This window comes from Azospirillum fermentarium (assembly GCF_025961205.1).
In the GTDB taxonomy this organism is placed as follows: domain Bacteria; phylum Pseudomonadota; class Alphaproteobacteria; order Azospirillales; family Azospirillaceae; genus Azospirillum; species Azospirillum fermentarium.
Map to the genome: position 1 here is coordinate 450172 of NZ_JAOQNH010000003.1, position 112196 is coordinate 562367.

103 protein-coding genes and 4 tRNA genes (2 of these 107 only partly in view) are annotated in these 112196 nt (G+C 68.6%); 48 read left to right on the plus strand and 59 right to left on the minus strand.

What is annotated here, in order from left to right:
- Together glgX and M2352_RS22260 are read left to right on the plus strand one after the other, a co-directional pair.
- Window positions 1-98: the 3' portion of a glycogen debranching protein GlgX gene (gene glgX, locus M2352_RS22255; RefSeq protein ID WP_264667348.1), read on the plus strand. 2059 nt of this gene lie to the left of the window's left edge; only the last 98 of its 2157 coding nucleotides appear in the window; its start codon lies beyond the left edge, outside the window; the stop codon is at window positions 96-98.
- An 88-nt stretch (window positions 99-186) separates the two neighbouring features.
- Complete coding sequence (locus M2352_RS22260; protein ID WP_264666724.1) at window positions 187-1224, plus strand: response regulator; 1038 nt, start codon at window positions 187-189, stop codon at window positions 1222-1224.
- Window positions 1225-1248: 24 nt separating this feature from the next.
- On the opposite strand, the gene M2352_RS22265 is transcribed toward M2352_RS22260, so the two are convergent.
- The 5 genes from M2352_RS22265 to M2352_RS22285 form a co-directional block, all read right to left on the minus strand.
- Complete coding sequence (locus M2352_RS22265) at window positions 1249-2052, minus strand: extracellular solute-binding protein (RefSeq protein ID WP_264666725.1); 804 nt, start codon at window positions 2050-2052, stop codon at window positions 1249-1251.
- A gap of 84 nt (window positions 2053-2136) precedes the next feature.
- Window positions 2137-2559 (minus strand): diheme cytochrome c, encoded by a 423-nt coding sequence (locus M2352_RS22270; protein WP_264666726.1) that lies wholly within the window; start codon window positions 2557-2559, stop codon window positions 2137-2139.
- Entirely contained in the window at window positions 2556-3005 is a 450-nt protein-coding gene (locus M2352_RS22275; protein ID WP_264666727.1) for a DUF1924 domain-containing protein, read from the minus strand. The genes M2352_RS22270 and M2352_RS22275 overlap by 4 nt, the downstream gene beginning before the upstream one ends.
- Window positions 3002-3550, minus strand: a complete 549-nt coding sequence (locus M2352_RS22280) for a cytochrome b/b6 domain-containing protein (protein ID WP_264666728.1) — start codon at window positions 3548-3550, stop codon at window positions 3002-3004. Before M2352_RS22280 ends, M2352_RS22275 begins: the two co-directional genes overlap by 4 nt.
- A gap of 29 nt (window positions 3551-3579) precedes the next feature.
- A complete protein-coding gene (locus M2352_RS22285) occupies window positions 3580-3717 on the minus strand; it encodes a hypothetical protein (RefSeq protein ID WP_264666729.1) in 138 nt (45 codons plus the stop codon).
- A 184-nt stretch (window positions 3718-3901) separates the two neighbouring features.
- Here M2352_RS22285 and M2352_RS22290 point away from each other — a divergent pair, with 184 nt between their 5' ends.
- Window positions 3902-4744 (plus strand): fumarylacetoacetate hydrolase family protein, encoded by an 843-nt coding sequence (locus M2352_RS22290; protein ID WP_264666730.1) that lies wholly within the window; start codon window positions 3902-3904, stop codon window positions 4742-4744.
- A gap of 46 nt (window positions 4745-4790) precedes the next feature.
- Here M2352_RS22290 and M2352_RS22295 read toward each other — a convergent pair whose 3' ends face one another.
- From M2352_RS22295 to pedF, 7 genes are all read right to left on the minus strand, one after another.
- A complete protein-coding gene (locus M2352_RS22295) occupies window positions 4791-6473 on the minus strand; it encodes a methyl-accepting chemotaxis protein (protein WP_264666731.1) in 1683 nt (560 codons plus the stop codon).
- 342 nt (window positions 6474-6815) lie between these two features.
- Window positions 6816-7475: a response regulator transcription factor gene (locus M2352_RS22300; protein WP_264666732.1), complete on the minus strand. Its 660-nt coding sequence runs from the start codon at window positions 7473-7475 to the stop codon at window positions 6816-6818.
- A gap of 134 nt (window positions 7476-7609) precedes the next feature.
- On the minus strand, window positions 7610-9376 hold the full coding sequence (locus tag M2352_RS22305) for a methanol/ethanol family PQQ-dependent dehydrogenase (RefSeq protein ID WP_264666733.1): 1767 nt from the start codon (window positions 9374-9376) through the stop codon (window positions 7610-7612).
- 287 nt (window positions 9377-9663) lie between these two features.
- The gene (locus M2352_RS22310; RefSeq protein WP_264666734.1) at window positions 9664-10596 is read right to left on the minus strand and encodes a quinoprotein relay system zinc metallohydrolase 1; all 933 of its coding nucleotides are present in this window, start codon (window positions 10594-10596) and stop codon (window positions 9664-9666) included.
- Window positions 10593-11393 carry a quinoprotein dehydrogenase-associated SoxYZ-like carrier gene (locus M2352_RS22315; RefSeq protein ID WP_264666735.1) on the minus strand — a complete coding sequence of 267 codons (801 nt, stop codon included), beginning with the start codon at window positions 11391-11393 and terminating at the stop codon, window positions 10593-10595. Before M2352_RS22315 ends, M2352_RS22310 begins: the two co-directional genes overlap by 4 nt.
- A gap of 71 nt (window positions 11394-11464) precedes the next feature.
- Complete coding sequence (locus M2352_RS22320; RefSeq protein WP_264666736.1) at window positions 11465-12343, minus strand: substrate-binding periplasmic protein; 879 nt, start codon at window positions 12341-12343, stop codon at window positions 11465-11467.
- The gene (gene pedF / locus M2352_RS22325) at window positions 12340-12774 is read right to left on the minus strand and encodes a cytochrome c-550 PedF (RefSeq protein ID WP_264666737.1); all 435 of its coding nucleotides are present in this window, start codon (window positions 12772-12774) and stop codon (window positions 12340-12342) included. The genes M2352_RS22320 and pedF overlap by 4 nt, the downstream gene beginning before the upstream one ends.
- Window positions 12775-13036: 262 nt before the next feature.
- On the opposite strand from pedF, the gene M2352_RS22330 reads away from it, so the two are divergent.
- From M2352_RS22330 to M2352_RS22345, 4 genes are read left to right on the plus strand one after another with little or no spacing between them, the layout of a single operon-like run.
- The gene (locus M2352_RS22330) at window positions 13037-14260 is read left to right on the plus strand and encodes an ABC transporter substrate-binding protein (RefSeq protein ID WP_264666738.1); all 1224 of its coding nucleotides are present in this window, start codon (window positions 13037-13039) and stop codon (window positions 14258-14260) included.
- Window positions 14261-14274: 14 nt separating this feature from the next.
- Window positions 14275-15246: a YVTN family beta-propeller repeat protein gene (locus tag M2352_RS22335; RefSeq protein ID WP_264666739.1), complete on the plus strand. Its 972-nt coding sequence runs from the start codon at window positions 14275-14277 to the stop codon at window positions 15244-15246.
- Window positions 15236-15976 (plus strand): ATP-binding cassette domain-containing protein, encoded by a 741-nt coding sequence (locus M2352_RS22340; RefSeq protein ID WP_264666740.1) that lies wholly within the window; start codon window positions 15236-15238, stop codon window positions 15974-15976. The genes M2352_RS22335 and M2352_RS22340 overlap by 11 nt, the downstream gene beginning before the upstream one ends.
- Window positions 15976-16779 (plus strand): ABC transporter permease, encoded by an 804-nt coding sequence (locus M2352_RS22345; protein WP_264667349.1) that lies wholly within the window; start codon window positions 15976-15978, stop codon window positions 16777-16779. The genes M2352_RS22340 and M2352_RS22345 overlap by 1 nt, the downstream gene beginning before the upstream one ends.
- Here M2352_RS22345 and M2352_RS22350 read toward each other — a convergent pair.
- The 8 genes from M2352_RS22350 to M2352_RS22385 all read right to left on the minus strand — a co-directional run bounded on the left by M2352_RS22350 (window position 16728) and on the right by M2352_RS22385 (window position 25514).
- Window positions 16728-16913 (minus strand): hypothetical protein, encoded by a 186-nt coding sequence (locus M2352_RS22350; protein WP_264666741.1) that lies wholly within the window; start codon window positions 16911-16913, stop codon window positions 16728-16730. The genes M2352_RS22345 and M2352_RS22350 overlap by 52 nt on opposite strands.
- A gap of 24 nt (window positions 16914-16937) precedes the next feature.
- Window positions 16938-17129 (minus strand): hypothetical protein, encoded by a 192-nt coding sequence (locus M2352_RS22355; RefSeq protein WP_264666742.1) that lies wholly within the window; start codon window positions 17127-17129, stop codon window positions 16938-16940.
- 520 nt (window positions 17130-17649) lie between these two features.
- Window positions 17650-18567 carry a LysR family transcriptional regulator gene (locus M2352_RS22360; RefSeq protein ID WP_264666743.1) on the minus strand — a complete coding sequence of 306 codons (918 nt, stop codon included), beginning with the start codon at window positions 18565-18567 and terminating at the stop codon, window positions 17650-17652.
- 36 nt (window positions 18568-18603) lie between these two features.
- Window positions 18604-19773, minus strand: coding sequence for a mandelate racemase/muconate lactonizing enzyme family protein (locus tag M2352_RS22365; protein ID WP_264666744.1), 1170 nt, complete (start codon window positions 19771-19773; stop codon window positions 18604-18606).
- Between the two features lie 152 nt (window positions 19774-19925).
- Window positions 19926-21581, minus strand: a complete 1656-nt coding sequence (locus M2352_RS22370) for a cation acetate symporter (RefSeq protein WP_264666745.1) — start codon at window positions 21579-21581, stop codon at window positions 19926-19928.
- Window positions 21578-21889: a DUF485 domain-containing protein gene (locus M2352_RS22375; protein ID WP_264666746.1), complete on the minus strand. Its 312-nt coding sequence runs from the start codon at window positions 21887-21889 to the stop codon at window positions 21578-21580. Before M2352_RS22375 ends, M2352_RS22370 begins: the two co-directional genes overlap by 4 nt.
- A gap of 49 nt (window positions 21890-21938) precedes the next feature.
- Window positions 21939-23723, minus strand: coding sequence for an acyl-CoA dehydrogenase (locus M2352_RS22380; RefSeq protein ID WP_264666747.1), 1785 nt, complete (start codon window positions 23721-23723; stop codon window positions 21939-21941).
- Between the two features lie 147 nt (window positions 23724-23870).
- Entirely contained in the window at window positions 23871-25514 is a 1644-nt protein-coding gene (locus M2352_RS22385) for an acyl-CoA synthetase (RefSeq protein WP_264666748.1), read from the minus strand.
- Between the two features lie 193 nt (window positions 25515-25707).
- On the opposite strand from M2352_RS22385, the gene M2352_RS22390 reads away from it, so the two are divergent.
- Window positions 25708-26607, plus strand: a complete 900-nt coding sequence (locus tag M2352_RS22390; protein WP_264666749.1) for an AEC family transporter — start codon at window positions 25708-25710, stop codon at window positions 26605-26607.
- Window positions 26608-26616: 9 nt separating this feature from the next.
- On the opposite strand, the gene M2352_RS22395 is transcribed toward M2352_RS22390, so the two are convergent.
- The 3 genes from M2352_RS22395 to fldA form a co-directional block, all read right to left on the minus strand.
- Window positions 26617-26943: an STAS domain-containing protein gene (locus M2352_RS22395; RefSeq protein ID WP_264666750.1), complete on the minus strand. Its 327-nt coding sequence runs from the start codon at window positions 26941-26943 to the stop codon at window positions 26617-26619.
- Between the two features lie 366 nt (window positions 26944-27309).
- Window positions 27310-27699 (minus strand): DUF2023 family protein, encoded by a 390-nt coding sequence (locus M2352_RS22400; protein WP_264666751.1) that lies wholly within the window; start codon window positions 27697-27699, stop codon window positions 27310-27312.
- Entirely contained in the window at window positions 27678-28160 is a 483-nt protein-coding gene (fldA, locus tag M2352_RS22405; RefSeq protein WP_264666752.1) for a flavodoxin FldA, read from the minus strand. The genes M2352_RS22400 and fldA overlap by 22 nt, the downstream gene beginning before the upstream one ends.
- 259 nt (window positions 28161-28419) lie before the next feature.
- On the opposite strand from fldA, the gene modA reads away from it, so the two are divergent.
- From modA to M2352_RS22425, 4 genes are all read left to right on the plus strand, one after another.
- Window positions 28420-29184, plus strand: coding sequence for a molybdate ABC transporter substrate-binding protein (gene modA / locus M2352_RS22410; protein WP_264666753.1), 765 nt, complete (start codon window positions 28420-28422; stop codon window positions 29182-29184).
- Between the two features lie 5 nt (window positions 29185-29189).
- Window positions 29190-29999 (plus strand): ABC transporter permease, encoded by an 810-nt coding sequence (locus M2352_RS22415; protein WP_264666754.1) that lies wholly within the window; start codon window positions 29190-29192, stop codon window positions 29997-29999.
- Between the two features lie 65 nt (window positions 30000-30064).
- Window positions 30065-30226, plus strand: a complete 162-nt coding sequence (locus M2352_RS22420) for a hypothetical protein (RefSeq protein WP_264666755.1) — start codon at window positions 30065-30067, stop codon at window positions 30224-30226.
- A 10-nt stretch (window positions 30227-30236) separates the two neighbouring features.
- Window positions 30237-33353 (plus strand): WD40 repeat domain-containing protein, encoded by a 3117-nt coding sequence (locus tag M2352_RS22425; RefSeq protein WP_264666756.1) that lies wholly within the window; start codon window positions 30237-30239, stop codon window positions 33351-33353.
- Window positions 33354-33361: 8 nt separating this feature from the next.
- Here M2352_RS22425 and M2352_RS22430 read toward each other — a convergent pair whose 3' ends face one another.
- Window positions 33362-34975, minus strand: a complete 1614-nt coding sequence (locus M2352_RS22430) for a caspase family protein (RefSeq protein WP_264666757.1) — start codon at window positions 34973-34975, stop codon at window positions 33362-33364.
- A gap of 190 nt (window positions 34976-35165) precedes the next feature.
- Here M2352_RS22430 and M2352_RS22435 point away from each other — a divergent pair, with 190 nt between their 5' ends.
- Window positions 35166-36362 (plus strand): GGDEF domain-containing protein, encoded by a 1197-nt coding sequence (locus tag M2352_RS22435; protein ID WP_264666758.1) that lies wholly within the window; start codon window positions 35166-35168, stop codon window positions 36360-36362.
- A gap of 141 nt (window positions 36363-36503) precedes the next feature.
- Here the strand turns inward: M2352_RS22435 and M2352_RS22440 are convergent, their stop codons facing one another.
- The 3 genes from M2352_RS22440 to M2352_RS22450 all read right to left on the minus strand — a co-directional run bounded on the left by M2352_RS22440 (window position 36504) and on the right by M2352_RS22450 (window position 41248).
- The gene (locus tag M2352_RS22440) at window positions 36504-38501 is read right to left on the minus strand and encodes a TonB-dependent receptor plug domain-containing protein (RefSeq protein ID WP_264666759.1); all 1998 of its coding nucleotides are present in this window, start codon (window positions 38499-38501) and stop codon (window positions 36504-36506) included.
- A gap of 90 nt (window positions 38502-38591) precedes the next feature.
- Window positions 38592-39920 carry a di-heme oxidoreductase family protein gene (locus tag M2352_RS22445; RefSeq protein ID WP_264666760.1) on the minus strand — a complete coding sequence of 443 codons (1329 nt, stop codon included), beginning with the start codon at window positions 39918-39920 and terminating at the stop codon, window positions 38592-38594.
- Window positions 39917-41248, minus strand: a complete 1332-nt coding sequence (locus M2352_RS22450; RefSeq protein WP_264666761.1) for an ABC transporter substrate-binding protein — start codon at window positions 41246-41248, stop codon at window positions 39917-39919. Before M2352_RS22450 ends, M2352_RS22445 begins: the two co-directional genes overlap by 4 nt.
- 210 nt (window positions 41249-41458) lie before the next feature.
- Between M2352_RS22450 and M2352_RS22455 the strand changes: the two genes are divergently transcribed.
- From M2352_RS22455 to M2352_RS22470, 4 genes are all read left to right on the plus strand, one after another.
- A complete protein-coding gene (locus M2352_RS22455; protein WP_264666762.1) occupies window positions 41459-42463 on the plus strand; it encodes an energy transducer TonB in 1005 nt (334 codons plus the stop codon).
- Window positions 42464-42604: 141 nt separating this feature from the next.
- Entirely contained in the window at window positions 42605-43600 is a 996-nt protein-coding gene (locus tag M2352_RS22460; RefSeq protein WP_264666763.1) for an HlyD family secretion protein, read from the plus strand.
- Window positions 43597-46326, plus strand: a complete 2730-nt coding sequence (rbbA, locus tag M2352_RS22465; RefSeq protein ID WP_264666764.1) for a ribosome-associated ATPase/putative transporter RbbA — start codon at window positions 43597-43599, stop codon at window positions 46324-46326. Before M2352_RS22460 ends, rbbA begins: the two co-directional genes overlap by 4 nt.
- 3 nt (window positions 46327-46329) lie before the next feature.
- Window positions 46330-47457 (plus strand): ABC transporter permease, encoded by a 1128-nt coding sequence (locus M2352_RS22470; RefSeq protein ID WP_264666765.1) that lies wholly within the window; start codon window positions 46330-46332, stop codon window positions 47455-47457.
- Between the two features lie 7 nt (window positions 47458-47464).
- On the opposite strand, the gene M2352_RS22475 is transcribed toward M2352_RS22470, so the two are convergent.
- The 3 genes from M2352_RS22475 to M2352_RS22485 all read right to left on the minus strand — a co-directional run bounded on the left by M2352_RS22475 (window position 47465) and on the right by M2352_RS22485 (window position 50671).
- Complete coding sequence (locus tag M2352_RS22475) at window positions 47465-48250, minus strand: transglutaminase-like domain-containing protein (protein WP_454464572.1); 786 nt, start codon at window positions 48248-48250, stop codon at window positions 47465-47467.
- 148 nt (window positions 48251-48398) lie between these two features.
- Window positions 48399-49592 (minus strand): phosphoglycerate kinase, encoded by a 1194-nt coding sequence (locus M2352_RS22480; protein WP_264666767.1) that lies wholly within the window; start codon window positions 49590-49592, stop codon window positions 48399-48401.
- 119 nt (window positions 49593-49711) lie between these two features.
- Entirely contained in the window at window positions 49712-50671 is a 960-nt protein-coding gene (locus tag M2352_RS22485; protein WP_264666768.1) for a patatin-like phospholipase family protein, read from the minus strand.
- 311 nt (window positions 50672-50982) lie between these two features.
- Here M2352_RS22485 and M2352_RS22490 point away from each other — a divergent pair, with 311 nt between their 5' ends.
- Window positions 50983-51117: a hypothetical protein gene (locus M2352_RS22490; RefSeq protein ID WP_264666769.1), complete on the plus strand. Its 135-nt coding sequence runs from the start codon at window positions 50983-50985 to the stop codon at window positions 51115-51117.
- Between the two features lie 8 nt (window positions 51118-51125).
- Here the strand turns inward: M2352_RS22490 and M2352_RS22495 are convergent, their stop codons facing one another.
- From M2352_RS22495 to M2352_RS22520, 6 genes are all read right to left on the minus strand, one after another.
- Window positions 51126-51752: a LysE family translocator gene (locus M2352_RS22495; RefSeq protein ID WP_264666770.1), complete on the minus strand. Its 627-nt coding sequence runs from the start codon at window positions 51750-51752 to the stop codon at window positions 51126-51128.
- A 6-nt stretch (window positions 51753-51758) separates the two neighbouring features.
- On the minus strand, window positions 51759-52211 hold the full coding sequence (locus M2352_RS22500) for an Lrp/AsnC family transcriptional regulator (RefSeq protein WP_264666771.1): 453 nt from the start codon (window positions 52209-52211) through the stop codon (window positions 51759-51761).
- 37 nt (window positions 52212-52248) lie between these two features.
- Entirely contained in the window at window positions 52249-52551 is a 303-nt protein-coding gene (locus M2352_RS26525; RefSeq protein ID WP_319802063.1) for a rubredoxin, read from the minus strand.
- 114 nt (window positions 52552-52665) lie between these two features.
- Window positions 52666-53310 (minus strand): maleylacetoacetate isomerase, encoded by a 645-nt coding sequence (gene maiA, locus M2352_RS22510; protein WP_264666772.1) that lies wholly within the window; start codon window positions 53308-53310, stop codon window positions 52666-52668.
- A 4-nt stretch (window positions 53311-53314) separates the two neighbouring features.
- Window positions 53315-54634 carry a fumarylacetoacetase gene (gene fahA, locus M2352_RS22515; RefSeq protein ID WP_264666773.1) on the minus strand — a complete coding sequence of 440 codons (1320 nt, stop codon included), beginning with the start codon at window positions 54632-54634 and terminating at the stop codon, window positions 53315-53317.
- 25 nt (window positions 54635-54659) lie between these two features.
- The gene (locus tag M2352_RS22520) at window positions 54660-55145 is read right to left on the minus strand and encodes a MarR family winged helix-turn-helix transcriptional regulator (protein WP_264666774.1); all 486 of its coding nucleotides are present in this window, start codon (window positions 55143-55145) and stop codon (window positions 54660-54662) included.
- Between the two features lie 139 nt (window positions 55146-55284).
- On the opposite strand from M2352_RS22520, the gene M2352_RS22525 reads away from it, so the two are divergent.
- Window positions 55285-55821 (plus strand): VOC family protein, encoded by a 537-nt coding sequence (locus tag M2352_RS22525; RefSeq protein WP_264666775.1) that lies wholly within the window; start codon window positions 55285-55287, stop codon window positions 55819-55821.
- Window positions 55822-55838: 17 nt separating this feature from the next.
- Here the strand turns inward: M2352_RS22525 and M2352_RS22530 are convergent, their stop codons facing one another.
- Window positions 55839-56705 carry a polyphosphate kinase 2 family protein gene (locus M2352_RS22530; RefSeq protein WP_264666776.1) on the minus strand — a complete coding sequence of 289 codons (867 nt, stop codon included), beginning with the start codon at window positions 56703-56705 and terminating at the stop codon, window positions 55839-55841.
- Window positions 56706-56918: 213 nt separating this feature from the next.
- Here M2352_RS22530 and M2352_RS22535 point away from each other — a divergent pair, with 213 nt between their 5' ends.
- The gene (locus M2352_RS22535; protein ID WP_264666777.1) at window positions 56919-58964 is read left to right on the plus strand and encodes an alpha-1,4-glucan--maltose-1-phosphate maltosyltransferase; all 2046 of its coding nucleotides are present in this window, start codon (window positions 56919-56921) and stop codon (window positions 58962-58964) included.
- On the opposite strand, the gene M2352_RS22540 is transcribed toward M2352_RS22535, so the two are convergent.
- From M2352_RS22540 to M2352_RS22560, 5 genes are all read right to left on the minus strand, one after another.
- Window positions 58919-59479, minus strand: a complete 561-nt coding sequence (locus tag M2352_RS22540; RefSeq protein WP_264666778.1) for an EVE domain-containing protein — start codon at window positions 59477-59479, stop codon at window positions 58919-58921. The genes M2352_RS22535 and M2352_RS22540 overlap by 46 nt on opposite strands.
- Before the next feature lie 80 nt (window positions 59480-59559).
- On the minus strand, window positions 59560-60600 hold the full coding sequence (locus M2352_RS22545; protein ID WP_264666779.1) for an AbrB family transcriptional regulator: 1041 nt from the start codon (window positions 60598-60600) through the stop codon (window positions 59560-59562).
- A gap of 394 nt (window positions 60601-60994) precedes the next feature.
- Window positions 60995-61348 (minus strand): carboxymuconolactone decarboxylase family protein, encoded by a 354-nt coding sequence (locus M2352_RS22550; protein ID WP_264666780.1) that lies wholly within the window; start codon window positions 61346-61348, stop codon window positions 60995-60997.
- Window positions 61349-61367: 19 nt separating this feature from the next.
- Window positions 61368-61571, minus strand: a complete 204-nt coding sequence (locus M2352_RS22555; protein ID WP_264666781.1) for a YgaP family membrane protein — start codon at window positions 61569-61571, stop codon at window positions 61368-61370.
- Complete coding sequence (locus tag M2352_RS22560) at window positions 61568-61900, minus strand: ArsR/SmtB family transcription factor (RefSeq protein WP_264666782.1); 333 nt, start codon at window positions 61898-61900, stop codon at window positions 61568-61570. Before M2352_RS22560 ends, M2352_RS22555 begins: the two co-directional genes overlap by 4 nt.
- An 81-nt stretch (window positions 61901-61981) precedes the next feature.
- On the opposite strand from M2352_RS22560, the gene M2352_RS22565 reads away from it, so the two are divergent.
- Genes M2352_RS22565 through M2352_RS22575 form a run of 3 tightly spaced genes read left to right on the plus strand, consistent with a single transcriptional unit; the run spans window position 61982 to window position 66570 of the window.
- Window positions 61982-63004: an efflux RND transporter periplasmic adaptor subunit gene (locus tag M2352_RS22565; protein ID WP_264666783.1), complete on the plus strand. Its 1023-nt coding sequence runs from the start codon at window positions 61982-61984 to the stop codon at window positions 63002-63004.
- Window positions 63001-66195, plus strand: coding sequence for an efflux RND transporter permease subunit (locus M2352_RS22570; RefSeq protein ID WP_264666784.1), 3195 nt, complete (start codon window positions 63001-63003; stop codon window positions 66193-66195). The genes M2352_RS22565 and M2352_RS22570 overlap by 4 nt, the downstream gene beginning before the upstream one ends.
- Window positions 66196-66207: 12 nt before the next feature.
- Window positions 66208-66570, plus strand: a complete 363-nt coding sequence (locus tag M2352_RS22575; RefSeq protein ID WP_264666785.1) for a rhodanese-like domain-containing protein — start codon at window positions 66208-66210, stop codon at window positions 66568-66570.
- Between the two features lie 120 nt (window positions 66571-66690).
- Here M2352_RS22575 and tauD read toward each other — a convergent pair whose 3' ends face one another.
- The 6 genes from tauD to M2352_RS22605 all read right to left on the minus strand — a co-directional run bounded on the left by tauD (window position 66691) and on the right by M2352_RS22605 (window position 73090).
- Window positions 66691-67542 carry a taurine dioxygenase gene (gene tauD / locus M2352_RS22580; protein WP_264666786.1) on the minus strand — a complete coding sequence of 284 codons (852 nt, stop codon included), beginning with the start codon at window positions 67540-67542 and terminating at the stop codon, window positions 66691-66693.
- A gap of 37 nt (window positions 67543-67579) precedes the next feature.
- Complete coding sequence (gene betC, locus M2352_RS22585; RefSeq protein ID WP_264666787.1) at window positions 67580-69145, minus strand: choline-sulfatase; 1566 nt, start codon at window positions 69143-69145, stop codon at window positions 67580-67582.
- Between the two features lie 59 nt (window positions 69146-69204).
- Window positions 69205-70056 carry an ABC transporter permease subunit gene (locus tag M2352_RS22590; protein ID WP_264666788.1) on the minus strand — a complete coding sequence of 284 codons (852 nt, stop codon included), beginning with the start codon at window positions 70054-70056 and terminating at the stop codon, window positions 69205-69207.
- A complete protein-coding gene (locus tag M2352_RS22595) occupies window positions 70053-70847 on the minus strand; it encodes a taurine ABC transporter ATP-binding protein (protein WP_264666789.1) in 795 nt (264 codons plus the stop codon). The genes M2352_RS22590 and M2352_RS22595 overlap by 4 nt, the downstream gene beginning before the upstream one ends.
- A 163-nt stretch (window positions 70848-71010) precedes the next feature.
- Window positions 71011-72012 (minus strand): taurine ABC transporter substrate-binding protein, encoded by a 1002-nt coding sequence (gene tauA / locus M2352_RS22600; RefSeq protein ID WP_264666790.1) that lies wholly within the window; start codon window positions 72010-72012, stop codon window positions 71011-71013.
- A gap of 208 nt (window positions 72013-72220) precedes the next feature.
- Entirely contained in the window at window positions 72221-73090 is an 870-nt protein-coding gene (locus M2352_RS22605; RefSeq protein WP_264666791.1) for a helix-turn-helix domain-containing protein, read from the minus strand.
- A gap of 83 nt (window positions 73091-73173) precedes the next feature.
- On the opposite strand from M2352_RS22605, the gene M2352_RS22610 reads away from it, so the two are divergent.
- Window positions 73174-74238 (plus strand): alpha/beta hydrolase, encoded by a 1065-nt coding sequence (locus tag M2352_RS22610; RefSeq protein WP_264666792.1) that lies wholly within the window; start codon window positions 73174-73176, stop codon window positions 74236-74238.
- A gap of 7 nt (window positions 74239-74245) precedes the next feature.
- Here M2352_RS22610 and M2352_RS22615 read toward each other — a convergent pair whose 3' ends face one another.
- A complete protein-coding gene (locus M2352_RS22615) occupies window positions 74246-74971 on the minus strand; it encodes a response regulator transcription factor (protein ID WP_264666793.1) in 726 nt (241 codons plus the stop codon).
- 2 nt (window positions 74972-74973) lie between these two features.
- On the minus strand, window positions 74974-77859 hold the full coding sequence (locus M2352_RS22620; protein WP_264666794.1) for a cache domain-containing protein: 2886 nt from the start codon (window positions 77857-77859) through the stop codon (window positions 74974-74976).
- A 212-nt stretch (window positions 77860-78071) separates the two neighbouring features.
- Between M2352_RS22620 and M2352_RS22625 the strand changes: the two genes are divergently transcribed.
- The gene (locus M2352_RS22625) at window positions 78072-79673 is read left to right on the plus strand and encodes a CYTH and CHAD domain-containing protein (RefSeq protein ID WP_264666795.1); all 1602 of its coding nucleotides are present in this window, start codon (window positions 78072-78074) and stop codon (window positions 79671-79673) included.
- An 11-nt stretch (window positions 79674-79684) separates the two neighbouring features.
- Window positions 79685-80305 carry a ParA family protein gene (locus tag M2352_RS22630; RefSeq protein ID WP_264666796.1) on the plus strand — a complete coding sequence of 207 codons (621 nt, stop codon included), beginning with the start codon at window positions 79685-79687 and terminating at the stop codon, window positions 80303-80305.
- A gap of 124 nt (window positions 80306-80429) precedes the next feature.
- Here M2352_RS22630 and M2352_RS22635 read toward each other — a convergent pair whose 3' ends face one another.
- Window positions 80430-81404, minus strand: a complete 975-nt coding sequence (locus tag M2352_RS22635) for an alpha/beta hydrolase family protein (RefSeq protein ID WP_264666797.1) — start codon at window positions 81402-81404, stop codon at window positions 80430-80432.
- A 169-nt stretch (window positions 81405-81573) separates the two neighbouring features.
- On the opposite strand from M2352_RS22635, the gene M2352_RS22640 reads away from it, so the two are divergent.
- Window positions 81574-83919: a hypothetical protein gene (locus tag M2352_RS22640; protein ID WP_264666798.1), complete on the plus strand. Its 2346-nt coding sequence runs from the start codon at window positions 81574-81576 to the stop codon at window positions 83917-83919.
- Between the two features lie 274 nt (window positions 83920-84193).
- Here M2352_RS22640 and M2352_RS22645 read toward each other — a convergent pair whose 3' ends face one another.
- On the minus strand, window positions 84194-86065 hold the full coding sequence (locus M2352_RS22645; RefSeq protein WP_264666799.1) for a flagellin N-terminal helical domain-containing protein: 1872 nt from the start codon (window positions 86063-86065) through the stop codon (window positions 84194-84196).
- 1033 nt (window positions 86066-87098) lie between these two features.
- Here M2352_RS22645 and M2352_RS22650 point away from each other — a divergent pair.
- From M2352_RS22650 to M2352_RS22680, 7 genes are all read left to right on the plus strand, one after another.
- Window positions 87099-87887, plus strand: a complete 789-nt coding sequence (locus M2352_RS22650) for a DUF4198 domain-containing protein (protein WP_264666800.1) — start codon at window positions 87099-87101, stop codon at window positions 87885-87887.
- A 7-nt stretch (window positions 87888-87894) separates the two neighbouring features.
- Window positions 87895-88545: a cobalt transporter CbiM gene (gene cbiM / locus M2352_RS22655; RefSeq protein WP_264666801.1), complete on the plus strand. Its 651-nt coding sequence runs from the start codon at window positions 87895-87897 to the stop codon at window positions 88543-88545.
- Window positions 88542-89126, plus strand: a complete 585-nt coding sequence (locus M2352_RS22660) for an Ig-like domain-containing protein (RefSeq protein WP_264666802.1) — start codon at window positions 88542-88544, stop codon at window positions 89124-89126. The genes cbiM and M2352_RS22660 overlap by 4 nt, the downstream gene beginning before the upstream one ends.
- Window positions 89123-89932, plus strand: a complete 810-nt coding sequence (gene cbiQ / locus M2352_RS22665) for a cobalt ECF transporter T component CbiQ (RefSeq protein WP_264666803.1) — start codon at window positions 89123-89125, stop codon at window positions 89930-89932. Before M2352_RS22660 ends, cbiQ begins: the two co-directional genes overlap by 4 nt.
- A complete protein-coding gene (locus tag M2352_RS22670; protein ID WP_264666804.1) occupies window positions 89929-90588 on the plus strand; it encodes an energy-coupling factor ABC transporter ATP-binding protein in 660 nt (219 codons plus the stop codon). Before cbiQ ends, M2352_RS22670 begins: the two co-directional genes overlap by 4 nt.
- A gap of 193 nt (window positions 90589-90781) precedes the next feature.
- Window positions 90782-91582 carry a hypothetical protein gene (locus tag M2352_RS22675; protein ID WP_264666805.1) on the plus strand — a complete coding sequence of 267 codons (801 nt, stop codon included), beginning with the start codon at window positions 90782-90784 and terminating at the stop codon, window positions 91580-91582.
- A 235-nt stretch (window positions 91583-91817) separates the two neighbouring features.
- Window positions 91818-92030: a cold-shock protein gene (locus M2352_RS22680; protein WP_264666806.1), complete on the plus strand. Its 213-nt coding sequence runs from the start codon at window positions 91818-91820 to the stop codon at window positions 92028-92030.
- Window positions 92031-92109: 79 nt separating this feature from the next.
- Here the strand turns inward: M2352_RS22680 and M2352_RS22685 are convergent, their stop codons facing one another.
- Window positions 92110-92793, minus strand: a complete 684-nt coding sequence (locus M2352_RS22685; RefSeq protein ID WP_264666807.1) for an HAD family hydrolase — start codon at window positions 92791-92793, stop codon at window positions 92110-92112.
- A 132-nt stretch (window positions 92794-92925) separates the two neighbouring features.
- Here M2352_RS22685 and glpD point away from each other — a divergent pair, with 132 nt between their 5' ends.
- The 5 genes from glpD (at window position 92926) to M2352_RS22710 (ending at window position 100267) form a co-directional block, all read left to right on the plus strand.
- The gene (gene glpD / locus M2352_RS22690; RefSeq protein WP_264666808.1) at window positions 92926-94512 is read left to right on the plus strand and encodes a glycerol-3-phosphate dehydrogenase; all 1587 of its coding nucleotides are present in this window, start codon (window positions 92926-92928) and stop codon (window positions 94510-94512) included.
- Between the two features lie 36 nt (window positions 94513-94548).
- Complete coding sequence (locus M2352_RS22695) at window positions 94549-95982, plus strand: aldehyde dehydrogenase family protein (RefSeq protein WP_264666809.1); 1434 nt, start codon at window positions 94549-94551, stop codon at window positions 95980-95982.
- Window positions 95983-96368: 386 nt separating this feature from the next.
- The gene (locus M2352_RS22700; RefSeq protein WP_264666810.1) at window positions 96369-97700 is read left to right on the plus strand and encodes a GH1 family beta-glucosidase; all 1332 of its coding nucleotides are present in this window, start codon (window positions 96369-96371) and stop codon (window positions 97698-97700) included.
- Between the two features lie 213 nt (window positions 97701-97913).
- The gene (locus M2352_RS22705; protein WP_264666811.1) at window positions 97914-99134 is read left to right on the plus strand and encodes a pentapeptide repeat-containing protein; all 1221 of its coding nucleotides are present in this window, start codon (window positions 97914-97916) and stop codon (window positions 99132-99134) included.
- 92 nt (window positions 99135-99226) lie between these two features.
- Window positions 99227-100267 carry a histone deacetylase family protein gene (locus M2352_RS22710; RefSeq protein WP_264666812.1) on the plus strand — a complete coding sequence of 347 codons (1041 nt, stop codon included), beginning with the start codon at window positions 99227-99229 and terminating at the stop codon, window positions 100265-100267.
- A gap of 58 nt (window positions 100268-100325) precedes the next feature.
- Here M2352_RS22710 and M2352_RS22715 read toward each other — a convergent pair whose 3' ends face one another.
- On the minus strand, window positions 100326-102494 hold the full coding sequence (locus M2352_RS22715; RefSeq protein WP_264666813.1) for a malate synthase G: 2169 nt from the start codon (window positions 102492-102494) through the stop codon (window positions 100326-100328).
- Between the two features lie 264 nt (window positions 102495-102758).
- On the opposite strand from M2352_RS22715, the gene M2352_RS22720 reads away from it, so the two are divergent.
- The 9 genes from M2352_RS22720 to M2352_RS22760 all read left to right on the plus strand — a co-directional run bounded on the left by M2352_RS22720 (window position 102759) and on the right by M2352_RS22760 (window position 108206).
- Window positions 102759-103262, plus strand: coding sequence for an Rrf2 family transcriptional regulator (locus tag M2352_RS22720; protein ID WP_264666814.1), 504 nt, complete (start codon window positions 102759-102761; stop codon window positions 103260-103262).
- Between the two features lie 4 nt (window positions 103263-103266).
- Window positions 103267-103731 carry a carboxymuconolactone decarboxylase family protein gene (locus tag M2352_RS22725; protein ID WP_264666815.1) on the plus strand — a complete coding sequence of 155 codons (465 nt, stop codon included), beginning with the start codon at window positions 103267-103269 and terminating at the stop codon, window positions 103729-103731.
- Between the two features lie 356 nt (window positions 103732-104087).
- Window positions 104088-104729, plus strand: coding sequence for a hypothetical protein (locus tag M2352_RS22730; protein ID WP_264666816.1), 642 nt, complete (start codon window positions 104088-104090; stop codon window positions 104727-104729).
- Window positions 104729-106075 carry an outer membrane protein assembly factor BamB family protein gene (locus tag M2352_RS22735; RefSeq protein ID WP_264666817.1) on the plus strand — a complete coding sequence of 449 codons (1347 nt, stop codon included), beginning with the start codon at window positions 104729-104731 and terminating at the stop codon, window positions 106073-106075. The genes M2352_RS22730 and M2352_RS22735 overlap by 1 nt, the downstream gene beginning before the upstream one ends.
- Window positions 106076-106123: 48 nt before the next feature.
- Window positions 106124-107530, plus strand: a complete 1407-nt coding sequence (gene der, locus M2352_RS22740) for a ribosome biogenesis GTPase Der (RefSeq protein ID WP_264666818.1) — start codon at window positions 106124-106126, stop codon at window positions 107528-107530.
- Window positions 107531-107688: 158 nt separating this feature from the next.
- Window positions 107689-107763, plus strand: a tRNA-Asn gene (locus M2352_RS22745).
- A gap of 4 nt (window positions 107764-107767) precedes the next feature.
- Window positions 107768-107844 (plus strand) — tRNA-Asp (locus M2352_RS22750).
- 206 nt (window positions 107845-108050) lie between these two features.
- Window positions 108051-108125 (plus strand) — tRNA-Asn (locus tag M2352_RS22755).
- 4 nt (window positions 108126-108129) lie between these two features.
- A tRNA-Asp gene (locus tag M2352_RS22760) sits at window positions 108130-108206 on the plus strand.
- Between the two features lie 111 nt (window positions 108207-108317).
- Here M2352_RS22760 and M2352_RS22765 read toward each other — a convergent pair.
- The 5 genes from M2352_RS22765 to M2352_RS22785 all read right to left on the minus strand — a co-directional run.
- Window positions 108318-108692, minus strand: a complete 375-nt coding sequence (locus tag M2352_RS22765; protein WP_264666819.1) for a response regulator — start codon at window positions 108690-108692, stop codon at window positions 108318-108320.
- Between the two features lie 5 nt (window positions 108693-108697).
- Complete coding sequence (locus tag M2352_RS22770; RefSeq protein ID WP_264666820.1) at window positions 108698-110728, minus strand: MASE3 domain-containing protein; 2031 nt, start codon at window positions 110726-110728, stop codon at window positions 108698-108700.
- Between the two features lie 97 nt (window positions 110729-110825).
- Complete coding sequence (locus tag M2352_RS22775; protein WP_264666821.1) at window positions 110826-111254, minus strand: ribbon-helix-helix domain-containing protein; 429 nt, start codon at window positions 111252-111254, stop codon at window positions 110826-110828.
- Between the two features lie 107 nt (window positions 111255-111361).
- Window positions 111362-112075, minus strand: coding sequence for a Crp/Fnr family transcriptional regulator (locus M2352_RS22780; protein ID WP_264666822.1), 714 nt, complete (start codon window positions 112073-112075; stop codon window positions 111362-111364).
- A 112-nt stretch (window positions 112076-112187) separates the two neighbouring features.
- Window positions 112188-112196, minus strand: partial view of a TfuA-like protein gene (locus M2352_RS22785; protein ID WP_264666823.1) — the 3' end only. The gene runs 792 nt beyond the window's last position; 9 of the gene's 801 nt are visible here — the last part of the coding sequence; its start codon lies off the right edge, out of view; its stop codon occupies window positions 112188-112190.

The following is a 112196-nucleotide window of genomic DNA, read 5'->3' on the forward strand; positions in this document are numbered from 1 at the left end:
AGGGCGACGGGCGCATGGTGCTGAGCGGCAAGGCGGTGGATGTGGATGGGCCGGCGGTGCTGGTCTTCCAGCTGGTGGAGGCACCTGAGACGCGGTAACGCACCACCCCGGCGTTAACCTTTGCTGGGGCGGGACGGCGGCCCGTGTTAAGGTTGCATCCTTCGGGGACGGGGGGTGCCGGGAGGAATGCCGGAATACGATTTTTCCACGGTCGAGGCGGCGATCATCGACCAGCAGCCCCATTCGTTGCGGGTTCTGCGCGAGGTGCTGGTGCGCCTGGGCATCAAGCGCGTCGACGGCTACGGCTCCGTCAAGGACGCGGCGTCCATGCTGTCCACCGCCACCCCCGACCTGATCCTGGCCGACGCCGACGGGGAGGAGGCGGAGACGCTGCGCTTCATCCGCACGCTGCGCAACGAGCCGGGGGTGCCCAACCCGTTTGCCACCGTCATCGTCACCACTTGGCAGCCCACGCCCGCCCTGTTGCTGCGGGTCACCAACACCGGGGCCGACGACCTGATGGTCAAGCCGGTATCGCCCAAACAGGTGCAGGACCGGCTGGCCGCCCTGATCGAATCGCGCAAGAAATTTGTGGTCACCGCCGATTACACCGGCCCCGACCGCCGCAAATCGCCGCGCGAAGGAACCCAGGTGCCGCTGATCGACGCGCCGAACACGCTGCGCCTGCGGGCCACCGGGCGGTGGGACCAGATCAACCTGCGCCAGTTGATGATCGAATCCTGCCGGCAGGTGAACGGGCAGAAGCTGCTGCGCGGCAGCGTGCAGGTGGCGTTCCTGGTGGAACTGGCCCGTCCAAGTCTGGCGGCGGCGGAGAAACCGGCGCTGGACCATGTGGCACGGGTGCCCGCCGTCATCGACGACATCCACCGCCGCCTGCCCGAAGGCAAGACCGTTCCGGTCACCGCCCTGTGCGTTGCCATGAAGAAGGCGGTGGAAACCGTGCGCATCCAGGCCGCCGAGGGCCGGGTGGGAGAGGAGGCGGCGGACCGCCTCACCGGGCTGGCCTATGACCTGATGCGTGCGCTGGACCCCGCCCGTCCGCTGGAGGCGATGCAGCAGGAGGTGCAGGGCGCCGTTGCCGGTTACCGTGCCCGGCTGGAGCAGATGGCCGCCGCCAAGGCCGCCGCCGCCAAACCACCGGCCGAGGCCCCGGCGGCGGATGCGGGGAAGGGTGAGGGTGCGGCCGCCGCGCCGCCTCCTTGAAAACCCGTCGCTTCTGATCCCGCCTCACGGCGCCGCCGGCAGCCCGACCGGCTCGAACCCGAATTTGGCCAGCGTGGCCTGACCCTCCGGCGCCAGGATGGCGGCCATCAGCCCCACCGCCGCCGGGTTGTCCAGCCGGGTCAGGGCCAGCCCGTATTCCGGCCCGGTGGCATAGGGCGGGGGCACCGGCACCACCTGCACGTCCGGCGTGGCCTTGCGCCGCTGTTCGGCCCCGCTGCAATAGGCGATCATGACGGTGATGTCCCCCCGCTGGAACGCCGACGCGATGGGATCGGGATCACTGGTGGGGGCGGTGGAGCCGCCGACGATCTTCTGCGCCTTGGCGTCCAGTTGAGCGAAGGCGCCGGGGACGGCCTTGTCGATCAGCCGGAACATCGCCCAGGTGTAATCGCCGCCGGGGTCGGCGTTGGGCGTGGAGGTGCCCAACCTGACGGCCGGGTCCAGCAGCCGGGCGGCGAAATTGGCGGCGTCCAGACCCGCCTCGGGCTTGGCGAAAGCACACAGACTGTTGCGGGTGAACATCATCACCGCCGCGGCCCGCCCGTCGGCGCGCAGTTTCAGCGCGTGGCCCATGTCGGCGGAGGTGAACAGGTCCACCGCCTCCCCCGCCTCGATCCGGTCGCGCATCAGGCCCGAGGGGCCGAAGGCGGTGCGCACCGGGGTGCCGGTGGCCTTGGTGTAATCGGCGGCGATGGCGGTCATCACCGCCTTCAGGCTGCCGGCCCCGTACAGGACCAGTTCCCCGGCCAGGGCCGGGGTGGTGGCGGCGAGCGAGGCCAGAACCGCAAGACAGCGGGAAACGCGCATGGGGGATGCCCTGTCAGCAAGGGCCGGACGGTTGGCCGGCGGATTGTCGTTCCCGCCATCTATATTCATACAAATATAACGTCGTCAATCATCCTCGTACTGCCCCCGCTCCGCATCGCGGTGGCAGGCCTGACAGTCGGCGAAGCTCTTGGCGCGGGTGCCCAGATGGCGCTTGCGGTGTTCGTGGAGGAACCAGCGCTGTTCGGTGATTCGCATCACGGTGCCGTCGCCGCGCCCGGCGTTGGCGGTCAGATAGGCGCGGATGTCGGCCACCGCCGCGGCGGGCAGGGACGCGTTGTCGCCGAAATGGTCGGCCAGCCCGTCCATGATGCGGTTCCAGCTTTGCGCCGGCAGCAGCCCCGGCTGAAAGGCCATGTGGCATTCGCCGCATTCCTTCTTGGTGGCCGGGTGGGTGACGGGGGGAACGCGCTCCATCTCGTTGGCCAGCCCCGGCAGGGCGGTCAGGCACAGGAACGCGGCGGCGGGAAGGGTCGGGATGCGGATCATGGCTTGCCTGTCAGGAGATAGGTGATGACATCGCCCTTTTCCCGTGCGGTGCAGGCGCGGCCCAGGACGGCGGGGCAATCGCGGGAGAAACGCTTTTCCACGTCGGCGGCGTTGGTGAAGCGGGCGGGGTTGGCGGTGACGGCCATCGGCTCGATGGACCGTCCGGTCTTCTGGTGCTGGCCGGCGCGGGTGGGGTCGGGGGTGTGGCAGGTGGCGCAGGCCGGGGTTTCCGCCTTGCCGCCCGTGTGCGGCCCCCTGTAGAGCGCCTGTCCGCGGGCGGCGTCGAAGCCGGTGAAGCCGGAATCCTCCTTCCGCGCCTCGGCGGCATAGGTGGTCAGGATGGCGTCGCGGGCCGGGTCGGCGCGGGCGGGCAGGGCGGTGCCGGCGGTCAGCAGCAGGACCGCCGCCGCCCCGGCCGGGATCAGGCGTGTCTGGGAACGTCTCATGGATGGGCTCCGTGATGGGTGGGGGGAACGGGGGAGCGGGATGCAAGGGAAGGCAGCCGCTTCAGCCCGTGCAGGCCCAGGAGCACGGCCACGTGTCCCACCACCAGCCACAGGCCCAGCGTGGACAGCGCCTCGTGCAGGTTCTCCAGCTTGGACAGGCTGTCGGCGGCGACGCCGCTGACGGTGACGGTGGTCAGCGCGCCCAGCAGCAGGACCGCCATCCAGGCCAGAACCGGCGAACGTCCGCGCAGCGCCCGCCCGTCGCCGCGCATCAGCCAGCCCAGCCATTGAGCCAGGGCCGCCCGCGACGGGCGGGGAATGCGCAGCGGGCTGCCTTCAGGGGCGAAGACCCCCGCCAGCAGCCGCAGGGCCAGGGCGCCCAGCACGCTGTACCCGGCCACCTGATGCATGATGTAGGTGTCCTCGTCACCGGTCAGATAGGCGACCACGAAGCCGCCCGACACCAGCGCGTGGAACAGGAAGAGAAAGCCCATCTGCGCCCGTTTCGACGGGAACGCGGGGCGGGGGAAGGAGGGGGTGGTCATGGCCGGTCTTCCGTCTTTGGGGAAAGGGATCAGTCGGCCAGAACGCGGACGACGGTGCCGGCGGTGGTGCCGGCATCCTCGCCCCCCGCCGTCATCTGCCAGACGAAGGCGGCGGACGCGATCAGCAGCGTGGCGGCGGTCATGTGAAGAAGCATCCGGCGGAGCATGGCCCGTATCCTCGTGTTGCCCGGTTGCGGTGATGGGTTTCACTGTGGACCAGCGTGCCTGAACCGCCCCTGACGCCACCGTTCAGCCGGTGTTCAGGATTTCCCCTGCCGTGTGCGGCGCAACATGGGCTAAGCTGGCGCGGTGCGGAAAAGCATCTGTGAAAACAACGGGGTGGGACGTGACATGAAGCTGGTGCGCTTTGGTGCCCCCGGTGCGGAAAAGCCGGCGTTGCTGGATGCCCATGGGGCCTTGCGCGATCTGTCGCAGCATGTGGCGGATATTGCCGGCGGTACCCTGGCGCCGGACGCGCTGGAGCGTCTGCGCCGCCTGGACCCGGAAACCCTGCCGCGGGTGGACGGCAGCCCGCGCATCGGTCCGTGCGTGGGGGGCGTGGGGAAGATCGTGTGCGTCGGCCTCAACTATTCCGACCACGCGGCGGAATCGGGGATGGCGGTCCCGCCGGAACCGGTGCTGTTCCTGAAGCCGTCCAGCAGCCTGTGCGGCCCGTACGACGACGTGGAGATCCCCCGCGGTTCGGAAAAGGCCGATTGGGAGGTGGAACTGGGCGTCGTCATCGGCGCCTGCGCCAAATACGTGCCGGAAGACCGGGCGCTGGAGTATGTGGCCGGCTATTGCGTGGTCAACGACGTGTCGGAACGCGCGTTCCAACTGGAACGCGCCGGGCAGTGGGACAAGGGCAAGGCCCACGACACCTTCGCCCCCGTCGGCCCGTGGCTGGTGACGGCGGACGCGGTGCCGGACCCGCAGGATCTGGATCTGTGGCTGGAGGTGGACGGCCACCGCTACCAGTCGGGGAGCACCCGCACCATGGTGTTCGGGGTGGCCCATCTGGTGTCGTACATCAGCCGGTTCATGACCCTGCACCCCGGCGACATCATCTCCACCGGCACGCCGCCCGGCGTCGGCATGGGGCAGAAGCCGTCGGTGTTTCTGCGCCCCGGCCAGATCATGCGGCTGGGCGTGACGGGGCTGGGCGAACAGCGCCAGCGCACCGTCGCCGCCTGAAACGGGCGGCCCGCCGGGGGATCGTCCACCCCGGCGGGCCGGTGCGTTACGCCGTCTTCACGCCGTTGAGGAAGGTTTCCACCGATCCGCGCAGCTTGGTGCTTTCCCCGGCCAGCAGGCCGGCGGCGGACTGCACCGATCCGGCCATCTGGCCGGTGTTCTGGGCCGCGTCCACCACCTGCGCGATGTTCGCCGCGACCTCGCGGGTGCCGGTGGCCGCCTGTTCCACGTTGCTGGCCACCTCCCGCATCGCCGCACCCTGTTCTTCGATGGCGCTGGCGATGATGGTGGACATCTCGTGGATGTTGTTGATGACGGCGGTGATGCGCTGCATGGCGTCCGCCGCGTCGCGGGTTTCGCCCTGGATGGTTTGGACCTGGGCGGCGATGTCCTCGGTCGCCTTGGCGGTCTGGCCGGCCAGGGATTTCACCTCGCTTGCCACGACGGCGAAGCCCTTGCCGGCGTCCCCGGCGCGGGCGGCTTCGATGGTGGCGTTCAGCGCCAGAAGGTTGGTCTGGCTGGCGATGGCGTTGATGAGGTTCACCACCTCGCCGATGCGCACGGCACTGTGGCCCAGGCTGGCCATCGTCCGGTTGGTCTGCTCCACCTCGCTCACCGCGTCGGCGGCGATGCCGGCGGAACGGTTGACCTGGGTGGCGATCTCCTCGATGGACGCCGACAGTTCCGCCCCCGCCGAGGCGATGGCGGAGACGTTGGCGCCCGCCTGTTCGGCGGCGGCGGACACGGCGGCGCTCTGGCGCTGGGTTTCCTCGGCCACCGCGGTCATGCTGCGGGCCATGTCGTCCATGGTGCCGGTTGCGGCGGTCACGCTGCCCAGCACCGCCGTCACCGTCATGTCGAAATCCTGCGTCAGCCCCTCCAGCCGCAGGCGGCGGGCCTCCCGCGCGGCGATCGCCGCCTTTTCCTCGGCCTCCAGCCGCAGGCGGTCGGCGATGCTGTGCTTGAACACCTCCACCGCGCGGGCGATGTCGCCGATCTCGTCGTGCCGGTCCCGGCCGGGAACGTCCACCGACACGTCGGATTGCGCCAGCCGGTCCATCACCCGGATCATTGCCGCGGTCGGCCGGGTGATCGACCGCACGATCAGGGTGGACAGAACCAGCGCCACCGCCAGACCGGCCGCCACCACCCCGGTATTGATCCAGAGCGTGGTGGTGAAATTGTTCTGCGCCGCCTGGTATTCCTGCTGCGCGACGCGGGTCTGAAGGGTGGTGTCCTCCTCCAGCGTCTTGGACAATGTGCGGAATTCCGGCATCAGCCCGTCCTCCACCGTGGCGCGGGCGCCCTGTGCGTCGCCGGCTTCCACAAAGCGCACCGCCTTTGCCAGATGGGTGCGGTAGCTGGGCAGGGTGGTTTCGACGACCTGCGCGATCCGCTGCTCTTCGGGGGTGAGGAAGGTGGCCTTGTACGCTCCCCAATAGGTGTCGATGTCGCGGTTCAGCCCGCCGATCTCGTCCGCATTCCGCTGAAGACCGGCCTTGTCCCCGGTGTAGGCCAGTCGCATGATCGCGGTCTGGATCATTCCAAGGTCGTGGGTCACGGCGTTGAGCTGCATCAGCGGCACGGTGCGGTCCTCGTACACCGTGTGAAGCCCGGCGTTGGAGGCGGCCATCCCCCGTAATCCCATGCCCATCACCACGGCGGTCAGCAGAACCAGAATGCCCACCAGCAGCAACAGCCGGGCACGGATGCGGAGGTTCTCAAGCATTTGCTTCCTTCATCAGCAGAAAAACGCACGGACCACCACACTGCCAGCGCGTCTGTCTATGATGTGTTAACAAACGTTATTGAATAAAAATCAGGAGAAAATTATTGCGGCTAAGCTTTGGCTGGGCCGTTCCAAGATTTTATTTTCGTTGATCCTGCCGGGAGATGCGCGGTTACAGGTTGTAAGCCATGGAAAATGGCGAAATGGTTTGCTTTATATTCTGCAATGCACACCGCACGGGTGCGCCGGAGACGCCTGCGGAAGGGGAGAATCGGGCATGGCAAAGGGCCGGCCATGCCGCGTTCGGGCAGGCCGGGGCCGTGCAGGGCCAGGGGCATGGGGTCAGCGCACCAGCCGGTTCTTTTCCATCACCCGGTTGGCAATGACCACGGCCTGGGTGCGGCTGTAGACCTTCAGCTTTTGCAGGATGGCCGAGACGTGCGCCTTCACCGTGGTTTCGGTGATGCGCAGTTCAAAGGCGATTTCCTTGTTCAGCTTGCCGGTGCCCAGCATCTCCAGCACCCGCATCTGCTGCGCGGTCAAGGTGGCGAGGCGGCGCACGATGTCGGCGGTTTCTTCGTCCTCCGGTGATTCCTCCTCCACCGCCCCGGCCAACTGCGGCGGCAGGTAGATTTCACCTTGCAGAACCTGTCTCAGCGCACCGGCGATGGCATCGCGGGGGGTGGATTTGGGGATGAAGCCCGAGGCCCCGCACTCGATGGCCTCCCGCACCAGACGGCGGTCGTCGTGGGCCGACACCACCACCACGGGTGTTGCGGGGAACCGTCCGCGCAGGGTGAGCAGGCCCGACAGCCCGCTGACCCCCGGCATGGTCAGGTCCAGCAGCACAAGGTCCAGGTCGCCCTTGTCCTCCAGCAGCCGGATGGCGGCGTCCAGGCAATCGGCTTCGAGAATCTCCGAAGCCTGACAGGAATAGACGACGGCGCTGCGCAGCGCGTCGCGGACCATAGGGTGGTCATCGGCAATCAGAATGCGGCTCATGGCGTGTTTTCACGCTTGTTGGGACGTTTCCTCAAGGATCGATCATGACAGAAAAGTGAGGTTAGCGGCAACATGAACAAAAACGCCGGCTCCGAATTCTCCCCGGAACCGGCGTTTTCATTTAAAGTTTTACTTTACGCTTTGGGCAGCTTGAACACCCACAGCGAACCGCCCTGGTTGATGTCCTTCACCAGCTTGGCGACGTCGCCACCCCACAGCGGCACGGCACCGCCCCAGCCCGAGACCACGGCGACGTACTGTTCGCCGTCCATTTCCCAGGTGATGGGGCAGCCGACCACGCCCGAACCGGTCTGGAACTTCCAGACTTCCTTGCCCGACTTGGCGTCGAACGCCTTCAGGAAGCCTTCGGGCGTGCCGGTGAACACCAGATTGCCGGCGGTGGTCAGAACCCCACCCCACAGCGGGGCCGGGTTCTTGTATTCCCACGCGATCTTGCCGGTCTTGGGGTCGATGGCGCGCAGCGCACCGATGTAGTCGTTGTACAGCGGCTTGATGGTGAAGCCGGCACCCAGGTAGGCCGCACCCTTCTTGTAGGTGATCGGCTCGTTCCAGATGTCCATGCCCCATTCGTTGGCCGGCACGTAGAACAGCTCGGTGTCGGGGTTGTAGGCCATGGGCATCCAGTTCTTCGCACCCAGGAAGGCGGGGGCGGAGAACACCGACTTGCCCTTGGCGTCGTGGCTGCCGTCGGCGGGGGCACCCGGACGGTTGTCGTCGTTGTAGACCGGACGGCCGGTCTTCAGGTCGATCTCCTTGGCCCAGGTGATCTTGCTGACGAAGGGGGAGGCGTTGATGAGCTTGCCGTTGGTGCGGTCGAGCACATAGAAGAAGCCGTTGCGGTCGGCCTTGGCGCCGGCCTTGATCACCTTGCCGTCTTTCTTCAGGTCGAACGACACCAGTTCGTTCACGCCGTCGAAGTCCCAGCCGTCGTGTGGCGTGGTCTGGTAGTGCCACTTGATCTCGCCCGTGTTGGGGTCGATCGCCAGCGTGGACGAGGTGTAAAGGTTGTCGCCGGGGCGCAGGTGCGAGTTCCACGGCGCCGGGTTGCCGGTGCCGAAGTACAGCAGGTTGGTTTCGGGGTCGTAGGTGCCACCCAGCCAGGTGGCGCCGCCGCCCGTCTTCCACATGTCGCCGGGCCAGGAGGCGTTGACCGTGCCGGTCACGCCCGAGTCCTTGCCGTTCAGCGTCCCCATGTTGCCTTCGATGGTCGGGCGCTGCCAGATCAACTCGCCGGTTTCGGCGTCGCGCGCCTCCACCATGCCGATGACGCCGAATTCACCGCCGGAATTGCCGGTGATGATCTTGCCGTCCACGATCAGCGGGGCGGCGGTCATGGAATAGCCGTCCTTGTATTCCGCCGTCTTCTTGGACCAGATGACCTTGCCGGTGTCCTTGTCCAGGGCCACCAGACGGGCGTCCAGCGTGCCGAAATAGACCTTGTTGCCATAGACCGCCGCGCCGCGGTTGATGACGTCGCAGCACGGCATGATGCCGTCGGGCAGACGGTGGTCGTACTGCCACAGCTTCTTGCCGGTGCGGGCATCGACGGCGTAGAGGCGGGAATAGGAGCCGGTGACGTACATCACGCCATCGACGACCAGCGGCTGGGCTTCCTGCCCGCGCTGCTTTTCACCGCCGAAGGAGAAGGACCACACCGGCGTCAGCTTGGACACGGTGTCGGGGGTCAGGGCCTTCAGCGGGCTGAAACGCTGCCCCTGATAGCCCAGGCCATAGGTCAGAACGTCGCCGGTGCTGGCGACGTCGTTGCGCAGGTCGTCCTTGGTCGGGCCGGCGGCAAGCGCGGTGCCGGTGGCGAGTGCAGCCGCCAGCGCGGCCACCGAAACCGTGGTCCGGTTAAAGACGGACAGAAAACGCGTCATGATGCGATGACCTCCCTCAAAGTCATGGGTACCGGCGGTGTGCGGTGTTTCCCCCATCCGCGGCTCCCAACCCCTGTGTGTGGCAAGGGTGGGAACCGGAACGGGGCGGCACGGGTGTTGGCACTGCGTCAGCCGGCCGCCGCAGTGGGGGAGCCGGTGTGGACGGCCCCCCGATGGTGATAGGGCGCAGTGTAGAGATGCGCCCCGCGACGGCTATTGTGCGATGGTCCAATGGGCGGCGGGGGCCGTCTGATACCCCGCCGCCTTATCCCTTTTTTATCAACGGGTTACTTGGTAACCCGCGGCAGGGTCTCCAACTCGGCGGCGGGCCACAGATGGGCGACCGACCGCTGATATTCCGGGCGCAGCACGTTCAGGACCGAAAAGCGCTCGGGGATCGGGGCGTCCAGCATCTCGGCCATGTCGCGCCCCTGGGCCGCGGCGGCGCGCAGCGACCCGTCCAGCCACGTCAGCCAGTCGCGGGTCTGGGCGATGGCGCCCTTGTCGGGGCGGATGCGCCCGTGGTTGGGCACCAGCACCGACACGTCCAGCGCATCCAGCGTATCGAGCGCCTTCAGCCATTTGCCCACGTCGGCGTGCGGCGTGGTGGGGGTGCGGTCGGAGAAGACCACGCCCCCGGCAAACAGGACTTTGGTCGTCTCGTCGTACAGGGCGAGGTCGGCGTGGGTGTGCCCCTCCAGCGGGATCAGGCGCAGGCGGTGGTTGCCGTAGACCACGGTCGATCCGTGAACGGCCTGGGTCGGCACCACCGGATCGGTGCCCCGCATCCAGTCGCCCACCAGCCGGTACATGTTCTCGGTGATGGCATGGCCTTCGCGTTCGATGCCGGCGATGGTGCCGGGCAGGGCTGCGATGGGCACGTCCTTGAACGCCTGCGATCCCAGGAAATAGTCGGGGTGCAGGTTGCTGATGTAGACGATGCGGATCGGTTTGGGCGTCACCGTGCGGATGGCGGCGCGCATGTCCTCGCCGAAGCGGCGCGACGGGCCGGTCTGGATCACCACCACCCCGTCGTCGGTGACGATGAAGCCGGGGTTGAGGATGTTGCCGCCGTTGGCGCGGGTGAAATGCTCGGTCGAGCCCACGAAGACATAGGTGTCGGGGGCGATCAGTTCCGGTTTCAGGTCATAGGAAGGCGCGGCCCAGCCGGGAACGGCGCCCAGCAACAGGACGGCGGCGGCGAGGAGAAGGCGGATCATGGCGTGGCCCCCGCGGTCTTGACCGGCACCGGGATGGCGGCGGCGATTTCCCCGCCGTTGTTGTCGCGGCCCTTCAGCGTCAGCACCGACCCCGGCACGGGGGCGTCGATGACGAGCGTGAACACCGGGTCTTCGCTGACCGGCTCCAGCGGCGCCAGGCGGGCGACCGGGGTGCCGGCGGCGTCGGTCAGGGTCAGCGCGTCGATGAAGAAGGCGGGCACCCCGGCCATCAGCCCGGTGTCCTGCGGGTGGCGGATGCGCAGCTTGACCCGCGCGGCACCGGTATCGCCGGTGGGCCACACGCGGGCCTGCACCTCGCCCAGATGCTCGGACCAGTCGGCCGCGGCATAGGAGGCCGGGGGGGCGGCGCACCCGCCGCCGGCGGCATCCACCAGCCGTCCGTTCATGTGCCACACCCCGTCGCGGGTGCGGGCGGCGGCGCGCACGGCGGTGGCCTGCTGGATCTTGATGCGGGTGGCGATGAAGGGCCGCGCCTTCAGCGGCTCGTACCGCAGCACCACGGGAAAGGGGTTGAGGTCGGCGACGATGACGATCTCCTCCACCCCCTCCAGGGCGGTGGCGTCCACGGCGATGGGCATGGCGCGGGCGTTTTCGACGTCGGCGGGCGCCATCACCACCACGCGGGCGTCGGCCACCACGGGAGCGGTGCCGAACACCTCGGGGTACAGGGTCTCCCACATCACCGACCCCAGCGGGTCTGCGGGAATGGATGAAGCGGCCAGGGCCGGCGTCACCGCCAGCCACAGGCCGCAGGCCAGAACGGCTGCTGCTCTCATGGGTCCGCGTCTCTCCCTTTGTCGCCGCGCCCTTACCGCCCGGCCCGTTGGTGGGGGGAGGGGGCGCGTTGTTATTCGATGTTGGCCGCCGGCTGCTGGCGGGTGACGCCATAGCGCGCGAACAGCGCGGTCAGCGACCCGTCGGCATCCATGGCGGTGATCACGTCGCCCAGGGCATAGACCAGATCCCGCGAATTCTCCTTCACCGCCATGCCGATGTCCCACCCCGATTGCGGCATTCCCGGCAGGGTCATGGGGGCGGTGGGATAGGTGGTGGCGCCATCGGCACCCAGCGCCCCTTCGATCTCGCTCAAAGGCGCCAGCACGGCGGCGACGTCGCCGGCCCGCATGGCCTCCACCGCCTTGGTCACGCTGGGGAAATGGGCGACGCTGGAGCGCAGGCGCCCCCCGAACGCCCCCAGCAGGAAGAAGTCGGGAACGGTGTCCAGCTCCACCCCGATCTTTTCCCCCTCGGGCAGCGTGGCGATCATGCCGTTGGGCAGCCGGTTGGGGTTGCGGGTCAGGGCGAAGACCTCGCGCTGGTAGGGGGCGAACAGGACCGCCTCCCCGTTGCGCAGGGCGAATTCCTTGTCATAGGGGACGTGCATCATCACGTCCGCCGGCTCGCCGCCGGTCAGATACCCCTTCCACACCGCCAGCCGCAGGTCGTCGGAGACGGTTTCCCCCGGCGTGTGTTCCATCAGGTCGGCGGCAACCCCCAGCCGTTCGGCCAGGATGCGGCCCAGTTCCACGTCGATCCCGGTCAGTTTGCCGTCGGCGCGGTAGGAGAAGGGTGGGAAATCCCGGTACACCGCGATGCGCAGGCGGCCCCGCGCCACCACGTCGTCCAGCGGACGGGCGGCTGCGGGGCGAAGGGCCGCCGCGGTACCGGCGGCGGCCAATCCGGCCAACAGGAAGGAGCGGCGGCTGAGCGGCTGCCCCGTCATCATTCGGCCACCGTTTCCAGCCAGGAGCGGATGGCCCACAGGGCTTCCTGGCCCAGCGCTTCGCCGAACTTGGGCATATAGGTCACCCCGTTGCGGATGGACCCGTTGGTCACGCGTTCCTTGAACCATTCGTCACCCATGTCGCCCTTTTCCAGATAGCGCAGGTCGGGGGCGATACCGCCCGACACGGCACCCAGCCCGTGGCAGCGCGCGCAGTTCTGGTTGAAGGCGGACGCACCGATTTCGATGGCGCGCGGGTTGCCGCGGTAGGGATTGCTATCGCGCCACGTTTCGCCCAGCTTGTCCAGGCCCGTGGTGTCCACCGCCTGGGGCACCACGTCGCCGTGGGCATGGGCTTTGGGGGCGAAGGCCAGCGATCCGGCGGCGCCAAGGGCCAGGGCGGCAAGGGCAAGGGTGCTCAGACGCAGCGTCATGGGATGTTTCCTCGTATCGCGAAAGCAGGACCGGACGGCACCGGCGGCTTGCTGTTCCCACCCGTGTGGGCTGTTGTTGGTCCCGAGCATAACCACGGGCTGGCACCCGAAATAATTGGACTTTGGTACAAGGGCGGAAGAATCCGCCGCCGCGGCCAGCCCCGCGCCTCATATTGTTCCAAAGTCGCATAGGCGCGTCCGCAGCCTTTGGTTAAGCTTGCGGTCCCCTGAGACGACCCACGGAACCGGAGGAACGCCGTTGGTGGCCAGACCCGCCCTTTCCCTTCTGCGTGCCGCGGTGCTGGGCACGGCTCTGGCGGCGGTGCCGTCCGTTCTGGCCCCCGCCCCCGCCGCCGCGCAGGACGCCGCCGCCCAGGCCGTCCGCATCGCCTATCTGTCGCAGGTGGTGGAACATCCCCCGGCCCTGTCCAACCTGGACGCCGTGCCGGAGGACGAGGGGCGGGCCGGTGCCGAACTGGCCATCGCCGACAACGCCACCACCGGGCGGTTCCTGAAACAGACCTTCACCCTCGACACCGTGATGGTGGAGGAGGGGGGCGATCCGGCGGCGGCGCTGAAGGAACTGATCGCGCAGGGCCACCGTCTGGTGGTGCTGGACCTGCCCGCCGCGGCGGTGGCCCAGTTGGCCCGGCTGCCGGAGGCGCGGGACGTGCTGCTGTTCAACGCCGGGGCCAGCGACGATTCCCTGCGCGCCGCCGACTGCGCGCCCAACCTGCTGCACACCGCCCCCAGCCGCGCCATGCTGGCCGACGCGCTGGCCCAGTATCTGGTGTTGAAGCGCTGGACCAAATGGTTCCTGGTGGTGGGGCCGCGGCCCGAGGATGCGCTCTACGCCGCCGCCATCCGCCGCGCGGCCAAGAAGTTCGGCGCCACCATCGCCGCGGAAAAGGAATGGAGCGGCGATTTCGACGCCCGCCGCACCGCCCAGGCCGAGGTGCCCGTCTTCACCCGCGCCGGCAGTTACGACGTGCTGGTCGTCGCCGACGAGATCGGCGATTTCGGCGACTATCTGATGTACCGCACCGCCGACCCGCGGCTGGTGGCCGGCACCCAGGGGCTGGTGCCCACCGTCTGGCACCGCACCCACGAGCAATGGGGGGCGGCCCAGCTTCAGAACCGCTTCAACGCCCGGTTCAAGCGCGCCATGTCGCCCCGCGACTACGCCGTCTGGGCCGCCATCCGCGCGGTGGGAGAGGCGGCGACCCGCACCCAGTCCACCGACACGGGCAAGCTGGTCGCCTTCATCGAGGGGCCGGAGCTGACGCTGCCGGTGTTCCAGGGCCGCCCCGCCAGCTTCCGCCCGTGGGACGGGCAGATGCGCCAGCCGATCCTGCTGGCCGCCGACCGTTCGCTGGTCACCACCGCCCCCATCGACGGCTACCTCCACCCCCGCACCGAACTTGACACGCTGGGTTTCGACGAGCCGGAAACCGGCTGCAAGGCCCGCAAGAAAGCTTCCCGCTAGAAGGACACACCACCATGCGCCTGCGCGCCCTTTTCCTGGCCGCATCCACTGCCGCCCTGATGACGGCTCTGCCCGCCGCCGCCCAGACGGCCTATGTGTCGAACGAGAAGGACAACAGCGTCTCGGTCATCGACATGAAGACGCTGGCCGTCACCGGCACCATCAAGGTGGGCCAGCGCCCGCGTGGCATCGTGCTCAGCCGCGACAACACCAAGCTGTACATCTGCGCCAGCGACGACGACACGGTGCAGGTGCTGGATCTGGCGACCCGCAAGATCGTCAGCAACCTGCCCTCGGGCGAGGATCCCGAGCTGTTCGCCCTGCACCCCGACGGCCGCCAGCTCTTCATCGCCAACGAGGACAGCAACGTGGTGACCGTGGTGGACACCCAGGACCGCAAGGTGCTGTTCCAGGTGGACGTGGGCGTGGAACCCGAAGGCATGGCCGTCAGCCCCGACGGCAAATGGGCGGTCAACACGTCGGAGACCACCAACATGGTCCATTGGATCGACGTGGAAAAGCGCGCGGTCACCGACAACACCCTGGTGGGCGCCCGCCCGCGCTATGCCCAGTTCACCAAGGACGGCAGCCAGTTGTGGGCGACGGCGGAGGTGGGCGGCACCCTGTCGGTCATCGACACCGCCACCCGCAAGGTCACCAAGACCGTCTCCTTCGCCATCAAGGGCGTGCCCAAGGACCGCATCCAGCCGGTGGGCATCCGCCTGACCGACGACGGACGCTACGGCTTCATCGCCCTTGGCCCGGCGAACCACGTGGCGGTGGTGGACGCCAAGACCTTCGAGGTGGTGAAATACCTGCTGGTGGGCCGGCGCGTGTGGCAGCTCGACTTCACGCCCGATCAGAAGACCGTGGTGTCCACCAACGGCGTCAGCGGTGACGTTTCGGTGATCGATGTGGAGTCCCTGACCGTGACCAAGAGCATCAAGGTCGGCCGTTATCCCTGGGGGGTGGCGATTGCCCCCTGATGCGGTGGCGTTCGCCGCCGAGGGGTTGCGCTATGCCTATGGCGCGCGGGTGGCGCTGGATGGTGTCGGCTTCGCCGTGCCGTCCGGCGGTTTCACAGCGCTTCTGGGGCCGAACGGGGCCGGCAAGTCCACCCTGTTCGCCATCGCCACCGGCCTGCTGGTGCCGCAGGCCGGCACGGTGACGGTGCAGGGCCACGATCTGGGGCGCCGCCCCGGTGCGGCCCTGGCCGCCATGGGGGTGGTGTTCCAGCAGCCCACGCTGGATCTGGACCTGACGGTGGAGCAGAATTTGCGCTACTTCGCCGCTCTCCACGGGCTGGGGGGCGGGGAGGCGGCCCGGCGCATCGACGCCGAACTGGACCGGCTGGAACTGTCCGACCGCCGGAAAGAGGTGGTGCGGCGGCTGAACGGCGGGCACCGGCGGCGGGTGGAAATCGCCCGCGCCCTGCTGCACCGCCCGCCGCTGCTGCTGCTGGACGAGCCCACGGTGGGGCTGGACCGCCGGTCGCGGCTGGGGCTGATCGCCCATGTGCGCGATCTGTGCCGCCGCGACGGGCTGGCGGTGCTGTGGGCCACCCACCTGATCGACGAGATCGAAGAGGGCGACCGCGTGGTGGTGCTGCACCGGGGCCGGGTGCGCGCCGGCGGCGGTGTCGCCGCGGTGGTGGCCGCCGCCGGTGCGGCGGATCTGGCGGACGCGTTCGACCGGCTGACGGAAGAGGGGCGATGATGGGGCCGTACCTGATTGCCCTGCGCGGGATCGTGGTGCGCGAGGTGCTGCGGTTCCTGCACCAGCGCGAACGCTTCTTCGGCGCGCTGGTCCGCCCGTTGGTGTGGCTGTTCGTGTTCGCCGCCGGCTTCCGCGCCGCCCTGGGCGTGGCGATCATCCCGCCGTACGAGACCTATATCCCGTACGAGGTCTACATCGTGCCGGGGCTGATCGGCATGATCCAGCTCTTCAACGGCATGCAGGGGTCGCTGTCCATGGTCTATGACCGGGAAATGGGCAGCATGCGCGTGCTGCTGACCAGCCCGTTGCCGCGCGGCTTCCTGCTGTTCGCCCGCCTGCTGGCGGGCGTGGTGGTGTCGGTATTCCAGGTCTACGGTTTCCTGGCCATCGTGGCGCTGTACGGCGTGCCGCTGCCGGGATGGTCGCCGTTGACCGTGCTGCCGGCCCTGCTGCTGAACGGCATGATGCTGGGCGCTTTGGGCATGACGCTGGCATCCACCATCCGGCAGTTGGAGAATTTCGCCGGGGTGATGAATTTCGTGGTCTTCCCGCTGTTCTTCCTGTCGTCAGCCCTCTATCCCCTGTACCGCATGGAAGAGGCGGGGGAACTGCTCTACTGGCTGTGCCGGGTCAATCCCTTCACCCACGGGGTCGAACTGGTCCGCTTCGCCCTCTATGGGCAGATGAACGGAGAGGGGCTGGCTGTGGTGGCGGGCGCGCTGCTGCTGTTCTTGGCGCTGGCAATCCGGGGCTATTCCCCCGCCCGCGGCATGGGGAGCAAGGGGCCGCAAGCCGCCGGCTGAAGCATCGCCGAACCACATTCGAGCTGATCGGCCAGGGTCATGAGGGCCAGACGGCGCCCGTTGGTCTGTTCCACGGCGATTTCCCGCATCCGCTGGGCCATTGCCCGCAGTTCCAGGTGGTGTTCGTTGGTCATGGCCTGGACTCCCCGTCGGGGGTTTTAAAAAAGGTCGATGTCGCCGGCCGGTCCGCCCAGCACCATGGCCCCCCCCTGGCTGTCCAGAATGGTGGTGGGGCCATGGCGGGCGGCCACGCGGGCCAGCGCCAGCATGGCGCGTTGCGGGGCGGCGGTGCGCTGACGGTTGTGGCCGTTCAGACGTGGGCGGGCCGGGCCGATGGTCATGGTCAACATTATTTATTCCTTATAAAGATGCGTTTCTTCCCGTTACTTGACGTAAATCATCTGCATGACGGCAACGTATGGCGGTGGCGTTGCTCATGAAGGGGAGCCGGAGAGCGGCGGAAGCGGATCTTGGTCTGCATCGGTGGGCCTTTCTGGTCGGTCGTCGGTGGCAGAAGGCGGCGTATGCGGGGAGGCGGGGGGTGGTCCTGGAGAAAAACTCTATGAAACTGAGGGGTTTCTCGTCTTCGTCACCCTTAATGCGAGTACAGTTATATCGTCAGGCATATGCGCTTGGTAGGGGAATCGGTGCCGGCAAAGTGCGACAAAACGACGCATTTTGGAAAATACTCTTGACGGCGATCAAATTTTTAAATGGATTTCCCGAGAGAAGTCATAGAAATCAACGGGTTAGAAAATTCCGTTTATGATAATAAAATAACACCCTCTGGTGTGCAAAAGCGGAATTGAACGTAGTAATGTTATCAAACAAAGAAAATAAAAGGGACTTCATCCCGAAAGTCATATGATTCTAGTACGTCGGCCCGGTCTTCAACCGCTCCCAGAAGCGTTCGGCCACGGGGGACAGACGGGCGCGTGGGCGGAACAGGCGGATGGTGATGGGGATGTCCCACCGCCCGTCTCCCGCCCGCACCAGCCCGCCGCCGGGCACCAGATCCGGTTGCACCAGACTGAGCGGCAGCCACGCCAGCCCGCGCCCGTCCAGCGCCATGGTTTTCAGCAGAACGGCCACGTGGGAAGTAAAGACGGTTTCCAGGCACGGGCGCGGCTCCATGGTGCCGCGGGCGGCCTCGGCGATGCGGCCCATGCCGGATTCATCGCTGTAGGACAGATGCGCCACCGGCTGGCCGGGACCGCCGGGCAGGGGATGGCGCGGGGCGCCGGCCCCGTCGGGGGCGCACACGGGAACCAGGGTGTCGGCCCCCAGGGTCAGCGAGCGGAAATCGCCGCCGTCCAGCCGGCCCGGTGCCGCCGGGTGGTGGTGGCACAGCAGGAATTGCGCCTGTCCCTGAAGCATGATGCGCTCGCACGCCTGCATGGTGTCGGCCACCAGCCGGATGCCGCTCAGCGGTTCGGGGGCGGCGTCCTCCACCGCCCGCAGCCACGCGGGGAAATAGGTCAGCGCCAGCGCGTGGGTGGAGGCGAAGGTGACGGTGGCCGCGGCGGTGGACACCAGCGCGCGGATATCCTCCCGCCCCTGGTGCAGACGGCGCAGCGTATCCTCCGCCACCGGGCGGAAGCGCTCGCCGGCCTCGGTCAGGGTGATGCGGTGGGTGGCGCGGTCGAACAGCGGCGCCCCCACCCAATCCTCCAGCGCCTTCACCCGCCGGCTCAGCGCCGGCTGGGTGACGTTGCGGTGTTCGGCGGCGCGGGAGAAGTTGGCCCACTCGGCCACCGCCAGGAAGTCTTCGAGCCAGATGGTGTCCATGGCCCGTTCTGGCAGCCGCTGGCCCTTCTGTCCAGCTTACACGCCCAGCAGCTCGTGCAGCGTGGCGATCAGCGCCGATTTGGCTTCGAACCCCACGCCGGGGGCGTCGGGGAGGCCGACATAGCCGTCCTGCACCGCCAGACCGTCGGCAAAGCCGCCGAAGGGCTGGAACACGCCGGGATAGGATTCGTTGCCGCCCAGATGCAGCCCGGCGGCGATGTTCAACGACATCTGGTGGCCGCCGTGGGGCACCACCCGCCGGCTGGACCAGCCGAGCTGCGCCATGGCGTCCAGGGTGCGGGTGTATTCCACCAGCCCATAGCTGAGCGCGCAGTCGAACTGCAGCCAGTCGCGGTCGGGGTTCATGCCGCCGTGGCGCAGCAGGTTGCGGGCGTCCTGGTGGGAGAACAGGTTCTCCCCCGTCGCCATGGCGCCGTCGTAGTGGCGGCCCAGTTCGGCCTGCAGGGCATAATCCAGCGGGTCGCCGGCCTCTTCGTACCAGAACAGGTTATACGGCTTCAACGCCTTGGCATAGGCGACGGCGGTGTCGAGGCCGAAGCGGCCGTTGGCGTCCACGCACAGGTATTGCCCGTCGCCCACCACCTCCAGCACCGCCTCGATGCGGCGCAGATCCTCGTCCAGGGGGGCGCCGCCGATCTTCATCTTGACGGTCTTGTAGCCCATGTCGCGGTAGGAGCGCATTTCGTCCTGCAGCGCGTCCAGCCCCTTGCCGGGGTAGTAATAGCCGCCCGCGGCATAGACCCACACCCGGTCGTCGGCCCGTCCGCCGCGGTAGCGGTCGGCCAGCAGGCGGTACAGCGGCACCCCGGCGGCCTTGGCCACCGCGTCCCAGATGGCCATGTCCAGCGTGCCCACCGCCACCGAGCGTTCGCCGTGGCCGCCGGGCTTCTCGTTGGTCATCATCCGCGCCCAGGCGCGGAACGGGTCGATCAGGCCGGTGTCCGGGTCGAGCAGGCTGTCGGGATCGGCCTCCAGCAGCCGGGGGATGAAGCGCTGGCGCAGCAGGCCCGCCGCGTCGTAGCGCCCGTTGGAATGAAACCCGTAACCCACCACCGGCTTGCCGTCGCGCACCACGTCGGTCACCACCGCCACCACCGAACAGGTCATCCGGCTGAAGTCGATGTAGGCGTTGGAGATGTCGGACGCGATGGACGCGACCTTTTCACGAATCTCGACGATGCGCATGGCGGGGCTTCCCTGCTGGCTGTGATGCCGGAAAGGTAAGCCCGCCGTCACCCGCGGGCGAATGCCGTCTTGGCATCAATGAATGCCGAACCCGCATGAAAAAGGGCCGCGGTGTCGCCACCGCGGCCCCCTTCCTCAGAACCGGATCAGGCTCAGTGCGAGGACGCCGCCGCCGCACCCAGGCCGGTTTCCGACCGGATGTACTGGTAATCGTACGCCTTGGCCTCGTCCTTGGCGCGCTGGCTCTTGTCGGTGACCGAGAACAGCCAGATGCCGGCGAAGGCCAGCGCCATGGAGAACAGCGCCGGGTGCTCGTACGGGAAGATCGGCTTGGCGAAGCCGAAGATGCTGACCCACACGGTGGGGCCGACCACCACCATGGCGATGCAGCTCACCAGACCGGCGAAGCCGCCCACCAGCGCGCCGCGGGTGGTCATGCCCTTCCAGAAGATGGACAGCAGCAGCACGGGGAAGTTCACCGACGCCGCCAGACCAAAGGCCAGCGCCACCATGAACGCGATGTTCTGGTTTTCGAACGCCAGGCCGAGCGTGATGGCGATGACGCCCAGCGCCAGGGTGGCGATGCGCGACACGCGGATTTCGCTGCGCTCGTCGGCCTTGCCCTTCTTGATGACGTTGGCATAGAGGTCGTGGCTGACCGCCGACGCGCCGGCCAGCGTCAGACCGGCCACCACCGCCAGGATGGTGGCGAAGGCCACCGCCGAGATGAAGCCCAGGAACACGTTGCCGCCCACCGCCTTGGACAGGTGGATGGCCGCCATGTTGCCGCCGCCGATGATGGCGCCCGCGGCGTTCAGGTATTCGGGGTTGGTGCCGACGATGACGATGGCCAGGAAGCCGATCAGCACCGTCAGGATGAAGAAGTAGCCGATGAAGCCGGTGGCGTAGAACACCGACTTGCGCGCTTCCTTGGCGTCGGGAACGGTGAAGAAGCGCATCAGGATGTGGGGCAGGCCGCCCGGACCGCACATCAGCGCCAGGCTGAGCGACAGCGCCGCGATGGGATCGGTCATGCCCGCCGACGGCGTGAGCAGGGCGGGGCCGGCCTTGTGGACCTCCACGGCCTTGGACACCAGCAGATCGACGCTGAAGCCGAACTGGGCCAGCGCCATGCCCACCAGCACGGTGCAGCCGCCCAGCAGCATCACCGCCTTGATGATCTGCACCCAGGTGGTGGCCAGCATGCCGCCGAAGGTCACGTACATGATCATCAGCACGCCGACCAGCACCACGGCATAGGCATATTCCAGACCGAACAGAAGCTGGATCAGCTTGCCCGCACCCACCATCTGCGCGATCAGGTAGAAGCACACCACCGCCAGCGAGCCGATGGCCGACAGCGTGCGGATCGGCGTCTGCGACAGGCGGTAGGAGGCCACGTCGGCAAAGGTGAAGCGGCCCAGGTTGCGCAGCCGTTCGGCCACCAGGAACAGCATCATCGGCCAGCCCATCAGGAAGCCGATGGTGTAGATCACCCCGTCGAAGCCCTTGGCGAACACCATGCCCGACAGGCCCAGGAACGCCGCCGCCGACATGTAGTCGCCGGCAATGGCCAGACCGTTCTGGAAGCCGGAGATGCCGCCGCCCGCGGTGTAGAAGTCGGACGCCGAGCGGGTGCGCTTGGACGCCCAATAGGTGATGCCCAGCGTGCCGGCCACGAACACCAGGAACATGGCGATGGCCATCACGTTCACCGGCTGGCGCTGCACCGCCCCGTCGATGGCCGTGGCCAGCGACGGCGATGCGGCCAGGACACCGGCCAGGGTCAGGGTCAGAAGACGGCTCATTGCCCGGCCTCCTCGATGAGTTCGCGGGTCAGGCGGTCGAATTCGCTGTTGGCGCGGGCCACATAGATGCCGGTGCTGACGATGCAGGCGACGGTGATGCAGAAACCCGCCACCAGGCCGATGGTCAGGGTCAGACCTTCCGACCACGGCAGCGACAGAAGCTTGGGATTGAACGCCACCGTCAGAACGAAGGCATAGTAGATACCCAGCATCACCACGGCCAGCAGCACGCTGAAGCGGTTCCGCCGGGCGGTGAGTTGGGCAAATTTCGGGTTCGCAAGAACCCGGTCGTAAACAGCTTCACTCATGAAGCGTGTCCTCCGATAGTTTTTATTTGGCGTTGATTTTTTGAATGGCTTAAAGCTGGGCTTCGTCCACGGCCATGGTCACCGCCGCACCCGCGGTGGCGGCGTGGGCGAAGCCCTGGGCGGTGGGCAGGATGGTTTCGGCGTAGAACCGCGCGGTGGCGATCTTGGCGTTGAGGAAGCCGGCGTCGGCCCCGTCCTCGCCCAGACGGCGGGCCGCGGCCAGGGCGGCGCGGGCCATCTGATAGCCACCGACCACCGCACCGGCCAGCCGCAGGAACGGCACCGCCCCCGCCGCCGGCAGCGCCGGGTTGTCGTTGCCCAGGAAGCAGGCCACCGTGCCGGCCAGCGTGTCGGCGCCCTCGGCCAGCGCGCGGCGGATGGCGGCGAAATCCTCGCCCGGACGGGCGGCCAGATCGGCGTCGAGGTCGCGGATGTCGGCGATCAGCGCGCCGATGCCGGCCCCCTTGTCGCGCAGCACCTTGCGGAACACCAGATCGTTGGCCTGGATGGCGGTGGTGCCTTCGTAGATGGTGGTGATGCGGGCGTCGCGCAGATGCTGCGCCGCGCCGGTCTCTTCCACATAGCCCATCCCGCCATGGACCTGCACGCCCAGCGAGGCCACCTCCTGCCCCACTTCGGTGGACCAGCCCTTGATGATGGGGGTCAGCAGCTCATAGCGCTGCTGGGCCGCCGCCTTGCGGGCCGGGTCGGGGATGTGGTGGGCGATGTCGATGCACGCCGCCCCCTCGTAGGCCAGGGCGCGCATGGCCTCCACCTGGCATTTCATGGTCATCAGCATGCGGCGCACGTCGGGATGGTTGATGATCCCGGTCTTGCCCCCGGTCCAGCCGGCGGGGCGCCCCTGCACCCGTTCGCGGGCGTAGGACACCGCCTGCTGATAGGCGCGGTCGGCGATGCCCAGACCCTGAACCCCGACCGACAGGCGGGCGTGGTTCATCATGACGAACATGTATTCGACGCCGCGGTTTTCCTCGCCGATCAGGTAGCCCTCGGCGCCGCCGTTGTCGCCGAAGGACATGACGGCGGTCGGGCTGCCGTGGATGCCCAGCTTGTGCTCCAGCGACACGCAGCGCACGTCGTTGGGGCCGAGCAGGGTGCCGGCGTCGTCCACCTTGATCTTGGGCACGGCGAACAGCGAAATGCCCTTCAGCCCCGCCGGGGCGTCGGGCAGGCGGGCCAGCACCAGATGGACGATGTTTTCGGTGAGCGTGTGGTCGCCGTAGGTGATGAAGATCTTCTGCCCGAACACGCGGTAGCGGCCGCCGTCGCGTTCGGCGCGCGAGCGGATGGCGGCCAGATCGGACCCGGCCTGCGGCTCGGTCAGGTTCATGGTGCCGGTCCATTCGCCCGACACCAGTTTCGGGAGGAACAGCGCCTTCAGCGCGTCCGACCCGTTCTCGACGATGGCATCCACCGCCCCCTGGGTCAGCATGGGACACAGCGCGAAGGCCATGTTGGCCGACTGCCACATTTCCTGCACGGCGGTGTTGACCACGTGCGGCAGGCCCATGCCGCCCCATTCGGGGGAAAAGGGCAGGGCGTTCCACGTGCCGTCCACCAGCGTCTGCCACGCTTCATGCCAGCCGTCGGGGGTCTTGACCACGCCATCCACCAGCTTCGACCCCTGGCGGTCGCCGGGGGCGTTCAGGGGGCCGATGACGTTGGCGGCGATCTTGGCCGCCTCTTCCAGCACGCTGGCGACCACATCGGCGCCGGCATCCTCGAAACCGGGCAGGGCCAGAACCTCGTCGAGGTGGGCGAGTTCACGCAGCGCGAATTCCATGTCGCGCAGGGGGGCGGCGTAATCGGTCATGGCGATCTCTCGTCGCAGGGCGGGGCGGGGACGGGGGATAAGGTGCGGGCGGCATCCTCACGCGAAAAAGGATGCCGCCCGCGGCCGGCACGGAAACCGGCGGAGGGAGGACGCAACTCTGCCCCGCCGGTTTCCGTGAGGATGGCCTTACGCGTTGTCTTTGTTCAGATCCTTGGCCGTCTGGCGCAGGGCGAACTTCTGGATCTTGCCGGTGGAGGTCTTCGGCAGGTCGCTGAACACGATGGTGCGCGGCACCTTGAAGTGGGCCATGTGCCCGCGGCAATAGGCGATCAGGTCCGCCTCGGTCACATCGGCCCCGGCCTTGAGCGTGACGAAGGCGCACGGGGTCTCACCCCACTTCGCGTCGGGGCGCGCGACCACGGCGGCTTCCATCACCGCCGGATGGCGGTAGAGCACCTCTTCCACCTCCAGCGACGAGATGTTCTCGCCGCCGGAAATGATGATGTCCTTCGACCGGTCCTTGATCTCGATGTAGCCGTCGGCGTGCCACACGCCCAGGTCGCCGGTGTGGAACCAGCCGCCCTCGAACGCTTCCGCTGTGGCCTTGGCGTTCTTCAGGTAGCCCTTCATCACGTTGTTGCCGCGCAGGAAGATCTCGCCCATGGTGGCGCCGTCGCGGGGGACGGGGGTCAGGGTCATGGGGTCGGCGACCATCAGCCCTTCCAGGATGGGCCCGCGCACGCCCTGGCGCGCCTTCAGCCGCGCCTTGTCCTCCAGTGGCAGATCGTTCCAGCGGTCGTGCCACACGCACACCACCGACGGGCCGTAGCTTTCGGTCAGGCCGTAGACGTGGGTGACGTCGAAGCCCATGCGCTCCATCGCCTCGATCACCGGGGCGGGCGGGGCGGCGCCGGCGGTCATCACGCGCACCTTGTGCTCGATCCCTTCCTTCAGGGAGTCGGGCGCGTTGTTGATCATGTTCAGCACGATGGGGGCGCCGCAGAAATGCGTGACCTTCTCGTTGCGCACGGCGTCCAGGATCGGTTCCACCCGCACGTGGCGCAGGCACACGCTGGTGCCGGCGATGGCCGCCAGCGTCCAGGGGAAGCACCAGCCGTTGCAGTGGAACATCGGCAGCGTCCACAGGTACACGGCGTGCTGCGGCAGGCTCCACGACAGGGCGTTCGAGACCGCGTTCAGGTGCGCGCCGCGGTGATGGTACACCACGCCCTTGGGGTTGCCCGTGGTGCCCGAGGTGTAGTTCAGCGCGATGGCCTGCCACTCGTCGGCGGGCGGGGTCCAGTCATAGGCCGGGTCGCCGCCGTCCAGGAACTGTTCATAAGTCATGGACCCGATCAGCTCGCCGCCCTTGTAGCTGGGATCGTCGATGTCGATGACCAGCGGCTTGACGGTGGCCTTGTCCAGCGCGCGCTTGGTGACGGCGGAGAACTCGCGGTCCACGATCAGGATCTTGGCGTCGCCGTGATCGAGGATGAAGGCGATGGCTTCGGCGTCCAGGCGGGTGTTGACGGCGTTCAGCACCGCACCGGCCATGGGGATGCCGAAATGGGCTTCGAACATTTCCGGCGTGTTGGCGCCCATCACCGCGATGGTGTCGCCGGTGCCGATGCCGCGGGCGGCCAGGGCCGAGGCCAGACGGCGGCAGCGGTCATAGGTCTCGCCCCAGGTGCGGCGCACGGCACCGTGGACCACCGCGGTGCGCTCCGGCCACACCGACGCGGCGCGCTCCAGGAAGGTCAGGGGCGACAGCGCCACGAAATTGGCGGCGTTGGGGTCCAGATCGGTATCGTAGGGGTTGGAAACGGCCACTGGTGCATCCTCCCGAGACGCATTTGTGCTGTGGCGGGCATGTCCCGCGACATATTAGGGAAGGAGGATGCCAGGAGACTTTTTCGCCAATTTCTCCCGATTGTGACGAATTGTAAACGCGTGCCGGTTTGGGGGTGGTTGGGGTACAAAGCGTCTTCCCCTCCGCCTGCAAACCCGAAGGCTGCCCCGTCCCATGTCCGTCCTCGCCGCCCTGCCGGGCATCGTCAACGTGGTGGCCCCGGTGTTCGTGGTGGCGGCGGTGGGGTTTGCCTGGATCCGGGCCAGGCTGCCGTACGACAGCGCCTTCATCACCACCTTCGCCGTCAACGTCTCCACCCCCTGTCTGGTGTTCTCGTCGCTGGTGAAGGCGCAGCCGGGCGGTGCCACGCTGGCGGCCATGACCACCGCCGCCGTTGCCACCATGGGGCTGGCCGGGCTGGCGGGGTGGCTGATCCTGAAGGCGGCGCGGGTGCAGGGGGTGCGGGCCTACATCTCGGCCCTGTCCTTTCCCAACGCCGGGAACCTGGGGCTGCCGGTGTGCCTGTTCGCGTTCGGGGAGGAGGGGTTGAGCCTGGCCATCCTCTATTTCGCGGCCATGGCGGTGGCGCAGTTCACCATCGGCCCGGCACTGGCCGCCGGGCGCTTCGACTGGCGCATGGTGCTGCGCACCCCGGTGATCTATGCGGTGGCGGCGGCGCTGCTGGCGGTGCGGCTCGATATGGCGGTGCCGGTGTGGATCGGCAACACCACCCAGTTGCTGGGCGGGTGCGCGGTGCCGCTGATGCTGTTCTCGCTGGGGGTGGCGCTGGCCCGGCTGCGGCCCGCGGGCGCCGGGCGGGCGGCGGTCCTGTCGGCGCTGCGGCTGACGCTGGGTCTTGCCGCCGGGTTCGGTGTCAGCGCCGTTCTGGGGCTGGACGGGGCCATGCGCGGCGTGGTGGTGCTGCAAAGCGCCATGCCGGTGGCGGTGTTCAACTATCTCTGGGCGCTGCGCTACAACAACGCACCGGAGGAGGTGGCGGGGATGGTCCTGTTCTCCACCGCCATGGCCTTTGCCGGGCTGCCGTTGCTCCTGTTGGCGGTCATGCCCGGCTGATCCCCGCCCCTACGCGCACGAGCGCCGCGGTTCGGGGAACACGCTGACCTTCGACGGTTCGTAGATGGGCAGGTTGTCGGTGAACACCGCGTCCAGCCGCGCCACCTGGAACACCCGCTGCACCCGGCCCTGGGCGCCCACCAGCGCCACGGTCTTGCCGTGACGGCGCATTTCCTCGTACGCGATCAAGAGCATGCCGATGCCGGCGGAATCGATGGACTCCAGGGCGGACACGTCGAGGACCGCATGGGTTCCGGGCAGGGTCAGCAGCTCGCCGATCATGGTGCGGGCGGTGGCGTGTTCGTTGAATGTCCAGCGTCCCTGAATGCGCACCATGGGCGCCTTCCCCGGCGCGGTTTTGTCAGCCGTGGTGATGGTGTAGTGCATCGTCCCCCCAACCTCCGCTCGATCATTGCAACGTCGGTAGTACAGGCTGTTTCTCTTTGGCGTTGCAAAAGCCTGCCTGCAGACATGGAACGAATCAACGGTCAGCAAGGGGTGCTGCGTCAGCATGACGCAGATGGGCTGCCGGCATGTTATCGGGCTGACACATACCCGAGCATGCTTGTGAACGGCATGACACGCAACGAACAGTCTCTTTGCCGGCCACCGGCTTTTGTAACATTTGAATTTCTGTTCGAGTCCGCGCCGGAAGCCGGTGCGAACCGACTCGGGGGAAGATAAACAGGGCGGGCCGGGTGACTATTCCGCCGCACAGACCCCGGCCCGTGCCTGCGCCAGCGCCAGAAAGCGCCGGCACTGCATTTCCTTGTCATACCCCAAGAGCACGCCAAGGATGAAATCCTCCTCGGGAGAGAGCTGGTTGAGGGGTTTGCAGACCACCGCCCGCACGGTGTCGATCCAGGCGGGCCGCCCGAAGAAGACGTTGGTCTTGGCCGGGCTGACCGGGTGGATATGATGGGCGATGCCGCGGCGGCACAGGCGGCGGATGACCGCATCGGTGTCGCAGGGCCCCAGCGTCATCATGAACATCTGGCGCACGCCCTTGTCGTACTCGTACAGGTGGTGCGCCAGGATCTTCAGCGATGCGCGGGACGCCCCCGCCGGTATCAGGTCAACTGGCTGATCCATGTGGTGATTCGCTTGTCCGTTTTGGAAGACTGGTTGTCCTGGTCAAGCGCAAGGCCGACGAACCTGCCATCGCGTTCGGCCGTCGATGCGGAATAGTCGTATCCGTCGGTTTCGGTAAAACCCACCACGACACCCCCCTGTTCGACCACGTGATCGTACAGGATGCCCATGGAGTCCACGAAGGATTCGGGATAGTTCACCTGATCGCCGGTGCCGAACAGCGCGACCTTTTTATTGGCGATGTCGGCGGATTTGAGCGTGTCGATGTGCGCTTCCCAGTCCGATTGCAGGTCGCCGTTGCCATAGGTGGGGGCGCCCAGGATCAGCAGGTCGCAGCTTTCGAAATCGGCGGCGGTGGCCGATTTGATGTCGATGGCCTTGCCCTGGATCTTCTTGGCGATGCGCGTGGCGACGGCCTTGGTGGCGCCGGCATCGGAGCCGTAGATAACCGTGATGTTCATCGGGGCTGCTCTTTTCCTGAAAGTCGGTGGGTGAGGTGAAGCCCGGGCGCTCATGATGATTATGCAAATGATAGTGATTTGCAATATGGATTCGATGGCTTCCGAGGTGTTGCTGATAAAAAGTCAAACCAACCATCCGCGGTTTAGCAATCTGCCTGGCAACACAAAGACGGTTGACCGTCCTCATCGAAATATTCCAAAAAGAATAACGATGAGCCCCTGCCACGGCAGGGATCCCCGGTGAATGGAAGGAACGAACATGCGCGCAACGTGGCGGGCCGCCGGCCTGATGATCGCCGCGGTCCTGATGACGGCAGCCGGTGCCCCGGCCTGGGGGCAGGAGCTGTACGCCTATGTCGGTGCCGGGCTGCGGCCCCCGGTGGACGCCCTGATCGAGGCGTACCGGCAGAAGACCGGCGTGACGGTAAAGGCCGAATACGGCGGCTCGGGCCAGCTTCTGACCCGTATCGGGGAAACCGGCAAGGGCGACCTGTTCATCCCCGGCAGCACCGCCTACACCGGCACGCTGAAGGAAAAGGGCGGGGTTCGGGAGGAGTGGATCCTCGTGCTCCACGGCCCGGTGCTGGCGGTGGCGAACGGCAAGGCCGACGCCATCCAGAGCTTTTCCGATCTGGCCAAGCCGGGGGTGAAGCTGGGGCTGGGCGACCCGGCGGCCATGGCGCTCGGGCGCACGGCCGACGAGATCCTCGACCGTTCGGGCCAGGGGGATGCCATCCGAAAGAACGTCACCGTCCGCGCCGCCACGGTCAAGCAATTGGCCCTCTACGTCATCGACGGCAACGTGGACGCCGCCATCATCGGTGCGGCGGAAGCGGCGCAGGCGCCGGGCACGTTCGTGGTGCGCGCCATCCCCACCGACTGGTACCAGGCGGAATACGCGCCGGTGGCGGTGCTGTCCGCCTCCACCCAGCCGGACGCGGCGGCGGCCTTCGCCGCGTTCCTGGCCTCCGACGAGGGACTGGCGGTGTTCGCCCGCTACGGCTTTCCCCCGGCCAAACGGTAAGGGGGGTGAGGCCGCGCCCTCTGCGCCGCCGGCTGACCGGGCTGGACTGTCTGGCGGCGGTGCCGCTGGCGCTGATCCTGCTGCTGGTGGCGGGGGTGCTGGCGGCGCTGGCCCTGCGGCTGTCGTGGGCGGAACTGCTGACCGCCTTCCGGTCCCCGGAGACCCGCTTCGCGCTGTGGCTGTCCCTGTGGACGTCGGCGGCGGCGCTGGCGGCGGGGGTGGCGCTGGGGCTGCCGGCGGCCTATCTGCTCGCCCGCCGGTCCTTTCCGGGGCAGGCGGTGGTGGACACGCTGCTGGACATTCCCATGGTCATGCCGCCGCTGGTGGCGGGCCTGGGGCTGCTGTTCCTGTTCGGGCGGCGGATGCTGGGGGAGCCGCTGGCGGCCATGGGGATCGACCTGCTGTTCTCCCCCGCCGGAGTGGTTCTGGCTCAGGCGTTCGTCGCCGCCACGGTGATGGTGCGCATGGGCAAGGCGGCGTTCGCCGCCACCGACCCCGGTCTGGGCGACGCCGCCCGCACCCTGGGGGCCACGCCGTGGGGGGTGTTCTGGAGCGTCGATCTGCCGCTCGCCGCCCGCGGGCTGCTGGCCGGGGCGGTGCTGGCGTGGGCGCGGGCGCTGGGGGAATTCGGCGCCACGCTGCTGCTGGCCGGGGCCACGCGGCTGCGCACCGAAACCCTGCCCATGGCGGTGTTCCTCAACATCGCCACCGGGGAAACCGGGGTGGCGGTGGCCTGCGCCCTGATCCTGCTGGCGGTGGCGTCCGCGCTTCTGCTGGTCTTGCGGGGGCTGGGCGGCGCGCGTGGAGGGGCGTAATCCCCCCTTTCTTTACCCGGATTGCCTGTGGCACCTTTTCCCCATACGGACAGGGGGAGGGGATCATGAGCAACGGCACCGGCACGGACGGCGCGTCCGCCACCCGCACGGACGAGGACGCCCCGGCGGCGGAGCGCACCACCACGGGGGTCGAGAATTCCGAGCGGCTGAACGGCGGCAACCGTCCGCCCCCGGCGGGCAAGGATGCGGAGCTGGAAACCTTCTGACGGGGCCGCCATGACGCTTCGCCGCCTGATCCTTCTGGGTTTGCTGGCCCTGTGCGTCCCGACCCTGCCGGGTGGGGCGGGGTGGGCGGCGGACGTGACCACCGCGCCGTTCCTGCGCATCGAAACCGGGCGGCACAGCGCCCGCATCAACCGCGTGGCGGTGGACGCGCAGGCGCGCATCGCCGCCACCGTGTCCAACGACAAGACGCTGCGCCTGTGGACCCGCGACACCGGGGAGCCGCTGGGCGTGCTGCGCGTGCCCATGGAGGCGGGGGACGAGGGCGCGCTGTATGCCGTCGCCCTGTCGCCCGACGGGGCCACGGCGGTGGCCGCCGGCAACACCGGGTCGGCGTGGGACGGCGGCACCGCCCTCTACCTCTTCGACGTCAAGGCGCTGCGGCTGAAGGGCCGGCTGCCGGGCCAGCCGCAGGTGGTGAACGATCTGGCTTATTCCCCCGACGGGCGGTTCGTGGCCGGGGCCTTCGGCGGCACCGCGGGAGTGCGGGTGTGGGACAGCGCCACCTTCCGTCTGGTGGCGGAGGATGCAAGCTATGGCGCCCGCACCGTTGCCGTGGCCTTCGACGCCGCCGGGCGGCTGGCGGCGGCATCCTTCGACGGGACGGTGCGGCTGTACGGTCCCGATTTCGCGCCGTTGGCCACATACAGGTCGTCGGACGGCGGACAGCCGGCGTCGTTGGCCTTTTCACCCGACGGCGCCCTTCTGGCGGTGGGATACGCCGATGCGCCGCGGGTGGCGGTGCTGTCGGCCCAAACGCTGGAACCGCTGTTCACCCCCGCACCCGGCAGCGGGGCGGCGGGCAGCCTCAACGCCGTGGCCTGGATGGCCGTGCCCGGCGGAGCGCCGGTGCTGGCCGCCGCCGGATCGCTGGGGGTGGACGCCACCAGCACCGTCCTGCGCCGCTGGCCGGACGGCGGGCGGGGCGCGCCCGCCGACACCGTCATCGCCCGCGATACGGTGAACCATCTCCGCCCGCTGCCCGATGGCGGGCTGCTGTTCGCCGCGTCCGACCCGGCGTGGGGGCGGGTGGACGGCAGCGGTGTTCCCGTTTACACCCGCCGGGGGGAGACCGGTGATTTCCGCGACCTGCCCCAGGGCCGTTTCGCCCTGTCCCCCGACGGCATGACCGTCGATTACGGGCTGGAGCAGGGGGGCCGGCGCCCCTTCCGCTTCGACGCCCTGGCCGGCACGCTGACCGCCGACCCCGGCCTCCAGCCCGGTTTCACCCCTCCGGTGGCCGAGGCTGCCGGGGTGAGCGTCACCGGCTGGCGCAACGGGCGTACGCCCCAGGTCAACGGCCACCCGGTGGCGCTCGATTCCGGGGAAACCGCGCGCAGCGCCACCGTGCTGCCCGACGGCTCCGCAGCCCTGGTGGGAGCGGAGTTCAGCCTGCGCCTGATCGGTGCCGATGGGATGGAACGGGCGCGCGCCGCCGTTCCCGCCGCCGTGTGGGGCGTGGTGGCCGCGGCGGACGGGCGGGTGGCGGTGGCGGCCTTGGGCGACGGCACGTTGCGCTGGTTCGCCCTGACCGGGCCGCAGCCCCTGGCCGAACTGGCCGCCTTCTTCCCCCACCGCGACGGCAGACGGTGGGTGATCTGGACGCCCGAGGGCTTCTTCGCCCATTCCGATGGCGGGGGCGAGGCGCTGGTGGGTTTCCACTTCAACGATCCTGAGAAGAAGGGGCTGCAATGGGTTGAATTCAAACAGGTCTACCGCGTGTTCCAAGCCCCGGAGCTTGTGCGCGCCAAGCTGACCCGGACCGGAGAGGCGGAGATCCAGGCCCGTGTGCGCGCCATCGGCGACGTGCGGCAACGGACCCAGAGCCGCCCACGGGTCGCCCTGACCGACATCTGTCCCATCGCGGTGGACGGGGGTGAGGCGCCGTGCCGGCCCCTGGACCCCACGCCGGCCAGCCGCGCCTTTGCCCGCACGGCGGACGAACCGGCCCAGCCCGTCCCGGCCCAGGCGGACGAGACGCCCGCCATCGCCCAGGCCCTGCCCGCCGGCACCGCGGCGGTGCGGCTGCGCTACCGGGTGAGCGACACCGGCGGCGGGGTGGGCACGGTCAATCTTTTCCTCAACGGACGCAACGTCACCGCCAGTGCCCAGGCCAGCGCCGAGGCCCGCGGCTATGCCCGCCCCGATGCGGCCGCCGACGTGCGGGAGGGCGTGATCCTGCTCGACCCCGGCACCAGCCGGGTGCAGGTGCGCGCCTACGCCAGCGGCGATGCGGTCTATGAACGGTCGGCGGTGGTGGCGTTCACCGCGGCGCCCGCACCCCAGCCGGCTGCCGGAGCGGGAGCGGGGGATGAGACCACCCGCGGGCCGGCGGTGAAGAAACCGCGGCTGCTGCGCTTCGTGGCCGGCATCAACGCCTACCGCCCGCCGGGCGCCGCCCTGCGCTTCGCCCGCTCCGACGCCGAGGCCGTGGCCGGCATCCTGGAGCAGCGGGTGCCCGACGGTTACGACGCCGCCGCCTCCAACGCCCTGTCCATCACGCTTTACGACGAGCAGGCAACGCGGGACGCGGTGACGGCGGGGCTGGAGACACTGGCGGCGGCAGCCCGCCCCGACGACACGGTGGTGATCTATCTGGCCGGTCACGGGGTGATCGTGCCCTCGGTCAAGGATCCGGCGGTGAACCTCTATTACTTCGTCACCCAGAACCTGAGCGAGGTGTCGGCGGCGGCCATCGGCGCCGAAACCCTGTCGGAAAAGGATCTCAACCGCCTGATCAGCGGCATCGCCGCGCGCAACGTCTTCGTCCTGCTCGACACCTGCCACGCCGGGGCTGTGCCGGCGGCCACCGTGGACAAGCTCTATCAGGATATGGGCACCCGCTTCCTGCTGGCCGCCGCGTCGGAGGAGCAGGAGGCGCTGGACAGCTACGATTCCCGCACCGGCGTCTTCGCCTATGCGGTGCTGGACGGGTTGAAGGGCAAGGCGATGCTGTCGGGCGACGACGCCATCTACAACCTGACCCTGGGCCAGTACGTCAGCCGCGCCGTGCCCCGCCTGGCCAAGGAACGCAACTGGCGGCAGACCGCGGTGTTCAAGACCGGCGGCAGCGACCTCACCCCCTTTCCGGTGGCGTCCCCGGTGCCGTAGGGGGCGTTTTACCGCGGCCCCGTGTAGACACCATGCACCCCCAGTTCCACCATCTGCCCGGCCAGATGGCGGGACAGCAGGCGGGCCACCTGGGTGGCGGCGGAGCGGCCCTCCAGCGCCAGCAGGTCGGCGTGCAGGGCCGGCAGCGGCTGGGTGGTGGTGATGGCGATGAAATGGTCGGCGCCAAACGGCGGCTGCACCGTGAACAACAGGCGGTAGGGGCCGTTGCGGGGGATCAGCAGCGGGTCGCTGTCGGGGCCGCCCGCACGGGGGTAGAGGAACGCCACCGACCCGTCGGCGGCCAGATCGATCAGGGTGAAGTAACGCCCCTGGTTGCCAGACACGGCAAAGGTCACCTTGTCGCCCTGGTGGTGGATGCGGTCGTCCGGCAGCAGCGCCAGCGCCAGCGGGCGGGGGCCGGCGGCGGCCTTGGCCCGTTCCACCAGCGACCAGCGGTCCACGATCTGCTGGAGCCGGCGGATCACCGCCGGGTCGGCGGGGCTGCCCTTGACCCCGGCCACCATGTCGCCGCTCTCCGATATCACCTCCCCCCGCCGCTGGTCCCAGGTCAGCAGGGCGGGGCCGTCGCCGGTCACCGGGGTGATGCCGGTCAGGGCGGCGGCCAGACGCCGTGCGTCGTCCTCCGCGGCCAGGATCCGCAGGGTGACGGGGGCGCCGTCGGGCAGGCCGGCGAAGGGCGCCACCGGCACGGGCGTGGCCTCGATCAGGGCATCGCCGCCGCGGCCCGCCGGGCGCACCTGGGGGTGCTGGCGTCCTTCCATCTTCATGCGCACGGTTTCGCGGATGAAGCTTTCCAGCTCGCCCTTCGACAAAATCCCGTCGCCGTCACGGTCGGCCCCGCCGCGCAGCGCGCGGGCGAAGGCCCACGACAGGGCGCCGCGGGGCTGCCCGTCGATCATCACCTCCGGTGCCAGTTCGTCCTCGGGCACCGCGGCGAAGAAGGTGACGTTGGGCGGCTCCTCCTTTTCCGCGGCAAGCGCTGCGGGGGTGGGCGGGGGCAGGGCGTCGTCCTCGATGGGGCCATAGGTGGCGGCACGGGTGCCGAGCTGCCCGCCGCGGGGATCGACGGCGCGGGTCATGGTGCCGGAATGACAGGCGTCGGCGACGAAGATCACCCGCCGCGGGGCCGCCGCCTTCAGCATCAGGGCCAGTTCGTCGTCGGTGATGCGTTCGGCGGTGCCCGGCCCCTTGGCGGCGAAACCCGCCAGCAGCAGCACCTCGTCCTTGCCGTCGGCCTCGCTGCCGGGCACCCGTTCCGGCTCCTGCCCGCCGTGGCCGGCGTAGCTCAGCACCAGCGTGGCGTCGGGGGCGGTGGCGGCGATCAGCGCGTCCCATTCCTTCAGCACCGCTCCGCGTGTGGCGTCGCCGTCCAGCAGCAGGCGGACGGTGCCGGCCCCGGCGGTCTTCAGCGCGTCGGCGATGTCGCGGGCGTCGTTGACCGCGCCGTGCAGGGGGGTGACCGTTCGGTAGGCGTCGATGCCGATGACCAGGGCGGCCATCTCCGCCCGCGCCGTTCCCGCCGCCAGGGCCAGGACGGCGGCCCCCGCGGCCAGCATCCGGCGGACCGCGGGCGGGGGGCGATGGGGGGAAATGCGGGTCATGGGCAGGCCGGCTCCCAGCCGTGGGGCGAGTGGACCGGGGCAGGATCGCGCGGAAACCGATGCTGCGCAACCCATTGACCCCGAAGGCCCCCATGTCGAGTTCCCCTTTGTCCCCGTCCCCCGTTCCGATATGGTGCGGTGCGCCAGCCGTCACCGGAGGCGGCGGGCCGGCAAGCGTGGGAGACGGCGGATGGATCAGGCGGGCAAACAGGGCGTTGCGCGGACGGTGGCCGTCTATCTGCTGGCCCTGGTGCTCATCGCCGCGGCGGCCTTCGCCATTCATCTGATGGCCGACGCCATGGCGGCGGGCCGGGCGGAAGCGTCCCGCGTGGCCGCCATCAACGCGCACGAGCGGGTGCTGACCCAGCGCATCGCCAGTCTGGCCCAGACCCTGGCCCTGGCCGAACCGGAGCGCCGCGCACCCGCGGAAACGGCGCTGCGGGATGCGGTGGAGCAGTTGGACAACACCCATCAGGCCCTGATCGACGGCATGACCCGATCGGCGGGCGGCCTGAACGCCAGCCCTGCGGTGCGCGCGGTCTTTCTGGAACCGCCCCATAATCTCGATGGCCAGCTCCGCCGGTTCATCGGGGCGGCGCAGCGGTTCCTGACCCTGCCCCCCGACCGGCGGGCAGGCAGTGCCGAGCTTGCGGCGCTGCTGGACGACGCGGTGCAACCCCTTCCCGCCGCCCTGGACGCGGCGGCGCGCCAGTGGGAACGGGACGATGCCGCCGCCGCCGGCACCCTGCGCGCCACCTTGACCGTGCTGTTGGCGGCGCTGCTGGCCGTTCTGGCGGCGGAAGCGCTGTTCGTCGTCCGCCCACTGTTCCGGCGTCTGGCCGCGGCGCGGGCCGCGTTGCAGGCGGCGGCCAGCATCGACCCGCTGACGGGGTGCCTGAACCGCCGGGGGTTGCTGGACGCGGCGGGCCGGGAATTCGACCGGGTGCGCCGCTATGGCGGCGGGGCCGCGGTGGCGGTGATCGACATCGACCGTTTCAAGGCCATCAACGACACTCACGGCCATGCCGCGGGCGACGAGGCCATCCGCGCCCTGACCGCCACGGTGGCCGACACCATCCGTTCCACCGACAGTTTCGGGCGGTTCGGGGGCGGTGAATTCTTCCTGATCCTGCCGGAAACCCCGCTGGGGGACGCCCAGCGGGTGCTGGACAAGCTGCGCCTGCGGGTGGCGGAAACCCCGGTGATGACCGGCGGTGTTCCGGTATCCATGACTGTCAGCATCGGCCTTGCCACCGTGTCGGGCTATGACGCCGACGTGTTCGGCACCATCGCGCGCGCCGAACAGGCGCTGCATCAGGCCAAGAGCGAGGGGCGCAACCGGGTGGTGGGCGTGATGAGCGCCGGGGCCGCCCCGGCGGCTGGCTGACCGTCTCCACGGGTGGAAAAGAGGGGGGCGGGGGGAGTCCCATGAACCCCCGCCCCCCATTGCGCCGGCGGTTTCCCCTCCCTGTCGGCGCAAACCCCGGCCGGACCGCACCGCCCGGCCGTGGACTCGTCATGTTTTCCCTCAGAACGTCGCGCGGGCGTTGAGGAAGAAGGTCCGTCCGGCCTCGGGGAAGCCGTCCGTGAGCTGATAGTCCGCGTCGAACAGGTTGCGCACCCCGAGGGCTGCCTCCAGGTTGCCGGTGATCTTCCAGTCGGCCTGCAGGTTCACCAGCGTGTAGGCGCCGGTGCCGTAATAGACGGTGCCGGCGGTGTTGCTGGTCCAGCGGTCGCTGGCCGCTTCCACGCTGGGGGTGATGCTCAGCGATTCCAGCGGCTTATAGGTGGCGTAGGCGAACAGCTTGTTGATGGGCGTGCCGATCGGCTTGATGGCCGGGTTCGTGGTGTTGTCGATGTCGCGGCGGACATAGGTGTAGTTGCCGCCCACGGTGAGCGTGCTGGTCACCGCCGTCTCGGCCGACAGTTCGAACCCGAAATACTGGCCGTTGCCCACGTTCTGGCTCTGGCTGACGGGGGAGCCGCTGTAGACGATGTTGACCTGCTGGATCACGTCGGTGACGCGGGAATGGAACAGCGCCCCTTCCAGCCGGGTGTTGCCGAACACGGTGTCGGCGGCGCCGATCTCCATGGTGATGGCCCGTTCCGGCGCCAGACCCGGATTGGACGTCGCCCCGCCGAAGCGCGAGCTGAAGCGTTCGAAGATGGTGGGGAAGCGGGTGCGCGACGACAGGCTGGCGTGCACGCGGCCCGTGTCGCTGTAGCGGTGGATCAGCGCACCCTGCCAGTCGAAGGAATGGCTGTTGGCGATGGGATAGTTGATGAAGCTGCCGCCGGCCAGCGACGTGCCGGTCCAGTCCTGCGCCTTGCTTAGAATGCGCCAGTTGTAGCTGGCCCCCACCACCAGGTCGGTGTTCTTGGTGGCGTGCCAGGTGTTTTCCGCCGCCACCGACCACGTATCCTCCTCGGTGGTCTGGGTGGGTTCGGTGAAATAGCGCGGCGAATAGATGTCCTGCCATTCCTTGTGAGTGTCGCGGCGGTAATGGACCGCTCCTTTCAGCGTGTTGTCGGGGATCAGGTCGGTCCCGGCCTCCACGCTGCCGCCCACGGCCTTGTCGTCGTAAAAGCTGCGGAACGATTTGGACGTGGCCTGACGGCTGTAGTTGGCGTCGTCCCACGAATAGAGGCCGTTTTCGAAGGTGTTGTAGTACAGCTTGGTCTTCACGTACGACGCATCGCCGATCCTGGTGTTGGACAGCCAGTACAGGCTCATGATGTCCCAGTACGGCCACGTCCAATAGCGTTGCGATGACAGGGTGTCGGTGATGTGGGGCGGGGTTTCCTTCTCGCCGTCCTGCTTGGTGAAGCTGATGCTGTATTCGTCGGTGTCGTTGGGGGTGAAGCCGGCCTTCAGGTTCACCCGCCAGTCCTTGGTGCCCGAATGGTCGCGGTTGCCGCCGTTCTCGTTCACCGTCCGGCCGAAATCGTCGGACAGGCGGATGTGGGTGCGCTCGGTGCGGGCACCGCTGGCCTGCACATAGAACTTTTCCTGCCGGCTGCCCACGCGGGCATAGGTGGTGTTGTCCGACAGGGCGCCCTTGTTGTCGAAGGTCAGGCCGCCGCGCGCTTCGCCCTCGATGGCCTTGGTGGGCTTGCGGGTGACGAGGTTGATCGACCCGCCCATGCCGCCGGGGCCGTCCAGGACCGAGACATAGCCCTTGGCCACCTGCACCTCCGACACGTCGGGAGTGAGGAAACGGTTGAAGTCCAGCCGGTTGTCGGCGGGCAGATAGACGCGGATGCCGTCGATGGACAGCGGTACCTGAAAGCGGTCGAACCCGCGCACGGTGATGGTGCGCTCGTTGCGTGACCCGCCGGTGTTGGACGACGACACGCCGGGCACCAGATTGAGCGCGTCGTCCAGCGCCGTGCGGTTGTGGGTCCACATCTCCTCGGCCGTCAGCACGCTGCTGCCCACCGCCGAGCCGGAGTCGTCGCGGGCGGTCACGTTGATTTCGCCCAGGGTGAAGACATCCGAGGATTGGGCCGACGCGGTGCCGGCCATCAGAGCCAGGAGCGAAGTCGTGATAGTTAGATGTATATAGCGCATGTCGGTCCCGATCGTCCCGTTCGTGTTGGCGGTTGAAGGCGTTGTTCAGAGAGTGCGGAGGAAGGCCAGCAGCGTGTCCCGTGCGGCGGCGGGCAGGGCGCCGAAGCGGGCGCGCGATGCTGCCGCCTCACCCCCATGCCACAGGATGGCCTCGGCCACCGTGCGGGCACGCCCGTCGTGAAGGTAGAAGGCACCGTCCCCCGCCACCCCCGCCAGACCCAGGCCCCACAGGGGCGGGGTGCGCCAGTCGCTGCCGCCGGCCAGCCCGTCGGGGCGCCCGTCGGCCAGATCCGGCCCCATGTCGTGCAGCAGCAGATCGGTGAAGGGATGGATGGTGCGGCCCGCCAGTTCCGGCAATGCCGGATAGGGGCCGGTGGTCAGGGTGGGGCGGTGACAGGCGGCACAGCCGATGGCGGTGAACAGCGCCTCTCCCTCCTCCGCGCCGGGGGCGGTGCGGCGGGCGGGCACGGCCAGGGCGGCGGAATAGAGGGTGATGGCGTCCAACTGCGCGGCGGTCAGTTCCGGTTCCCCCCGGTTTGCCGCGGCGGCGCAGGCGGTCTGCACGCCCGTGCAGTTTTCCCCGGGGAAGAGGGGGGATGTGATGCCGATGTCGCCCAGGAACGCCCCGGCAATCTGCTGGCGCAGCGTCGTCTGGTTGGCCTTCAGCCCGAAACGCCCGATCAGCGTCTGGCCGCTGGCGACGTCGTGGATGCGGTTGGGGCGGCCCGAAATACCGTCCCCATCGTGGTCGCCGGGGTCGGCGGCCTCCAGAATGACCGACTCCGGCACCGCGTCCAGCAGCCCCAGCCCATGCACCGGCGGCGCCATGCGCACCGAGGTCAGCACCCCGTCGCCCAGCGGACCGAACGCCAGATCCCGGAACCGCAGCGTGGGCCGCCGCAGTTCCACCACCGTGCCGTCGTCCAGGGTGACGGGCACCGGCGTCCAGACCAGGGTGGCTTTCCCTTCGCCCGGCACGCCGGGAATGGAATCGGGGTTCAACTGCTCGCCATAGGCCGGGTGTGGGGTACCGTCGGGGGCCGACAGCCGCACCAGCGTGGTGCGCATCACGTCGTTTTCCCCATCGGGCGGGGCGCCGCGCCCGTTCTTGACGTGGCAGGCGACGCAGGACAGGCGGTTGAACACCGGCCCCAGCCCATCCAGCTCCGGCTGTTCCGCCGAGGGGGTGATCAGCCACGCCTGCCGGAACAGCGACCGGCCATGGGCGAAGGCGTCGTGATGCTCCGGCGCCAGGGCGGGGATGGGCTGGCCCAGTGCGTCCCGCCCGGCGGACGGAACGGTCACCCCGTCCTGCGCCGCCGCGGGTCCGGCCAGAAGCGCCAACAGAAGAACGGTTGCCGCACCCCGCGTCATGGCGCCGCCTGCCGGATCAGGGCCAGCGCCTCGGCGCGGGTGGCCGTCAGTTGCTCGTTCCAGGTGGCTTCCAGGGCCTTGGCGCGGGCATCGGCGTCCGGGTCGGTGCGGCGGCTGGCGAACAGGGCCGGCAGCGCCGGGTCCGCCGCGTCCCCGGCCGGCACCGGCACCCAGCCGGCCAGCGCGCGGGCGCGGGCGATCAGGGCCGCGCGCTCCGGTGTGGGATCGGGGGCCGCTTCCGCCGCGTGGATCGCCTGCCACAGGGCGGCGGTGTCGGCCAGCCGTTCGGTCACCACCCGGTCGAACAGCGCCACCACCAGCGCCGTGCGCGCCAGGCCCAGCGGGATGTCATAGGCGAAATCACCGTTGTGGGCGAACGGGTTGACCTGTCCCGCCGGGGCGGCGGCGTAGACGTCGGGGCGCACGGGCAACCGGCGGACGTCGGGGTGGAACAGCAGGGACTGACCCTCCGCCGACAGCACGAAATCGACGAAGGCCCGGGCCGCGTCCGGGTGGGGGGCCTGGGCGGTGATGGCCACCTGCGCCGGGACGAAGGCGGTGCGCGGGGGATAGGCGAAGGCCACCGGCTGGCCGTTGGCGATGGCCGATCTGGCGAAGAAGTCGATGGTCAGCCCGGCCACCGCCGCGCCGGTCTGCACGCTGTCGGCCACCTGTCCGCCCGACGTGATGGGGCGGGCGTTGCCGGCGATTTCTCCGATCATGGCCCACCCGGCATCCCACCCTGCGTCCTGCAGCAGCGATTCGTAGAGGGCGGGGGAGAAGCCGACCTGGGACGCGATGGGCAGCGACACCAGCCCGGCGAACCGCGGCTGTGCCAGATCCTGCCACCCGGCGGGCGGGGTCAGCCCGCGGGCGGCCAGCGCCGCCGGGTTGGTGACGATGCCGTAGCCGGCCACCTCGAACGCCTCATAGGTGCTCTGGGGGTCGGAGATCACCTCCGCTCCGATGCGGCCCGGCAGGGCGGCGCGGTCCACCGCCAGCGGGCGGAACACCCCGGCGTCCCGCAACGCGGGGAAGCTGCCCAACGAGGGCGTCCAATAGACGTCGGCCCCGCCATGGCCGGGGGTGGTCAGCAGCGTCTGTGCATCGCGGGCGTGCTTCCACACGATGCGCAGGTCCACGCCGGGGTTGGCCCTTTCGAACGCCTGTTCATAGCGGCCCGTCATCTCCTCCGGGTAGCTGGTGACCACAACCACCTGATCCTCCAGCGCCCGGGCCGGGGACGGGCCGGCGAGCCATAAGGCGCCGGCCCCGGCCAGAAACGTCAGGGTCGTGGCCAGCACGCGGCGGCGGAAAGGCACGGGCATGGGTGGTCTCCTCGGGCGGGGGCAAGGCCGGGAAGCGGGGCGGGAACGGCAATGGCATTAATATCTTTATGGATATAACGGATGGTGGTGCCCGTCAACGAAATATCATGACAAATATAACGTTGTTGCGTCCGGCGGCGGATGATGGCTTCCTTCAGCCTATGAACGGTGTATAGATGTCCCGTTTCCGCTGTTTCGGCCCGCTTCGCCATGACCGATCCGCTTTCCCCCAGCCCCGGAGCCCCGCCCGCCCGCCGTGGCGATGACGGGCGGGCCATGGGCTGGACCATACCGGCGTCGCTGGTGGTCCACGGGTCGGTGCTGGCCGTGCTGCTGCTGTGGCCGCCCCAGCCGGTGGTGGTCGCGGCGGACGATGTGGTGTCGGTGGAACTGGTGACCATGGCCGCCGCCTCGGCCCCCGACGGCGGTGAACCGGCGGAACCGGCGGCTCAGGAAACGCCCGCCCCGCCGGTGCAGGAGGCCGCGGCCGACCCCCCCACGCCGCCCGAGCCGGCCCCGGCGGAGGAAACGCCGCCGCCACCCCCGCCGTTGACGGTGGCGCTGGCCGACCTGCCCCCGCCCGAACCGCCGCCGCCGGTGGATGAGGGGGGGCTGCGGCCCGAATCACCCCCGCCACCGCCACCGCCATCGCCTGCTCCACCCCCGCCGGAGCCGCCGCCCCCGCAACCGGCCCCGCCGCCACCCCCGGCCCCGGCACCCCGTCCGCGGCCCGCACCGCCGCCGGAACGGGAACGGCCCAAGCCCCCGCCGCCGCGGGTGGTGAAGGCCCCCGCCGCGCCCGCGGCACCATCCGTCCCGGCGGCCATCCCGGCCTCCGTGCCCGCGGGGGCCGCGGCGGCTCCGTCCGCCGCCGCTCCCGCACGGGGGGCCGGCGGCGAGGGCGCCCCGGCCAGTGCCGCCGATTTCCCGCCCGATTACCTGGCCCGGTTGCGCGCGTGGCTGGAGCGGCACAAACGCTACCCGGAACAGGCGCGGATGCTGCGCACGCAGGGGGTGGCGACGCTGTGGTTCCGCATGGCCCGCGATGGCACGGTGCTGGCGTGGCGGATCGACCGGGGTTCCGGCTCGCCCCTGCTGGACGAGGCGGTGCGGGCGATGATCGAAAGCGCCTCCCCCCTGCCGGCCCTGCCGGCGGAGGTGGCGGGCGGCACGCTGGAGCTGCGGGTGCCGGTGGCGTTCCGTCTGGTGAATTAAACCTTTCAGATCCAAGAGATAAGCCGGACGTGCGGCAAGGGGCACCTTGATCCCCTGCCACGGTCGGGCCTATGCTTGCCCAAAAGGGCAGGGAACCGCCCCGTGCGGCTTTTGCGCCCTGCACCACGTGGAGTGTATCCCGTGAAATGGAAACCGTTCGCCCTGGCTCTGGTGCTGCTTCTGGTGGCCGCGGGCGGGGCTTATGTCAGCTACCGCACCCTCAACGCCCGGCAACTGCCGCCGGGAATCCTGTCCGCCAACGGCCGGATCGAGGCCAACGAGATCGACGTGGCCGCCAAATACGCCGCCCGCGTCGCCAGCGTGCGCGTGCAGGAAGGCGATCTGGTGGAGGCGGGGGCCGTCCTGGCCGTGCTCGACACCCGTGATCTGGAAGCCCAGCTCCGCGCCGCCGAGGCCCAGGCGCGGCAGGCCGTGGAATCCCGGACCGAGGCCGATTCCACCGTCGCCCAGCGGACGGGCGAGGCGGATTTCGCCGCCAAGGAGATGGAACGCACCCTGGTGCTGTTCGGCAAGGGCCATGTCTCGCAGCAGCGCGTCGATCAGGCGCGCACCCAGCACCAGACCGCCGATGCCGCCCTGGCCGCCGCCCAGAGCCGCCGCGCCAGCGCCGACGACGCCATCGCCGCCGCCAACGCCGAGGTGGAGCGCATCCGCACCCTGCTCAACGACGGCATCCTGACCGCCCCCCGCACGGGCCGCGTGCTCTACCGGCTGGCCGAACCGGGGGAGGTGCTGGGGGCCGGCGGCAAGGTGGTGACCATCCTGGACCTGTCGAACGTCTACATGACCTTCTTCCTGCCCACCGACGCGGCGGGGCCGCTGGGGCTGGGGGCCGACGCCCGGCTGGTGCTGGACGCGCTGCCCGATCTGGCGATTCCGGCCATGGTGTCGTTCGTGTCGCCGCGCGCCCAGTTCACGCCCAAGCAGGTGGAAACCAAGTCGGAGCGTGACCGCATGATGTTCCGCGTCAAGGCCCGCATCCCCGAGGCGCTGGTCACCCGCTACATCGACCGGGTGAAGACCGGGGTGACCGGCATGGCCTATGTCCGGCTGGACGACACCGCCGAATGGCCGGGCTGGCTGGAATCCCGCCTGACCCGCGAGAACGGATCATGAGCACCGCCACGGCCCCGGCGGTGGAACTGGCGGGGGTCACCCACCGCTATGGCCGCACGGTTGGGCTGGATGACGTGTCGCTGACCCTGCCGGCGGCGGAAACCGTGGCGGTCATCGGCCCCGACGGGGTGGGCAAATCCACCCTGTTCGGCCTGATCGCCGGGGCGAAAAGGGTGCAGGGCGGCACGGTGACCGTGCTGGGCGCCGACATGGCCGACGCCCGCCGGCGCGCGGCGGTGCAGACCCGCATCGCCTATATGCCCCAGGGGCTGGGCCGCAACCTCTACGCCGATTTGAGCGTGGAGGAAAATCTGGTGTTCTTCGCCCGGCTGTTCGGGCTGGATGCCGCCCAACGGCGGGCGCGCATCGCCACGCTCTTGGAGGCGACGGGCCTCGCCCCCTTCCCCGACCGCCCGGCGGGCAAGCTGTCGGGGGGCATGAAGCAGAAGCTGGGGCTGTGCTGCGCCCTGCTGCACGATCCCGACCTGCTGATCCTGGACGAACCCACCACCGGGGTGGACCCGCTGTCGCGCCGCCAGTTCTGGGATCTGATCGACCGCATCCGCGCCTCGCGCCCCGGCATGACCGTGCTGGTGGCGACATCCTATATGGACGAGGCGGCGCGGTTCGGGCGGGTGCTGATGATGCACGCCGGGCGCCTGCTGGCCGACGACACCCCGGCGGCGGTGCTGGCGCGCACCGGCACGGCGGATTTGGAGTCGGCCTTCGTGGCGCTGCTGCCCGAGGAGGCCCGCCGTGGCCACGCCGTCCTGACCGTGCCGCCGCGCGATCCCGCCGAGGACGGGGAAACCGCCATCGAGGCGCGCGGGTTGACCCGCCGGTTCGGCGCCTTCACCGCCGTCAACGACGTGAGCTTCCGCATCGGGCGGGGGGAGATCTTCGGCTTCCTCGGCTCCAACGGCTGCGGCAAGACCACCACCATGAAGATGCTGACCGGCCTCTTGCCCGCCACGGCGGGGGAGGTGCGGCTGTTCGGTGCCCCGGTGGATGCCGGCGACATGGCCACCCGGCGGCGGGTCGGCTATATGGCGCAGGCGTTCTCGCTTTATGGCGAACTGACGGTGCGGCAGAATCTGGTGATGCACGCCCGTCTGTTCGACCTGCCGGCGGCGGAGCGGGTGGCGGCGCTGTCCCGCCGTTTCGGGCTGGAATCCTATCTCGATTCGGTGGCCGACGGGCTGCCGCTGGGGGTGCGGCAACGGCTGTCGCTGGCGGTGGCGGTGCTGCACGAGCCGGAGATGCTGATCCTGGACGAACCCACGTCCGGCGTCGATCCGGTGGCCCGCGACCTGTTCTGGGCCGATCTGGTGGCGCTGTCGCGGCAGCAGAACGTCACCATCTTCGTCTCCACCCATTTCATGAACGAGGCGGCGCGCTGCGACCGCGTGGCCTTCATGCACGCGGGCCGGGTCATCGCCGCCGGCCCGCCCGACGACTTGCGCCGGCAGCAGGGGGCCGCCAGCCTGGACGACGCCTTCATCGGCTTCATGACCCGGGCGGCGGGGGAGGGGGGCGGGACGCCGGCCCCGGCACCCGATTCCGCCCCCCTGGCGGTGGAGCACGCCGCCGCCCGCCACCCGCGCTTTTCCCCGCGCCGGCTGCTGGCCTATGCCGGGCGGGAATCGCTGGAACTGCGCCGCGACCCGGTGCGGCTGGCGGTGGCGCTGCTGGGCACGGTGCTTTTGATGCTGGTGTTCGGCTATGGCATCACCATGGACGTGCAGGATCTGCGCTTCGCCGTTCTCGACCGCGACCAGACGCCGGAAAGCCGCGCGTACATCGAACAGTTCGACGGCTCCACCTATTTCCTGCGCCGCCCCGACATGACGGATGGGGCGGCGATGCTGCGGCGGTTCCAGGCCAACGACGTGGCGTTGGTGGTGGAGATCCCCAACGGTTTCGGGCGCGACCTGCGCCAGGGCCGGGCGCCGGAGGTGGCGGTGACCATCGACGGCGCCATGCCCTTCCGCGCCGAGACCATCCAGGGCTATGTGGCGGGCATTCATGAACACTTCATCGCCGACATGGCCCAGCGCCGCGGCATCACCCTGCCATCCGCCCCGGCGACGGTGGAGGCGCGCTACCGCTATAACCAAGGGTTCCGCAGCCTGGACGCCATGGTGCCCTCGGTCATCGCGCTGATGCTGGTGTTCATCCCCGCCATCCTGGCCGCGCTGGGCGTGGTGCGGGAAAAGGAATTGGGATCCATCACCAACCTGTATGTGACGCCGGTGACGCGGCTGGAATTTCTGCTGGGAAAACAACTGCCTTACATCGGGCTGGCGACGGTCAACCTGATCTTGATGACACTGATGGCGGTGGTGCTGTTCGGCGTGCCGGTCAAGGGCAGTCTGGCCGGACTGCTGCTGGGCGGGCTGGTCTATGTCACCGCCACCACGGCGCTGGGGCTGCTGATGTCGGCCTTCACCAGCACGCAGACGGCGGCGGTGTTCGGCACCGCCATCGCCACCATGATGCCGGCCACCCAGTTTTCGGGGCTGCTGCAGCCGGTCGCCACGCTGGAGGGGCCGGCACGGATCATCGGCACCCTGTTCCCCACCACCTATTTCCTGAAGATCAGCGTCGGCGCCTTTACCAAGGGCTTGGGCTTCTGGGATCTGCTGGGCTTCATCGCCGCCACGGGTGCCTTCGTGCCGGTGCTGCTGGCCCTGTGCCTGATCCTGCTGCCCAAGCAGGAGAGGTGAGCCATGACACGATTCCTGCGCTGCACGGCGGTTCTGGTGGGCAAGGAGTGGATCAGCCTGTTCCGCGACCTGTTCATGCTGGGCTTCGTGGTCTATTCCTTCAGCTTCGCCGTCTACAGCCAGGCCACCGGCATCACCCATGACGTGCGCAACGCCGCCCTCGCCATCGTGGACGAGGACGGCTCGCCCCTGTCCCGCCGGCTGGCCGAGGTGTTCCGCCGCCCGGAATTCCAACCGCCGGTGCCCATCGCCCCCCAGGCCATTGACCGGGGGATGGATACCGCCCGCTACACCTTCGTCATCGACATCCCGCCGCACTTCCAGTCCGACGTGCTGGCCGGGCGGTCGCCGGCGGTGCAGTTGCTGATCGACGCCACCGCCATCATGCAGGCGGGCATCGGCGCCGGCCATATCGCCGGCCTGCTGGACGACGAGATCGCCCGCTTCGCCCGGCGGGAGGCCCCGGCCGCCGACCCTCCCGTGGGCATCCAGGTGCGGGTGGCGTTCAACGAGGCGCTGAATTCCTCGTGGTTCACCGGCGTGATGGCGCTGCTCAACAACATCACCATGCTGGCGGTGCTGCTGGCCGGCGCTGCCCTGATCCGCGAGCGGGAGCACGGCACGCTGGAACACCTGCTGGTCATGCCGGTGCGCCCGGTGGAGATCATGACCGCCAAGGTGGTGGCCAACGGTGCGGTGATCCTGCTGCTGACCGCGGTGTCGCTCTATGGCGTGCTGAAGCTGCTGCTGGGGGTGCCGTTGGCCGGGCCGGTGTGGCTGTTCCTGTTGGGAACCGCGCTCTACCTGTTCTTCGCCACCGCCTTGGGGATCTTCCTGGGCACCGTGGCGCGGTCGATGCCGCAACTGGGGCTGCTGTTCATCCTGATCGTGCTGCCCATGAACATGCTGTCGGGCACCAACACGCCGTTGGAAAGTGAGCCGCAATGGCTGCAAACGGCGATGCAGGCGGTGCCGTCCACCCATTACGTGGCGCTGGCCCAGGCGGTGCTGTTCCGTCACGCCGGGCTGGGTGTGGTGTGGCCGCAACTGGCGGCGACGGCGGCGGGCGGCGCCCTGTTCTTCGCCTGGAGCCTCGCCCGCGTCCGCCGCCAGTTGGCGGCGGAGCGGTGAAGGCCGGTCAGGCGGGAACCGCGTCGATCCACACCTGGAACCCCGACAGGGTGTTGGGGCCGAAGGTGTGGGTCAGGGGCACGTCGGCGGCATCGCGCCCGTGGGCGATGAGCACCCGTCCGAACCGGGTATCGTTGTTGCGGGGATCGAAGGTGTACCAGCGCCCACCCAGGAAGACCTCCATCCACGCCGCGAAATCCATGGGCGCATAGGGCGGAGGCTGGCCGATGTCGCTGATGTAGCCGGTGCAGTAGCGCGCCGGGATGTTCAGGCAGCGGCAGAAGGCAATCGCCAGATGGGTGTAGTCCCGGCACACGCCGTGCCTTTCCCGGTAGGCTTCCGCCGCGGTGCGGGTGGCGCGGGAATGCTGGTAGCCGAAGGTCACATGGTTGTGGACGAAATCGCACACCGCCTGCACCCGCGCCCAGCCGGGCGGTGTGGTGCCGAACAGCCGCCAGGCCTCGTCCGACAGCACATCGGTTTCGCAATAGCGGCTGCCCAGCAGGAACAGCAGGGTTTCCGCCGGCAGTTCCTCCACCGGGTGCTGCACCGCACCGGGGGCCGCCGGATCGGAGGCGCCATCGTCGTGGATCACCCCATCGGTGCGCAGGGTGAAGCGCCCCGCCGGGGCCACCAGACGGCTGCACCAGTTGCCGAAGCTGTCGCGGTAGCTGTGGATGGGGACCGCCGGCGTGGTCAGCAGATGATCGGGCCGTTCCAGCGCACCGACGCGGGAATAATGCACGTTCAGCATGACGATCATCGGCGTCGGCTGAGGAAAGTCGTAGCTCATTTCGCAACCCAGCCGAAGGCGCATGGAGCCGTCTTTCTGTGATGAGGCGTTGCCGCCGGAACCCGATTAACGCCCCAATGCACGAAACATCCAAACGAAAAGGGGCGCGCCGTTGCCGGTGCGCCCCCTTTTCCGAAAAACCGGCGGTTTATTTCTTCAGCGCCGCGACACCCGGCAGTTCCTTGCCTTCCAGCCATTCCAGGAAGGCGCCGCCGGCCGCCGAGACGTAGGTGAAGCGTTCTTCCACGCCCGCTGCGGCCAGGGCGGCCACGGTGTCGCCGCCGCCGGCCACCGACAGCAGCGTGCCGGCCTGGGTGGCGTCGGCGACGATGGCCGCCACGGCGTTGGTGCCGGCGTTGAACGGCGCGATCTCGAACGCGCCCAGCGGGCCGTTCCACACCACGGTCTTGGCGGTGGCGATCTTGGCCTTCAGGAATTCGACGGTGGCGGGGCCGACGTCCAGCGCCATCTCATCGGCGGCGATGCCGTCCGCCGGAACCGTGCGGTTGGCCGCACCGGCCTTGAATTCCTTGGCCGCCGCGAAATCCTTGGGCAGCAGCAGCTCGCAGCCGGCGGCCTTGGCCTTTTCCATGATGGCGCGGGCCTGGTCGGCCATGTCCTTTTCGCACAGCGAGCCGCCGACGTCGGTGCCCTGGGCGAACAGGAAGGTGTTGGCCATGCCGCCGCCAAGGGCCAGCATGTCCACCTTGCTCACCAGATTGCCCAGCAGGTCCAGCTTGGTGGAGATCTTGGCACCGCCAACCACGGCCAGCACCGGGCGCTCGGGCTTTTCCAAAGCCTTGGTCAGCGCTTCAAGCTCCGCCTGCATCAGCCGGCCCGCGGCGGCGGGCAGGTGGTGGGCAACGCCCTCGGTCGAGGCGTGCGCGCGGTGGGCGGCGGAAAAGGCGTCGTTGACGTAGAGGTCGCCCAGCTCGGCGATGGCCTTGGCGAAGCCGGGTTCGTTCTTTTCCTCTTCCGCGTGGAAGCGGGTGTTCTCCAGCAGCACCATGCCGCCCGCCGGCACCGCGGCGATGGCGGCCTTGGCGGCATCGCCGACGCAATCCTCGGCAAAGGCCACGTCCTGGCCCACGGCGGCGGACAGATCGGCCAGCACATGGCGCAGGCTGTTCTTGGCGTCCGGCCCGTTCTTGGGACGGCCGAAGTGCGACAGGATGACGACCTTGGCGCCCTTGGCGGCCAGTTCCTTCAGCGTCGGGGCCAGACGGTCGATGCGGGTGGTATCGGACACCCGGCCGTCCTGCATCGGCACGTTCAGGTCGGCACGCACCAGCACGGTCTTGCCGGAAACGTTCAGGTCGTCGATGGTGTTGAAATCGCTCATGGCGCGTTCCCTGTTGCTCTTCGTGGTGTGATCCGCGGGGGGACGTTTGGCCGGGAGCCAAGCACAGCCGCGCCCGCTTTGCAACGGGGTGAAAGGCCGCCCCCGGCATCAAACGGCGCTTACGCGCGCCGCAGGGCCATGTCGATGGCCGGGCGCATGGCCAGCGTGGTGCGGTGGCCGATGTCCACCGCTTCCGCCGCGCGGTCGAAATCCATGATGCCGATGTGCCCCAGCTTGGGCGAAATCAGCGCGTCGGGCGGCTCTCCCGCCAGACGGGACCGGGTGATGCGGTCCTGCATGATGTCGATGGAGCCGGTGACGATCTCCATCACGTTGGGGGATGGGTGGGGCGGGGTGGTTTCGGCAATCTGGCGGGCCATGAAACGGGTGCGCCGCCCTGGCCGGCGGCCCAGCCACGCGCCCACCTGCCCGGTCAGGGCGGCCAGCGGGGTGCCGGGCCGCGCCGGTTCCGGCTCCTGGTCCTCCGGTGGGGGCTCCAGGTGGGGGACCGGGCGGGGCAGGGTGGTCATGTCGCTGTTCAGGTTGACCGCGATCACCACGTCGGCCCCCAGCGCCCGGCACAGCGAGACCGGCACCGGGTTGACCAGCGCCCCGTCCACCAGCCAGCGCCGCTCGTTGAGCACGGCGGGAAACACCCCCGGCATGGCGGCGGACGCCGCCACCGCATCCAGCAGCGGCCCCTCGCGCAGCCAGATCTCCCGCCCGGTGGTCAGGTCGGTGGCGACGGTGGCGAAGGGCTTGTCCAGATCCTCGATGCGCACGTCGGTGGCCGGGTTGCGGAAGCGGTCGAAGATCCGTTCCGCCGCCACCAGCCCGCCCTTGCGGAAGGTCACGTCGATGACCCCCAGCATGCCCAGCAGCCCCATGCCCTGCGCCCAGCTTTGCAACTCGTCGAGCTGTCCGGTCAGCCAGGCCGCCCCGACGCAGGCGCCGATGGAGGTGCCGGCCACCACCTCCGCCTCGATGTCCATTTCGTCCAGGGCCTTCAGCACGCCGATGTGCGCCCAGCCGCGGGCGGCCCCGCTGCCCAGGGCCAGGCCGATCTTCTGCTTCGTCATGGAGGCTTTCGCCTTTCTTGGGATGCCGTCAGGTGACGCTTTATGTGGCGCTCCTCCCATCGGAACGGCAAGGGTGGACCGCTACTCCCATCGGACGCCGACTTCTGGACCTCCGTCGGTGTGATGGCGCCCCTCTTTCGCGCGCCCGATCTTCACGGTGTCGGCCCCTGGCGTCCCGGCCAAAAGGGGTAGGCTTGAGGCAATAAGGTAGTAGATGGTCCTAGAACCTTTTTCCGTTAACCACTCGGAAAGGGGGTGGGGGGACTATGCCATCAGACAGGCCGCAACCTTGGGAACCGGAGGGAAGTGCCATGAGCCGTGACCTCAAGAGCTTCAAAGGGGATTGGCGCCGCTGGTCGGCGGGCGAACGGGTGTTCGCCGTGGCCCTGCTCGTGGGGGCCGTCATGACCGCCGGCTCGCCGCTGGTGCTGATGGCCGGGCTTTAAGCAGGCGGCTAAACCGCCAGGGACGCCAGCGCCGCCAGCCCGAACCCGCCCAGCACCGCCCCCGACGCCCGGTTGATCCACCGCATCAGGGCCGGGGTGACGCGGGCGCGGACCAGCCCGACCCCGGCGGTCAGGATCAGCCACCACAGCGCCGACCCCAGAAACACGCCCATCACCATGGCCGCCGCGGCGGTGCCGCCCCCGGCCCCACCCACCCCCAGCGCTCCGAACACCGCGGCGAAGCTGATGATGGTCGCCGGGTTCGCCAGCGTCAGGAAGAAAGTGGAGGCGAAGGCCCCGGCCAGCCCCCGTCCGCCGTCCACCCGCGCCGCCGCCGACGGCGGCTCGGCCCGCAGCGTGCCCCAGGCCAGCCACAGCAGCAGCAACCCGCCCACCAGCCGCAACGGCACCTGCGCCTCCAGGATCAGGGCCGACACGGCGGCCAGCCCGAATCCGGCGATGGCACCATAAACGGCATCCGCCGTGGCGGCCCCCAGCCCGGTGACCAGCCCCGCCGCCATGCCGTCGGCCAGCGACCGGCGGATGCACAGCAGCCCGATCGGCCCCACAGGTGCTGCGATGGACACGCCGATCACCAGCCCGCGCAGCAGCACGCCCATTCCTTCGGTGTCCATGACGGTTCATTCCTCCAGTGGCAGGACCGGTGTTTCCTTGGGCGAGGACAGGGCGATCACGGTGTGGGACCGCACGATGCCCGGCAGCGTCTTCAGGGATTCGCCCAGAAACCGCTCCAGTGCGGCGGTGTCGCTCACCCGCACCTTCAGCAGGTACGACCATTCCCCGGTGACGTGATGGCATTCCTGCACCGCGGGCAGGGCGGCGATGGCGGCACGGAACCCGATGTCGTGCTCCGGCCGTTCCAGCAGCACCTGAACGAAGGCCAGGATGTCCAGCCCCACCGCCCGTGGGGCCACGCGGGCACCCCAGCCGGTGACGGCGCCCTGGGCCGTCAGCTTGCGGATGCGGTCGTTCACCGCCGACACCGACAGGCCCACCGCCGTGCCGACCTCGGCATAGGAGGCGCGACCATCGTTTTGGATGTGCGCCAGGATTTTCCGGTCAATCTCGTCCATGACCAGATAATATGCGGTAAATTCGATTTTGAACAGTTTATTTTGCGGCTGTTGTCGCGGGCAGCCGGCGGAATTCCACTTTCCCCGCACCACAGCGGGGGCAGAACCAGTCGGGGTCGAGATCCTCGAACGCCGTGCCGGCGGGGGCGTTGTGCTCGGGGTCGCCGGGAATGGGGTCGTATTCATAGCCGGGGCAATCGCCGCCGCCGCAGCGCCAGCGCTGTTTCAGCCGCGGGTCGTCCGCCGCCGCCGGCACGGGTGCACCGCCGAACCACACCGTTGCCCCCGCCAGCAGGAACAGCATGTTGCGCCGGGCCAGCCGGGTCATCAGATCGATCATGACACGCATCCCCCATCACCATGGACGGCGCCACCATAACGTGCCGCCGTCCCGCCGGGGAGGGGCCGGCGGGGTGGTCATGAAAACTTCAAGTGACTGTCATGGAAGAGAAATTTACGGCTCCGCATCCGGCTGCCGTGCCGGTTCCGCGTCGTGGAAGGCGGGCAGGGCGCGGCACCGCTCCACGATGGTGCGGATGGTGGGATAGGCGTCCAGCGGGCAATCCATGCGCTGCGCGTTGAACACCTGGGGCACCAGCACGATGTCGGCGATGGTTGGGCTGGCGCCGTGGCAGAACGGCCCGGTATCGGGGGACGCGGCCAGCAGGGCTTCCACCGCCGTCAGCCCCTCGGCGATCCAATGGGCGTACCAGCGCTGCCGCCCGGCGTCGTCGATGCCGAAGGCATCGCGCAGGTGGTTCAGCACCTTCAGATTGTTCAGCGGGTGGATGTCGCAGGCAATGGCCAGCGCGACGGCCCGCACCCGCGCGCGGGCCGCCGGGTCGGTGGGCAGCAGCGGCGGGTGGGGGTGGCGCTCGTCCAGATACTCGATGATCGCCAGGGATTGGGTCAGGCACGTCCCGTCGTCATCCACCAGCGCCGGGATCAGCCCCTGGGGATTGATGGCGCGGTAGGCGGGGGTGTTCTGGTCCCCCTTGCGCAGGTGAATGAAGTGCAGGTCCGGCGACAGCCCCTTCAGGTTCAAGGCGATGCGCACGCGGAACGCGGCGGAGGAGCGGAAATAGCCGTAGACATCCATGGCCTTATCCTTTCATGGGCGGGGCGGGGAGGATCCGCCCGCCGACGGTGCCGAACCCGATGCGGTAGCCGTCGCCCTGGCACCAGCCGGTGATGGTCACCGCGTCCCCGTCCTCCAGAAACGTCCGGGTCACGCCGCCGGCCAGCGTCAGCGGGTCGCGCCCGTTCCAGGTCAACTCCAGCAGGCTGGCGAAGGACTCCGGTTCCGGCCCGCTGATGGTGCCCGAGGCCATCAGGTCGCCCACCCGCGTGTTGCAGCCCGACACCGTGTGGTGGGCCAGTTGCTGGGCCATGCTCCAATAGAGATGGCGCAGGTTCGACCGGCACACCGTCGTGGTCCGCTCGTCCCCCGCCGGGCGCACGGCCACCTCCAGCGCCACGTCGAAGGCGTGGTCGCCTTGGGCGCGCAGATAGGGCAGGGGTTCCGGCTCCTGCACCGGCCCCGGCACGCGGAACGGCTCCAGCGCGTCCAGCGTCACCACCCACGGCGAAATGGAGGTACCGAAGCTCTTGGCGTTGAACGGCCCCAGGGGGGCGTACTCCCACTGCTGGATGTCGCGCGCGCTCCAGTCGTTCAGCAGGACCACGCCGAAGATGCGCGATTCCGCGTCGTCCACCGGCACCGGCACGCCCAGCGGGTTGCCGACCCCGACGACGAAGGCGGTTTCCAGCTCGAAATCCAGCTTGGTGCAGGGGCCGAAGCGTGGCGTCTCCTCCCCCGGTGCGATGGTCTGGCCCAGCGGGCGGGGGATGGGGGTGCCGCTGACCACCACCGAACTGGCCCGCCCGTTGTAGGCCACCGGCAGGTGCAGCCAGTTGGGCAGCAGTGGCTTGTCCGCCCCACGGAACATGCGGCCCACGTTGGCGGCGTGATGGCGCGAGGAATAGAAATCGGTGTAGCCGCCCACCTCGACGGGCAGGTGCATCCGCGCATCGGCCATGGGCACCAGTGCGCGGGCACGCAGGGCCGTGTCGTCGCGCAGGGTGGGCGTTTCGGCGTCCAGCAGATGGGACACCGCCGTCCGTACCGACCGCCACACCGCCGGGCCATTGGTGATGAAGGGGTTCAGGCTGCTCTGGGTGAAGACGTCGGCATCGGCTTCCGCCGGCAACAGCCCGGCGGCGGCGATGACGCTCAGGTCCAGCACCCGGTCCCCGATCGCCACCCCCACCCGCCGCTCCGGGTCGGCGGGGGTGGAAAAGATGCCGAAGGGCAGGTTCTGGATGGGAAAATGGCTGTCCGCCGCCACCGGCACGAACGAGCGGCGGCGGGGATCGTTGGGATCGGTGGCCGGATCGGTGTGGGGATCGGGGTTTGCGGTCATGGATGATCCTCCCTTTGTTTTCTTATTATGGTGCGTCCCGGTGGCCGTCGCGCGGGCGGGCGGCCAGTTCGGCGGCACGGGCCTGAAGCTTGCCCAGCAGATGGTCGAGCTGTTCCATCTCGCCCGCCGACAGGGCCGCGGTCAGTTCGGTTTCATAGGCCAGCGCCAGGGGGGCGATCTCGTCATAGATGGCGGCACCTTTGGCGGTCAGGGTCAGGTCGGCGCGGCGGCGGTCGTCATCGCCGGTTTCCCGCAGGATCAGGCCGGAATCGAGCATCCGTCCGATGGCGCGGCTGACCTGCACCCGCTCCATGGCGGTGGCGGCGGCGACCTCGCTGGCGCTCAGCGTGCGTCCGCCGCTCAAGACCGCGATGACCCGCCATTCGGGGATGGTGATGCCGAAGCGTTTCTCGTACAGCCGCGCCACCGTCAGGCTGATGGTGTTCGCCAGCACCGACAGGCGGTAGGGCAGAAAGGCGGTCAGTTTCAGCAGGACGGCGGGGACGGTCATCGGTGGACGCTCGGACGGGGGAACACGCTGATGAAACCACATCCGCGCCCCCTTGACGATGATTTCACTTGAAATCATTTAAGACGGGAAAGCCACCGATGCAATAAATTACATGGTTTCTAAAGAGAGGAACCGCCTCATGCGCATCGAACAGATCCACCACGTCGCCTACCGCTGCAAGGACGCCCGTGAAACGGTGGAGTTCTACCGCCGGGTTTTGAACATGGATTTCCTGGTGGCGATTTCGGAGGACCGCGTTCCCTCCACCAAGGAACCCGATCCGTACATGCACGTGTTTCTGGATGCGGGCAACGGCAACATCCTGGCGTTTTTCGAGGTGCCCCATTCGCCGCCCATGGGCCGGGACGAGAACACGCCGCTGTGGGTGCAGCACATCGCCTTCCGCGTGGCGGACGAGGCGGCGCTGATGGCCGCCAAGGCGGAGGTGGAATCCCACGGCATCGCCGTCGTCGGTCCCACCGATCACGGCATCATCAGGTCCATCTATTTCTTCGACCCCAACGGCCACCGGCTGGAATTGACCTGCCTGACCGGCACGCCCGAGCAGATGGCCGAACTCAAGGCGCTGGCCCCGGTGATGCTGGACGAATGGAGCCGGGACAAGAAGGTCGTGACCCAAGCCTCGTGGCTCCACCAAAAGGAATTCGAAGACTGAGGAAAAACGGGGGTGTCTCACTCCCCCGGTGCCGCCCGCAACAGGGTGCTGACATGCACCCCCAGCACCTCCGCCGCCGCTTCGGCCATCTCGGGGTCGATGGGGGGCGGGGTGATGTCAACGCCCTCGCGCAGGGCCGCCGTGATGATCTCCAGCACGCGGATGCGGGCGGTCCATTTGGAATTGGCGCCCACCGCGTGCCATTGGGCGTTGGGGGTGGAGGTCTCGTCGAACATCTGTTCGACGGCCTTGGTGTAATCGCCCCAGCGCGCCCGGTTGCGCAGATCCTCTTCGGTCAGTTTCCAGCGCTTGTAGGGGTTGGTCAGCCGTTCGCGGAAACGGTTGAGCTGCTCGTCGGGGGTGATGTGCATGAACAGCTTGATGATGCGCGCACCGTCGTCGGTCAGCATCTTTTCGAAATCGCGGATCTCGCCGTAGGCGCGCTTCCACTGGTCCTTGGTGGCGAAGCCCTCCACCCGCTCCACCATCACCCGCCCGTACCACGAGCGGTCGAAGACGGCGAAGCCGCCGGGGGCCGGCAGCCGGGTCCAGAAGCGGTAGAGGTAATGCTTGCCCTGCTCCTCCTTGGTGGGCGCGGAGATGGGCCACACGTGGAAGCCGCGGGGGTCGAGCGGTTCGGTCAGGCGGCGGATGCAGCCGCCCTTGCCGGCGGCGTCCCAGCCTTCGAACACGATGATGGCGCGGCGCTTGGAGTGCCAATAGGTCTGCTGGATGTGCAGCAGCTCCTTTTGCAGCTTGGCGAGGCGCTTGTCGTATTCCTCCCGGTTCTTCAGCCGCCCGGCGTCCATGTCGATCCTGTCCAGGCGGATCTTGCCGTTCCTGGTCTGGCCGTTCCTGTCGGCGGCGTTCTTATCGGCGGGCATGGGTGTTCCCTTCCTCGTAACCCTGGGCTTCGGCGGGGCCGCCGGGAACTTTCCCGCCGTTGGGCGGGTTACCCCGGCTAAGGGATGCGCGCTTGCGGCGGCGGCTTTCCCTTGGCCGATTGGCACCCGTGGCGGTGCCCGGCGTCAAGGGGAAGATTTGCCGCGGGACGTGCCGCATCCCGTTGAGCGCAGGGATGAACAGGGAAAAGACGCATGACCTTCACCGCCGCCGGCCCGCGGCTCCGGCACCCGGACACCGGGACCGGAACCTCCCCCGACGTCCGGTCCCATGCCCGTTCGTCGGATCACCGGATGGACGCTCTCGCCGCGGACCGCATCACCATCGAAGACGTCTATCCCGAACTGGACGGCGGCCGTTTCCCGGTGAAGCGGGTGGTGGGCGACACGCTGGACGTGTGGGCCGACATCTACACCGACGGCACCTTCGTCCTGGGCGCCGCCGTGCTTTTCCGTGCCGAGGGGGATGAGGCGTGGGCCGAGGTGCCCATGACCCTGGTGGACAACGACCGCTGGGTGGGGCATGTGCCGCTGACCCGCAATACGCTGGTCACCTACACCGTCACCGCGTGGCGCGACGTGTGGGAAAGCTGGCGGGCCGACTTCACGAAGAAGGTCAACGCCGGCCTGGATGTGGGCCTGGAGGTGATCGAGGGCCGCCGCTTCATCGAACAGGCGGCCCGGCAGAACCACGGCGATGCCCGGATGCGGCTGGAGGCCATCGTGGAGCGGTTCCACACGCTCCAGGGTGCCGATCTCATCGCCTATGCCCTGTCGGACGAACCGCGGGCGGCCATGGCGGCCCATGGGGAACGGGCCTACCTGTCCCGCTACACCCGCGATCTGCAGGTGTGGGTGGACCGCCAGCGGGCGCGGTTTTCCACATGGTTCGAGATCTTCCCCCGCTCGGCATCGCCCGATCCGGGGCGGCCCGGCACGCTGCGCGATGTGACCGGGCTGCTGCCCATGGTGCGGGACATGGGGTTCGACGTGCTTTATTTCCCCCCCATCCACCCCATCGGGCGGTCCTTTCGCAAGGGGCCGAACAACAGCCTGAACCCGGGCCCCGCCGATCCCGGCGTGCCCTATGCCATCGGGGCGGAGGAGGGCGGGCACGACGCCATCGACCCCATGATCGGCACGCTGGAGGATTTCCGCGCCCTGGTGGCCGAGGCCGGGCGCCAGGGCATCGAAATCGCCCTGGACTTCGCCGTCCAATGCTCCCCCGACCATCCGTGGATCAAGGAACATCCCGAATGGTTCTACTGGCGCCCCGACGGCACCATCCGCTACGCCGAGAACCCGCCGAAGAAGTACCAGGACATCGTGAACGTCAGCTTCTACCGCGAGTCCTACCCGGACCTGTGGTTCGCGCTGCGTGGCGTGGTGCTGTTCTGGTGCCGGGAGGGGGTGCGGATCTTCCGTGTGGACAACCCCCACACCAAGCCGTTCCCGTTCTGGGAATGGCTGATCGCCGAGGTGCGGCGGGACTTCCCCGACGCCATCTTCCTGGCCGAAGCCTTCACCCGGCCCAAGCTGATGCAGCGGCTGGCCAAGCTGGGGTTCAGCCAGTCCTACAGCTATTTCACCTGGCGCAACACCAAGGAGGAGCTGAGCGGGTATCTGTGGGAACTGACCCACGGGCCGTCGGATTTCATGCAGCCCAACTTCTTCCCCACCACCCCCGACATCCTGCCCCCGGCGCTCAGCCGCGGCGGGCGGGGGGCGCACATGGCGCGTGCGGTGCTGGCCGGCACGCTGTCGCCCAGCTACGGCCTCTACGCCCCCTATCTGCTGTGCGAGGCGGAGCCCTATCCGGGCAAGGAGGAGTTCAACCATTCGGAAAAGTACGAGATCCGCCATTGGAACTGGGACCGGCCCGGCAACATCCGCGGCTATATCGCCCGGCTGAACGCCATCCGCCATCAGAACCCGGCGCTGCAGAGCTTCACCAACCTGCTGTTCCTCAACGCCTGGAACGACTGGATGCTGGCCTATGCCAAGATGACGCCCGACCGGAACAACGTGGTGGTGGCGGTGGTCAACCTGGACCCCCACAACGCCCAGGAATGCCGGTTCGAGGTGCCGCTGTGGGAACTGGGCCTGTCCGACGACGCCTCGGTGGCGGTGGAGGATCTGTGGTCCGGCCACCGCTTCGTGTGGACGGGCAAGGTGCAGCATGTATGGCTCGACCCCTACAGCAACCCCGCCGGGCTCTGGCGCATGGCACGCATGGGCTGATCCCCCGCCACGGCCTGTTCCGCGGGCACGCCCGGACCGGCGTTCATGGCTCCGGCGTTCATGGCCCAGGCAATCAGGGACAGGTCGTGGGCGCTGACCTCGAACAGGCCGAAGCGGAACTGATAGCCCCAGTTGCGGTTGCCCGCCGTGAACTCCAGCCGGTCGAGCAGGGGGTGGATGGGGGCGGTTTCCGCCGCCGCCACCCACATCACGTCGCGGCGGTAGGGCACGAAACCGCCGCCCATGTCGAAGGGGTAGGGGGTGCCGGCCAGCACCTCGCCCACCGCGGTGAAGGATTGCAGCCGGTCCTTGCCGCGGAACACCTCGGTCGGGGAGTAATAGGCCACCCGGTCACCGGGGCGGATGCGGCGCAGCGGCGCCTCCTTCCCATGGCAGACCTGCATGAAGCCCCCGGCCCGCCCGATCCGCACATGCTCGGCGGATGCCACCGCGATCCAGTGCCGCCGGGCGGCGGGCGGGATGGGGAAGAGGGCGGGCGGGATGGCGGTGGTCATGGCGGCGGCTCCTGTTCGTAGGCGGTGTCCGATGCCGCCGATCCTAGGGGCCGCTGCTGTCAGTTCCTGTCAGCAGCGTTTCAGCCTGGCCGCTTGGCCCACACCGGCAGCAGGGCCGTCAGCCCGATGATGCGCACGATGTGGTGGGTGCCGACGAACGCCGCGTCCAGCCCCAGGGAAAAGGCCATGACCGCCATCGCCTCCACCCCGCCGGGGGCGTAGGCCAGCCAGAATTGTCCGAAGGGCAGGGACAGCAGGTGCGCCCCCAGCGCCGAGAATCCCGCCGTCAGCACCATCGCCAGACCCACGCTTTCCAGCGACGGGCGCAGGTCGGCGCGCAGGGCGCCGATGGTTACGCCGCGGAACCGGCTGCCGATCACCGCCCCCGTGGCGGTGAAGCCGGCCACCAGCAGGAAGACCGGCATGTTGTGGTGCACGGTGCCGGTGCCGTGCAGGATGGCGCTGGTCAGCATGGCGCCCATCAGCCAGCTTCCCCCCACCCGCAGCTTGGTGAGAATCCACCCGCCCGCCGTGGCGGCGGCCAGCATCAGCGCGGTGTCGCGCAGCCCCGCCCCTTGGGCGGTCATGGCGGTCAGGTGCCCGCCGGCCCCGGTCAGCCACGTCAGAATCCACGGCATGGCGATGACCAGGGTGAACAGGCGCAGGCTCTGGGCCAGCGCCACCCGGCGCAGGTTGGCGTTGCTGCTGGCGGCGAAGGCCAGCACCATGCCCAGCGCCCCGGGCACGGCGGCATAGGCGGCGGTGGCGCGGTCCCAGCCGTGAACCCGCTCCAGCCATTGGGCGCTGGCGGCCATGGACACCAGCACGGCGACGGCCAGCAGCATCATGCTGAGCGGCCAGCGGGCCAGTTGGTCGAGAATGTCCGGGGTGATGCCCGATCCCATGGACACGCCGAGCAGCACGAAGGCCCCGGCAGCCACGCGCGGCGGCATCAGCAGCGGCGCCCCGCCGACGGCGCCGGCGGCCACCGCCACCATGCCCCCCATCAGCCACGATGCCGGGATGCCGGCCAGGGTGAACAGCCCGCCCCCCGTTAACGCGATGGCCAGCGTCAGGGCGACGGTGGCGGCGGTGCGGAGGGCCGGGGGCAAGGCTGGCATGGGGCGGTCGGCGGCTGGGATACGGTTGGGGGTGCGGAGTGTACCGGCCCCGCCCCCGCCCGCCGCCCGCGGTGTTTGCAGGGCTGGGTTACCCAAGGTAACAAGGCCGCGCAATCTCTCCCCTCCCCCCGGGGCTACGCACTGCACAGATCTTTAATTCATTGATATAAAACATCTTATTTCATCGTTATTCCCGCGAAAGCGGGAATCCAGGCGTGAGCTGCGATCAGCGGCGATATGAATCCCCCGAGGTTTTGGCCTAGGAAACACCTTCTGGATCCCAGCTTTCGCTGGGATGACGATGAAAAGTTATTTTACATCAACATGTTACACGATATGAGCATAGCGCCCCCCCCGGCGAGGAGGGATGGTAACCCGGCCTCGTGGCCCCGGCTTACCCCGCCGCCTTCGCCGTGAACTGGTCGAACGCCTCCACCGCTTGGGCGGCGTACATGACCGAGGGGCCGGCGCCCATGTAGATCGCCATGCCCATGGTTTCCATCACCTCGTCGCGGGTCGCACCCTGCTTCACCGCCGCTTCGGCGTGGAAGGCGATGCAGCCGTCGCAGCGGATGGCGACGGCGATCCCGAGTGCGATGAGTTCCTTGGTCTTGGTGTCCAGCGCGTCGGCCTTCAGCGCCGCCTGGGCGATGCCGGAAAACGCCTTCATCACCTCGGGCGCGCCGCCGCGCACCTCGCGCAGGGCACCCGACAGTTCCGTCGCCATCTGCGGCCAGTTCTTGTGCATGGTGTTCGGTCCTCTTTCTTCAGGAAAAGGCCACGCCGGGGCGGGCACCCAGACGCTTCAGGATGATCGCCAGGGGGCAGAAGCCGGTGAACGCCGCCTGGAACAGGTTGGCGCCCACGAACGCGGTCAGCCACAGCCATGCCGGATGGTGGAACTGTGACAGGGCGAGGCTGACCAGGATCACGGTGCCGGCAAAGGCCATGACGATGCGGTCGATGCTCATGGAATGTCGGTCCTTTCGGGCTGGCCGCCGGCCTTGCCGGGGCAGAAAAGCCCGGCCAGGACGGCGATGACGTCCGCGGCCTCCCGGCTGGCGACCGCGTAATAGATGGTCTGGGACTGGCGCCGGGTGCGGACCAGCCCGTCGGCGCGCAGGCGCGCCAGATGCTGCGACAGGGCCGATTGGCTCAACCCCACCGCCGCCACCAGCTCGCCCACGCTGCGTTCCCCCGTCCCCAACTCGCACAGGATCATCAGGCGCGGTTCGCTCGACAGCGCCTTCAAGAGCCGGACGGCGGGCCGCAGCCCGTCGGGGGGGAAATTCGTATTCATTGACTCTAAATTAGAGTGATCTTATTTAATGGTCAAGCGTCCGTATCGCCCCCTCTTCAAACCGCCCGCCGGGTTCCGTCCATGACCGACCGTTTCATCCTGCCCCTGGCGCTGCTGCTGTCATTGACGGCTGTCAGCGCGCCGTCCGCCGCGGATGCACCGCCGCCCACCCGCTGGACGGTGATCAGCCGCCCGGTGGAGGATCTCAAGGCCGTGTTCGCCACCGTGGAAAGCGTGCGGCAGGTCAAGGCCCGCACCCGCATCGCCGGCACGCTCGACGGGCTGACGGTGCGCGAGGGCGACCGGGTGGCGGAGGGGCAGGTGATCGCCACCGTCCGCGATCCCAAACTGGCGCTGCAGCGCGCGGCCCTCGACGCCCGCCTCACCTCGCTTCAGGCGCAGATGCGTCAGGCCCAGATGGACCTGGACCGCGCCTCGCAACTGCGGGCCACCGGCAGCGGCAGCCAGCAGAGGCTGGACGACGCTCGCACCGCACTCGACGTGCTGAAGGCCCAGAGTGCGGCCATGGCCGCCGACCGCGCGGTGGTGGAGCAGCAGACGCGCGAGGGCGACGTGCTGGCCCCGGCGGCGGGCCGGGTGCTGGCGGTGCCGGCGGTGGACGGGGCCGTGATGATGGCGGGGGAGGCGGTGGCGACGCTCGCCACCGACCGCACGGTGCTGCGGCTGCGCCTGCCCGAACGCCACGCCCGCTTCATCCATGTGGGCGACCCGGTGTTGGTGGGCGACCGCGGCCTGTCGCCCGAACCGCACAGCCTGACCCGCGGCACGGTCACCCTGGTCTATCCCGAACTGGTGGACGGGCAGGTGGTGGCCGATGCGGTGGTGGCGGGGCTGGACGGCACCTTCGTCGGTGAACGGGTGCGGGTGCTGGTCGCCACCGGCCAGCGGACGGCCACGGTGGTGCCCGCCGCCTTCGTCACCCGCCAGTTGGGGGCCGACACCGTGCGGCTGGCCGACGGGCGCACGGTGGTGGTGCGGGTGGGCCGGGCGGTGCCGGCGGTCGATGAAACGACGGGCGGGGTGGAGATCCTCTCGGGCCTGCACCCCGGCGATGAACTGGTGCTGCCGGAGGGGACGCGATGACGCCGCTGGGCCTGTCGGGGCTGCTGACACGGACCTTCATCCGCTCCCCCTTGACGCCGCTGTTGCTGCTGCTGTCGCTGGCCGCCGGGCTGGTGGCGCTCATGTCGCTGCCACGGGAGGAGGAGCCGCAGATCAGCGTGCCCATGGTGGACATCCATGTGCGCGCCGACGGCCTGCGCGCACCCGACGTGGTGGAACTGGTCACCAAGCCGCTGGAGGAGATCGTCAAGGCCATCGATGGGGTGGAGCACGTCTACAGCCAGACCGCCGACGACGGGGTGGTGGTGACGGCGCGCTTCCTGGCCGGCACCGTGTCGGACGAGGCCATCCTGCGGGTGCATGAAAAGCTGCGCGCCAATTACGACCGCCTGCCCATCGGCATTCCCGAGCCGCTGGTGGTCGGGCGTGGCATCAACGACGTGGCGATCCTGACGCTCACCCTGTCGCCGAAGCGCGAGGCGGCGGCGCGCTGGACCGACAACGGCCTGTGGAACGTGGCCGACCAGCTTCTGGCCGAACTGGTCAAGACCGACAATGTAGGCCTGACCTATATGGTCGGTGGCCGCCCCGACCAGATCCGGGTGGAGCCGGACCCGGAGCGGCTGGCGCTGCTGGGCATCACGCTGAACCAGTTGGTGGACAAGGTGAAGAACGCCAACCGCTCGTTCGTGGTGGGGGCGGTGCGCGACGGCGGCCGGTCGGTGCCGGTGACGGCGGGGCAGACGCTGAGCGGCGTTCCCGACATCGGCCTGCTGCTGCTGACCACCCAGGATGGGCGCCCGGTCTATCTGAAGGACGTGGCCACCGTGGTGGTGGGGGCGCGGCCCGACGACGCGCGGGCGTGGCACATGACGCCGGAAGGGGACGGGGCCGAGATGCCGCGGGTGCCGGCGGTGACCATCGCCCTTGCCAAGCGCGCCGGGGCCAACGCCGTGGTGGTGGCGGAACAGGCGCTGGCGCGGCTGCACGCCATCCACCTGCCGGTGCTGGACGAACTGGACGTCACCGTCACCCGCGATTACGGCGCGACGGCCAACGATAAGGCCAACGAGCTGCTGTTCCATCTGGCGCTCGCCACCGTGTCCATCGTGGTGCTGGTCACCATGGCCATCGGCTGGCGCGAGGGCGTGGTGGTGTTCGTGGTCATCCCCACCACCATTCTGCTGACCATGGCCGCGTCGTGGCTGATGGGCTACACCATCAACCGCGTCAGTCTGTTCGCGCTGATCTTTTCCATCGGCATCCTGGTGGACGACGCCATCGTGGTGGTGGAGAACATCGACCGCCACTGGTCCATGAAGGACGGGCGCTCCAAGCTGCAGGCGGCCGTCGAGGCGGTGGCGGAGGTGGGCAACCCCACCATCGTCGCCACCCTGACCGTGGTCGCCGCCCTGCTGCCCATGATGTTCGTGTCGGGGATGATGGGGCCGTACATGAGCCCCATCCCCGCCAACGCCTCCGCCGCCATGCTGTTCAGCTTCTTCGTCGCCATGGTGCTGACGCCCTGGCTGATGGTGAAGCTGCGCCCCGGCGAAACCGCCCCCGGCGGGCACGGCCACGATGCCGGAAACGGCGGGCGCCTCGGGCGCTTCTACACCGCCGTCGCCGCCCCCATCGTGGCGAGCAAGGCGCGGGCGTGGACGTTCCTGCTGCTGGTGGGCGGGGCGACCATCCTGTCCACCGGCCTGTTCTACACCCAGGCCGTGCGGGTGAAGCTGCTGCCCTTCGACAACAAGTCGGAGCTTCAGGTGGTGGTGGACCTGCCCGACGGGGCGGCGCTGGAGGACACCGAGCGGGTGCTGTTCGCCGCCGCCGCGCGCCTGCGCACCCTGCCGGAACTGGTGAGCGTCCAGGCGTATGCCGGCACCGCGGCGCCGTTCAATTTCAATGGGCTGGTGCGCCATTCCTTCCTGCGCGCCCGCCCGTGGCAGGGGGATCTGCACCTGAACCTGCGGTCCAAGGCCGAGCGGGCGCGGGCCAGCCACGCCATCGCGCTCGACGTGCGCACGCGGCTGGCGGATCTGCCGCTGCCCGCCGGCACGGTGGTGAAGGTGGTGGAGGTGCCCCCCGGCCCGCCGGTGCTGGCAACCCTGCTGGCCGAAGTCTACGGCCCCGACGCCGAGGCCCGCCGCGCCGCGGCGCGCACGGTGGAGGCGGCGTTCCGTCAGGTGGATTTCGTGGTGGACGTGGACACCAGCTTTCACATGCCTGCCGAACGGCTGCGCTTCGCCCTCAATCACGAAAACCTGGAGTTCTTCGGCGTGGAGGAACAGGCGGTCTATGACACGCTCCAGGCGCTGATGGGCGGGGTGTCGGTGGGCTATTCCCATCAGGGCGCCGGGCGGGCGCCGGTGGACATCGCCGTGCGGCTGCCGCCGGCGGACCTGTTCGTGTCGGAACGCATCCTGTCCACGCCCGTGCCCGCCCGCCGCGGCGCGCCGGAACTGGGCGATCTGGTGACCATGACCCGCGAGCCGGCCTCCTTCCCCCTGTTCCGCCGCGACGGGCGCTTTGCCGAGATGGTGCAGGCGGAACTGGCCGGGCGGTTCGAGGCGCCCATTTACGGCATGATGGCGGTGCAGGACCGTTTGCGGGAACTGGCCCCGGACCTGCCCATTGCCCTGCACGGTCAGCCGCTGGACGAAAGCCGCCCGTCGGTGCTGTGGGACGGGGAGTGGGAGATCACCTTCGTCACCTTCCGTGACATGGGGGCGGCGTTCGGGGTGGCGATCCTGGGCATCTATCTGCTGGTGGTGGCGCAGTTCGGCAGCTTCAAGCTGCCGCTGGTGATCCTGGTGCCGGTGCCGCTGACCCTGATCGGCATCCTGGCCGGGCACTGGCTGATGGGGGCGCCGTTCTCGGCCCCGTCGATGATCGGCTTCATCGCGCTGGCCGGCATCATCGTGCGCAACTCCATCCTGCTGGTGGATTTCATCCGCCATCTGCAGGCGGCGGGGGCGCCCATGCGCGACGTGGTGCTGCAGGCCGGCGCCATCCGCTTCAAGCCCATCGTGCTGACGGCGCTGGCGGCCATGATCGGCGCCGCCTTCATCCTGACCGACCCGATCTTCCAGGGCCTCGCCATCTCGCTGCTGTTCGGGCTGTTCAGTTCGACGGCGCTGACGGTGCTGGTCATCCCGGCCATTTACGTCGTGCTGCGCGGTGGCCGTTCCTCTTCCTCCCAAGCGTAAGGAGCATTGCCTATGAGCGCCTTTTTCTCCCGCATCTTCGGTGGCGGTGACTCGTCCGACGGTCCCATCCGTTTCGCCGATCCGCAAACGGTGATGGGCTGGCTGAGGGATGGCAGCGCCGTCGTGGTGGACGTGCGCGAACCCCACGAGCACGCCGCCGGGCATATTCCGGGGGCGGTGCTGGTGCCGCTGTCGTCCTTCGACCCGGCCCGCGTGCCGGCGGTGCCGGGCAAGGAGCTGGTGTTCCACTGCCAGGCCGGGCGCCGCTGCGGCCCGGCGGCGGAAAAGATGCTGGCCGCCGGGTATCAGGGAACCATCCACCGGCTGTCCGGCGGCTTTGCCGCGTGGCGGGCTGCGGGGGGAGCGGTGGAGTGAGTACGGGGCTACCGCCCCGGCCCCGTTTGGGGTGACCCCCAAACCCCCTTTCTTTTTATAAAAAGAGCGGAGGTTTGGAGGTGCCAACCTCCAAACGGGTTTGGGCGGTAGCCCAATGGATCAGTAAGGCCGGTCCCCCAGCACGGTCGCCCGATGCATCACGCGGCGGTGCGGCAGATAGTCGTTCACCGCGTAATGCTGGGTGGAGCGGTTGTCCCAGATCACCAGATCGTCCGCCTTCCACTTCCAGCGCACGGTGAATTCCGGGCGGCTGATGTGGTCGTAGAGGAAATCCAGGATCGCCGCACTTTCCCGGTCGGTCAGGCCGACGATGCGGGACGTGAAGTTCTCGTTCACGAACAGCGCTTTGGCCCCGGTCACCGGGTGGGTGCGGATCACGGGGTGGACGACGGGCGGGTGCTTCTCCCGCGCCGCCTTCCACCGGGCGTGGGTTTCCGGGTCGCCGTTGTGGCGCCATTCGGGGAACGAGCGGGTGAAGTCGTGCAGCGCCTTCAGCGGGTCGAGCAGGGCGCGTAGCGGCTCCGACAGGGCGTTGTAGGCGGCGATGTTGCTGGCCCACACCGTGTCGCCGCCGTGGGGCGGCAACCGCTTGCCCGACAGCGCCACGATGGCCGGCGGCGTGTCGATGCACGTCACGTCGGTATGCCAGACGTCGTTGTCGGTCGGGTTGTGCGCCCCGGTGTCGAGCACCATGATTTCCGGCTGCTCGGGCACGTTGGGATAGACGGGGTGGATGTGCAGGTCGCCGAAGCGGGCGGCGAACGCCTTCTGCTCCGCCGGGGTCAGGGGCTGGTTTTCGAAGAACAGCACCTGATGCGTGACCAGCGCCTGTTCCAGGGCGGCGGCCTGGGCATCCGACAGGGGGCGGGACAGGGTGATGCCGGTGACCACGGCGCCGATGGCCGGGCTGACGGGGTCGATGGTCAGGGTGGAAATCGCGGTGTCGGGCATGGTTCCGCCTCGTTCGTGTGTGTGTTCTGGAGGTTGGTCAGGCGTTGGGAAAATCCGGCGGCACCGGGGCCACCGGGGGCAGGCGGGCGACGGCCTTCAGCGTGTCTTCGGCCACGCCGAAATTGCGCACATAGGCGGTGGCGGCGGTGCGGTGGGGCTGGTAATCCCACGGCGTGTGCCGCCCGGTCAGCAGCACCCCATGGGCGAACAGCCGCCGCCGCTGGCTGTCGATCACTGCCTGTTTCAGCGCCGCCGCGTCCCACCGCCGGGCAATCGCCGCGGCCAGGGCGGCTTCCACATCGGCCAGGGCCGGATCGCCGGCGCGGTTGGCCCGTTCGTGCGGATCGGTGGCGAGGTCGAAAAGCTGGGGCGGGTCGTCTTCGCAGACGATGTATTTGTACCGCCCGCGCCGGACCATGAAGGCGGGGGACAGCACGCCCTCGCCCAGATATTCGGCGAAGACGTCCCGGTCCCCGGGATCGTCCCCGGTCAAAAGCGGCAGCAGGCTGGCGCCGTCCAGCGGGTCCACCGGCGGCGGTGCCCGTTCGCCGAACAGGGCGAGGAAGGTGGGGAACAGGTCCACGTGCGACACGGGGACCGCCACCCGGCCCGGCCGCCACCCGGCGGGGGCGTGGCGGGGTGGGAAGCGCACCACCAACGGCACCCGCGACGACCATTCGAAGAAGGTCATCTTGTACCACATGCCCCGCTCGCCCAGCATTTCGCCGTGGTCGCCGGTGAACACCACGATGGTGTCGTCGGCCAGCCCGGCGCGCTCCAGCGCCGTCAGCAGCCGGCCCACCAGATCGTCCACATAGCTGACCGACCCGTAATAGGCGTGCCGCGCCGTCCGCACCCGTTCGTCGGTCAGGTCGTAGCGGTGCAGGCTGTCCATGACATGCAGGCGGCGGCTGTGGGGGTCCAGCTCATCCACCGGGATGGGCGGCACCGCGGGCGGATCGATGGCGTCATGGTCATAGAGATCCCAATGCTCCGGCAGGCAGTTGAAGGGATCGTGGGGGTGGGTGAACGAGACGGTCAGGAAGAACGGCCCGTCGTCGGTGGTGCGGCCGTAGTCGTAGATCTTCTGTACCGCCTGATGGGCCGTTTCCTCGTCGAAGTCGATCTGCAGGCTGCGGTGGCAGGGTCCGGCCTCGATCACGCTGGCCATGTGATGGGACCAGTCATAGGCCAGCACCCCGTTCTCCCAATCGGGCGTCCAGCCGAAATCGGCGGGGTACACGTCGGTGGTCAACCGTTCCTCGAACCCGTGAAGCTGGTCGGCGCCGACGAAATGCATCTTGCCCGACAGGCAGGTGCGGTAACCGGCGGCGCGCGCGTGATGCACGAAGGTCGGTACGGAGGACGCGAACTCCGCCGCGTTGTCGTAGGCCCCGATGGCCGAGGGCAGCCGCCCCGACAACAGCGAGAACCGCGACGGCGCGCAGAGCGGGTAAGCGCAATAGGCGTTCTCGAACACCGTGCCGTCCGCCGCCAGCCGCGACAGGTGCGGCGCCTTGACCAGCGGATGACCGTAGAAGGGCAGGGCCGGGGCCGCCAACTGGTCGGCCATGATGAACAGGATGTTGGGGGAACGGGTCACGCGGACGGACTCCAAGGGGGGAGGGGGAGACCGTGCCGTTGAGAGGCAGGGAAAAGCGGTCAGCTTTTCCCCTTCCACGGCACCAGCCACAGCTCCAGAAGGCGCATGGCGTAGGAAAAGGCGAAGGCGCAGGCGGCGATGATGCCGATGCCGACGAACACCACGTCGGTCGCCAGGAAATGGGACGCGGACATAATCATGAAGCCGATGCCGCGGGTGGCCGCGATCAGTTCGGCGGCGACCAGCGTGCTCCACCCCACCGCGATGCCGATGCGCACCCCGGTCAGGATTTCCGGCAACGCGCTCGGCAGTACGATGGCGCGGAAGATCTGCCAGCGGGTGGCCCCCAGCGAGAGCGCGGCATGCACCCGCTCGATGGGCAGCGCCCGCACGCCGGCCTGGGCCGACAGGCAGATGGGGGCGACGATGGCCAGCGTCAGCAGCACGATCTTCGATGCCTCGCCGATGCCCAGCCAGATGATGACCAGCGGCAGGTACGCCAGCGGCGGCAGCGGCCAGTAGAATTCGATGGGAACGTCCAGCACCCCCTTGGCCCAGCGGTTCAGCCCCATGGCAAGCCCCAGCGGGATGCCCAGCGAGGCGGCGATGGCCGACGCCCCCAGGATGCGCAGCAGGCTGGCCGAGACGTGCTCCCACAAGGTGGCGCCGGAATAGCCGTCGTCGATCAGGGCGCCGAACTGGAACGCCACCTCCGCCGGGCCGGGCAGGAACAGCGGCGGCACCAGCCGGTAATGGGACACCAGGAACCACGCGGCCAGCAGCACAGCGGCGGCGATGGCGCTGATGGGGCCGGTGCGCACCCCGTCCAGCCCGAAGGGGTGCAGGCGCACCGTTTTGGGCACGGCGGGGAGGACCGTCACGGGGGTGTCGGTGCGGGCGATATCGGTCATTGCAGCGTCTCCCCCCGGCCATGGTGCGTGTGGTGGATCAGGTTGCGGATTTCGTTGTGGATCTCGGTGAACGCGGGCGCCGACAGGACGGCGCGCACGTCGCGTTCGGCGGCGAAGCGGTGGACGAAATCCAGATCGAACCGGGCGGTGATGCGGCCCGGACGCGGGGACATCACCACCACCGTGGTGCCGAGGAACAGTGCTTCTTCGATGGAATGGGTGATGAAGAAGATGCGCTTGCCGGTGCGCGCCCACACGTCGATCAGCAATTCCTGCATCTGCTCGCGGGTCAGGCTGTCGAGCGCGCCGAACGGCTCGTCCATCAGCAGGATCTTGGGATCGGTGGCCAGCGCGCGGGCGATGCCCACCCGCTGGCGCATGCCGCCCGACAACTCGTGGGGGGATGCGCCGGCAAAGCCGTCCAGCCCCACCAGCCGCAGCAGGGTTTCCGCCCGCTCCCGCCGCTCCCGCGCGCCGATGCCGGCGAAATCGAGGCCCAGGGCCACGTTGTCGGCCACGCTTTTCCACGGCAGCAGCGTGTCCTTCTGGAACACCACGCCGCGGTCGGCGCCGGGCCGCTCCACCGGCTGCCCGTCGAGCGTGATCGTCCCTTCGGACAAGGGCAGGAAACCGGCGATGGCGTTCAGCAGCGTGGATTTCCCACAGCCGGAGGCGCCCAGGGCCACAACGATGCTGTTGGCGCCGATGTCCAGCGATGCACGGTCCAGGGCGTGCACCACCCGGCCGTCACGGCCGGAGAAAAAGACGCTGGCGTTGTGAACCTGGAGCATGGAACCCTCCTGTCACACATGGCTTCCTCTCCCGGGGCGGAAGAGGGAGATCCAGCTAGAGTGTGATCGGTTCAAACGGAATCGTTTGAAGCGTGAATCACACGGGAAAACCAAAAGCTTAGAGTCCTTCAGGTGCTTCAATAAGCACCTGAAGGACTCTAAATCACGGCAGATCCTTCACATACTCGGCGGAAATGAAGCCGCCGTAGCTGGGCAGGACGGTGGACACCTTCTTCTGTTCTTTCAGGAACTCGGCGGTTTCCTTCAGGATCCTGGCGACCCCGCCGGCCTCGCCGCCGCCCAGCCACGCCGCCGACGCCTGCTCCTTGGCCGGCACCAGCGACAGGTTCTTCAGCGCCGCAGCCTGATCCGCCGGCGTGCCGCCCAAAAGCGAGGCCAGCGTCTTGGCGTTCTGGGAGTCGGCGCCCCACGCCGCCGGCTCGCCGCGGTAGGAGGCGCTGTATTTTTCGATCACCCCGGCGAAGCTTTTCAGGAATGCGGCGTTGTCCTTGGCGAACCCGGCCGTGGCGACCCAGGCGGTGAAGGTCGGCGCGCCGCGCTCGGCCACCTGGCGCGAGGTCAGCAGCACCGTGCCGTTCTTCTTCAATTCGGTCAGCGCCGGATCCCAGACGAAGGCGGCGTCGAGATCGCCGCGGTTCCAGGCGGCCACGATGTCGGGCTGGGGAATGGCGAAGACCTGGGCGTCACGCTCGGTCAGCTTTTCCTGTTTCAGCACGGCCAGCAATTGATAATGGTCGGTGGACACCGGGGCGGCGGCCAGCCGCTTGCCCTTCAGGTCCGCCGGCTTGTCGATGCCGGCGCCGTTGCGCACCACCAGCGCCTCGTCGGTGCCCGACAGGGTGGCGAGGTGGAACGCCTTGACATCCAGCCCGCGGCTGACCGCGGCGGCGAAGGGGCTGGACCCGACATAGCCGATCTGCACGTCCCCCGACGCGATGGCGGTGAAGATGTCCGCACCCGAATTGAAGCGGCGGAAGTCGATCTCGTACCCCGTGGTCTTGACGAAATCGCCGTTGGCGATGGCGACGGACGAGGGCAGGGCGTCGGTCTGATAGCCCACCACCACCTTGCCGCCGGCATGGGCGGTCAGAGGCGTCAGCGCGGTCAGCGCCAGCAGGGCGAGGGAGTGCAAAAACGTCTTCATCGGTGTCTTCCCCTGGACGAATGCGGTCGTTCGGGGGGCGCTTGAAACCGGCCGGCGCCATGCCGGCTCCTACGCCCCGTCCAAACTGTAGGACGGGCCGCGGGGAGGATGCAACGGCAAAACCCAATTCTCTACAGAAAAATAGATTTATATGATCGCACTAAAATGTGAAATATGATAGCTACCCCGTTCCATTGTGTTGTTTGTGTCATTCTTCCCATTGTTCGCCCATCAAGCGGTAGAACCAGAAGGATTCGTCGGTGCGCATCAGCGCCTCCAGCCGTCCGGGGGGCAGCCCGGTGACGCGGCGGACGGCGCGGCCCATGTGTGACTGGTCGGCGAAGCCCGCATCGTCCGCCAGCCCGGCCAGATCGGGCGGGGACGGGCCGTGGTGCGACCACACCCGCACGCCCACATCCTCCACCTGGGTGAAACGCTGAAGGCCGCGGTGGCTCTGGCCGGTCCAGCCGCGGATGCGCCGCTGCACCTGCCGCACGCTGCGCCCGGCAGGGGACAGGGCGGCCCGCACCGTCAGCGCCCGCACCCAGTCGCCCAGCCGCGGCACGCGCCGCGCCTCCCCCTCCGGGCCGGACCACAGCGGCGCCAGCCGGTCCTGCAGGGTGGTGAAGGGATCGGCATCACCGTTCTCCAGCACCGCGCGGCAGGCGTCCAGCAGCGGGCCGGACACCGCCGTGTCGAGGGCGGTGTGACGGTCCATGACGGATTCGACGCCAATCCCCGCCAGCCGGGGCAGCGCCTCGGGACAGAAACCCACCGACAGGGCGTGAACCGGCCCCGGCGACCAGCTTGCGGTGGGCCGGTTCTGCGGCCCCGACAGGATCAGCGGCGGCAGCGGTGGGCCGAGCACCGGGGCCGCCGTGCCCTGTTCCACCATGTGCAGGGTGCCGTGGAAGATCCACGAGATCACCGCCATGGGCGAGGCCGGGTAATGGTTGAACCGCTGGGCGTCGGTCAGGGCCGTGCCGCGGGTGTCGCGCTCCACCCCGGCGAAGACACAGGCCGACAGCGCCGGGCGCGGCAGCAGCAGGCGGGCGGTGGGGGCGGGGATGGGAGGCATGGGCGGGTGTCGCTTCCGTTCTATACGGCGGGCCGGGCGCCGGGACAAACAGGGAGCCGTCCATCCCATCACCGAGAACGGCCATGCCCGCGACCCGCACCATACTTCAGGGACGTTTCCGCCACAAAGTCCGCAGCGCCGTCACCCTGGCCCTGACCTCGGCCCGCGTTCTGGCCCGCCGGGCCGTGGGCCGGCCCCTGGTCCCCGAATGGCCGGCCCTGTTCGAGACGGGCAACCTGTTCTGGCGCGCCCAGTTCAACCGCGCCCTGTCCCGCCCCGGCATCGCCGAGGGCCGGGCCTATTTCGACAGCCTGCTGCCGGTGATGGAGGAGGCGCAGGCGACGGAGATCCGCCCCAGCGGCCCCGGCGAGCCGCCCGGCCACTGGTTCCTGCCGCCCGTGCGCAAGGGGCCGGGGACGGTGCTCTATTTCCATGGCGGCGGCTATACCTTCTACGCCGCGGTGACGCGTCAGTTCATCGCCATGCTGGCGGCGGACCTGGGGCTGCCGGTCTTCGCCCCCGACTACCGCCTGACGCCGGAGCATCCCCACCCGGCGCAGGCGGAGGATGCCGTGGCCGCTTACCGCTTCCTGCTGGACCGGGGCGTGACACCCGAAACGCTGGTGGTGTGCGGCGATTCCGCGGGCGGGCATCTGGTGCTGATGACCATCGCGGCGCTGAACGGGCTGGGGCTGCCGCAGCCGTCCATCGCCATCGCGCTCAGCCCATGGACCGACACCGGGCGGCGCGGGGCCAGCCAGTTCGGCAACGACCCCTATGATCTGGTGCAGGGCTATATGACGCTGCAATTCGCGGCGTGGCTGAAGGGGGACGGCGGTTTCAGCGACGCGGAGCTGTCGCCGATCCATCAGGATTTCCGCGATACCGCCCCGCTCTACCTCCAGGCCGGGGGGAAGGAGATCCTGGTGGACATGATCCGCGATTTCGCCCGCGCCGCCGCGGGGCAGGGCGCGCGGGTGCGGCTGGACGTGTGGGAGCACATGACCCACGAGTTCCACAGCCACGGCGGCCGCCTGCCCGAAAGCCGGGAGGCGCTGGACCGCATCGCCGCCGCCATCCGCTGGGCGGCAGGGGAGGCGGGGGGCTTCCCGGCCATCGGGGGAACGGAGGTGGACGCCCTGCGGTAAGGCCGTCTCACCCCGGCGGGCGCGACCATTCCACGTCGCCGGCGAACAGGTATCCGGCGCCATAGACGGTCTTGATGAGCTGGGGGTGGCGCGGGTCGCTCTCGATCTTCTTACGGATGCGGGAGATGCGCACGTCGATGCTGCGGTCGAAGGGGCCGTCGTCGCGGTCGTCCTGGGCGGTCTGAAGCTGTTCGCGCGACAGCACCCGCTTGGGCGCCTTCAGCAGCATCAGCAGCAGCCCGGCTTCCGCCGCACTCAGGGTTTCCTGGCGGCCCGCGGCGTCGGTCAAAGACAGGTTGCCCAGGTCGAAGGCCCAGCCGGCGAAGCGCGCCACCGCCGCCGCCCCCGCCGCCGGGGTGGACAGCAACTGGTCGCGCCGCCGGATCACCGTCTTGACCCGCGCCACCAGCTCCCGCGGCTCGAACGGCTTGGCGATGTAGTCGTCGGCCCCCAGTTCCAGCCCCAGCACCTTGTCCGACAGGGCGCCGCGCCCCGACAGGATCACCACGCCGAAGCGCACGTCCTCCCACAATTCCCGCACCAGCGACAGCCCGTCCATGTCGGGCAGGCCCAGATCGACGATGCACAGGTCGGGGGGCTGGCGGCGGATGGCGTTGCGCACGTCGCGCCCGTTGCCGAACGCCACGGTGTGGAACCCGTAATCCTGCAGCGTGGCACAGACGAGCGTGCGGATGTCCGCCTCGTCATCGACCAGATACACCAGCTTTTTCACGTTCAAGGGTCCGTCCCGATCTTGCAGTCGGTTGTTCTGGGCGCTTCCTGGGCGGGAGTATGGGGCATCGGACGCAACGTCTCAATCAGCACCTGCCGGCTGAACGGCTTTTGCAGCACCGGCACCCCGCCGTGGCCGTCCTCGTCCACCGGCAGGCCGCTCATCAGCACCACCTGGATCGCCGGGTGGGCGTCGCGCACCCGGCGGGCCAGTTCGACCCCGTTGAGCGGCCCCGGCATCACCACGTCGGACAGCACCAGCGAGATCCCCTCCACCGCCTCCACCAGATCGAGCGCCTCGCCCGCGCTCGCCGCCTCCAGCACGGCATAGCCCAGCCCCATCAGATGGCCGCGCACCACCTGGCGCACGTCGGCGTCGTCCTCCACCAGCAGGGCCAGTTCGCCGGGCTGGATCGCCGCGCCGGGGGACGGGCGGGGCAGGGCCAGGGCATGATCGGCGGGCTGTTCGGTGCGCGGCAGCAGCAGCAGCACCCGCGATCCCGCCCCCGGCTCGCTGTCCAGGCGGATGTAACCGCCCGACTGCTTGACGAAGCCGTAGACCATGGACAGACCCAGCCCCGACCCGTGGTCCTTGGTGGTGAAGAACGGCTCGAACGCGCGGGGCAGGGCGTCGGCGGCGAAACCGCTGCCGGTGTCCTCCACCCGCACCTCGGCGTATGCGCCGGGGGCCACCGCCTCGTCATAGGCGAGCGGGGCCGTCACGTCGCGGGGGGTGACGTCGATGCGCAGGATGCCGCCGCGGGCCATGGCGTCGCGGGCGTTGAACGCCAGATTGATGAGCGCGTTTTCCAGCTGGTTGGGGTCGGCCAGGATCCAGCAGCGCTGATCCTCGGGCGGCACGATGATCGAAATGGACGCCGGGAACGAGCGGTTCAGCAGCACCGCCATGTCACGGATCACCGCACACACCTCCACCGCGATGGGGCGCAGCGGCTGCCGGCGGGCGAAGGCCAGCAGGCGGCTGGTGATGTCGGCGCCCCGCCGCCCGGCGCGGGCCGCGGGTTCGAGATAGGTGTCCAGCCCCTCCACGCCCGCAAACTTTTCCTGCGCCGCCGACAGGTTGCCCAGGATCACCGACAAAAGGTTGTTGAAGTCGTGGGCCAGCCCGCCGGCCAACTGCCCCACCGCCTTCAGCCGCTGCACCTCCATCAACTGCCGTTCGGTCTCCTTTTCCGCCGTGCGGTCGATGGCCAGGACGAACAGGCCGATGGTCCGCCCCCCCGGCCCGTGCTCGGGGATCAGGGTAACCTTGGCCACCACCGATTCGCCGGGGCCGGGCTGGAACAGGTGCTCGAAGCTGATGTCCGCACCGCGGTAGGCGGCCTCCACCTGCTCGGCGATGGGGCAATAGACGGCGGTGCCGAGAACGGAGGCAAGGCGGCGGCCCAACTGCGCGGTCTTGGGCTGGCCGGTGAGGGTCGCCCATTGCCGGTTGACGAAGCGCAGCCGCCGTTCGCGGTCGAGATAGGCCACGCTGGCCGGAATGGCGTCCAGGATCAGCCGCTGGCGCCCCTCGATCTCCGCCAGTTCGCCCTGGGCGCGCATCTGTGCCTGCACCGCGTCCTGCAGCCGGCGGTTGGAGTCTTCCAGGTCCGCCGTGCGCGCCCGCACCCGGCTGTCGAGCGAGGCGATGTTGTCGCGCAGCCGCCGGATCATGTCGTCGAAGGTGGTGGCCAGCGTGCCGATCTCGTCGTCGCGCACCACGCCGCTCTGGGCCTCCAGATCGCCGCCGCGCACCCGCCGGGCGGTGTCGGCCAGCCGGTTCAGCGGATCCACCAGCCGCCGCGCCGCCCAGTACCCCAGGCTGACCGCCAGCACCATCACCGCCACGGCGATGAACAGGATGCGGTTGGCCAGCGTCTCGGAACTGCGCCGCAGCTCCTCCACATAGACCGAGGAGGCGATGTACCAGTCGAAGCCGTCGAAGTGCCGCACCCACGAGATCTTTTCATAGGCGTAGTTGTTGGGGTCGCTGGGTTTGTCCCACATGTAGAACACCGGCTTGTCGGTGCCGATGGATTCCTTCAATTCCTCGTTGATCGGGCGCCCGGTGGCGGGATTCTTCAGGGCGGCGAAGTCCCGTTCCTCGATGTTGGCGTTGGGGTGGATCAGCATCCGGTTGGAGGAGTCGAAGATATAGACATAGCCGGTCTTGGCGATGCGGATGTTGCGCAGCGCCTGACGCAGGTCGCGGATCGCCTCCTCCTTGCGCCGCGTCACCTCCTCGTCGATGTCGTCCAGATAGACGCCGGTGCCGATCACCACGCCCAGCTTGGGGAAATTCTTGAAATACGACACCTTTTCCCCGTTGCCCTCGCCGCGCCGCGGGTTGGACCAGGGGTAGGTGTACCAGCCGTCCCCCTGGCTCCGGGCGATGTCCACGATGCGGGCCAGCAGCCGCTGGCCGTTGTGGTCGAGGATCTCAGACACATCGCGGCCCTGGAACGCCGGGTCGGGGTGGGACAGCAGGACCGAATTGTAATCGGTGACCCAGATGTAATCGCTGTTGCCGTATTTGAAGGTGCGCAGACCCTCGAAGATCATCCGCCGCGCCTCTTCCGGCGTGATCTCCCCCCGTTCGGCGCGGGATTCGATGTAGTCGATGTAGGAGGTGACGAGATCCAGGATGTTGCGGAGCTGCCGCTTGTGCCAGTCCAGCGCCAGCTTGCGGTGGGTTTCCAGGTTGACGTGAATCTTGCTGGCCAGCTCGAACACGTTGTCCAGGATGGTGCGGCTGGCGTTCAGTTCGATCTCGTACGCCGCCTCCTTGATCAGCGGGACGGAGAACAAATAGATGGCCGACGAGAACAGCGCCACCACCAGCGTCAGCATGGAGAACAGGCGGAAAAACAGTTTGGAACGGTACATTGCCCGCGTCCTCCGTCACCTTTTGCGGGGGCTTATTGGGGCAGGGGCGGGGGTGGGGTCAAGCCTTCCCCTTCGCAGCCCTGCGCCTGCGTCATCAATGTGTAACAAAAACTCCATCTTTGTGCGCTAGGCGGGATATTGCGCCCGATGTACGGTTCACCACATGAGGTATGCCGGACCCGCCGGCAGCGAATGGGGGTGCAGACCGGATCATGGCCGACGCCGACAGCAGCAACCGCGAAACCGAACTCAAGCTGGCCGTGCGGCCTCAGGATCTGGAGACGTTGCGCACCGCGCCCGCGGTCAGCGGGCGGGGGAAGGGACGGGCCACCTCCCGCACGCTGGAAGCCACCTATTACGACACCCCCGACCGCGACCTGTCGGCGCGCCTGCTGAGCTTCCGCGTGCGGCGGGAGGATGACCGCTTCGTCCAGACCCTGAAATCCGCCCCCGACAGCGACGGCGCCGGCCTGTCGCGCGGGGAATGGGAATGGGTGGTGCCGGGACCGGCCCCCGACCTGACGCTCATCACCGACGAGACGGCGCTGGCCCATCTGGACGGCATCGACCTGACGGTGCTGGCTCCGGTGTTCGAAACCCACATCCACCGCAGTCTGCGCATCATCACCCACGGCGACACGTCCATCGAGGTGGCGTTCGACGAGGGGGAGGTGCGGGCACCCACGGGCCAGACCCACCCGGTGGCGGAAATCGAACTGGAGCTGAAGCACGGCGACCCGCGCGCCCTGTTCACCCTGGCCCGCGAACTGGCCGCCGTGGCCCCGGTGCGGGTGGAACGGCGGACCAAGGCCGCCCGCGGCTATGCCCTGGCCGACGGCACGCTGGGCGGGGCGGTGAAGGCCGCCCGCGTCGAAATCGACCCCGCCTGCACGGTGGAGGGGGCGCTGTGCCGCGTGGTGCGCAACTGCCTGGAACAGCTTGGCGCCAACGAGGCTTGCGCGCTGGCCGGCAACGACCCCGAAGGGGTGCATCAGGCCCGCGTGGCGCTGCGTCGCCTGCGCTCCGCCCTGGTGGTGTTCAAACCCTTCCTGCCCCCCGATCAGATCACGTGGCTGGAGGGGGAGGTGAAGTGGCTGGCCGCGACCTTCGGCCCCGCCCGCGACTGGGACGTGTTCCTGACCGAGCTTCTGGCCCCGGTGAAGGAGGGGTTCGCCGGGTCCGGCGAGCACGGCGGCGAGATCCCGCAGGATCTGGAAACCCTGGAAGCGGCGGTGGAAAAGGGCCGCGCCCAGGCGTATGGGGAGGTGCGGACGGCGCTGTCGTCGGCGCGCTACGGCCTGTTCACGCTCCAGGTGGCGGAATGGCTCGATTCCCGCGGCTGGCGGGCGCAGCCGGTCAGCGAGGAGTCCATCCGCCTGCTGGAACCCATCGGCCATCTGGCCGACAGCCTGCTGGCCAAGCGTTACCGCAAGGTGCGCAAGCGCGGGGAGGGGTTCGAGGATCTGTCCATCGCCGACCGCCACCAGTTGCGCATCGCCATGAAGAAACTGCGCTACACCGCCGATTTCTTCCGCGGCCTCTACGACGACAAGCCGGTGCGCCGCTACATCGAGCTTCTGGGGCATTTCCAGGATCTGCTGGGCCATCTGAACGACGTGGCGACGGCCACCCGGCTGCTGCACGCACTGCACGCCGACGGCACCGCTCCGTCGGTGGGCGAGGCGCGGGCCGCGGGCGTGGTCATCGGCTGGCTGGCCCGCGGCACGGTGGCGCTGGAACCGCAGTTGTGCGACGCGTGGGAGCGTTTTGACGCAGCAAAACCCTTCTGGTCAAAAGCCGCCCGGCTGGCGTAGGCTCGTCCCCCATGAAATCCGTTCTGGTCGCCAACATCAAGGGCGGGTGCGGCAAGACCACCATCGCCACGCACCTTGCCGCCGCCTTTGCCAAGGCCGGCCACACCACGGTACTGGCCGACGTGGACCGGCAGAAATCGTCCCTGGGCTGGCTGGACCGCCGCCCGGCCACCGCCGCCCCGCTGGTGGGGCTGGACTGGACCAAGGACATCGACGGGGCACCCAAGAGCACCCACTGGCTGGTCATCGACGCGCCCGCGGCGCTGAAGACCAGGCAGATCGAAGACCTTGTGCGGCTGGCCGACATGGTGGTGCTGCCGGTGCTGCCCGGTGCCTTCGACGAGCAGGCGACCCAGCGCTTTCTGAAAAAGCTGGAGGAGCTGAAGCCCATCGCCCGCAACAAGAAGCCGGTGGCGGTGGTGGGCAACCGGCTGAAGGCGCGGACCAAATCGGCGGAACGGCTCGACGCCTTCCTGGGCGGGGTGGGGCACATGGTGGTGACCCGCCTGCGCGACAGCCAGATCTACCCCGACGCGGCGGCCACCGGGCTGACCCTGTTCGATCTGGGCGGCAAGCGCGCCGCCGAACACCGCGCCGACTGGGAGCCGCTGCTGGCCTATCTTCAGGGCTGAGGGGGCAGATACCGGCGAACGTGTTCGCCGGCCGCCGCGACTGCGGCGGCGCGCCACATGGCGCGGAAAAGCCTGCGTGGCGTTTGAACGCAATACGGCACGCCAATTCATTGGCGTGCCGGTATCAATTGCTGATCCGCGGCGGCGGGTCGGGCATGGCCGCCAATGCCGCGGCGATGGCGGCGGGGGATTCCCCGTGGGCGCACAGGCCGGTGGCGGCCTCCGCCCAATCCACCAGACCGTGATGGCGGGGGTCGGCGGCCCGTTCCAGCGGTATCAGGGTGACGTCGTGGCCGCGGGCGCGCAGCCCCTCGGCGTACAGGGTCTGGGTGGTGAAGGGCACGTTGGAATCCCGCGGGTCGCCCATCACGATCACCCGGCGGCGGGAATCGGCGGGCACGGCATCCAGCGAGGCGGCCGGGTCGAACCACTCCGCCGGTTTCGCCAGCGCCGTGGTCAGCCCACGGGCTTCCAGATAGGCGCGGAAGGCGGCGGCCCCCGACGAGATCACGGCGCAGCGGATGTCGGTGCGGCGGGCCAGCATCTCCGCCGCCAGCGTGCCGCCGCCGCTGTGCCCGCCCATCGCCCAGGCGCCGACGCGGTAGCGTTTGGTCAGGGTGTCCATGGCGGCATCGATCAGGGCGGCTTCACGCGGACGGTGACGGTCGGTGTAGTGGCGCCCGGCGCTGCCGTAGCTGCCGGGACGGCCCAGGAACACGAAGGGGACGCCGTAACGGTCCGCCAGCCGCCGTTCCTGCTCGATCATCGCCGCCGGCCCCAGGCCGCGCTGGTGCTTGTCCGCCTGCTTGGGGTTGGGGCCCATGATGTCGCCGTGCAGCCACAGGGCGGCCACCGGGTTGCCCCCCTCCACCGCCAGCCCGGCGGCGTAATAGCGCAGGCAGGCCGCGGTTCCCGCGGCGGCCACCCAGACGGCGGTGTGCCGCTCCTCCAGCGCCCTGCACCGGGTGCGGGACAGGGTGATGCCGGCCACCACCTGCGCCGGATCGAACAGGGTATCGTCGGGCAGCGATTGCGCCGCCGCCCCGCCGGTGCCGGCCATCAGCGCCATCAGCACCGCCACCGCCCGCCGCCTATCCATGGCCGTCCCCCTCTTTTCACCGCCGTTTCCGCCCCCTACTTAACAGGACATGGGCGAGCGCACGACGGATATCCGGCGGATGGACGGAGCGCGGCACCGGGGCGAACCGCGGGCACCGGATAGTGCTGGGCAAGGACGGGCGGCTCGCTATACTGGCGCCATGTCCCGCATGCTGTTCCTTCGCGACATTGATGTCGATGTGATGATGCGTTGCCGCGCCTGCGGCCACGAAGGAACGCTGCCGCGCGCGGATCTGGAACGGCGGTTCGGCCCGGGCTATCCGGTGCTGTCGCTGGCGCCGCATTTCCGCTGCTCCAAATGCAACTCCCGCGATGTGGAAAGCCGGCCCCTGCCCACGCCCGACGGGCCGGTGCTGGAGACCATGGTGGACAAGGCCGCCACCGCGGAGGTGGAGGACCGTTTTCATTCCACCCTGGCCGCCCTGCGCGGGCTGGTGGACGCCGCCCACGACACAGGAGACGCCGGGGAGGACCGCCGGACCCCGCACCGCCCTGCGCCGAAAGCCCCTGAGCCGCCGCCCCCGCCGGACCCGGAATCCCCGCCGCTGGGCAGCATGATGGCCGCCCTGCGCGGCCTGACCGCCGGGCTGGAGGATGAGGACGGCGACGGGCACGGGGACGAAGGGGCGCCGGTGATCCCGCCGTCGCGGGAACCGCACGCCCTGCAGCCGCCGTTCGCCCCGATGGAGCCGGCCCCGTCCCAGGACGAGGACGAACCCGACGATTTCCTGAAGGAGCTGCAGCGCATCTCCCGCCTGATGGGTGACGACGACCCGCGCCCGGCTCCGCCGTCCCCCCCGGTTCCGCCGCCGCCCGCCGCTGCGGTGGCCCCCACGGCCGCCGTGGACGATGACGAGGATTGGCTGCCCGCCCTGTTCCGCGACGCCCCCCCGCCCGGCCCCCAGGGCGATACGGCGCCGGTGGCGGACGCGGTGGCCGATGACGATGATGATGACGATGCCTTCGCTCTGACCGATCCGGCCATGGACGATGTGGCGGCGGGGCCGGCGGACGCCCGGATGGCGGACATGGGCGACGAGCCGGTGGCGGACGCGCCGCGGCCCGCTCACCTGACCGACACCCTGGCCGCCCTGCGCTCCATGATCCAGTCGGCGGCCAAGGACGAAGGGCCGGACGGCGAGGACGACCGCCCGGTGCCGCCGCCCGCCCGCCCCGATTTCGGCTATCACCGGGATGACCGCGGCGAGGACGACGGGGATGAGGCGCTGGATCTGTCCGAACCGGCGTTCGGGGTGCCGCCCCGCGCACCCGATCCGGCCACCGACCAGGATCTGTCGGCCCTGAAAGCCATGGTGGAGAAGGCGGAGCGCGATGCCGACCGTTCCATCTCCGCCGCCGATATCGCCAGCGTGATTCCCCCCGATTTCCGCCCGCCGTTCTGGGTGGAGGCCGGGTTGGACCGGGCGCCCGCACCGTCTGCCCCGCCTGCCGCCGCCCCGCCTCCGGTGGTGGCCGCACCCCCGGTCCAGACGCCGGAACCGCCGGACGAGCCGCCGCGGCGCAAGGGATCGTTCCTCAGCCGTCTGCGCCGCCGCCGGGCGGATACCCATCACGACGTGCCGCCGGAACCGCCGCCGCCCGCCCCGGTCCCGGAGGCGCCGGCGAAGGCCGCCGCCCCGGCGTTTGCCGCTCCACCGCCGCCGCCGGACGATCCCGAGCCTTCCGACGAGACCCTGGATCAGCGTTTGGCCGCGCTGAAGGCCCTGCTTGCCGGGGACGAGGCGGCGCCCGCGCCCCCGCCCCCGCCGCCGCCCGTTCCGAAAGGGAAGGCCGGCTGGGACGACGATGATATCCTGGATCTGGAGGCTTTCGCCGAGGAGGAACCGTCCCCCGCGGCGGAACCGGTGGACGATGATTTCCGCCGCATCCTGTTCAACCGGCTGCAGGAAGAAAAGGAGCACCCCCACCATCCCGCGGAGCCGGCGTCTGGGGCCGTGCCGGACGGCGTGCCGGTGGCCCACGAGGATATTCCCATGGAGGATATCCTCTCCTTCACCAACCGCGGGCGTGGGCATGAGCCGCCGGACAAACCGTCCTTCCACAGGGAGGATGACGGCCCGCCGGAGGATGCGGAACCGGAAGAGGAGGCGGCCCCGGCGGATTTCGGGCGTTTCGCCATCCGCGATCCCGACATTCTGTTCGCCCGTTCCCACGATGGCGAGGATGAGGACGAGCCGCCGTCCTACCTGTGGGATGACCCGGCACCCTTCGATATCACGAATGAAAACGTGACGTCCGCGCATGCGGTGCCGGAAGAGGAGCTCCCCCCCCTTCCGCCGGCTCCGATGGCGAAGAGCGAGCCGGTGCCGCCCGCTGCCGCCAACGCGCGGCCCGATGCGGAATCCTACGCCCGCACCCTGGCGGCTCTGCGGGGCATTCTGGGCGCGCAGGGGGCGGACGGCGGGGATGACGGTTCTTCCGAACGCGGTGGCGATGCCGGCGGCGGACGGCGGCGGCGGAAGAAGTCGATCTGAGGAACGGCGGATCCCGCCCCCGGTGGCGCTGCGGGGATCAGGGCGGTGCCGTCACCGTGGAAGCCAGAGGGTCCGCCGGCATCGCGCCATCCGTGGACGGGACGTGGAAGAGGCGCCGGTCGGTCACCGGCCCTGATCACGGCGCCGTTGATGATGACCTTTTCGTTGGGCCGAAGAACAAATTTCAGGGGCATGGACGGTATCCGCAAAAGACGGTGCGCCCGTAAATGTGGCGCACCGCCTGAAAGACCGCTGTCTGGCCGTCCTGGCCGGCTTAGAACAGGCGCAGGATCGACTGCTGCGACTGGTTGGCGAGGCTGAGAGCGATGGTGCCCAGCTGCTGACGGGTTTGCAGCATGAGCAAGCCAGCGCCTTCCTCGTTCTGGTCGGCCAGGGTCAGCTTGTTGGCCCCTTCCGTCAGCACATCGCCGAAATCCTTGGTGAAGTTTTCGCGCGTCGTGATGATGCTGAGGTTTGTGGACAGGCTCTGCGAGGCGGAGCGCAGGTAATCGGTGGCGTGATCCAGACCGGCCACCGCCTTGTCGATGTCCGAACGGTCGGTCCAGCCGTTCTGGGCATAGTCCACCTGCAGCCCCTGGCCGCTGGTGGTCAGGTTCTGGCTCTGCACCGCGATCGAGTTGGTGTTCGTCTCGTTGAGCTGAACGCTCAGATCGTTCTTGGTGTTGGCTTCGGTGGTCTGCACCGTGACCAGATTGGCGGCCTGGCTGGCCGCGGCGGCCTGCTTCAGCGTCTTCTGGTCAAGGTCCATGCGGACCGTGCCGGTGTCGAACGCGAAGGAGTTTTCACCGTTGGCAAGCTTGCCTTCACCGCGGGCGGCCATGCCGTCGCGGGTGATGGTGTTGCCGGCCAGATTGGTGGCGCTCACCTGCAGGTCCACCTTCTTTTCGATGGTGGAGGTGCCGTTGCCGGAGTTGGCGGCGGCTTCCAGCAGTTTGCGGTCAACGGTGAACGACACCACCGTGCCCGACGCGAAGCTTTCGGAGATGCGCTTGGTGGCCGCGTTCTCGGCCTGGGCGCTCACCGACATGTCGCGCGACACCAGGGCGTCGGTCTTGCCGGTCAGGGTGATGGTGCCGTTGTTGTCCACCGACACGCTGGCGATATCGACCGAGTTGCCGACCAGACGGCCGTTGCCGGCCAGGGCGGCGCTGATCGACTGCATCAGCTTGGTGGCGACGTTCTTGCGGCCGTCCTGGCCCATGGCCACGTCGGAAGCGGTGGCGGCGTAGCTGAAGGTCTGGCCTTCCACCGTGATGGAGAAGGTGTCGCCCTCTTCGATGGTGCCGCCAACGGCGACGTTGGTCACCTGCGCCGTGCCGGTCTTGGCCGCCGTGGTGGTGGTGGCCGATGTCGTCTGGCTGTTGTCGAAGTAGGAGATGGTGCGGGATTCGGAGCCGTCCGACACGATGAAGGTGCGGTCGCGGCCCGTGGCGCCGCGCACTTCGATCGAGACGTCGCTGAAATTGCCCTTGGTGCCGCTGATGGTACCGGTGACGTTCAGGTTCGTCAGGCCGTGGGCCTGTTCGGCGGAGTTGATGTCGCCCGAGGCACCGGTGACGGCACCCGTCCCCTTCACGCGCACCGCGTAGGTGTCGGTGGCGGTGACGTTGGTGACGCGGGAGTTGTCCACGCCGATCATGGAATTGGTGGTGGCGCGCGATGCGCTGGTGCTGTCCAGCGACATGCCGTTGCCGGCCAGCAGGTTCTTGCCGCCGTAGCTGCTGTCGCCGGCCAGCTTGTCGATCTGCGCCTTCAGGGAGTTGAACTGCTTGGCCAGCGACGCGCGGGTCGAGACCGACGACGCATCGGTGCCCAGGGCGGCATAGGCGGCGGTCGTCAGGCCGCGGGCCTGATCGAGCATGTCGTTGATGGCCGTGATGCCCTTGTCGGCCGTTTTGATGGTGCTGACCGCCTGCCCCATCGCATCCTTGAGCGAGGACAGGTCACCGGCACGCTGGCTCAGGTTCTTTGCCGCGAAGAACGCGGTCGGGCCGTCGAGGGCCGAGTTGACCTTGTTGCCGGTGGAAAGGATGTTCTGCTTCTTCGAAATCTGATCGTTTACGGATTGCAGCTGCAGCAGGTTCGTCCGCATCGAGGCGGAAAGGCTGACCGGTGTGCTTGCCATGTTTCTTTTCCCCTTTGGAAAGATAGACCGATCCCGGCTTTGCCGGTCGGGTGGAGGGGGTAAAGATCCCTCCGCTGCTGCACCCGCAAACTTCGTACCAAGAACGAATGTTTTTCGCGCAAAAAGGTAAAAACATGGAATATTTATATATTAAATATGAAATTTCCTTTGGAGACCGCTAAAAAGAAATTATCGCGCATCATAGTCATGACGAAATTTCACTATTCGCAAAAAGTGATCAAAAATTTCTCATCGCATCAGGTGATTTGTTCGGGCGTGTTTCGCCAATAATATGGATATAATGATATATTTTGTCTTTAATATCAAAAACATGATTGATATTTTACTTGGTATGGCAGGCCCCTGCCGGGGTGGTGCCTTGGTTTATGGGGTCGCCATTGCCAAGCCACCCTGTTTCTTGGCCCGAGCTTCACCGTAGCGTTCGGCCATGCTCTCTTGACTGGAACAGTGCGACAGCCTGTCCGGTCGGGGAATCGTCTTGCCTCTAAACTTTTCCATATGTTGCCCATGAGCTTGTGGAAAGAGCGTTTCGAGAGGGGTATGAGGACGAAAATTTCGCTGCAACGGTCCTTCAGGCCCCTGCGGCAAAGAGCATCTTGTGCCGGCCTGATCGTGCTCAATTGCTTTCTAATAAAGAGATCGTCAGGCAATTATCAATTGATAATAAATTGTTAATGCGTTTTCATCGGAAAATTTTTATTCCGAAAAAGAAATAAATAAGAAGATTTATGTGTATTGATGCAAAATGCAATTTTTTGCATTTTGCAAAGCCGAACAGGAATTCATATGCACAAGATATTTTTATCACATACTAATTTTTCTCTACCGGTAATCTTGCAAAAGATAAAATGCCGTTAACTGTTTTTCTGGGTTTCTTTGTGACGGGCCGCAGGATTCGTTGCGGGGCGTGCCCTGTCTGCGGCGTTCAAGCCGCTTGACCCGCCACGGCCGATATGAAAATTTTCAGAATCGTATGAAGGTTTGTGTCGTCAATGATCGAAGAAGGCCGCCTATGCCCCGTTCCTCCCTTGCCCCCACCGCGGCGGCTCTGGTCCTGGCGCTGGCCGCAGCCCTGGCCCCGCAGCCGGCAGCGGCGCATTTTCAGGAGTTGCTGCCGTCCACCGACATCGTGCCCGACACCGGCAGCCGCGAGGTCAGGCTTGAGCTGGTGTTCACCCATCCCATGGAACGGGGGCCGGTGATGGCCATGGGCGCGCCCGTGCGTTTCGGCGTGCTGGCGGGCGGCAAGACCACCGATCTCACCTCCACCCTGGTGCGGCGCGAGGTGAAGGGCAAGGCGGCCTATTCCGCCACCCACAAGGTGGGGGAACCGGCGGATTACGTGTTCTTCGTCGAACCCGCCCCTTATTGGGAGCCGGCGGAAAAGAAGCACATCATCCATTACACCAAGACCGTGGTGGACGTCGGCGCGGGCAAGGGCTGGGACGCGCTGGTCGGGTTGCCGGTGGAGATCGAGCCGCTGGTCCGCCCCTATGGGCTGTGGACCGGATCGCTGTTCCGCGGCATCGTCCGCCACAACGGCGCCCCCGTTCCCTTCGCCGAGGTGGAGGTGGAATGGGCCAACGACGGTTCCGTCACCGCCCCCGCCGACCCCTTCGTGACCCAGGTCATCAAGGCCGATGCCGGCGGCCAGTTCGCCTTTGCCATGCCGCGGGCCGGCTGGTGGGGCTTCGCCGCCCTGGTGGACGGCGAGACGCCCATGAACGCGCCCGACGGCACCCCCGCCGCGGTGGAACTGGGCGGGCTGATGTGGGTGAAGGTCACGGACATGAAGAAGTAACCCGCCCATGGCCCACATTCCCGATGGCGTCCTGTCCATGCCGGTCCTGGCCGCGGGCATCGCGGTCAGCGTGGCGGGCTGCGCCTATGGGCTGAAACGTCTGCACCCCGACCGCATCCCCCAGGTGGGGATGCTGTCGGCGGTGTTCTTCGTGGCGTCGCTGGTGCATTTCCCGGTCGGGCCGTCCAGCGTCCACCTGATCCTCAACGGGCTGACGGGGGTGGCGCTGGGGTGGGCGGCCTTTCCCGCCATTCTGGTGGCGCTGCTGCTGCAGGCGGTGCTGTTCGGGTTCGGCGGGCTGGTGGTGCTGGGCGTCAACATCATGAACATGGCGGTGCCGGCGGTGCTGTGCGGCCTGGCGTTCCGCCGGGTGCGGCGGGCCTTTCCCGGCGACACCCGCGTGGCGGTGGCCGCGGCGGGTGCGGCGGGGGCCGGCGGCGTGCTGCTGACCGGGCTGGCGGTGGCGGCATCCCTGGCCCTGTCGGGGCGGGAGTTCCTGACCGCCGCCCATCTGGTGGTGCTGACCCACCTGCCGGTGCTGGTGATCGAGGGGGCCTTCACCGCCGCCGCCGTCGGGCTGGTGCTGCGGGTCAAGCCGGCGGTGCTGGACGATCCCGCCCCCCACAGCGATGAGGACGAAGGGGAGGGGGCGCCATGACCCCGCACCACACCGCCGTGGTCCTGGCCGCCGCGCTGAGCCTGACGGCGGCGCCGGCTCTGGCCCACAAGCTGAAGGTCTTTGCCGCGGCGGACGGGGCGGAGGTCTCCGGCTATGCCTATTTCAGCGGCGGCGACCGGGCGCAGGGGGCGGCGCTGACCGTCACCGGCCCCGACGGCACAGTGCTGTTCACCGGCGCCACCGCGGCGGACGGAACCTTCCGTTTCACCGCCGCCCGGCGGGTGGATCACACCTTGACCGTGGACGGCGGCGACGGCCATCAGGCCCAGGCCACGCTGCCCGCTGCCGACCTTCCCCCCGGCCTGCCGGGCGGGGAGGGGAATGAGGCGTCCGCAGCACCGGCCCCGGCCGCCGTATTCACGCCGGCTCCGGCACCCTCCGCCGAGATGCAGGCGATGATCGAGGCGGCGGTGGCACGGCAGGTGCGCCCCTTGCGCGAACAGCTCGACGCCTATCAGGATCAGGTGCGCTGGCACGACGTGGCCGGGGGCATCGGCACCATCATCGGGCTGGCCGGGCTGGCCTTTGGATTGACCCGTGGACGAGGACGGCGCTCATGACCGCGGTTGCCGACACCTGCACCGATGGCCGCACCCTGTTGGACGGCGGCACCTCCCTCGGCCCCGCGTGGGATGCCGCCCCCGCGGGACCGGACCCGCGGCTGCGGGTGGTGGGTGCGGCGCTGTTCGCGGTGACGGTGGTGGCGCTGCACGCGCTGCCCGTGCTGCTGCCGGCCCTGGGGCTGGCCGTGGCGGCGGCGGTGGCGGCGCGGCTGCCGGCGCGAACCACCCTGCGCCGGCTGCTGGCCATGGACGGGTTCATGGTGCTGGCCCTGGCCTCGCTGCCCTTCACCGTGCCGGGAGCGCCGCTGACCCTGGCCGGGGTGGATCTTGCGCCCCTGTCCCACGCCGGTACGCAGCAGGCGCTGGTGATCCTGGTGAAGGCCAACGCGGTCATGCTGATGACCCTGGCGCTGGCGGGTGCCCTGGGGCCGGTACGGCTGGGCCGCACGCTGGCGCGGCTGGGGGCGCCGGACACGCTGGTCCATCTGCTGCTGTTCACCGTGCGCTATCTGGATGTGCTGAACCGGGAATACCGCCGCCTGCGCACCGCCATGCGGGCGCGGGGGTTTCGTGCCGGGGCCAATCGCCACACGTGGCGCAGCATGGGCTGGCTGTTCGGCATGCTGATGGTGCGCAGCCTGGAACGGTCGGAGCGTATCGCCGCCGCCATGCGCTGCCGCGGCTTCACCGGGCGTTTTCCCGCCTTGGCCGACGGCCGGCCCCTGACCGGGCGGGACCGGGCCATGGCCCTGGCCGGTGCCGTGGCGATGATGGCGCTGGCCGTGGCGGACCGGCTGTGGTGAACGCGCCGCTGTTCCGTCTGACCGGGATCACTTTTGCCTATGACCGGCAGGCCCCGGTGCTGGAGAGGGCGGATTTTTCCCTGTGGCCGGGGGAAACCGTCGCTCTGACCGGCCCCAACGGGGCGGGCAAGACCACGCTGTTCCACCTGATGGCCGGGCTGTTGCGCCCCAGCGCCGGCACCATCGAAGCCTTCGGCGCGGTGCGGCGGCGGGAGCGGGACTTTCACGCCGTGCGGGCGCGGGCCGGGCTGCTGTTCCAGGATTCCGACGACCAGCTTTTCTGTCCCACGGTGGCGGAGGATGTGGCCTTCGGCCCCCTCAACCTTGGCAAATCCCCGGAACATGCGCGGCGGATCGCCGAAAACACCTTGGAATCCCTTGGTCTTGCCGGGTTCGGCGGGCGGGTGACCCACACCCTGTCGGGTGGGCAGAAGCGGTTGGCCGCCTTGGCCGCGGTGCTGGCCATGGAGCCCGAGGTGCTGCTGCTGGACGAACCCACCAACGCGCTCGACGCCGAGACCCAGGAGCGGCTGACGTCCATTCTGGCCGGCTTGCCCCAGGCCAAGGTGATCATCTCCCACGACGATGCCTTCCTGCGCCGGCTGGCGACCCGGCGGGTGCGGCTGGAGCGCGGACGCCTGGCTGCGGAGCCGTGACCCGGCACGGCAAAAGCGGTCCGCCGGCCGATTCCTGCCGGGCAGAATCTTCACACCCCTTTTGTCTGCCGTATCATCTGGTTGATTTATAAAGCATTTTGGCGGAACGGAAAATTGGCCCGGCGTTTGCTTTGCTCCAGCATCCGCCCCAGCCGCCCGCCATCTCCGGCGTTGGCAGAACGAGTGTCCCGCCATGCAGATCGACAGCCGCGCCAACCATGTTTCCGGCCCATCCTCCCGCAGCGTCGCGGCCATCGCCACATACCGCTCGGCCATGAACGCGGCGGCCAAGCTGCCGTCGAACGCCAATGCCGCCGGCCCGCTGGCGGTGGCGGACAAGGTGTCGATCAGCTCCACGGCCCAGGCCCTGATGGACGAGGCGGCGCGGCGCCCCGATGCCAGCGACCCCCTGCGCGCCTTCCGCGACGCCAACGGGCTTTTGACCATGGACGGGGTGGCGCAGATCCAGAACATGCCGCCGCGGGTGCGGGATGCGGCGAAGGGCATGCGGGAAGTGGCGTCGCTGGGCAAGGAGATCGGCGCCATGGAGGCCGATCCCAATGCGGATGCGGCCCGGCTGGACACGCTGCGCGGTGAGTACGCCGCCGCGCGGACCAAGCTGTCGGCGGATCTGGAACGGGCCGGGCTGACGGACAAGATGGCGAAGGCGGGGATCGGCATCGACCAGCTCATCAGCTCCGATACCGGTGTGCTGGTGCGGCTCAGCAGCATGGCGGTCAATGCCCTGAACGCGGCGGCCGCCGCCGACAAGACCGCGGGAACCGAGAAGACCGCAGCGGCCACCACGGCGGTCCCCGTCACGGCGGACGCCACCGATGCCGCCGCGGCTCAGAGCGGTGCGGCGGCCGGCACCGCACAGATCCCCGCCCGCCGTGCCGACACGGTGGAGGAAAAACCGTCGCTGCTGTCGTGGTTCATGGATACGCTGCGCCGCAAGCTGGCCCCCGGTGGGGCCGAACCGGCGGCTGCCTGACAATTTTGTCATAAAAACCGTTTGAAGACCCCATAAAAAGAGGCGCCTGCCAAAAAAAACGGGCGGAGGGAAAATCATCTCTTGAACTTCTCACCCAGCTCCTTATTTCTGGATCGTCATTCTGATTCGACCGTCGTGCTGGCGCGCCTTCGGGTTCCTGTCTGTTGCACTTTTGGGACTCAGTCTGATGCGTCGTTCATCTGGGGCGATGCCACTTTCTACGATGGAGGACAGTATGCCGGTGGGCACTGTCAAATGGTTCAACAGCACCAAGGGTTATGGTTTCATTCAGCCGGACGCCGGCGGGCCGGATGTGTTCGTCCACATCTCCGCCGTTGAGCGCGCCGGGCTGCGTGGCCTGACCGACGGGCAGAAGATTTCCTATGAAGAGCAGCGCGACCCCAAGCGCGGCAAGACCTCGGCCGAAAACCTGAAGGCGGTTCGCTGATCCTTCGCGGACCTTCGGCAGATGGGGAGGCGCCCGGAAACGGGCGCCTCCTTTGCGTTTGGGGCTTTGTGTTTGGGGGTCAGCTTATCTGCCGCTCGTCCGGCCCGGTGATGGGGCTGCCGTCGTACTGATCCAACAGGGCGGCGGGGGTGTCGTACAGCGCCACGCACCCGGCCCGGACCAGCGTTTCGCGGGGAAAACCGCCGCACAGCAACCCGATGGCGGACAGACCGGCCCGTGCCGCCGCCTGGGCGTCCCAGGGCGAATCGCCCACCGCCACCGCCGCGTCCGCTCTCATCCCCAGACGCTCCAGGGCGGCCAGGAAGATGTCGGGGCAGGGTTTTGAATGATCCGCGTCGTCGGACGACACCTCGGCATCCACCAGCCCGTCGATGCCGGCGATGCGGCGGTAATCGGCCAATTCCTCCTTTTTTGCCGAAGTGGCGAGCGCGATGCGCCGCCCGTCGGCGCGGAGGCGGCGGAACAGCTCCGGCACCGCGGGAAAGCCCCGCAGATGAGGCAGGTATTCCCGCCGGAACAGGCCGGCGCGGTAGGTTTCCATATCCGCCCCGTACCGCTCCGCGGTCTCCAGCGGCACGAAGACGGGAATCAACTGGTCGCCGCCCTTGCCGATCTGCGCCCGCACGGCGGCACGGTCCACCGGATGGCCGAAATGCAGGAAGGTTCTGGTCCAACTGTCGGCGTGGGCATCGACCGAATCCACCAGCGTTCCATCGACGTCGAAGATCACTGCCCGGCTCATGTCCGTTCCTTCCCCATGTTTTCGTCATGGGCGGGCAACAAAATGCGCAGGCCGGGGTTCCGCCCCTGCGGACAAGTCTCCGGCGCGTCACCATCTATCACCCGAGTGATGGATGGCGGAAGGGAATGGACGATGCCCGATGCGGCCTCTGACGGATTGCCGGCCACCCTGCCGCCGGTGGATCTTCTGGTGGTGGGGGGCGGGATCAACGGGGCCGGCATCGCCCGTGACGCCGCCGGGCGCGGCCTGTCGGTGCTGCTGTGCGAACAGGGGGATCTGGCCGGCGCCACCTCCTCGGCCAGCACCAAGCTGATCCATGGCGGCCTGCGCTATCTGGAATATTACGAATTCCGTCTGGTGCGCGAGGCCCTGCGGGAGCGGGAAGTGCTGTTGCGCGCCGCCCCGCACATCATCCGCCCCCTGCGCTTCGTCCTGCCCCACGACCCGTCCATGCGCCCGGCGTGGCTGGTGCGGCTGGGGCTGTTCCTTTATGACCATCTGGGGCGGCGGGAACGGCTGCCGGGATCGGCGGGGGCGGATCTGCGCGGCGGCCCCCTGGGGGCGCCGTTGCGGCCCGGCATCGCCCGCGGCTTCGTCTATTCCGACTGCTGGGTGGAGGACAGCCGGCTGGTGGTGCTGAACGCCCTGGACGCGCGGGAACGGGGGGCCGCCGTCCTGACCCGCACCCGGCTGGAACGGGCGGAGCGGGCGGGGGGCGTGTGGCGGGCGCATCTGCGCCTCCTGGCCGATGGCGCGCTGCGGGTGGTGGAGGCCCGCGCCCTGGTGAACGCCACCGGCCCGTGGGTGGAGGCGGTGGTCCGCACCCGGCTGAACCAGGCCAGCGCCAAGGCGGTGCGCTTGGTCAAGGGCAGCCACATCGTGGTGCCGCGGCTGTTCGACGGGGAGCACGCCTATATCGTTCAGAACGACGACCGCCGCATCGTCTTCGCCATCCCCTACGAGGGGTGCTTCACCCTGATCGGCACCACGGATGTGGATTACACGGGCGACCCGGCGGCGGCGGCCATCAGTGCGCAGGAGACGGCGTATCTGTGCCGGGCGGTGTCGCGCTGGTTTGCCCGGCCCGTCACCCCGGCGGACGTGGTGTGGAGCTACAGCGGCGTGCGGCCCCTGTTTGACGACCACAGCCACGGCACTGCCGCTGCCGTCACCCGTGATTACGTGCTGGATCTGGATGCCAAGGGCGGGGCGCCGCTGCTGTCGGTGTTCGGCGGCAAGATCACCACCTTCCGCCGGCTGGCGGAAGAGGCGGTGGGCCGGCTCGGCCCCTTGCTGGGCTGCCGGGCCGGGCCTTGGACCGCCGGGGCGCCGCTGCCGGGGGGTGACATGGCCGGGGCGGATTTTGCCTGTTTCGCCGCGCAGGCGCAGGCCCGCTGGCCGTGGCTGCCCCCGGCCCTGGGCCGGCGGCTCGCCGGTTCCTACGGCACCCGCATGGAGCGGATCATCGGCGGCGCTGCCGGCCTGGACGGCCTTGGCGCCGACCTCGGCGGCGGGGTGACGGAGGCGGAGTTGCGCTATGCCGCCGATCAGGAATTCGCCTGCAGCGGCGACGATTTCCTATGGCGCCGCTCGCGGCTGGGGCTGCACCTGGACGCCGGCGCCCGCGGGGCGGTGGCGGCGTGGTTCGCCCGGCGGAACGGGACGGCGGGCGAGGAATGTTGCGCGCCGTCCCGCCTCGTGACATCAACGGATTCATAAAAAGGGAGGCCGCCCAGGCGGCAGGAGGAACAAGGGATGATGGATTGTCTGGATTTCTACATCGGCGGTGACTGGCGCAAGCCCGCCGGCACCGCCGCGGTGGTCGATGCCATCGACCCGGCGACCGAGCAGGTGACGGGCCGCGTGGCCCTGGGCGGGGACCAGGACGCCGACGCCGCCATCGCCGCGGCCCATGCCGCCTTCCCGGCCTTTGCCGCCACCACGGTGGCCGAGCGCATCGAACTGCTGGAGGCCATCGCCGCCGTCTATGAAAAGCGGCAGGAGGAGATGGCGCAGGCCATCACGCTGGACATGGGCGCGCCGCTGCAGGCCCTGTCCCGCCCGTCGCAGGCGCGGCTGGGGCTGGCGCACCTGCAGACCGCCATCGCCGTGGCGCGGGAGTTTCCGTTCGAGCGCGTGCGCGGCACCACCCGCATCGTGCGCGAGCCCATCGGCGTGTGCACGCTCATCACCCCGTGGAACTGGCCGATCAACCAGATCGCCTGCAAGGTGGCCCCGGCGCTGGCCGCCGGCTGCACCATGGTGCTGAAGCCCAGCGAGTTCGCCCCCCACTCCGCCCGCCTGTTCACCGAGATCCTGCACGAGGCCGGCGTGCCGGCGGGCGTGTTCAACATGCTCTACGGCGACGGGGCGGCCATCGGGCCGAAACTGGCCTCGGACCCGCGGGTGGACATGGTGTCGCTGACCGGCTCCACGCGGGCCGGCGCCTCCGTCTCCCACGCCGCCGCCGACAGCATCAAGAAGGTGTCGCTGGAACTGGGCGGCAAATCCGCCAACATCCTGTGCCCCAGCGCCGACATCGCCAAGGCCGCCGCCCGCGGTGCGCGGAACATGATGTCCAACACCGGGCAGAGCTGCAACGCCCCCTCCCGCCTGTTCGTGCCCCGTGACCGGCTGGCCGAGGCGGAGCGGGCGGCGGTGGAGGCCTGCGCCCGCATCGTGACCGGCGACCCGCGGGCCGACGGCACCACCATGGGGCCGATCGCCAACCGCCGCCAGTTCGAACGGGTGCGCCATTTGATCCAGACCGGCATCGACGAGGGCGCGCGGCTGCTGTGCGGCGGCGTGGACCGGCCCGCCGGGCTGGACGCCGGCTATTTCGTGCAGCCCACCGTGTTCAGCGGCGTGGAAGACCACATGACCATCGCGCAGGAGGAGGTCTTCGGCCCGGTGCTGTCGATCCTGCCCTACGACACGGTGGACGAGGCGGTCGAGCGGGCCAACGCCAGCCCCTACGGCCTGTCCGGCTACGTCACCGCCGCCACGGTGGACGAGGCCCGCGCGGTGGCCCGGCGCCTGCGCACCGGCATGGTGCATCTGAACGGCGCCTCGGGCGACCTGTCCGCCCCCTTCGGCGGCTACAAGCAGTCGGGCCTGGGCCGCGAATGGGGCGAGGCCGGGTTCGAAGAATTCCTGGAGACCAAGGCCATCATGGGCAGCGAGGTGTAAGTCCGGCCACGGGCACACGGCGGCCTTGTGAGAGGGGCTGTGGTTCCCTATAATAAGGGCGGAGCGGGGAAGAGGCCGTACACCTCTCCCCCTCTCCGGCCTAACGATCCAGAAGCTCAAGCAGTAGCTTGATGATCTTCAGGATCAGGGCCAGGAGTTCGAGGATCTTTCGTAATTTGGTCATCCTCAATCACTCCTACGCCGGCGGGGGGAGGCCTGTCCTCCCCCTGCCGCACCGGTAGAGAAACACTGCCGTGGCGCGTGCATGAATGCGAGTGTGTGCAATGGCGCGGCCTTGCGGCACCGTGTCTCGCGCCGGGGTGCTTTTCCTTCCCGTACGGCGATGTGGTAATGTCGGCCCCCCTTCCTTGCCGACGGATGCCGCCATGACCGATGCCGCCCCGCTGTCCCGTGATTTCGTCTGGGGCGTGTCCACCTCCGCCTATCAGATCGAGGGGGCGGTGGCCGAGGACGGGCGGGGCGCCAGCATCTGGGACACCCGTTGCCGCACCCGGGGCGGGGTGTGGAACGGCGACACCGGTGATATCGCCTGCGACCACTATCACCGCTGGGCGGAGGACGTGGCGCTGATGCGGGACATCGGTGTCGGGGCCTACCGCTTTTCGGTGGCGTGGCCGCGGGTGCTGCCGCGGGGGCGGGGGGCGGTCAACCAGCCGGGGCTGGATTTCTACGACCGGCTGATCGACGGGGTGCTGGAGGCGGGCATCGAGCCGTGGCTGTGCCTCTACCACTGGGATCTGCCGCAGGCGCTGGACGACCTGGGCGGCTGGGCCAACCGCGATTGCGCCGGGTGGTACGCCGATTACGCCGCGGTGGTGGCCCGCCGCTTCGGCGACCGGGTGAAGCGCTGGATCACCTTCAACGAATTCTCCGTCTTCACCCTGTTCGGCTACGCCATCCCGTGGGCCGCCCCCGGCATCACCGACCGGGCGGCGCATCTGAAGGCGATCCACCACGTCAATCTGGCCCATGGGGCCGGGGTGGACGTGGTGCGCGATCTGGTGCCCGGTGCCTCCATCGGCGCCGTCCACAACCGTCAGGCGGTGATCCCCGAACACAACGACCCGGCCAACGCCGAGGCCGCCGCCCTGCTGGACGAGCATTGGAATCTGGTGTTCTGCGACCCGCAGTTCCTGGGCCATTACCCGCCCCGCACGGCGGACGCCATCGAGCCCCATGTGCAGGCCGGCGACATGGCACGCATCTGCCGTCCGGTGGACTGGTTCGGGCTCAACCACTACGGCCCCATCTTCGCCCGTGTGGACGAGTCGCGGGTTTGGCGCTATGGGTGGGGGGATGCCCCGGCGGACTCGCCCACCTATGGTGTGGGCTGGGCAGTGTTCCCCGATGCGTTCCGCGACGAGCTGCTGACCATCACCCGCCGCTACCGCACCCCCATCGTCATCACCGAGAACGGGTGTGGCGGCAGCGACACCCCGGATGAAAACGGGGCGGTGAACGATCCCCACCGCATCGCCTATTTGACGCTGTATCACGCCAAAATGCGCGAAGCCATGGCCGCAGGCGCCGATGTGCGGGGCTATTTCCTGTGGTCGCTGCTGGACAATTTCGAATGGGGCAGCGGCTACGGCAACCGTTTCGGCATCGTGCATGTGGATTTCCAGACCCTGAAACGCACGCCCAAGGCGTCCGCGCGCTGGTATGCCGACCTGATCCGGCACAATCAAAAATTCTAATATTTTTGATCTTATTATTGTTTAACCGATTTTAATATTGAAGTTCCGTACGGGAGACAGGAAGATTCAGCGAATGTCCCTAAGAAATGCTGAGAAGTGATGCGCCGTACTCAGCCTCAAAATGCACGAATGTTGTCTTTCCTCAAGCTCGTGCGCAACCATGCCTTGTTTGTGACCGGGAAACCGGGCGGTGTTCGGCTGACGGCGAAATCATTGGATTTGTCGAAAATCTCGATCAAGGGATTTGATCTTCAATCGGCGGTGCTGACCCAGGCGGATTTCTCCGACGCGCATCTGGAGGATGTGGGCTTCGCCATGGCCGACCTGTTCGGGGCGAATTTCTGCCGCACCTCGCTGCTGGGGTCGCGGTTCATCCGCGCCGACCTGCGGGGGGCGAATTTCTACAAGGCGAACCTGCGGGGGGCGGATTTCACCGGCGCCGACCTGCGCCCCGGCCACATCATCACCATCAACCAGGGCACACCCGACGAAGAGGTGATCGTCAAGAACCGCACCACGCTGCGCGACGCCAGCCTGGACGGGGTGAGCTTCAACGGTGCCGATCTGGCCCATGCCGACCTCACCCTGTCGTCCATGGCGCGGGGGGATTTCTCCGGGGCCAACCTCTATGCCGCCAACCTGTCGGGTGCCGACCTGTCGGAGGCGAACTTCACCGGCGCCAAGCTGAAACGGGCGGTGCTGAGCGGGGTGGGGATGGAAAGCTGCTGCCTGCGCAACGCCGACCTGCGCGAGGCGGTGCTGCGTAACGTGGACCTGTCCAAGGCCGATCTGGGCGGGGCCCATCTGGCCGGGGCCATCTACCACAAGGACGCCGACACCATCCCCGGCGACATCCGCAAGCTGCTGGATGCTCACAGCCTGTGGGTGAATTCCGGGGGGAAACGGGGGTTGCGCGCGGATTTCACGGGCGCCGACCTCGGCGGCCTGGATCTGTCGGCCTGCGATTTCAACGGGGCGCTGTTTGCCGGCGCGCGGCTGGACAACGCCATCCTGTCGAACGCCTATTTCGCCTTCGCCGACCTGACCGGGGCCAGCCTGAAGGGCGCGCGTCTGGACAGCGCCATCATGTGCGGTGCCAACCTGGAAGGGGCGGTGCTGGACGGGGTGTTCGCCACCGGCGTGGATCTGGGTGCGCTGGAGCTGTACAGCACCGACGGTTCCCCCACCGGGCGGTCGTGGCCGTCGAACCTGTCGGGGGCGGTGTTCCGCAACGCCGACCTGCGCAGCGCGCGGCTGACCGCCGCCCGGCTGGACCGGGCCGATTTCACCGCCGCCAACCTGAGTTCGGCCGATCTGCGCGGCTGCAACGAGACTGCGGTGGACCTGTCCCGAGCCCTGACCTCCGGTGCGCTCCGCGGTGTCCTGGGGGGCAGCGGCGAGGGGGTGGACGCTGCGGGAATCGTGGCGCTGTAGTGCTCCGCACGCAACCGTCACGGGTTTGACGCTGGCGGAATCCTTCGGTCACAATGACCGCCTCCGCATCCCAGCGAGAAGAATCCCCTGCGATGAAGTTCGTCTACCACCCCGACGCCGTTCTGCATCAGCCCGCCACCTATTTCAACCGCGGCCTGCTGCGCAGCCTGCCGGAAAAGCCGGAGCGGATGGACGCCCTGGCCACCGTCATCACCCGGCGCGGTCATGAGCTGATCCGGCCCGGCGATTACGGGTACGGCCCGTTGGCCGCGGTGCACACTCCCGCTTACCTGGCCTATCTGGAAACCGCGCACGCCCGCTGGACCGCCGCCGGTGACATGGGCGACGTGGTGCTGCCCAACGTGTCGCGGATGCAGCGCACCCCGTCGTATCCCACGGGCGTGGTGGGACAGACCGGCTGGCACGTGTTCGACACCGCCGCCCCCATCGGGGCCGGCACCTGGACCGCCGCCCGCGCCGCCGCCAACGCCGCCATTCACGCCGCCCGGCTGGTGGCCCAGGGGGATGACGGCAGCGCCTATGCCCTCTGCCGTCCGCCGGGGCACCACGCCACCCGCGATCAGGCCGGTGGCTTCTGCTACCTGAACCATGTGGCGATCGCCGCGCAATCGGCGCTGCCGCTCTTGGCGCAGCAGGGGCGCCCGGCGCGCATCGCCATTCTCGATGTGGACCTGCACCACGGCAACGGCACGCAGGACATCTTTTATGACCGCGACGACGTGTTCTTCGTGTCGGTCCACGCCGACCCGGCCACCTTCTACCCCCACATGGCCGGCTATGCCCAGGAGCGGGGCGAGGGCCGGGGGGAGGGTTACACCCTCAACCTGCCGCTGCCGGTGGGCAGCGGTGAGGACGCGGTGCTGACGGCCATTGCCGACGGCCTGCGCGCCATCGCCCGCTTCGATCCGGCCATGCTGTTCGTGTCGCTGGGCTTCGACACCTTTGCCGACGATCCCCTGGCGGCGTTCGGGGTGACCACGCCGGGGTTCGCCCACATGGCCCGGCTGATCGCCGCCGCCGGCCTGCCCACGGTGCTGGTGCAGGAAGGCGGGTACGCCATCGACGCGCTGACGGCCAACCTGGACAGCTTCCTCACCGGCTACGGCGTGTAGAAACAAAAACACCCCTCCCGGTCCGGGAGGGGCGTTTCCATTGGAAGCGCTGCGGGTGTTACGCCGCGGCCTTGGCCTTCACCTGACGGCGGCGGGCGTGCAGCACCGGCTCGGTGTAGCCGTTGGGCTGCGCGCGGCCCTTGAACACCAGATCACAGGCCGCCTGGAAGGCGATGCTGTCATCGAAGTTCGGCGCCATGGCCGTGTAGTTGGGGTCGCCGGCGTTCTGGCCGTCCACCACCACCGCCATGCGCTTCATGGTGTCCATCACCTGGGCTTCGGTGCAGATGCCGTGGTGCAGCCAGTTGGCCAGATGCTGGCTGGAGATGCGCAGCGTGGCGCGGTCTTCCATCAGGCCGACGTTGTGGATGTCCGGCACCTTGGAGCAGCCCACGCCCTGATCCACCCAGCGGACCACGTAACCCAGGATGCCCTGGGCGTTGTTGTCCAGTTCCTGGCGGATCTCCTCTTCCGACCAGTTGGGGCGGTCGGCCAGCGGGATGGTCAGGATGTCCGACAGGGCGGCGGCCTGACGGCTGGCGAGCTGGTCCTGGATCGCGGCCACGTTGACGGCGTGATAGTGGGTGGCGTGCAGCACCGCCGCGGTGGGGGAGGGCACCCACGCGGTGTTCGCCCCGGCCTTGGGGTGGCCGATCTTGGCCTTCAGCATTTCGGCCATCAGGTCGGGCATGGCCCACATGCCCTTGCCGATCTGGGCGCGGCCCTTCAGCCCGGCACGCAGGCCGACATCCACGTTGTTGTCCTCGTAGGCGGCGATCCACTTGGTGGTCTTCATGGCCGCCTTGCGCACCACCGGCCCGGCTTCCATGGAGGTGTGGATCTCGTCGCCGGTGCGGTCCAGGAAGCCGGTGTTGATGAACACGACCCGGTTCCTGGCGGCGCGGATGCATTCCTTCAGGTTGATGGTGGTGCGGCGCTCCTCGTCCATGATGCCGACCTTCAGCGTGTAGCGCGGCAGGCCCAGCAGGTCTTCCACCCGCCCGAACAGCTCGTTGGTGAAGGCCACCTCTTCCGGCCCATGCATCTTGGGCTTCACGATGTAGACCGAGCCCTTGCGGCTGTTGCGGATGGCCCCGCCGTTGCCCTTCAGGTCATGCAGCGCGATCAGCGACGTGAACACCCCGTCCAGGATGCCCTCGGGGGCTTCCGACCCGTCCGACAGCTTCACCGCGTCGATGGTCATCAGATGACCGACGTTGCGGACCAGCAGCAGGCTGCGGCCGTGCAGCGTGACCGGGCCGTTGACGGTCTGATAGGTGCGGTCCGGGGACAGGGTGCGGACCAGCGCCTTGCCGCCCTTGTCGAAGGTGGCCTCCAGGGTGCCCTTCATCAGGCCCAGCCAGTTGCGGTAGGCCAGCGCCTTGTCCTCGGCGTCCACCGCGGCGACCGAATCCTCGCAGTCCTGAATGGTGGACAGGGCGGCCTCGACCACCACGTCGGCGATACCGGCGGCATCGTCCTTGCCGATCAGGTGGCTCCGGTCGATGCGGATGTCGATGTGGGTGCCGTTCTGCACCAGAAGCACCGACGACGGGGCGGCGGCGTCGCCCTGCCAGCCCTTGAAATGGGCGGGATCGGCAAGGCCGGTGGCGGTGCCGTTGGCCAGCGTCACCGACAGGGCGCCATCCACCACCGCATAGCCGGTGGCGTCGCGGTGGGAGGCGCCGGCCAGCGGCACCGAGGAATCGAGGAAGTCGCGCGCCCAGGCGATCACCTGCGCCCCGCGGGCCGGGTCATAGCCCTTGCCGGCGGCGGTGCCGGGGATGGCGTCGGTGCCGTAGAGCGCATCGTACAGGCTGCCCCAGCGGGCATTCGCGGCGTTCAGCGCATAGCGGGCGTTGGTGATCGGCACCACGAGCTGCGGCCCGGCCAGGGTGGCGACTTCCTCGTCCACATGGGTGGTTTCGATGGCGAAGTCCGGTCCCTGCGGCAGCAGATAGCCGATCTCGCGCAGGAACGCCTCGTACTCGCCCTGGTCGATGTCCGTGCCGCGGCGGTCGCGGTGCCAGGCGTCGATGGTGGCCTGCAGCGCGTCGCGCTTGGCCAGCAGGTCCCGGTTGCGCGGGGCCAGATCGTGCAGCAGCGCATCCAGGCCGGCCCACAGGGCGGCGGGTTCGATGCCGGTGCCGGGCAGCGCCTCGTTCTCGATGAAATCGAACAGGGGGCCGGCGATCTCGATGGCGCCGCGCTTGATCCAGGTGGTCATAGCCGTGAGTTCCTTTGGGTTTCAGCCGCGCTTGGCGGCAACTTTCTTGCGGTATCAGCGCCGGGCGCAGCGCGGAAATGACCGGCATGGTCGGTGAAGCGGGCAGGCGGGTCAAGCCGGAACAACCCGCGATTATTCGGTCAGACAAAAAACAGCTTCATAATGTGAAAAGAGCGCTGTGTGCGCGCCGCCAAAGCCGGGCGATAATCCCCCTTGACAGGAACCCGAATCATCGACAAATTATATCCACGATTTGAGGCGGACATGAAACTTGGAGACGGCGTCGAACAGGCAATCCACAGCGTCCTCTTGCTCTGCGGCCTCAGCCCCACGGGGCTGTTGTCCGCCGCCGCCATCGCGGACTTTCACGGCGTATCCACCAGCTATCTTCTGAAACACCTGCAGCCGCTGGCCGCGGCCGGCATCCTGCAATCGGTTCCCGGACCCAAGGGGGGATACCGCCTGGGGCGGGCGCCGGACGACATCTCGCTGCTCGACATCGTTCTGGCGGTGGAAGGCCCGGAACCGGCCTTCCGCTGCGCCGAAATCCGCCAGCGGGGGCCGGCCCCGCTGGAGGCACGCTTCTTCAAGACGCCGTGCGCCATCAACGTGGCGATGCTGAAGGCCGAACAGGCGTACCGCGCCGAACTGGCCAAGGTCAGCGTTGCCGATCTTCTGAACGGAATCGACCCCGAAACCGGCGAGGCCATCGCCACCCGCACCTGTGCCTTTTTTAAGGATCACGAGCGGAACCGACACAAGGAATGACCCCATGCAGACCCGTTTCAACCCCTTCACCGCGTCGCCGGAAACCTACAACGCGGTGCTGGCGCTCAACACCTACATCACCGAAGAGAGCGGCCTGCCGCGCAGCCTAATCCACCTGATCAAGCTGCGGGCGTCGGTCATCAACGGCTGCACCTTCTGCCTGGACATGCACGCCAAGCACGCCCGCCAGGACGGGCTGAGCGAGCAGTGGATCACCCTGATCCCCGCCTGGCACGAGGCGCGCGTCTATTCCGACAAGGAGCGCGCGGTGCTGGCCTGGACCGACGCGGTGACGCTGGTCGCCCAGACCCGCGTCCCCGACGCGGATTTCCAGGCCATGCGCGCCCAGTTCTCCGACGAGGAGATCACCAAGATCACCGCGGCCATCGGCCTCATCAACGTGTGGAACCGGCTGGCGGTGAGTGCGCGCATGTCGCACCCGCTGGAACCGTCCGCCCAGGCCGCCTGACCGCCGGGCGGGGCAGCCCTGTTTGCCGTGCAGGGCAACGATCCCCCGTCACAGCCCCTCTCCCCGCCGGGGAGAGGGGGCGCACAGCGCGGCGTGAGGGCCGGATTTCGCGCGGAAGCCCGAAATCCGTTGCGAAGCAACTCCAAATCTCATGTTCCGAGAGCCTGACGGCTCGCTTTTCGGGCTGCCGTGCGAAAAGCGGCCCTCACCCCGGCCCTCTCCCCGGCGGGGAGAGGGTGACTGTCCGTCCGTGTGAACCGGACGCCGAGCCCCCTGCCTTCCTTGCTGGCGTCTTGACCGGACAAGCCCGCGTCTGCTATCCGGCTCGTTCAAATTGCGCCAATCCGGGCAGGGCTATGAGCGATATTTTCCGCGAAGTCGATGAAGACCTCCGCCGTGACCGGATGGAGGGGCTGTTCAAGCGGTACGGCGGCATGGCGGTCGGTGCGGCCCTGCTGATCATCGCCGGCACCGCCGGCTACAAGATGTGGCAGCACCAGCAGCAGACCCGCCACGAGGAAGAGACCGGCGCCCTGGCCCGTGCGGTGTCGGCGGCGCAGGATCCCGCCAAGGGGGCGGATGCCCTGGCGAATTACGCCAAGGGCGCCCCCGCCGACATGGCCGCCCTGGCCCGCCTGAACGAGGCCGCGGTGCTGGTTTCCCAGAACAAGCGGGCCGAGGCGGTCAAGATCTATGACGCGCTGGCCGCCACCGCCGGGGTGGCGCAGCCGTTCCGTGATCTGGCGGTTCTGCTGTCGGCGCAGAACCAATTGGATTCGGGCGATCCGGCGGTGCTGCAGGCCGCCCTTGTGCCGTTGACCGCCGACGCCAGCCCGTGGCGGTTCTCGGCCCGTGAGGCCACCGCCCTTCTGGCCGTCCGGGCGGGTGACCGCGCCCGTGCCCACACCCTTTTCCAGCAACTGGCAGACGATGCGTCGGCCCCCGCGGGCGTGCGCTCGCGGGCGCGCGATCTCGCCGCTTTTTATGGCAAGAGCTGATGACCGCAACGCCCCGTTCCCTGTCTTCGCTGCTGCTCGGCGCCTCGCTCCTGGCCTTCACCCTGTCCGGCTGCGACACCATGAGCGGCTGGTTCGGCAAAGGCGACAGCAAGCCCTTGCCGGGTGAGCGCATCGCGGTCATGACCCGCGAGAGCAAGATCGCCGTCGATCCCACCCTGGCAGGCACGCCGCTGGTGTTGCCGGCCGCGCAGACCAACGCCGCCTGGCCCCAGGCCGGCGGGCCGCCGGACCACGCCGCGGGCCATCTGGCCCTGGCGGCGCAGCCCGCCCCGGCGTGGCGCGCCAGCATCGGCAGCGGCAGCAGCGGGGCCGAGGTGCTGCTGGGACAGCCGGTGGTCGCCGGCGGGCGGATCTATGCCATGGACGCCGCCGGATCGGTGACGGCCCTGGACGAGAAGACCGGCAGCCGCCTGTGGTCCGTCAGCCTGCGCCCGGAAAAGGAACGCGGCGATGCCCCCGGCGGCGGTGTCGCCTTTGCCGACGGGCGCCTGTTCGCCTCCACCGGCTATGGCGAGGTGCTGGCCCTGAACCCCGCCGACGGTGCGGTCCAATGGCGCAAGAAGGTGTCGGGCCCGGTGCGCGGGGCTCCCACGGTCCTGGGCGAACGGGTCTATGCGCTCACCATCGACAACCAGATCTTCGCCCTGTCGGTGGCCAACGGCGACACGGTGTGGAATCACGCCGGGCTGGTGGAAGCCGCCGGCGTTCTGGGGGCGGTCAGCCCGGCGGCATCGCCGACGCTGGTGGTGGTGCCCTATTCCTCGGGCGAGATCTACGCGCTGCGCGCCGAAAACGGGCGGGTGGCGTGGCAGGACAGCCTGGCCTCCATCCGCCGCGGGGCGGCGCTGGGGGATCTGGCCGACATCCGCGCCCTGCCGGTGATCGACCGCGGGCTGGTGCTGGCGGTCGGCCATTCGGGCCGGATGGTCGCCATCGACGAACGCATCGGCGCGCGGGTGTGGGAACAGGATGTGGGCGGGGTGCAGACCCCCGCCACGGCGGGCGATTGGGTCTTCGTCAGCACCAACGACGCCGAGGTGGTGGCGCTGGACCGCCGCTCGGGCCGCGTCCGCTGGGTCACGCAGCTTGAGCTGTACAAGGACGCCAAGGAAAAGCGGCGCCCCTACGTTTGGGCCGGGCCGGTGGTGGCCGGCGGGCGGCTGTGGCTGGCGGGGTCCACCGGCCAGCTTGTCGCCCTGTCGCCCGACACCGGTGCGGTGGTGGCGCGCCAGGAACTTCCCGGCGCCGCCTACTTGCCGCCGGTGGTCGCCAACAACACTCTCTATGTGCTGACCGACAACGGAACGCTCTCGGCGTTCCGCTGATCGGCCGGCAAGCACGGTTTTCTGGACTACCTTTGGAGTTGCCACGCGATGGCTTTCACCGTTGCCCTGGTCGGGCGGCCGAACGTGGGCAAATCCACGCTGTTCAACCGGCTGGCCGGCAAGAGGCTGGCCCTGGTTGACGACACGCCGGGCGTCACCCGCGACTGGCGGTCGGCCCCCGGTTTCGTGGGCGGCCTGTCCTTTACCGTCGTCGATACCGCCGGGCTTGAGGATGTGACCGACGACAGCCTGGAGGCGCGCATGCGCCGCCAGACGGAAATGGCGCTGGACCGGGCCGACGTGGCCCTGTTCCTGATCGATGCCCGCGCCGGCGTCACCCCCATGGACCATCACTTCGCCGGGCTGCTGCGCAAGCGCAAGACCCCGGTCATCCTGGTCGCCAACAAGGCGGAGGGCCGCGCCGGCCTTCCCGGCCTGCTGGAGGCCTTCGAGCTGGGTCTGGGCGAGCCGGTGCCCTTGTCGGCGGAACATGGGGAGGGGATGGCCGATCTGGTCGCCGCCCTTCTGCCCTTCGCCCCCCCCGACGAGGAGGAGGACGACGATACCGCCGCCGAGCCGTTGCGCGAACTGGGCGAGATGGAAGGCATCGGCGACCTGCCCGAACCGGAAGAGGAGCGGCTGAAGCCGATCCAGATCGCCATCGTCGGGCGCCCCAACGTCGGTAAATCCACCCTGCTGAACAGCCTGATCGGCGAGGAGCGGGTGCTGACCGGGCCGGAAGCCGGGATGACCCGTGACGCCATTTCCGTGGATTGGCAATGGCGGGACCGGGTGATCCGGCTGGTGGACACCGCCGGCATGCGCCGCCGCGCCCGCGTTGACGACAAGGTGGAAAAGCTGGCGGTGGCCGATGGCCTGCGCGTCATCCGCATGGCCCAGGTGGTCGTGCTGGTGGTGGATGCCAGCCAGATTCTGGACAAGCAGGATCTGACCATCGCCCGCATGGTGGTGGACGAGGGCCGCGCCCTGGTGCTGGCCGTCAACAAATGGGACACGGTGGATGACCGTGCCATGGCGCTGAAACAGGTGGAGGACAAGCTGGAAGCCTCCCTGGCGCAGGCCAAGGGCATCCGGGTGGTCACCATCTCCGCGCTGCGCGGCCAGAAGCTGAACACGCTTCTGGACGCAGTGCTCGAAACCTATGCCGTGTGGAACCGCCGCATCACCACCGCCCAGTTGAACCGCTGGCTGGAAGGCGTGCTGTCCCACCATCCGCCGCCCCTGGTCAATGGCCGCCGCATCAAGATCCGCTATATGACGCAGATCAAGACCCGGCCCCCCACCTTCGCGCTGTTCACCAACAAGCCGGCGGAACTTCCCGACGCCTATCAGCGCTATCTGGCGTCGGGGCTGCGGCAGGATTTCGACCTGCCGGGCGTGCCGCTGCGCCTGACCCTGCGCAAGCCCAAGAACCCCTTCGCCGACAAGGATTGATGGGGCGGGCAATTGTTAAGTCCTTGATCGGGAACGGGCCGGCAGCGATGCCGGCCCGTTTTCCGTTGGGGTGGGGGCGGGAGAAGAAATCTTTCGGGGGGCCGGAAAAAAGGCTTGCGCCCCCCCGGCGTCTGACGTAAAAACCGCGCACCGATTGATCCGGCGTGGCGCAGCGGTAGCGCAGCGGACTGTTAATCCGTTGGTCGTAGGTTCGAATCCTACCGCCGGAGCCATCATGCGGGTGTAGCTCAGTTGGTTAGAGCGCCGGCCTGTCACGCCGGAGGCCGCGGGTTCAAGTCCCGTCACTCGCGCCACCTCCCTTACCGGGGATGGCTGATGGTCAAGGATCGGTATCGCGTGAAAGGGCCGCCCCGCCGACAGGCACGGGCGGCCTTTCGCGTTTCCGGGCCTTCTTTTCCATCCCCGGCCATGGGTGGGGAAAATCGAAAAAAGTGATTTTTCCCTCACTTATCCGCTTGCACTCCCCCGGCGTCTGACGTAAAAACCGCGCACCGATTGATCCGGCGTGGCGCAGCGGTAGCGCAGCGGACTGTTAATCCGTTGGTCGTAGGTTCGAATCCTACCGCCGGAGCCATCATGCGGGTGTAGCTCAGTTGGTTAGAGCGCCGGCCTGTCACGCCGGAGGCCGCGGGTTCAAGTCCCGTCACTCGCGCCACCTCCCTTACCGGGGATGGCTGATGGTCAAGGATCGGTATCGCGTGAAAGGGCCGCCCCGCCGACAGGCACGGGCGGCCTTTCGCGTTTCAGCCTCTCGTGTCCGCGGGGGCTACCGCGCCCCCAGAAGATCGGTGACGGCGCCTTCCAGCTCTTCGTTCAGGAACGGCTTGTAGAGCACGGCGTCGGCGCTGAACATCTCGGTCATCTTCAGGACATAGCCGGCGGGCAGGTTGGGGGCGCCGCCTGAGACGGCCAGGACACGCGGGGGCGGTTTCAGGCGCCGCGCGGCCTTGATCACTTCGATCCCGTCGGCCTCCGGCATCAGGACGTCGGTGACGATCAGGTCATAAGCCCCTGCCTTCATCCGTTCCTGAGCCACCAAGCCGTTCTCGGCGGTCTCCACGGCATGTCCCATGTCTTCCAGCACCGTGGCGATGACCAGCCGGACCGGAGCCGTGTCCTCAACCACCAGAATCCTTGCCATGACCATTATCCTTGTTGTTGCGCCTCGGCATGGAGGCGATCCCCGTCGTATGCCGCACCGCCCCGCGTGACGGCGGGCAGGTCGATCGTGATGGTGGTCCCGCGCCCGGGGGTGCTGTCCACCGTGATGAGGCCACCGCCGTTGCGCACGATCCCATGCACCACCGCCAGACCCAACCCGGTACCTTGGCCCATGGGCTTGGTGGTGAAGAAGGGTTCGAAGACCCGCACCCGCGTCGCCTCGTCCATGCCCATGCCGGTGTCGGTGACGGTCAGGCGGACATAGACGCCCGGCAGCAGATCCAGATGCGCGGCCATGGCCTTGTCCAGGGTGAGCGTCCCGGCGGCGATCGTCAAGGTGCCACCCTCGGGCATGGCGTCGCGCCCGTTCTGCAGCAGGTTCAGCAACACCTGCGTCAGCTCGGTGGCCGTCAGCGAGACGGGGGGCAGGGCGGGGTCCACCGCGGTTTCGATGCGGATGCCCGCGTGCAGCGATGGCTGCGCCAGCCGTACCGCCGAGGTCACCGTCTCCCACGGCACGGCCAGATCGGCGCCGGCGGTCCCGCCGCGTGAAAAGGCCAGAACGTCGCGCATGATCGCCCGCGCGCCAAGCCCGCTGTCGCGGATGGCGCCCAGATAGGTCTGGATCCGCGTGTCGCCGCCGGTGCGGTTCAGGGCCAGTTCGCTGAAGCTGATGATCGGCTGGAGCAGGTTGTTGATCTCGTGGGCCAGCCCGCCCACCAGGCCCCCCAGGGCGGCCATGGTTTGTTTCTGGCGCACCGCCTCGGCGGCGCGGCGGCGCTCGGTGATGTCGCTGACCGTTCCATGATACCCCAGGAACCGCCCGCTGCCGTCGAACCGCGGCAGACCGCTGACCGATACCCATTGCCCCGGCACGTCCGCGGCCAGAGGGAAGCAGAGCTGCCGGAACGGCTTGCACGCCGCCATGGCCGCTTCCAGCAGCGGATAATCCTCGGCCCCACGGGTGGTGTCGGGCAGAGCGGCGAAGGACCGTCCCATCCACAGGCCGGGATGCTCGCCCAAGAGACCGTCGGAGCGGCCCGTCAGGCTGGTGACGGTTCCCCCGGCATCGGTTTCCCAGAACCAGTCGTTGGAGCATTCCAGGAGCGCCCGCCAGCGCTTCTCGCTGGCGCTGAGGGCGGCGGTGCGGCTGGCCACCGTTTCTTCCAGCCGGGCGCTGTGGTCCGACAGCGCCTGTTCGCTGCGGGCCAGCTTCAGGAACATCACCTCGTACGGACGGCGCAACGCCGTGACCACCAGCGCCCGGTAGATCAGGTAGAACGACAGGATCTTGAGGAAATGCCCGGCGGCGTTGGTCAGGCTGTGGGGCGTGGTGTAGAGCGTGAACACCAGCTCCTGCGGGATGACCACCACCATCCCGGCCAGGACCAGCCAGAACACCCCGCCGTCCAGATGGCGGCGGTGATGGATCAGCACCCCGCACGCCGCCGCCACGATGGCGCAGATCACGTATTCGGCGACGATCTTGAACGGGGTCAGCCCGGTCTCCGGGTCGAAACAGACCGGCATCCACCCCTGGCCGATGGCCAGCACCGTGGCGCCGACCAGCCCCACCTGAAGCAGCAGCAGCCAATGGGCCGGCGGTGGGCTGTTGCGCGGCACCGCCAGCGCCGCGGCCAGGAAGCTCATTGCCTGGATGAAGCGGGCCGCGACCCAATATTGCGTCATCGTCCCCGGCGGCAGGCCGGGCAGAACCCCCATGCCCGGATAGGTCAGGGTATGGATGAGGTCAAGGGCCGCGGGAGCGGCGCACGACAGCCCCAGCACCCCCAGAAACGGCGATTGGTTGATGTGACGGGTGTGCAGCGCCACGGCCAGCAACATCACCGCCACCGCGATGCCGAACAGCTCTGCCAGGCTGTGGAACAGCAGGAACGAGGTCTTCGCCATCACCGCCAGGGTCACGAAGACGGCGGTCAGCCCCACGCCGGCGGTCACCACATCGCGCCATGACAGGGACGGAAACGGTGAAGCGCGGGATGAGGCGTCGGTCATGTCAGGCAGAAGGATCCGTTGCGGTGAACCGTATCCGTTGTAACAACAATGGCGAAGGGGGTAACCCTGGCGAAAACGAATAGGTCGGGTGGTGTGGCTATTCCGCGCCGTCTTCGGGCTTTTCCGGGGCATTCGGGGTATCAAACGGCGTGCTGACGAACGGGTCGCCACGGCCGTGGCCGGCGCGGGAATGGCCGTTCTCCGTCGCGGCCCGGCGGTAATAGCCGACGATGAACACCCGCACGGCATTCGCCAGCGTCACCCCGTGCGACGAAGGATCGTTCTGCTGCTGTTCGTCCAGACGCGCCTTGATGTCGGTGATCAATTCCCCGGCCGTCAGGCGTTCGCGGGAGCAGATATCCTCCAGCCCGTCCCAATAGGATGGTTCCAGCCGGATCGACACCGATCGCGCACCGATTCTGAGGGTACGGGCCTTGAGATCGACGATCGACGGAGCGGATGCTCCCTTTGCGGCTCTTCTTTTTTGGGACGCTCTTTTTTCGTGTGGAATCCCGTTGTCGCCCATGATTTTCATCCTTTTCTCTGCCACCTCAAGTTATGAAAGCAGCTTTATAAAGAATCAGGCCGACAACATTATGAAGCTGTCAAACAGGAAAAACCATATCCTTTCCGTCATAAGGGGTTGTTTTCACCGGCCATATCACGAATAAGGCTAGGATTTGTAAGAACGATAAAACCCTTGGTATAGGATAGAGCTTTCATCTTCTTCAAAGATGCGAAACTTTTGTTTATAATCTCACGGGATACGCCCAGCATGTTTGCCAAACCTTCCTGTGACACCGGCTGGGTGATGCGGATGCCCTCGGGGCCGGGCTGGCCATAGGTTTCGGCCAGCAGCATCAGGCGCTTGGCCAGACGGTGGGGAACGTCCAGGAACACCGTGTCTTCGATGGTGTCGCTGATCCAACGCATCCGTTCGCACAAGACCCCCATCATGCGGATGCATAACGCGGGGTGGCGTTCAAGGAAGGGGATGAAATCGGACCGGTCCAGCCGGTAGAGTTCGGATGGACGCAGGGCGGTGGCGCTGGCCGTCCGCTCCTTGCCGTCCAGAAGCGCGATTTCGCCCAGTATGTCGCCGGGGTTCAGGATGTTGAGCTGCATCACCTTGCCGTCCTGGGACGAGGTGTGGATGCCGATCTGCCCCGACAGGATGGCGAACAGGCTGGAGCCGGGATCACCCTTGACGAAGACGGGCGCGTCCGGGCTGTAACGCTCCAGCCGGCCCAAAGAGACCAGTTCGGCCATTTCGGCCGGTTCCAATTCCCCCAGCAATCGGTTCCGGCGTAATACAGCGGCAATATCGGCCGCCCCGGTCTTGCTCATATCACTGTATTCCAGGGCTGTGCGCAATCGTTGCGACAGGGAAATCAAAAACAGTATAGCGCAGGACCAGGGCAGGGGACAGGAAAGATGATCGCAACCGATGATCGGGGTCTCAGGCCGC

What these genes read in the sequence shown, in the direction of transcription:
- M2352_RS22260 (WP_264666724.1), top strand. Translation starts at nt 187, where the DNA reads ATGCCGGAATACGATTTTTCCACGGTCGAGGCGGCGATCATCGACCAG.
- M2352_RS22265 (WP_264666725.1), bottom strand. Translation starts at nt 2,052, where the DNA reads ATGCGCGTTTCCCGCTGTCTTGCGGTTCTGGCCTCGCTCGCCGCCACC.
- M2352_RS22270 (WP_264666726.1), bottom strand. Translation starts at nt 2,559, where the DNA reads ATGATCCGCATCCCGACCCTTCCCGCCGCCGCGTTCCTGTGCCTGACC.
- M2352_RS22275 (WP_264666727.1), bottom strand. Translation starts at nt 3,005, where the DNA reads ATGAGACGTTCCCAGACACGCCTGATCCCGGCCGGGGCGGCGGCGGTC.
- M2352_RS22280 (WP_264666728.1), bottom strand. Translation starts at nt 3,550, where the DNA reads ATGACCACCCCCTCCTTCCCCCGCCCCGCGTTCCCGTCGAAACGGGCG.
- M2352_RS22285 (WP_264666729.1), bottom strand. Translation starts at nt 3,717, where the DNA reads ATGCTCCGCCGGATGCTTCTTCACATGACCGCCGCCACGCTGCTGATC.
- M2352_RS22290 (WP_264666730.1), top strand. Translation starts at nt 3,902, where the DNA reads ATGAAGCTGGTGCGCTTTGGTGCCCCCGGTGCGGAAAAGCCGGCGTTG.
- M2352_RS22295 (WP_264666731.1), bottom strand. Translation starts at nt 6,473, where the DNA reads ATGCTTGAGAACCTCCGCATCCGTGCCCGGCTGTTGCTGCTGGTGGGC.
- M2352_RS22300 (WP_264666732.1), bottom strand. Translation starts at nt 7,475, where the DNA reads ATGAGCCGCATTCTGATTGCCGATGACCACCCTATGGTCCGCGACGCG.
- M2352_RS22305 (WP_264666733.1), bottom strand. Translation starts at nt 9,376, where the DNA reads ATGACGCGTTTTCTGTCCGTCTTTAACCGGACCACGGTTTCGGTGGCC.
- M2352_RS22310 (WP_264666734.1), bottom strand. Translation starts at nt 10,596, where the DNA reads ATGATCCGCCTTCTCCTCGCCGCCGCCGTCCTGTTGCTGGGCGCCGTT.
- M2352_RS22315 (WP_264666735.1), bottom strand. Translation starts at nt 11,393, where the DNA reads ATGAGAGCAGCAGCCGTTCTGGCCTGCGGCCTGTGGCTGGCGGTGACG.
- M2352_RS22320 (WP_264666736.1), bottom strand. Translation starts at nt 12,343, where the DNA reads ATGATGACGGGGCAGCCGCTCAGCCGCCGCTCCTTCCTGTTGGCCGGA.
- pedF (WP_264666737.1), bottom strand. Translation starts at nt 12,774, where the DNA reads ATGACGCTGCGTCTGAGCACCCTTGCCCTTGCCGCCCTGGCCCTTGGC.
- M2352_RS22335 (WP_264666739.1), top strand. Translation starts at nt 14,275, where the DNA reads ATGCGCCTGCGCGCCCTTTTCCTGGCCGCATCCACTGCCGCCCTGATG.
- M2352_RS22345 (WP_264667349.1), top strand. Translation starts at nt 15,976, where the DNA reads ATGGGGCCGTACCTGATTGCCCTGCGCGGGATCGTGGTGCGCGAGGTG.
- M2352_RS22350 (WP_264666741.1), bottom strand. Translation starts at nt 16,913, where the DNA reads ATGACCAACGAACACCACCTGGAACTGCGGGCAATGGCCCAGCGGATG.
- M2352_RS22355 (WP_264666742.1), bottom strand. Translation starts at nt 17,129, where the DNA reads ATGTTGACCATGACCATCGGCCCGGCCCGCCCACGTCTGAACGGCCAC.
- M2352_RS22360 (WP_264666743.1), bottom strand. Translation starts at nt 18,567, where the DNA reads ATGGACACCATCTGGCTCGAAGACTTCCTGGCGGTGGCCGAGTGGGCC.
- M2352_RS22365 (WP_264666744.1), bottom strand. Translation starts at nt 19,773, where the DNA reads ATGCGCATCGTCGAGATTCGTGAAAAGGTCGCGTCCATCGCGTCCGAC.
- M2352_RS22370 (WP_264666745.1), bottom strand. Translation starts at nt 21,581, where the DNA reads ATGAGCCGTCTTCTGACCCTGACCCTGGCCGGTGTCCTGGCCGCATCG.
- M2352_RS22375 (WP_264666746.1), bottom strand. Translation starts at nt 21,889, where the DNA reads ATGAGTGAAGCTGTTTACGACCGGGTTCTTGCGAACCCGAAATTTGCC.
- M2352_RS22380 (WP_264666747.1), bottom strand. Translation starts at nt 23,723, where the DNA reads ATGACCGATTACGCCGCCCCCCTGCGCGACATGGAATTCGCGCTGCGT.
- M2352_RS22390 (WP_264666749.1), top strand. Translation starts at nt 25,708, where the DNA reads ATGTCCGTCCTCGCCGCCCTGCCGGGCATCGTCAACGTGGTGGCCCCG.
- M2352_RS22395 (WP_264666750.1), bottom strand. Translation starts at nt 26,943, where the DNA reads ATGGTGCGCATTCAGGGACGCTGGACATTCAACGAACACGCCACCGCC.
- M2352_RS22400 (WP_264666751.1), bottom strand. Translation starts at nt 27,699, where the DNA reads ATGGATCAGCCAGTTGACCTGATACCGGCGGGGGCGTCCCGCGCATCG.
- fldA (WP_264666752.1), bottom strand. Translation starts at nt 28,160, where the DNA reads ATGAACATCACGGTTATCTACGGCTCCGATGCCGGCGCCACCAAGGCC.
- modA (WP_264666753.1), top strand. Translation starts at nt 28,420, where the DNA reads ATGCGCGCAACGTGGCGGGCCGCCGGCCTGATGATCGCCGCGGTCCTG.
- M2352_RS22420 (WP_264666755.1), top strand. Translation starts at nt 30,065, where the DNA reads ATGAGCAACGGCACCGGCACGGACGGCGCGTCCGCCACCCGCACGGAC.
- M2352_RS22425 (WP_264666756.1), top strand. Translation starts at nt 30,237, where the DNA reads ATGACGCTTCGCCGCCTGATCCTTCTGGGTTTGCTGGCCCTGTGCGTC.
- M2352_RS22430 (WP_264666757.1), bottom strand. Translation starts at nt 34,975, where the DNA reads ATGACCCGCATTTCCCCCCATCGCCCCCCGCCCGCGGTCCGCCGGATG.
- M2352_RS22435 (WP_264666758.1), top strand. Translation starts at nt 35,166, where the DNA reads ATGGATCAGGCGGGCAAACAGGGCGTTGCGCGGACGGTGGCCGTCTAT.
- M2352_RS22440 (WP_264666759.1), bottom strand. Translation starts at nt 38,501, where the DNA reads ATGGCCGGCACCGCGTCGGCCCAATCCTCGGATGTCTTCACCCTGGGC.
- M2352_RS22445 (WP_264666760.1), bottom strand. Translation starts at nt 39,920, where the DNA reads ATGACGCGGGGTGCGGCAACCGTTCTTCTGTTGGCGCTTCTGGCCGGA.
- M2352_RS22450 (WP_264666761.1), bottom strand. Translation starts at nt 41,248, where the DNA reads ATGCCCGTGCCTTTCCGCCGCCGCGTGCTGGCCACGACCCTGACGTTT.
- M2352_RS22455 (WP_264666762.1), top strand. Translation starts at nt 41,459, where the DNA reads ATGACCGATCCGCTTTCCCCCAGCCCCGGAGCCCCGCCCGCCCGCCGT.
- rbbA (WP_264666764.1), top strand. Translation starts at nt 43,597, where the DNA reads ATGAGCACCGCCACGGCCCCGGCGGTGGAACTGGCGGGGGTCACCCAC.
- M2352_RS22470 (WP_264666765.1), top strand. Translation starts at nt 46,330, where the DNA reads ATGACACGATTCCTGCGCTGCACGGCGGTTCTGGTGGGCAAGGAGTGG.
- M2352_RS22475 (WP_454464572.1), bottom strand. Translation starts at nt 48,250, where the DNA reads ATGAGCTACGACTTTCCTCAGCCGACGCCGATGATCGTCATGCTGAAC.
- M2352_RS22480 (WP_264666767.1), bottom strand. Translation starts at nt 49,592, where the DNA reads ATGAGCGATTTCAACACCATCGACGACCTGAACGTTTCCGGCAAGACC.
- M2352_RS22485 (WP_264666768.1), bottom strand. Translation starts at nt 50,671, where the DNA reads ATGACGAAGCAGAAGATCGGCCTGGCCCTGGGCAGCGGGGCCGCCCGC.
- M2352_RS22490 (WP_264666769.1), top strand. Translation starts at nt 50,983, where the DNA reads ATGAGCCGTGACCTCAAGAGCTTCAAAGGGGATTGGCGCCGCTGGTCG.
- M2352_RS22495 (WP_264666770.1), bottom strand. Translation starts at nt 51,752, where the DNA reads ATGGACACCGAAGGAATGGGCGTGCTGCTGCGCGGGCTGGTGATCGGC.
- M2352_RS22500 (WP_264666771.1), bottom strand. Translation starts at nt 52,211, where the DNA reads ATGGACGAGATTGACCGGAAAATCCTGGCGCACATCCAAAACGATGGT.
- M2352_RS26525 (WP_319802063.1), bottom strand. Translation starts at nt 52,551, where the DNA reads ATGATCGATCTGATGACCCGGCTGGCCCGGCGCAACATGCTGTTCCTG.
- maiA (WP_264666772.1), bottom strand. Translation starts at nt 53,310, where the DNA reads ATGGATGTCTACGGCTATTTCCGCTCCTCCGCCGCGTTCCGCGTGCGC.
- fahA (WP_264666773.1), bottom strand. Translation starts at nt 54,634, where the DNA reads ATGACCGCAAACCCCGATCCCCACACCGATCCGGCCACCGATCCCAAC.
- M2352_RS22520 (WP_264666774.1), bottom strand. Translation starts at nt 55,145, where the DNA reads ATGACCGTCCCCGCCGTCCTGCTGAAACTGACCGCCTTTCTGCCCTAC.
- M2352_RS22525 (WP_264666775.1), top strand. Translation starts at nt 55,285, where the DNA reads ATGCGCATCGAACAGATCCACCACGTCGCCTACCGCTGCAAGGACGCC.
- M2352_RS22530 (WP_264666776.1), bottom strand. Translation starts at nt 56,705, where the DNA reads ATGCCCGCCGATAAGAACGCCGCCGACAGGAACGGCCAGACCAGGAAC.
- M2352_RS22535 (WP_264666777.1), top strand. Translation starts at nt 56,919, where the DNA reads ATGACCTTCACCGCCGCCGGCCCGCGGCTCCGGCACCCGGACACCGGG.
- M2352_RS22540 (WP_264666778.1), bottom strand. Translation starts at nt 59,479, where the DNA reads ATGACCACCGCCATCCCGCCCGCCCTCTTCCCCATCCCGCCCGCCGCC.
- M2352_RS22545 (WP_264666779.1), bottom strand. Translation starts at nt 60,600, where the DNA reads ATGCCAGCCTTGCCCCCGGCCCTCCGCACCGCCGCCACCGTCGCCCTG.
- M2352_RS22550 (WP_264666780.1), bottom strand. Translation starts at nt 61,348, where the DNA reads ATGCACAAGAACTGGCCGCAGATGGCGACGGAACTGTCGGGTGCCCTG.
- M2352_RS22555 (WP_264666781.1), bottom strand. Translation starts at nt 61,571, where the DNA reads ATGAGCATCGACCGCATCGTCATGGCCTTTGCCGGCACCGTGATCCTG.
- M2352_RS22560 (WP_264666782.1), bottom strand. Translation starts at nt 61,900, where the DNA reads ATGAATACGAATTTCCCCCCCGACGGGCTGCGGCCCGCCGTCCGGCTC.
- M2352_RS22565 (WP_264666783.1), top strand. Translation starts at nt 61,982, where the DNA reads ATGACCGACCGTTTCATCCTGCCCCTGGCGCTGCTGCTGTCATTGACG.
- M2352_RS22570 (WP_264666784.1), top strand. Translation starts at nt 63,001, where the DNA reads ATGACGCCGCTGGGCCTGTCGGGGCTGCTGACACGGACCTTCATCCGC.
- M2352_RS22575 (WP_264666785.1), top strand. Translation starts at nt 66,208, where the DNA reads ATGAGCGCCTTTTTCTCCCGCATCTTCGGTGGCGGTGACTCGTCCGAC.
- tauD (WP_264666786.1), bottom strand. Translation starts at nt 67,542, where the DNA reads ATGCCCGACACCGCGATTTCCACCCTGACCATCGACCCCGTCAGCCCG.
- M2352_RS22590 (WP_264666788.1), bottom strand. Translation starts at nt 70,056, where the DNA reads ATGACCGATATCGCCCGCACCGACACCCCCGTGACGGTCCTCCCCGCC.
- M2352_RS22595 (WP_264666789.1), bottom strand. Translation starts at nt 70,847, where the DNA reads ATGCTCCAGGTTCACAACGCCAGCGTCTTTTTCTCCGGCCGTGACGGC.
- tauA (WP_264666790.1), bottom strand. Translation starts at nt 72,012, where the DNA reads ATGAAGACGTTTTTGCACTCCCTCGCCCTGCTGGCGCTGACCGCGCTG.
- M2352_RS22605 (WP_264666791.1), bottom strand. Translation starts at nt 73,090, where the DNA reads ATGCCTCCCATCCCCGCCCCCACCGCCCGCCTGCTGCTGCCGCGCCCG.
- M2352_RS22610 (WP_264666792.1), top strand. Translation starts at nt 73,174, where the DNA reads ATGCCCGCGACCCGCACCATACTTCAGGGACGTTTCCGCCACAAAGTC.
- M2352_RS22620 (WP_264666794.1), bottom strand. Translation starts at nt 77,859, where the DNA reads ATGTACCGTTCCAAACTGTTTTTCCGCCTGTTCTCCATGCTGACGCTG.
- M2352_RS22625 (WP_264666795.1), top strand. Translation starts at nt 78,072, where the DNA reads ATGGCCGACGCCGACAGCAGCAACCGCGAAACCGAACTCAAGCTGGCC.
- M2352_RS22630 (WP_264666796.1), top strand. Translation starts at nt 79,685, where the DNA reads ATGAAATCCGTTCTGGTCGCCAACATCAAGGGCGGGTGCGGCAAGACC.
- M2352_RS22635 (WP_264666797.1), bottom strand. Translation starts at nt 81,404, where the DNA reads ATGGATAGGCGGCGGGCGGTGGCGGTGCTGATGGCGCTGATGGCCGGC.
- M2352_RS22640 (WP_264666798.1), top strand. Translation starts at nt 81,574, where the DNA reads ATGCTGTTCCTTCGCGACATTGATGTCGATGTGATGATGCGTTGCCGC.
- M2352_RS22645 (WP_264666799.1), bottom strand. Translation starts at nt 86,065, where the DNA reads ATGGCAAGCACACCGGTCAGCCTTTCCGCCTCGATGCGGACGAACCTG.
- M2352_RS22650 (WP_264666800.1), top strand. Translation starts at nt 87,099, where the DNA reads ATGCCCCGTTCCTCCCTTGCCCCCACCGCGGCGGCTCTGGTCCTGGCG.
- cbiM (WP_264666801.1), top strand. Translation starts at nt 87,895, where the DNA reads ATGGCCCACATTCCCGATGGCGTCCTGTCCATGCCGGTCCTGGCCGCG.
- M2352_RS22660 (WP_264666802.1), top strand. Translation starts at nt 88,542, where the DNA reads ATGACCCCGCACCACACCGCCGTGGTCCTGGCCGCCGCGCTGAGCCTG.
- cbiQ (WP_264666803.1), top strand. Translation starts at nt 89,123, where the DNA reads ATGACCGCGGTTGCCGACACCTGCACCGATGGCCGCACCCTGTTGGAC.
- M2352_RS22675 (WP_264666805.1), top strand. Translation starts at nt 90,782, where the DNA reads ATGCAGATCGACAGCCGCGCCAACCATGTTTCCGGCCCATCCTCCCGC.
- M2352_RS22680 (WP_264666806.1), top strand. Translation starts at nt 91,818, where the DNA reads ATGCCGGTGGGCACTGTCAAATGGTTCAACAGCACCAAGGGTTATGGT.
- M2352_RS22685 (WP_264666807.1), bottom strand. Translation starts at nt 92,793, where the DNA reads ATGAGCCGGGCAGTGATCTTCGACGTCGATGGAACGCTGGTGGATTCG.
- glpD (WP_264666808.1), top strand. Translation starts at nt 92,926, where the DNA reads ATGCCCGATGCGGCCTCTGACGGATTGCCGGCCACCCTGCCGCCGGTG.
- M2352_RS22695 (WP_264666809.1), top strand. Translation starts at nt 94,549, where the DNA reads ATGATGGATTGTCTGGATTTCTACATCGGCGGTGACTGGCGCAAGCCC.
- M2352_RS22700 (WP_264666810.1), top strand. Translation starts at nt 96,369, where the DNA reads ATGACCGATGCCGCCCCGCTGTCCCGTGATTTCGTCTGGGGCGTGTCC.
- M2352_RS22710 (WP_264666812.1), top strand. Translation starts at nt 99,227, where the DNA reads ATGAAGTTCGTCTACCACCCCGACGCCGTTCTGCATCAGCCCGCCACC.
- M2352_RS22715 (WP_264666813.1), bottom strand. Translation starts at nt 102,494, where the DNA reads ATGACCACCTGGATCAAGCGCGGCGCCATCGAGATCGCCGGCCCCCTG.
- M2352_RS22720 (WP_264666814.1), top strand. Translation starts at nt 102,759, where the DNA reads ATGAAACTTGGAGACGGCGTCGAACAGGCAATCCACAGCGTCCTCTTG.
- M2352_RS22725 (WP_264666815.1), top strand. Translation starts at nt 103,267, where the DNA reads ATGCAGACCCGTTTCAACCCCTTCACCGCGTCGCCGGAAACCTACAAC.
- M2352_RS22730 (WP_264666816.1), top strand. Translation starts at nt 104,088, where the DNA reads ATGAGCGATATTTTCCGCGAAGTCGATGAAGACCTCCGCCGTGACCGG.
- M2352_RS22735 (WP_264666817.1), top strand. Translation starts at nt 104,729, where the DNA reads ATGACCGCAACGCCCCGTTCCCTGTCTTCGCTGCTGCTCGGCGCCTCG.
- der (WP_264666818.1), top strand. Translation starts at nt 106,124, where the DNA reads ATGGCTTTCACCGTTGCCCTGGTCGGGCGGCCGAACGTGGGCAAATCC.
- M2352_RS22765 (WP_264666819.1), bottom strand. Translation starts at nt 108,692, where the DNA reads ATGGCAAGGATTCTGGTGGTTGAGGACACGGCTCCGGTCCGGCTGGTC.
- M2352_RS22770 (WP_264666820.1), bottom strand. Translation starts at nt 110,728, where the DNA reads ATGACCGACGCCTCATCCCGCGCTTCACCGTTTCCGTCCCTGTCATGG.
- M2352_RS22775 (WP_264666821.1), bottom strand. Translation starts at nt 111,254, where the DNA reads ATGGGCGACAACGGGATTCCACACGAAAAAAGAGCGTCCCAAAAAAGA.
- M2352_RS22780 (WP_264666822.1), bottom strand. Translation starts at nt 112,075, where the DNA reads ATGAGCAAGACCGGGGCGGCCGATATTGCCGCTGTATTACGCCGGAAC.